At 70.9% G+C, this 115,343-nt stretch carries 92 protein-coding genes and 1 riboswitch (2 of these 93 only partly in view); of the genes, 44 read left to right on the forward strand and 48 right to left on the reverse strand.

Features of this window, described 5'->3' with window-relative positions; translation table 11 throughout:
• Window positions 1-1,647 carry the 3' portion of an MMPL family transporter gene (locus UA75_RS18555; protein WP_232237314.1) on the forward strand. 567 nt of this gene lie to the left of the window's left edge, so 1,647 of the gene's 2,214 nt are visible here — the last part of the coding sequence; the start codon falls outside the window, past its left edge; the stop codon is at window positions 1,645-1,647.
• Window positions 1,648-1,764: 117 nt separating this feature from the next.
• On the opposite strand, the gene UA75_RS18560 is transcribed toward UA75_RS18555, so the two are convergent.
• Entirely contained in the window at window positions 1,765-2,859 is a 1,095-nt protein-coding gene (locus UA75_RS18560) for an alkene reductase (protein ID WP_075741328.1), read from the reverse strand.
• Between the two features lie 79 nt (window positions 2,860-2,938).
• Here UA75_RS18560 and UA75_RS18565 point away from each other — a divergent pair, with 79 nt between their 5' ends.
• Window positions 2,939-3,298: a MerR family transcriptional regulator gene (locus UA75_RS18565; protein WP_075741329.1), complete on the forward strand. Its 360-nt coding sequence runs from the start codon at window positions 2,939-2,941 to the stop codon at window positions 3,296-3,298.
• Between the two features lie 116 nt (window positions 3,299-3,414).
• Here UA75_RS18565 and UA75_RS18570 read toward each other — a convergent pair whose 3' ends face one another.
• Window positions 3,415-4,197, reverse strand: coding sequence for an alpha/beta fold hydrolase (locus tag UA75_RS18570; protein ID WP_075741330.1), 783 nt, complete (start codon window positions 4,195-4,197; stop codon window positions 3,415-3,417).
• A gap of 391 nt (window positions 4,198-4,588) precedes the next feature.
• On the opposite strand from UA75_RS18570, the gene UA75_RS18575 reads away from it, so the two are divergent.
• Window positions 4,589-6,229: a glycoside hydrolase family 13 protein gene (locus UA75_RS18575; RefSeq protein ID WP_075741331.1), complete on the forward strand. Its 1,641-nt coding sequence runs from the start codon at window positions 4,589-4,591 to the stop codon at window positions 6,227-6,229.
• Between the two features lie 195 nt (window positions 6,230-6,424).
• On the opposite strand, the gene UA75_RS18580 is transcribed toward UA75_RS18575, so the two are convergent.
• A complete protein-coding gene (locus UA75_RS18580) occupies window positions 6,425-7,498 on the reverse strand; it encodes a LacI family DNA-binding transcriptional regulator (RefSeq protein ID WP_075741332.1) in 1,074 nt (357 codons plus the stop codon).
• Window positions 7,499-7,898: 400 nt separating this feature from the next.
• Window positions 7,899-8,759 (reverse strand): endo alpha-1,4 polygalactosaminidase, encoded by an 861-nt coding sequence (locus UA75_RS18590; RefSeq protein ID WP_075743945.1) that lies wholly within the window; start codon window positions 8,757-8,759, stop codon window positions 7,899-7,901.
• Window positions 8,760-9,449: 690 nt separating this feature from the next.
• Here UA75_RS18590 and UA75_RS18600 point away from each other — a divergent pair.
• A complete protein-coding gene (locus UA75_RS18600; protein ID WP_198042768.1) occupies window positions 9,450-10,628 on the forward strand; it encodes a SagB/ThcOx family dehydrogenase in 1,179 nt (392 codons plus the stop codon).
• A gap of 296 nt (window positions 10,629-10,924) precedes the next feature.
• Window positions 10,925-11,890: a ferric reductase-like transmembrane domain-containing protein gene (locus UA75_RS18605; RefSeq protein WP_075741336.1), complete on the forward strand. Its 966-nt coding sequence runs from the start codon at window positions 10,925-10,927 to the stop codon at window positions 11,888-11,890.
• 65 nt (window positions 11,891-11,955) lie between these two features.
• On the opposite strand, the gene UA75_RS18610 is transcribed toward UA75_RS18605, so the two are convergent.
• From UA75_RS18610 to UA75_RS18630, 5 genes are all read right to left on the reverse strand, one after another.
• Window positions 11,956-12,723, reverse strand: coding sequence for an ABC transporter permease (locus UA75_RS18610; protein ID WP_075741337.1), 768 nt, complete (start codon window positions 12,721-12,723; stop codon window positions 11,956-11,958).
• Between the two features lie 2 nt (window positions 12,724-12,725).
• Window positions 12,726-13,481 (reverse strand): ABC transporter permease, encoded by a 756-nt coding sequence (locus tag UA75_RS18615; RefSeq protein ID WP_075743946.1) that lies wholly within the window; start codon window positions 13,479-13,481, stop codon window positions 12,726-12,728.
• A 26-nt stretch (window positions 13,482-13,507) separates the two neighbouring features.
• Complete coding sequence (locus UA75_RS18620; RefSeq protein ID WP_075741338.1) at window positions 13,508-14,413, reverse strand: ABC transporter ATP-binding protein; 906 nt, start codon at window positions 14,411-14,413, stop codon at window positions 13,508-13,510.
• 143 nt (window positions 14,414-14,556) lie between these two features.
• Window positions 14,557-15,216: a response regulator gene (locus UA75_RS18625; protein ID WP_198043134.1), complete on the reverse strand. Its 660-nt coding sequence runs from the start codon at window positions 15,214-15,216 to the stop codon at window positions 14,557-14,559.
• Window positions 15,217-15,227: 11 nt separating this feature from the next.
• Window positions 15,228-16,412: a sensor histidine kinase gene (locus UA75_RS18630; protein ID WP_198042769.1), complete on the reverse strand. Its 1,185-nt coding sequence runs from the start codon at window positions 16,410-16,412 to the stop codon at window positions 15,228-15,230.
• A 574-nt stretch (window positions 16,413-16,986) separates the two neighbouring features.
• Here UA75_RS18630 and UA75_RS18635 point away from each other — a divergent pair.
• The 5 genes from UA75_RS18635 to UA75_RS18655 all read left to right on the forward strand — a co-directional run bounded on the left by UA75_RS18635 (window position 16,987) and on the right by UA75_RS18655 (window position 23,532).
• The gene (locus UA75_RS18635; RefSeq protein WP_075741340.1) at window positions 16,987-18,762 is read left to right on the forward strand and encodes a carbohydrate-binding module family 20 domain-containing protein; all 1,776 of its coding nucleotides are present in this window, start codon (window positions 16,987-16,989) and stop codon (window positions 18,760-18,762) included.
• Window positions 18,763-19,307: 545 nt separating this feature from the next.
• A complete protein-coding gene (locus UA75_RS18640) occupies window positions 19,308-19,958 on the forward strand; it encodes an SRPBCC family protein (RefSeq protein ID WP_075741341.1) in 651 nt (216 codons plus the stop codon).
• A gap of 489 nt (window positions 19,959-20,447) precedes the next feature.
• On the forward strand, window positions 20,448-21,725 hold the full coding sequence (locus tag UA75_RS18645) for an ABC transporter substrate-binding protein (protein ID WP_075741342.1): 1,278 nt from the start codon (window positions 20,448-20,450) through the stop codon (window positions 21,723-21,725).
• A gap of 98 nt (window positions 21,726-21,823) precedes the next feature.
• On the forward strand, window positions 21,824-22,708 hold the full coding sequence (locus UA75_RS18650; RefSeq protein WP_075741343.1) for a carbohydrate ABC transporter permease: 885 nt from the start codon (window positions 21,824-21,826) through the stop codon (window positions 22,706-22,708).
• Window positions 22,705-23,532 (forward strand): carbohydrate ABC transporter permease, encoded by an 828-nt coding sequence (locus tag UA75_RS18655; protein ID WP_075741344.1) that lies wholly within the window; start codon window positions 22,705-22,707, stop codon window positions 23,530-23,532. The genes UA75_RS18650 and UA75_RS18655 overlap by 4 nt, the downstream gene beginning before the upstream one ends.
• Window positions 23,533-23,903: 371 nt before the next feature.
• On the opposite strand, the gene UA75_RS18660 is transcribed toward UA75_RS18655, so the two are convergent.
• Both UA75_RS18660 and UA75_RS18665 read right to left on the reverse strand, forming a co-directional pair.
• Window positions 23,904-24,698, reverse strand: coding sequence for a PIG-L family deacetylase (locus UA75_RS18660; protein ID WP_075741345.1), 795 nt, complete (start codon window positions 24,696-24,698; stop codon window positions 23,904-23,906).
• Between the two features lie 156 nt (window positions 24,699-24,854).
• A complete protein-coding gene (locus UA75_RS18665; RefSeq protein WP_075743948.1) occupies window positions 24,855-25,859 on the reverse strand; it encodes a LacI family DNA-binding transcriptional regulator in 1,005 nt (334 codons plus the stop codon).
• A 389-nt stretch (window positions 25,860-26,248) separates the two neighbouring features.
• Between UA75_RS18665 and UA75_RS18670 the strand changes: the two genes are divergently transcribed.
• The 5 genes from UA75_RS18670 to UA75_RS18685 all read left to right on the forward strand — a co-directional run bounded on the left by UA75_RS18670 (window position 26,249) and on the right by UA75_RS18685 (window position 31,661).
• Window positions 26,249-27,460, forward strand: coding sequence for a cytochrome P450 (locus UA75_RS18670; protein WP_075741346.1), 1,212 nt, complete (start codon window positions 26,249-26,251; stop codon window positions 27,458-27,460).
• A 295-nt stretch (window positions 27,461-27,755) separates the two neighbouring features.
• Window positions 27,756-27,950, forward strand: a complete 195-nt coding sequence (locus UA75_RS18675) for a ferredoxin (protein ID WP_075741347.1) — start codon at window positions 27,756-27,758, stop codon at window positions 27,948-27,950.
• Between the two features lie 437 nt (window positions 27,951-28,387).
• Window positions 28,388-28,529: riboswitch (cobalamin riboswitch) on the forward strand.
• An 86-nt stretch (window positions 28,530-28,615) separates the two neighbouring features.
• Window positions 28,616-29,200 carry a hypothetical protein gene (locus tag UA75_RS33115; protein ID WP_157434283.1) on the forward strand — a complete coding sequence of 195 codons (585 nt, stop codon included), beginning with the start codon at window positions 28,616-28,618 and terminating at the stop codon, window positions 29,198-29,200.
• The gene (locus UA75_RS33120) at window positions 29,200-30,786 is read left to right on the forward strand and encodes a prenyltransferase/squalene oxidase repeat-containing protein (protein WP_075741348.1); all 1,587 of its coding nucleotides are present in this window, start codon (window positions 29,200-29,202) and stop codon (window positions 30,784-30,786) included. Before UA75_RS33115 ends, UA75_RS33120 begins: the two co-directional genes overlap by 1 nt.
• Window positions 30,783-31,661 (forward strand): hypothetical protein, encoded by an 879-nt coding sequence (locus UA75_RS18685; protein ID WP_075741349.1) that lies wholly within the window; start codon window positions 30,783-30,785, stop codon window positions 31,659-31,661. Before UA75_RS33120 ends, UA75_RS18685 begins: the two co-directional genes overlap by 4 nt.
• A gap of 150 nt (window positions 31,662-31,811) precedes the next feature.
• Here the strand turns inward: UA75_RS18685 and UA75_RS18690 are convergent, their stop codons facing one another.
• Complete coding sequence (locus UA75_RS18690; RefSeq protein ID WP_075741350.1) at window positions 31,812-32,666, reverse strand: UbiA family prenyltransferase; 855 nt, start codon at window positions 32,664-32,666, stop codon at window positions 31,812-31,814.
• Between the two features lie 283 nt (window positions 32,667-32,949).
• Between UA75_RS18690 and UA75_RS18695 the strand changes: the two genes are divergently transcribed.
• Window positions 32,950-33,465: an isoprenylcysteine carboxyl methyltransferase family protein gene (locus tag UA75_RS18695; protein ID WP_075741351.1), complete on the forward strand. Its 516-nt coding sequence runs from the start codon at window positions 32,950-32,952 to the stop codon at window positions 33,463-33,465.
• Entirely contained in the window at window positions 33,462-34,499 is a 1,038-nt protein-coding gene (locus UA75_RS18700; RefSeq protein WP_075741352.1) for an NAD(P)/FAD-dependent oxidoreductase, read from the forward strand. Before UA75_RS18695 ends, UA75_RS18700 begins: the two co-directional genes overlap by 4 nt.
• A 609-nt stretch (window positions 34,500-35,108) precedes the next feature.
• On the opposite strand, the gene UA75_RS34660 is transcribed toward UA75_RS18700, so the two are convergent.
• Window positions 35,109-36,596 (reverse strand): type III polyketide synthase, encoded by a 1,488-nt coding sequence (locus UA75_RS34660; protein WP_232237316.1) that lies wholly within the window; start codon window positions 36,594-36,596, stop codon window positions 35,109-35,111.
• Window positions 36,597-37,108: 512 nt separating this feature from the next.
• Between UA75_RS34660 and UA75_RS18710 the strand changes: the two genes are divergently transcribed.
• Window positions 37,109-38,224 carry a CobW family GTP-binding protein gene (locus UA75_RS18710; RefSeq protein ID WP_075741354.1) on the forward strand — a complete coding sequence of 372 codons (1,116 nt, stop codon included), beginning with the start codon at window positions 37,109-37,111 and terminating at the stop codon, window positions 38,222-38,224.
• Window positions 38,225-38,592: 368 nt separating this feature from the next.
• On the opposite strand, the gene UA75_RS18720 is transcribed toward UA75_RS18710, so the two are convergent.
• A complete protein-coding gene (locus UA75_RS18720; protein WP_075741356.1) occupies window positions 38,593-39,723 on the reverse strand; it encodes a methyltransferase domain-containing protein in 1,131 nt (376 codons plus the stop codon).
• A gap of 734 nt (window positions 39,724-40,457) precedes the next feature.
• On the opposite strand from UA75_RS18720, the gene UA75_RS18725 reads away from it, so the two are divergent.
• Window positions 40,458-41,654, forward strand: coding sequence for a helix-turn-helix domain-containing protein (locus UA75_RS18725; RefSeq protein ID WP_075741357.1), 1,197 nt, complete (start codon window positions 40,458-40,460; stop codon window positions 41,652-41,654).
• Window positions 41,655-42,116: 462 nt separating this feature from the next.
• Here the strand turns inward: UA75_RS18725 and UA75_RS18730 are convergent, their stop codons facing one another.
• The 4 genes from UA75_RS18730 to UA75_RS18745 all read right to left on the reverse strand — a co-directional run bounded on the left by UA75_RS18730 (window position 42,117) and on the right by UA75_RS18745 (window position 48,742).
• Entirely contained in the window at window positions 42,117-44,579 is a 2,463-nt protein-coding gene (locus UA75_RS18730; RefSeq protein ID WP_232237317.1) for a glycosyl hydrolase family 95 catalytic domain-containing protein, read from the reverse strand.
• Window positions 44,580-44,692: 113 nt separating this feature from the next.
• A complete protein-coding gene (locus UA75_RS18735; protein ID WP_083683318.1) occupies window positions 44,693-45,706 on the reverse strand; it encodes an ABC transporter permease in 1,014 nt (337 codons plus the stop codon).
• A complete protein-coding gene (locus UA75_RS18740) occupies window positions 45,703-47,226 on the reverse strand; it encodes a sugar ABC transporter ATP-binding protein (protein WP_075741358.1) in 1,524 nt (507 codons plus the stop codon). Before UA75_RS18740 ends, UA75_RS18735 begins: the two co-directional genes overlap by 4 nt.
• A gap of 478 nt (window positions 47,227-47,704) precedes the next feature.
• Window positions 47,705-48,742 carry a sugar ABC transporter substrate-binding protein gene (locus tag UA75_RS18745; protein WP_075741359.1) on the reverse strand — a complete coding sequence of 346 codons (1,038 nt, stop codon included), beginning with the start codon at window positions 48,740-48,742 and terminating at the stop codon, window positions 47,705-47,707.
• Between the two features lie 258 nt (window positions 48,743-49,000).
• On the opposite strand from UA75_RS18745, the gene UA75_RS18750 reads away from it, so the two are divergent.
• Window positions 49,001-49,816, forward strand: coding sequence for a FadR/GntR family transcriptional regulator (locus UA75_RS18750; RefSeq protein ID WP_083683320.1), 816 nt, complete (start codon window positions 49,001-49,003; stop codon window positions 49,814-49,816).
• A 16-nt stretch (window positions 49,817-49,832) separates the two neighbouring features.
• Here UA75_RS18750 and UA75_RS18755 read toward each other — a convergent pair whose 3' ends face one another.
• The gene (locus UA75_RS18755) at window positions 49,833-50,678 is read right to left on the reverse strand and encodes an SDR family oxidoreductase (protein ID WP_232251091.1); all 846 of its coding nucleotides are present in this window, start codon (window positions 50,676-50,678) and stop codon (window positions 49,833-49,835) included.
• Window positions 50,679-50,984: 306 nt separating this feature from the next.
• Here UA75_RS18755 and UA75_RS34010 point away from each other — a divergent pair, with 306 nt between their 5' ends.
• The gene (locus UA75_RS34010) at window positions 50,985-53,297 is read left to right on the forward strand and encodes a DUF4157 domain-containing protein (RefSeq protein WP_198042770.1); all 2,313 of its coding nucleotides are present in this window, start codon (window positions 50,985-50,987) and stop codon (window positions 53,295-53,297) included.
• A 419-nt stretch (window positions 53,298-53,716) separates the two neighbouring features.
• On the opposite strand, the gene UA75_RS18770 is transcribed toward UA75_RS34010, so the two are convergent.
• A complete protein-coding gene (locus UA75_RS18770) occupies window positions 53,717-54,433 on the reverse strand; it encodes a hypothetical protein (RefSeq protein WP_075741360.1) in 717 nt (238 codons plus the stop codon).
• On the reverse strand, window positions 54,430-54,642 hold the full coding sequence (locus UA75_RS18775) for a hypothetical protein (protein WP_157434284.1): 213 nt from the start codon (window positions 54,640-54,642) through the stop codon (window positions 54,430-54,432). The genes UA75_RS18770 and UA75_RS18775 overlap by 4 nt, the downstream gene beginning before the upstream one ends.
• Before the next feature lie 296 nt (window positions 54,643-54,938).
• Here UA75_RS18775 and UA75_RS18780 point away from each other — a divergent pair, with 296 nt between their 5' ends.
• On the forward strand, window positions 54,939-55,787 hold the full coding sequence (locus UA75_RS18780) for a helix-turn-helix domain-containing protein (RefSeq protein ID WP_075741362.1): 849 nt from the start codon (window positions 54,939-54,941) through the stop codon (window positions 55,785-55,787).
• A gap of 17 nt (window positions 55,788-55,804) precedes the next feature.
• On the forward strand, window positions 55,805-55,999 hold the full coding sequence (locus UA75_RS18785) for a DUF397 domain-containing protein (protein WP_075741363.1): 195 nt from the start codon (window positions 55,805-55,807) through the stop codon (window positions 55,997-55,999).
• Window positions 56,000-56,462: 463 nt separating this feature from the next.
• On the opposite strand, the gene fdhA is transcribed toward UA75_RS18785, so the two are convergent.
• Window positions 56,463-57,686 carry a formaldehyde dehydrogenase, glutathione-independent gene (gene fdhA, locus UA75_RS18790; RefSeq protein ID WP_075741364.1) on the reverse strand — a complete coding sequence of 408 codons (1,224 nt, stop codon included), beginning with the start codon at window positions 57,684-57,686 and terminating at the stop codon, window positions 56,463-56,465.
• A gap of 528 nt (window positions 57,687-58,214) precedes the next feature.
• Between fdhA and UA75_RS18795 the strand changes: the two genes are divergently transcribed.
• Both UA75_RS18795 and UA75_RS18800 read left to right on the forward strand, forming a co-directional pair.
• The gene (locus UA75_RS18795; RefSeq protein ID WP_075741365.1) at window positions 58,215-58,691 is read left to right on the forward strand and encodes an SDR family NAD(P)-dependent oxidoreductase; all 477 of its coding nucleotides are present in this window, start codon (window positions 58,215-58,217) and stop codon (window positions 58,689-58,691) included.
• Between the two features lie 2 nt (window positions 58,692-58,693).
• The gene (locus tag UA75_RS18800; protein WP_075741366.1) at window positions 58,694-59,137 is read left to right on the forward strand and encodes a PaaI family thioesterase; all 444 of its coding nucleotides are present in this window, start codon (window positions 58,694-58,696) and stop codon (window positions 59,135-59,137) included.
• A 135-nt stretch (window positions 59,138-59,272) separates the two neighbouring features.
• Here the strand turns inward: UA75_RS18800 and UA75_RS18805 are convergent, their stop codons facing one another.
• Entirely contained in the window at window positions 59,273-60,265 is a 993-nt protein-coding gene (locus tag UA75_RS18805) for a GlxA family transcriptional regulator (RefSeq protein WP_075741367.1), read from the reverse strand.
• A 458-nt stretch (window positions 60,266-60,723) separates the two neighbouring features.
• Between UA75_RS18805 and UA75_RS18810 the strand changes: the two genes are divergently transcribed.
• The gene (locus tag UA75_RS18810; protein ID WP_075741368.1) at window positions 60,724-61,443 is read left to right on the forward strand and encodes a DJ-1/PfpI family protein; all 720 of its coding nucleotides are present in this window, start codon (window positions 60,724-60,726) and stop codon (window positions 61,441-61,443) included.
• Window positions 61,444-61,494: 51 nt separating this feature from the next.
• Here UA75_RS18810 and UA75_RS18815 read toward each other — a convergent pair whose 3' ends face one another.
• The 6 genes from UA75_RS18815 to UA75_RS18840 form a co-directional block, all read right to left on the reverse strand.
• Window positions 61,495-61,956, reverse strand: coding sequence for an SRPBCC family protein (locus tag UA75_RS18815; protein WP_075741369.1), 462 nt, complete (start codon window positions 61,954-61,956; stop codon window positions 61,495-61,497).
• Between the two features lie 512 nt (window positions 61,957-62,468).
• Window positions 62,469-63,473 (reverse strand): ABC transporter permease, encoded by a 1,005-nt coding sequence (locus UA75_RS18820; RefSeq protein WP_075741370.1) that lies wholly within the window; start codon window positions 63,471-63,473, stop codon window positions 62,469-62,471.
• On the reverse strand, window positions 63,470-64,600 hold the full coding sequence (locus UA75_RS18825) for an ABC transporter permease (protein ID WP_232237319.1): 1,131 nt from the start codon (window positions 64,598-64,600) through the stop codon (window positions 63,470-63,472). The genes UA75_RS18820 and UA75_RS18825 overlap by 4 nt, the downstream gene beginning before the upstream one ends.
• Complete coding sequence (locus tag UA75_RS18830; RefSeq protein ID WP_232237320.1) at window positions 64,593-66,182, reverse strand: sugar ABC transporter ATP-binding protein; 1,590 nt, start codon at window positions 66,180-66,182, stop codon at window positions 64,593-64,595. Before UA75_RS18830 ends, UA75_RS18825 begins: the two co-directional genes overlap by 8 nt.
• An 85-nt stretch (window positions 66,183-66,267) precedes the next feature.
• Window positions 66,268-67,353 carry an ABC transporter substrate-binding protein gene (locus UA75_RS18835; RefSeq protein WP_075741371.1) on the reverse strand — a complete coding sequence of 362 codons (1,086 nt, stop codon included), beginning with the start codon at window positions 67,351-67,353 and terminating at the stop codon, window positions 66,268-66,270.
• 360 nt (window positions 67,354-67,713) lie between these two features.
• Window positions 67,714-70,185: a LamG-like jellyroll fold domain-containing protein gene (locus UA75_RS18840; protein ID WP_404799944.1), complete on the reverse strand. Its 2,472-nt coding sequence runs from the start codon at window positions 70,183-70,185 to the stop codon at window positions 67,714-67,716.
• A gap of 355 nt (window positions 70,186-70,540) precedes the next feature.
• Here UA75_RS18840 and UA75_RS18845 point away from each other — a divergent pair, with 355 nt between their 5' ends.
• Window positions 70,541-71,344, forward strand: coding sequence for a DeoR/GlpR family DNA-binding transcription regulator (locus tag UA75_RS18845; RefSeq protein WP_075741373.1), 804 nt, complete (start codon window positions 70,541-70,543; stop codon window positions 71,342-71,344).
• Between the two features lie 354 nt (window positions 71,345-71,698).
• On the opposite strand, the gene UA75_RS18850 is transcribed toward UA75_RS18845, so the two are convergent.
• Window positions 71,699-72,493, reverse strand: coding sequence for a family 16 glycosylhydrolase (locus tag UA75_RS18850; RefSeq protein WP_075741374.1), 795 nt, complete (start codon window positions 72,491-72,493; stop codon window positions 71,699-71,701).
• 2,184 nt (window positions 72,494-74,677) lie between these two features.
• Here UA75_RS18850 and UA75_RS18865 point away from each other — a divergent pair.
• Window positions 74,678-77,521 (forward strand): AfsR/SARP family transcriptional regulator, encoded by a 2,844-nt coding sequence (locus UA75_RS18865; RefSeq protein WP_083690781.1) that lies wholly within the window; start codon window positions 74,678-74,680, stop codon window positions 77,519-77,521.
• Window positions 77,522-78,191: 670 nt separating this feature from the next.
• Window positions 78,192-82,106: a hypothetical protein gene (locus tag UA75_RS18870; RefSeq protein WP_075741378.1), complete on the forward strand. Its 3,915-nt coding sequence runs from the start codon at window positions 78,192-78,194 to the stop codon at window positions 82,104-82,106.
• 667 nt (window positions 82,107-82,773) lie between these two features.
• On the opposite strand, the gene UA75_RS18875 is transcribed toward UA75_RS18870, so the two are convergent.
• A complete protein-coding gene (locus UA75_RS18875; RefSeq protein WP_075741379.1) occupies window positions 82,774-82,974 on the reverse strand; it encodes a hypothetical protein in 201 nt (66 codons plus the stop codon).
• A gap of 71 nt (window positions 82,975-83,045) precedes the next feature.
• On the opposite strand from UA75_RS18875, the gene UA75_RS18880 reads away from it, so the two are divergent.
• Together UA75_RS18880 and UA75_RS18885 are read left to right on the forward strand one after the other, a co-directional pair.
• Window positions 83,046-83,915 carry an aldo/keto reductase gene (locus UA75_RS18880; RefSeq protein WP_075741380.1) on the forward strand — a complete coding sequence of 290 codons (870 nt, stop codon included), beginning with the start codon at window positions 83,046-83,048 and terminating at the stop codon, window positions 83,913-83,915.
• A 117-nt stretch (window positions 83,916-84,032) separates the two neighbouring features.
• Complete coding sequence (locus tag UA75_RS18885) at window positions 84,033-84,311, forward strand: hypothetical protein (RefSeq protein ID WP_075741381.1); 279 nt, start codon at window positions 84,033-84,035, stop codon at window positions 84,309-84,311.
• Window positions 84,312-84,611: 300 nt separating this feature from the next.
• On the opposite strand, the gene UA75_RS18890 is transcribed toward UA75_RS18885, so the two are convergent.
• Genes UA75_RS18890 through UA75_RS18910 form a run of 5 tightly spaced genes read right to left on the reverse strand, consistent with a single transcriptional unit; the run spans window position 84,612 to window position 91,334 of the window.
• On the reverse strand, window positions 84,612-84,986 hold the full coding sequence (locus tag UA75_RS18890) for a discoidin domain-containing protein (protein ID WP_083683325.1): 375 nt from the start codon (window positions 84,984-84,986) through the stop codon (window positions 84,612-84,614).
• A 28-nt stretch (window positions 84,987-85,014) separates the two neighbouring features.
• A complete protein-coding gene (locus UA75_RS18895) occupies window positions 85,015-86,385 on the reverse strand; it encodes a CHAT domain-containing protein (protein ID WP_232237321.1) in 1,371 nt (456 codons plus the stop codon).
• Window positions 86,379-88,145 carry a tetratricopeptide repeat protein gene (locus tag UA75_RS18900; protein ID WP_198042772.1) on the reverse strand — a complete coding sequence of 589 codons (1,767 nt, stop codon included), beginning with the start codon at window positions 88,143-88,145 and terminating at the stop codon, window positions 86,379-86,381. The genes UA75_RS18895 and UA75_RS18900 overlap by 7 nt, the downstream gene beginning before the upstream one ends.
• Before the next feature lies 1 nt (window position 88,146).
• Complete coding sequence (locus tag UA75_RS18905) at window positions 88,147-89,769, reverse strand: hypothetical protein (RefSeq protein WP_075741383.1); 1,623 nt, start codon at window positions 89,767-89,769, stop codon at window positions 88,147-88,149.
• Complete coding sequence (locus UA75_RS18910) at window positions 89,766-91,334, reverse strand: hypothetical protein (RefSeq protein ID WP_232237322.1); 1,569 nt, start codon at window positions 91,332-91,334, stop codon at window positions 89,766-89,768. The genes UA75_RS18905 and UA75_RS18910 overlap by 4 nt, the downstream gene beginning before the upstream one ends.
• Window positions 91,335-91,497: 163 nt before the next feature.
• Between UA75_RS18910 and UA75_RS18915 the strand changes: the two genes are divergently transcribed.
• Window positions 91,498-92,292 carry a hypothetical protein gene (locus UA75_RS18915; protein ID WP_075741385.1) on the forward strand — a complete coding sequence of 265 codons (795 nt, stop codon included), beginning with the start codon at window positions 91,498-91,500 and terminating at the stop codon, window positions 92,290-92,292.
• A gap of 355 nt (window positions 92,293-92,647) precedes the next feature.
• Here UA75_RS18915 and UA75_RS18925 read toward each other — a convergent pair whose 3' ends face one another.
• The 4 genes from UA75_RS18925 to UA75_RS18940 form a co-directional block, all read right to left on the reverse strand.
• Entirely contained in the window at window positions 92,648-93,604 is a 957-nt protein-coding gene (locus tag UA75_RS18925) for an oxidoreductase (RefSeq protein ID WP_075741387.1), read from the reverse strand.
• A gap of 138 nt (window positions 93,605-93,742) precedes the next feature.
• Window positions 93,743-94,678: an RluA family pseudouridine synthase gene (locus tag UA75_RS18930; RefSeq protein WP_075741388.1), complete on the reverse strand. Its 936-nt coding sequence runs from the start codon at window positions 94,676-94,678 to the stop codon at window positions 93,743-93,745.
• Window positions 94,679-94,763: 85 nt separating this feature from the next.
• Window positions 94,764-95,429, reverse strand: coding sequence for a phosphoribosyltransferase (locus UA75_RS18935; protein ID WP_075741389.1), 666 nt, complete (start codon window positions 95,427-95,429; stop codon window positions 94,764-94,766).
• A 127-nt stretch (window positions 95,430-95,556) separates the two neighbouring features.
• Entirely contained in the window at window positions 95,557-96,333 is a 777-nt protein-coding gene (locus UA75_RS18940; protein ID WP_075741390.1) for an alpha/beta fold hydrolase, read from the reverse strand.
• A 695-nt stretch (window positions 96,334-97,028) separates the two neighbouring features.
• Between UA75_RS18940 and UA75_RS18945 the strand changes: the two genes are divergently transcribed.
• Together UA75_RS18945 and UA75_RS18955 are read left to right on the forward strand one after the other, a co-directional pair.
• Window positions 97,029-98,156 (forward strand): methyltransferase domain-containing protein, encoded by a 1,128-nt coding sequence (locus UA75_RS18945; RefSeq protein ID WP_198042773.1) that lies wholly within the window; start codon window positions 97,029-97,031, stop codon window positions 98,154-98,156.
• A 1,033-nt stretch (window positions 98,157-99,189) separates the two neighbouring features.
• Window positions 99,190-100,116, forward strand: coding sequence for a hypothetical protein (locus UA75_RS18955; RefSeq protein WP_075741393.1), 927 nt, complete (start codon window positions 99,190-99,192; stop codon window positions 100,114-100,116).
• Window positions 100,117-100,863: 747 nt separating this feature from the next.
• On the opposite strand, the gene UA75_RS18960 is transcribed toward UA75_RS18955, so the two are convergent.
• Window positions 100,864-101,787 (reverse strand): NmrA family NAD(P)-binding protein, encoded by a 924-nt coding sequence (locus UA75_RS18960; RefSeq protein WP_075741394.1) that lies wholly within the window; start codon window positions 101,785-101,787, stop codon window positions 100,864-100,866.
• A gap of 108 nt (window positions 101,788-101,895) precedes the next feature.
• Here UA75_RS18960 and UA75_RS18965 point away from each other — a divergent pair, with 108 nt between their 5' ends.
• Window positions 101,896-102,459, forward strand: coding sequence for a TetR/AcrR family transcriptional regulator (locus tag UA75_RS18965; protein ID WP_075743957.1), 564 nt, complete (start codon window positions 101,896-101,898; stop codon window positions 102,457-102,459).
• Between the two features lie 271 nt (window positions 102,460-102,730).
• Here UA75_RS18965 and UA75_RS18970 read toward each other — a convergent pair whose 3' ends face one another.
• The 5 genes from UA75_RS18970 to UA75_RS18990 all read right to left on the reverse strand — a co-directional run bounded on the left by UA75_RS18970 (window position 102,731) and on the right by UA75_RS18990 (window position 105,385).
• Window positions 102,731-103,813, reverse strand: coding sequence for a hypothetical protein (locus tag UA75_RS18970; RefSeq protein ID WP_157434286.1), 1,083 nt, complete (start codon window positions 103,811-103,813; stop codon window positions 102,731-102,733).
• Between the two features lie 303 nt (window positions 103,814-104,116).
• Window positions 104,117-104,380 (reverse strand): hypothetical protein, encoded by a 264-nt coding sequence (locus UA75_RS18980; RefSeq protein WP_075741397.1) that lies wholly within the window; start codon window positions 104,378-104,380, stop codon window positions 104,117-104,119.
• Window positions 104,377-104,724, reverse strand: a complete 348-nt coding sequence (locus tag UA75_RS18985; protein WP_157434287.1) for a hypothetical protein — start codon at window positions 104,722-104,724, stop codon at window positions 104,377-104,379. Before UA75_RS18985 ends, UA75_RS18980 begins: the two co-directional genes overlap by 4 nt.
• 272 nt (window positions 104,725-104,996) lie before the next feature.
• Complete coding sequence (locus UA75_RS33130; protein ID WP_157434288.1) at window positions 104,997-105,146, reverse strand: hypothetical protein; 150 nt, start codon at window positions 105,144-105,146, stop codon at window positions 104,997-104,999.
• Window positions 105,143-105,385 carry a hypothetical protein gene (locus UA75_RS18990; RefSeq protein WP_075741399.1) on the reverse strand — a complete coding sequence of 81 codons (243 nt, stop codon included), beginning with the start codon at window positions 105,383-105,385 and terminating at the stop codon, window positions 105,143-105,145. Before UA75_RS18990 ends, UA75_RS33130 begins: the two co-directional genes overlap by 4 nt.
• Before the next feature lie 414 nt (window positions 105,386-105,799).
• Between UA75_RS18990 and UA75_RS18995 the strand changes: the two genes are divergently transcribed.
• From UA75_RS18995 to UA75_RS33150, 9 genes are all read left to right on the forward strand, one after another.
• Complete coding sequence (locus tag UA75_RS18995; RefSeq protein ID WP_075741400.1) at window positions 105,800-106,672, forward strand: helix-turn-helix domain-containing protein; 873 nt, start codon at window positions 105,800-105,802, stop codon at window positions 106,670-106,672.
• Entirely contained in the window at window positions 106,644-106,835 is a 192-nt protein-coding gene (locus UA75_RS19000) for a DUF397 domain-containing protein (RefSeq protein ID WP_075741401.1), read from the forward strand. The genes UA75_RS18995 and UA75_RS19000 overlap by 29 nt, the downstream gene beginning before the upstream one ends.
• Before the next feature lie 110 nt (window positions 106,836-106,945).
• Window positions 106,946-107,134, forward strand: coding sequence for a DUF397 domain-containing protein (locus UA75_RS19005; protein WP_075741402.1), 189 nt, complete (start codon window positions 106,946-106,948; stop codon window positions 107,132-107,134).
• Between the two features lie 107 nt (window positions 107,135-107,241).
• Window positions 107,242-107,430 carry a DUF397 domain-containing protein gene (locus tag UA75_RS19010; protein WP_075741403.1) on the forward strand — a complete coding sequence of 63 codons (189 nt, stop codon included), beginning with the start codon at window positions 107,242-107,244 and terminating at the stop codon, window positions 107,428-107,430.
• Between the two features lie 208 nt (window positions 107,431-107,638).
• Window positions 107,639-108,421 carry a hypothetical protein gene (locus tag UA75_RS33135; RefSeq protein ID WP_157434289.1) on the forward strand — a complete coding sequence of 261 codons (783 nt, stop codon included), beginning with the start codon at window positions 107,639-107,641 and terminating at the stop codon, window positions 108,419-108,421.
• A 1-nt stretch (window position 108,422) separates the two neighbouring features.
• A complete protein-coding gene (locus UA75_RS33140) occupies window positions 108,423-108,776 on the forward strand; it encodes a hypothetical protein (RefSeq protein ID WP_075741404.1) in 354 nt (117 codons plus the stop codon).
• Window positions 108,777-108,969: 193 nt separating this feature from the next.
• Window positions 108,970-109,173, forward strand: coding sequence for a hypothetical protein (locus tag UA75_RS33145; RefSeq protein WP_157434290.1), 204 nt, complete (start codon window positions 108,970-108,972; stop codon window positions 109,171-109,173).
• 261 nt (window positions 109,174-109,434) lie between these two features.
• Entirely contained in the window at window positions 109,435-110,724 is a 1,290-nt protein-coding gene (locus UA75_RS19025) for a DUF4041 domain-containing protein (RefSeq protein ID WP_157434291.1), read from the forward strand.
• Window positions 110,725-111,051: 327 nt separating this feature from the next.
• The gene (locus UA75_RS33150) at window positions 111,052-111,756 is read left to right on the forward strand and encodes a hypothetical protein (protein WP_157434292.1); all 705 of its coding nucleotides are present in this window, start codon (window positions 111,052-111,054) and stop codon (window positions 111,754-111,756) included.
• Between the two features lie 420 nt (window positions 111,757-112,176).
• Here the strand turns inward: UA75_RS33150 and UA75_RS32015 are convergent, their stop codons facing one another.
• The gene (locus UA75_RS32015; protein ID WP_232237323.1) at window positions 112,177-112,656 is read right to left on the reverse strand and encodes an ankyrin repeat domain-containing protein; all 480 of its coding nucleotides are present in this window, start codon (window positions 112,654-112,656) and stop codon (window positions 112,177-112,179) included.
• Window positions 112,657-113,280: 624 nt separating this feature from the next.
• Window positions 113,281-115,343: the 3' portion of an alpha-galactosidase gene (locus UA75_RS19035; protein WP_083690783.1), read on the reverse strand. Its footprint extends 412 nt past the window's final position; the window shows 2,063 of its 2,475 coding nt (coding positions 413-2,475); its start codon lies beyond the right edge, outside the window — the gene reads right to left on this strand; it ends in the stop codon at window positions 113,281-113,283.

Below are 115,343 nucleotides of genomic sequence, written 5' to 3' on the forward strand. Positions count from 1 at the left end.
GCCGTGTACCGACGCATCGCCCCGGCCCTGGTCACCCTGGGCATCGGCCTGTTCTCCGTCGTGGGCACCCTGGGGATCCTGCGGGTGGTCACGAACTTCACCGAGGTCTCGACCTTCGCCTCCAACATCGCGCTGGTACTGGGCATCGGTCTCGGCGTCGACTACGGCCTCTTCGTCATCTACCGGTTCCGCGAGGAACTCGCGGCAGGCCGGTCCGTCGAGGTCGCCGTGCGCCGCACCGCAGCAGGCGCAGGCCGCACCGTCATCTTCAGCGGACTCACCGTCGCGGCCTCGCTGGCCGTGCTGTTCGTGTTCCCCTTCCCGTTCCTCTCCTCCTTCGCCTATGCGGGCATCGCCGTGGTCGCCACGGCGATCCTCGGCGCCGTCGTCGTGCTGCCCGCCGCGCTCGCCCTGCTCGGACACCGCGTCGTCCGCAAGGGCCCGCAACGCACCGGGGAAGAGGGCTTCTGGCACCGCACCGCGACCAGGGTGATGCGTCGTCCGGTCATCGCGGGCGGCATCGGCCTGGTGGTCCTGCTCGCGTTGGGCGCACCCGCGCTCGGCATCAACTTCGGCTCGCCCGACGACCGGATCATGTCGGCCGACCAGCCCGTCCGGACCATGTACGACACGATCCGCACGGACTTCGCGACCGAGGATGCCGACGCCGTCCAGGTCGTCGCGGCGAACGCCGACGAGCAGGCGCTGCCCGCCTACGCCGCCACGCTCTCCGAGATCCCCGGCGTGCTGCGCGTCGACTCCGCCGCGGGCAGCTTCGCCGAGGGCGACCGCATCGGCGAGCCGGGGCCCGACGGCGCCGAGCGCTTCAGCGACGGCACCGGCACCTGGCTGGCGGTGCTGCCCACCGGCGAGCGGCTGGCGGACGACCCGATCGGGCTGGTCGCCGACGTGCGATCCACCGAGGCGCCGTTCGACGTCCAGGTCGGCGGCTACCCCGCCGAGCTGACCGACTACCGCGACGGGGTCGTGGAACGGCTGCCGCTGGTCCTGGCGCTCATCCTCGTCGTCACCTTCGTCGTGCTCTTCCTGATGACGGGCAGCGTGATCGCGCCGCTCAAGGCCTCGGTGTTGAACCTGCTGTCGCTGTCGGTCATGTTCGGCGTGCTGGTGTGGGGCTTCCAGGAGGGCGCCCTGTCCGGGCTGCTCGGCTTCACCACCACCGGCTCGATCGAACCGAGCATCGTGCTGCTGATGTTCTGCATCGCGTACGGCCTGTCGATGGACTACGAGGTCTTCCTGCTCGCCAGGATCAAGGAGGACTACGACCGGACCGGCGACCTCAACGGGTCGGTGCCGCGCGGCATCGCCCGTTCCGCACCGCTGGTCACCGCCGCCGCCGCACTGCTGGCGGTCTCCTTCGCCGTCTACGCCACCAGCGAGATCACCTTCCTCCAGCAGTTGGGCATCGGCATGGCGCTGGCCGTCATCGTGGACGCGACCCTCATCCGGGGCGTCCTGGTTCCGGCCTTCATGCGCCTGGCGGGCGGGGCGAACTGGTGGGCACCCGGCCCGTTGCGTCGTCTGCACGACCGCATCGGTCTCCGGGAGGACATTCCCGACGAGCCGGGCGACGCGGAACGGGCCGCGCAGGAGTCCCGGCCGACCGACACCGCTCCGGCGCGCTAGGGACCGCGGGGCGATCATGCCGCCGACGCCGGGAGAACCTCGGCGTCGGCGGCATCGCGCGCTCTGCCTCGCCCGGAGCGGGCGGAATCGCTCGCCGACTGTGTGAACCGCACGTCGTCAGTGCACCTCGGCGGCCGCGAGCGTCGGGTAGTCGGTGTAGCCGACGGCGTCGTGGGTGTGCAGAGTGGTCTCGTCGACCGCGTTGAGCGCAGCGTCGCGCGCGAAGCGTTCCGGCAGGTCCGGATTGGCGATGAACGCCCGGCCGTAGGAGACCAGGTCGGCCAGTCCGGCGGCCAGGACGGCCTCGCCGCGCTCCCTGGTCGTCGGGTCGCCGTTCTCGCCGACGTTGGCGACGAGGGTGCCGTGCCAGCGAGGCCGCAGGTCGGCCAACGCCGGATAACGCTCGTCGTCGGTCAGATGCAGATACGCCAGCCCGAGCAGGTCCACCTCGCTCAGCAGCGCCCGGTAGACCGGTGCCGGGTCGGCCTCGCTCATGCCGAACTGCGGATTCCCCGGCGAGAGCCGCAAGCCGGTGCGGTGCGCGCCGACGGCCGAGGCGACCGCGCTGACGACCTCCACCGGGAATCGGATGCGGTCGGCGATCGAGCCGCGCCCGTACTCGTCCGCCCGGAGATTGGTGTTGTCGGCGAGGAACTGGTGGATCAGGTAGCTGTTGGCGCCGTGCAGCTCGATGCCGTCGAAGCCCGCGTCCATCGCGTTGCGCGCCGCCTGGACGTGGTCCGCCACGGCCTGGCGGATCTCGTCCGTGGTCATCGCTCGCGGCACGATCGCGGCGGCCTTCCTCCCGTCGCGGACGTGCACCGGCCCCGGCGCGGCCACCGCCGACGGACCCGCAGGCAGGTCTCCGGTCAGGCGGGCCAGCGGATGGCCCTTGCGTCCGCCGTGCATCAGCTGCGCGAAGATCCGCCCGCCCGCCGCATGGACGGCGTCCGTGACGCCGCGCCAGCCCCGAACGTGCTCGGCGGTCTCCAGACCTGGCAGCCGCCACTCGCTCTGGCCTCGGCTGCTCGGCCAGATCCCCTCGGTGACGATGAGCCCGGCGCCTGCACGCTGGGCGTAGTGCTCGGCGACGATCGGCAGCGGGGTGCCGTCCTCGGCGGCGCGGTGTCGCGTCATCGGCGCCATGACCAGGCGATTGGGCAGTCGCAGCGACGCCGAGGAATACGATCGGAGCAGAGGCGAGGTCGTCATGCCGGTACGGTAGAACTTGACATTGATGTCAGATTCAAGTCCGAGGTCAGATTCGATTCGGTGGGAAGGCGGAGGCCCGATGCGCATCGGTGAACTGGCCCGACGGACGGCCGTGAGCGAGCGCTCCCTGCGCTACTACGAGAAGCAGGGTCTGCTGGCGGCCGAGCGCACGACGGGCGGCCACCGGATCTACCCCGCCGACTCGGTGGATCGGGTCATCCGCATCCAGGAGCTCTTCGCCGCCGGGTTGTGCAGCGCGAAGATCGTCCATATCCTGCCCTGCATCCGGGACGCCGACGGCGGACCCGCCGAGACGGCCACCCCGTTCCTGGTCGACCAGCTCACCGTCGAGCGCGACCGGATCACCCGCACGATCGACGAGCTCGTCCGCTCCCGCGAGGTCCTGGACGAGGTGATCGACACTGCCTCCGGGCCGTGAGCGTTCGTCTCCCGGGTCGCCCCGTGCCGCTCCGCCCGCGATTCGGCCGCGCCGGGGCCCGAGCCTGCCGCTCCGCCAGGAGACCGCCGGGAGCTCGGGCGGCCGGAGCAGCAGCGTCACCGAGGCGAGGTCGCCCCGAGCAGGTGACGATCGAGGAACGCGCCGAGACGCGGTAGGACGACCTCGGGCTCGGCGGCGCCGAAGTGGTCCAGTCCGGCGATGACCTCGACCTCCCAGCCGAAGTCGATCAGTTCCTCTCGCCGCTCGGCGACGGTCGTCCCGAGATGCGCGATGGGTTCGCTGCCCGCGGTGATCTCGTCCGCCCCGCCGACGAAACACATCCGGGGACAGGTGAGGATCGGCTGCGCCGCCCGATCGTCGAAGCCCTGCAAGGCCTCGTAATAGGTGACGAACTGGGGCAGCTGCTCACGGGCGGCGGGCGGGATCGGCGCACCCATTGCGTCGACGTCGACCTCCGCCAGCAGACCGGCATAGCGCAGCATCGCCGCATAGGGTCCGCCCAGCGGCGGGAATCCGGTCATCGCCAGGGCGGTCAGCCGGTCGGTCCGCACGGCGAGCTGCAGGCCTGCGACGCCGCCCCAGGAATAGCCCCACCAGGCGAATTCCTCGGCGTCGACGGCATCGGCGATCGTCAGCAGATCCTCGGTCACGTTGTCCGGCGTGAGCGTCTGCGGTTTGGGTCTGCCCGGATAGCTCATCACCACGACGCGGTATCGATCGGCGAGCCCGTCGATCAGCGTGCGGCAGGATCTCAGGACCTCCTCGCGCAGTGGATGGTCCGGCGGCCGGGGGTCGGCGCTGCCCAGCAGCACCACTGGGCCGTCACCGTGCACCTCGTAGTAGACGTCCTCACCGTCGTGTGCTCGGACGATCGCCATGAGCGCCTCCCTCCTCGGGTCGGGCCATGCTCACACGGTCGACGTCAGACCCGTGTACACCTCGGGTCCGGCCTGCGATCCCGCCCGAGCGGTGATCCCCGCCCGGGACCGCCGAGCCGGACCGCCCGTCGAGTCGACGGGCTGACCGGTCCGCTTCGGCGCCGCCGTGCCACGTCGGCGGACGCGGTCCACACCGGACGAGTGCACAGTGGCCAGTGCGGCGCGGCAGCGCCCGGATGCGGCCGACCGCCGCAACATCCGGTGCGGGCAGGCAGGTCCGGCCGCTCCCGGCCGCTGGGTAACATTTACTAAAAGGTGTTTCACGAGGCCTTCCGCCGCCCGCACCCCGCCGGTTGACTCCGGAGCGAGACCACCGCTCGAAAGGACTCCGATGGCCAACGACCTCGCCGTGACCGAGCCCAGCACCACCCCGGTCGGCACCCGACAGTGGTGGCACGACGCCGTGGTCTACCAGGTCTACTTCCGCAGCTTCGCCGACTCCGACGGCGACGGCATCGGCGACCTCCCCGGCATCCGCTCCCGACTGCCCTATCTGGTCGACCTCGGCGTGGACGCGCTGTGGATCACGCCGTTCTACGCCTCGCCGATGGCCGACGGCGGCTACGACGTGGCGGACTACCGCGCCGTCGATCCGACGGCGGGCACGCTCGACGACGCGGCGGAGCTGATCCGCGAGGCGCACCGGCTGGACCTGCGCGTGATCGTCGACATCGTCCCCAACCACACCTCCGATGCGCATCGTTGGTTCGTCGAGGCGCTGGCCGCGCCGCCGAACTCCCCCGCCCGCGCTCGCTATCACTTCCGGCCCGGCCGAGGCGCGGGCGGCGAGCAACCGCCGAACGACTGGGAGTCGGTGTTCGGCGGACCGGCGTGGACGCGGCTGCCCGACGGCGACTGGTACCTGCACCTGTTCGCGCCGGAACAGCCCGACCTCAACTGGGATCTGCCCGAGGTACGCGAGGAGTTCCTGGACATCCTGCGGTTCTGGCTGGACCTCGGGGTGGACGGCTTCCGGGTCGACGTCGCCCACGGCCTGATCAAGGCCGACGGCCTGCCCGACGTCGGACACGACGACCACGTCCGGCTGCTCGGCGCGGCACCGCTGCCCTTCTTCGACCAGGACGGCGTGCACGAGGTCTATCGCGGCTGGCGGGAGGTGCTGGACTCCTATGACGGCCCGCGCATCGCCGTCGCCGAGGCGTGGACGCCCAGTGCAGAGCGCACCGCCCGCTATCTGGAGCCCGACGAACTGCATCAGGCCTTCAACTTCCACTATCTGCTCGCGGGCTGGTCGGCGCAGGCCCTGCGGACGGTCATCGACGACACCCTGACCTCGATGGCACCGCTGGGCGCCTCGGCGACCTGGGTGCTGGCCAATCACGACGTGACGCGGACCGCGACCAGGCTCGGCGACGGTCCGGAAGGCCTGCGCCGCGCCCGTGCCGCCGCGATGCTCATGCTGGCCCTGCCCGGCTCCGCCTACGTGTACCAGGGCGAGGAACTCGGCCTTCCCGAGGTGCTCGACCTGCCAGAGGAGTCCCTGCAGGACCCGACCTGGGAACGCTCCGGACACACCGATCGGGGCCGCGACGGCTGTCGAGTCCCGCTGCCATGGAGCACCGAGGGCGACTCGCTCGGCTTCAGCCCGGCGGACTCGGCGGTGTCCTGGCTTCCGCAGCCTGCGGGCTGGGCGGAGTTGAGCGTGGCGGCGCAGGAGACCGATCCGCATTCGACCCTGGAGCTGTATCGACAGGCGCTACGGGTACGCCGCGAACACCCCGCCCTCGGCGCGGGCGAGGCGGTGGAGTGGGCGGCGGCTCCCGCCGACGTCCTACGGCTGCTCCGCCGGGACGCCGCCACCGGCCGGGCGGTGACGGTCGTGGCCAATCTCGGCGACCACAGCGTGCGGCTGCCCGGTCTGCACACCGTGCTGCTCGCCTCGGGACGCTACGGAGTCGACGGCGACGACCTCCTGCTCCCGCCCGACACGACCGTGTGGTGGGAGTGCTGAGAGCCTGTCTTCGGTTCCGCTCCGTCGTGGGCGGGGCTCGACGTGGACGAACTGCACGGCGACCGGTGGGAGCCAGGGCGGAGTCATGGTGACCGGCGACGCCGCAGATCGCCGCGCCTGCCCCGCGCAACTCCGACAGCAGGGATCGAGAGGCAGGCTCCGAGAAGCCCCGCAACGGGGTCGGCAGGCCGCGTCTCAGCCGCGCCGCGCGGGCGGCCGGGCCGTGGACTCTCGGACGATCAGCGCGGTGCTCAGCGTCTGGTGCGGATGCTGGTCCTCGCCGTGGACGGCCGAGACCAGGAAGTCCGCGGCCAGCCGCCCCTTGGCCAGGATCGGCTGATTGACGGTCGTCAGCCGGGGACGCAGCCAGGCCGACTCCGGCAGGTCGTCGAATCCCGACACCGAGACCTCGCCGGGGACGGCCAGGCCGAGGTCGTGCAGGGCGTCGAGCGCGCCGATGGCGAGGACGTCGGAGAACGTGACGATCGCGGTGGGCCGGTCACCCGCCATCAACGTCTTGGTCGCGCGATAGCCGTCCATCCTGGTGCACGGCACCTCGAGGACGGCGACGTCGTCGAGGGTCAACTCGGCCCCGGCCAGTGCCTCGGCGACGCCTGCCCTGCGGCGGGCGAGCGGGCCGTGATAGCCCCGGCTCGTCACCGAGGGGCCGGACTCCATCGACAGGATCGCGATCCGGCGATGGCCGAGGGCGAGGAGGTGGGCCACGACCTCGTAGGCGCCGCGCTGATCGTCGATGTCGACGCTGGGCACTCCCTCGGGCGGATCGCTGTCGACCAGGACGAACGGGATACCACGCCGTTGCAGCTCGGCGACCTCGCCTCGGTCGGTCTCCAGCCCGCACACGATGAAGCCGTCGACGGCGGCGTACGGGATCGCCTTGAGCATCGAGTCGGCCACCGGTGGGACGAGCAGGGCGGTGAGGCTCTCCCGATCGCACACCTGGCCCACCCCGACGAGGAAGCGGGAGTGGTACGGGTTCTCCATGATCTTCGCCAGCTCCTGGGGGAACAGCACCCCGAGCGACTGGGTCCGGCCGCGTTGCAGCATCCGCGCAACGGTGTTGGGGGCGTAGTCCAGGCTGCGGGCCGCCGCCAGGATGCGGTCCCTGGTCGCGACCGAGATCCGCGCCGGGTCGTTGAAGGCGAAGGACACGGCGGACCGGGAGACGTTCGCCGCCGCGGCGACGTCCTTGGCGGTGGGGCGCGGCCGGGGTCTGCCCGGCTCCGCACCACTCTCACCTGTGCTCATCGACCGTCCCGTCCAGCTGTGTCTCGACGTCGAGTATGTGGCTCGGCACGGCCCCGCGAAGCTCGCCGAACACGGGCGCCCAGGCGCGGTACGACAGCCCGATGACGGCCGGTCGGTGTTCGGGCGCAGAGGCGGCGACGTGGGGAGACGACACGCCGACAGCTTCGCACACGCCGAGCGGGCGTGGCTGAGCCCGCTGCCCGCTCGACGAGCCGTTCCCCACCCCGGAGTCCCGGGCGGGCCGGTGCCCGCTCGATGACGGTCTCCCCTGGTCTCGGGCTTACTCGCCGTCCGCACCGATCGCCTCGGGCCGCACCGATTTCGGCAGGCCGTCTGACGACCCGCCGAGCACGCGGCGGACAGTGGGGCGGCACCGGCCTGCTGCCGCCGCCGACGCGGATCAGCAGGCGTCGTACTGGTAACCGGGCGTGCCGGGCCTGCTGACGGCGACGTTGCGCAGCACCACGGAGACCGAGTCCCCCACCTCGGCACAGGTGGCGTCGAAGTACTGGCGCTCGTACTCGATCGCGATCAGGTGATCGCCGTAGACCGCGCGGTAGTCCTGGCACTCCTGCCAACGGCCGCAGGACTCGGCGATGGCGAAGTCGAAGCCGATCTGCTCTCGGGAGACCTCGGCGGGCAGCTCGACGGTGTTCTTCTGTGCCGAGGCGAGCTCGAGCGAGTGGGCGACCTCGGTCAGCAGGGTGGCGAACTCGACCGCCTCCTCCTCGCCGAAGGGCACCTGGCCCTCCAGCGGTGTTCCGTCGAACCTGATCCAGGAGTCCAGGTTGTCGTACTCCACTGCCGAGAAGCCCTTGGTCGCGCACGTCTCAATCATGGGTCGCAGGTATTCGATCGCATCCGCCTGCTTCTCCGGCGTGGAGATGTCGACCAGGTACTCCCCGCCCCAGTTCGGGTCGTCACCGAGTTCGCTGAGCACCAGGTGCGCGGGCCAGTTGGACTGTGCATCCGGCCGGTCGAGGCCGCCGTCGTCGCTCTGGGTCTGGAAGGCGTTGACGTAGCAGATCCCGTAGGCGCCGTCGGGCGACTCGCCTGCGTACCAGTCCCGGGACACGACGTCGACTCCGTCGGGCAGCGGGTAGTCCCCGCCGATCTGGTAGTCGAAGGTCGCGTCGATCGGCGGAGCGCTCCAGGCCTGCTCGGGTAACGCGGTCACCCCGGAGGTGAGTTCGGGGGCCGCGACGGCGCAGCTCGCCGCCAGGGGGATCGCGAGGGCCAGAACCGAGACGCGACGAATCATGACGGCATCCTTCTCGATCGATCTGCGGAGGCGCGCACCCACGGGCCCGGCTGCTTCGAGTTCGGCCCGTCGCCGCGCGTCATGATCTTGCGGACGGTCCTCACCCTACGACGCCTTCGGTGGGAGATTCCCCGATTCGTCGCCCGCTCTGCCGCCAGGGAACCGGACAGGTCGCTTGCCTCGATCGGCGGGCCTGCCCCCGCGACGGCGGCGCACGACTGCGGCGGTGCGATCCACTTCGGCCGTCCACAGTCGACCGATGTGACTCAGGTCACTCAGAATCCGAGATCGTTTCGGAACCAGCGACCGGTCTGCGACGACTAGTCGGTGCACGGATGGCACGAGCGACAGGTCGGGGACCGCGAGGGCCGGCAGGAGTCGAAGGACGCCTGCCGACGCACGCGCACGGTGCCGACGTCGTCGTTCGGCGACGCCCGAGGAGGTGACCGCAGATGCGCAAGAAGGTGATGACGGCGAAGATCCGCCGGAAGAAGACCCGTACTCGCACCCTCACCAACCACGGCTGATCCTGACGACGCATCACCGCCGACGTCGCCGAGACGGCGTCGGAAGACGGTGATCGAACAGATCGGCAGCAGTACCCGGTCGGCGTCGCGGGCGTGGAGACGTCGCGCCTGCGACGCCGACCGGTCGGTCGACGACGACGCGGACGCGGAAGGCGAGGTTCAGGTGGAGTACCGACGTTCCCGCAGCCTGGCACTGTACTGGCACGACGGTGAACTGACCGTGGAGAACTATCTGGAGACCCGCTCGACGGACGAGGAGCAGGACAACGCGCTCGCCATCGACGAGGAGACCGTGACGCTGCTCAGCCGCTTCGAGGAGTTCTCCGACGTCGACGAGGTGGTCGCGTCCTTCCCCGAGCACGACCCCGACTCCGTCCGCAAGGCCGTCCTGGGGCTGGCCGAGGACGGGCTGCTGCTGACCCGCGACGAGACCGAGCGGGAGGACCGACTGCTGGCGACCTGGGGCGCCTGGGGCGAAGAGGCCCGCTACTTCCACTTCGGCACCCGCAACGCGATCTACTCCGGCGACAGCCTGGAACAGCGTCGCTCCGACGCCCGGTGGATCAGGGAGACCGGCGGCGAACCGCCCGCGATCTTCAAGAGCTACCCCGACGCGCCGCGCGTGTACCTGCCCCGGCTGCCCCGCCGCATCGACGACGACTTCGTCGACGTCCTCACCCGCCGCCGCACCCACCGCGTGTTCACCGGCGAGCAGGTGAGCCTGGCCGACTTCGCGACCGCGCTGTACTACACCTTCGCGCCCATGCAGCTCTACGACGCGGGCGACCTCGGCACGCTCATGCTGCGGACGAGCCCGTGCGGCGGCGCCCGACACGAGCTGGAGGGCTATGTCGGGGTGTTCGACGTGCAGGGTGTGGCGCCGGGGCTCTACCACTACAACGCCGAGAGTCACGCGCTGGAGCTGATCGACGCCGACTTCGATCGTGATCGGCTGCACCGGCTCACCTACGAGTCGGAGATGTGCACGCCGTCGGCCTTCGTCTGCTTCGTCACCGCCGTCTTCGAGCGCACCATGTACAAGTACCGGCATCCGCGCGCCTACCGGGTGACGCTGCTGAGCGCAGGCCACCTGGGGCAGACCTTCGTGCTCACCAGCACGGCGCTGGGCCTCGGCGCCTGGCAGACGGCCGCGTTCCGGGATGACGAACTCGATGCCGCGCTCGGCGTGGACGGCTTCGCCGAAGGCGTGTTGTACATGTTCGGCGCGGGCCATCCGGTGTACGCGGCGGACGGGATGCCCGCCGGGATCTCCCGCGCCGGACTCGTCGATCCGACCGCGCTCATCGCCCGGCATCCGACCTCAGGCGGCGACCAGGCGTGAGCCGTCGCCTCGGCAGGTCGCAGGCCCCGGTGGCTGATCCCGCTTCGGCGCCGGGGCCCGACATCGGCGGGCGCGTGCGGCGCGGTCACACGACGTCGTCGGCCGTCCGGTGCTCGCGCGAGCACCGGACCCCCGGCACGGTGCCACCGCGAGCGGCCATGATCGACTCGTCCCGGACGGTCGAGACGTCGAGCGACCCGGCGTCCCGGTCCATCGAGCGGCCCGCAGGCGACGCCCACGACTCAGCTGCCGAGGCACGACGCGCAGCAGGCGGCACGCGGGCGTCCTGACGGGCGATGGCGGCGGCGCAGGCCGCCGGTTACAACAAGGAGATGACGGTGGAACGTACCGACGACAGCCCGAGATCCTCGCGCGGCGACCTGCGGACCGACCTGGGTTCGACGGCGGTCGAGCTGGTGGTCGCCGCGCTGCTGACCGCCGCGGTGTACGCCCTGCTGTATCAGCGGATCGAGGCGGAGACCTCGGACACCACCCTGGTCATGCCGTTCATGAGCGACGCGGCGACGCACTGGCCGTACTGGCTCAGCCAGGCGTTCGGCTGGACGGCGCTGCTGTGGTCCTGGGTGACGGTGCTGCTCGGGCTGGCCGTCTCTGGCAGGTCGCCCGGCTGGCTGCCGCTCTCCCCGGCGCGACTGGAGCGGCTGCACCGGTCGACGAGCCTCACCACGATCGTGTTGATCTTCGCGCACGCGCTCGTGCTGGCGTGGGACCCCGCCGACCCCAACCTGGCGGGCAGCTTCATCCCGTGGATGTACTCGCATCCGCCCGGCCGATTCGGCGTCGCGCTCGGCGTCATCGCCTTCTGGCTGGCCATTCCGCTGGGGCTGTCGTTCTATCTGCGCAGGCGCATCGGTCCCCGGCTCTGGCGGATCACGCATCGTTTCGTGATCGTCGTCTACATCCTGGGTGTGTGGCATACCCTGCTGTGGGGGACGAACGTGTGGTTCGACGGAACCGCGCGGCTCGTGCTGTGGGCCCTGCAGATTCCCGTCGCGGTCCTGCTCGTCCTGCGGCTGGTGGAACCCGCTCGACGACGTGAGCGACTCGGGCTGCGCCCCGCCGAGCTGCGCGGCAACCTCACCGCAGGCACCCTCGCCCGGCTCGGCGGCAGGCTGATCGCCGCCCTCGCCGCCGTCGCGCTCCTCGTCGTGGTCGTCACCGGCTCCATCGGCGGACGCGACCGCGACGACTACGAGCGGGTGCCCGCAAGCGAGCAGCAGGATCACGACCACAGTCATTAAGCCTGCCGGGTGGTGATCCAGCCGCTCTGGATCACCACCCGGCCGAGGGCGACCGCGTTTCAGACTCAGACGCGAGTGTCGCTGCGGTCGAGCAGCATCGACGTGACCGCGACGATCACTGCGGTCAGCACGACGGCGACGAGGACCACGAACGCCGCACTCTGCAGGGTCAGCGCGGAGGCCTCGAAGCTCGTGGCCTCCCCGGAGACGAGGGCCGTGCCGATCTGCGTGGCCTGGGTGAGCAGCGCATAGGGCAGCACGGCGACGACGTCGACTCCCAGGAGCAGCGCCATCGTGCAGGCTCCGGTGCAGACGAGCGCGATCGCGACCGGCGCCGCGAAGGAGCGGAAGAACGTCGAGAGCGCCGACTGCAGTGCGGCCACGGGAACACACGCGACGATCACCAGGACGCTGCTGACGTAGTACTCGGCGGGCAGCATCCCCGGAAGTCCGAATGCGACCCTGCCGAGCACGATCACGGTCGCGACGAAGACGAGCTGCATCGCGGCGGCGAGGACGGCGATCGCCGCGAGCTTGCCGAGCACGACGTGTGCGGTGGGGACCGGGCCGCTCATGAGGGCGTTCCAGTTGCTGTTGCGGTGTTCGACGCGCCAGACGAGCGAGGCGAGGATCGCGATCCCCACCGAGAGGATCACCATGCCGTAGAACCCGATCGATCTGATCCAGAGGGTGTGCCAGCCGTCGGCGAATCCGCCGTCACCGGCGAGGGTGCTCACCGAGCCCGCGATCACCATGATGACCGGGAGGAGGACGACGACCGCCCAGCTGGTGGAACGCTTGAGTTTCAGGAACTCGGACGTGACGGGACCCATGGTCATGCCTCCTGACGGTCGAAGCGCCCGGTGACGAGCACGAACAGGCCACCGCCGACGACGGCGAGACCGAGGACGCTGAGCCGGGGAAGGTCGAAGTACACCAATTCCTCGCCGACGTAATCCGCCGGGGCGGTGAGCGAGTAGTAGCCCCAGGGGGTCAGGTGTGCTGCCCACGGCGGCAGGATGGAACTGAAGACGGCGAGGAAGATCCCGACGACGCCGACACCGAGACTGACGAGCTGGTTCTCGATCCGGGCGGCGAGCAGGATCTGGCAGGCCAGGACGGCAAGGTTGATCACGGTCAGCGAGGCGATGTACTCCGCCCACCGCCCGATCGGCACCGGCGCCGAGACGCCGATCGCCGCCCCGAGACCGATCAGCAGCGCTCCCCACGCCACGGTCGCCGAGGTGACCAGGAGCCCGAGTGCGACGAACTTCGCCCGGCAGAGCCGTCCCGGCGTCAGGCCGGACGTCGCGGAGGCCAGCCACCCGTTTCCGGAATGCTCGATCTCCACCTGACGACTGGCGAGCACGGCCAGCACCACCGGGGAGACCAATGAGACTCCCATGCCGAGACCGGCGAACAGCACCTTCCATCCGTACCCGTCGGGGTCGTCGAGCCTGCCGAGCACACCCGACCCGAAGGCGGTGAACGCCGCCATCCCCACCGCACCGACCACCAGCAGCGCGACGACGAGACCGGCCTTGAGACCTCGCATCTTGGCGAACTCGTTCGCGACGGCCTTCGTGCTCATCGTCTTCCCGGCGAGCATCCGCGCCGTCACAGCCCGCCGCCCTCGGTGAGGGACAGGAAGACGTCCTCGAGGGTCTGCTCGTCGCGGCGGACGCCGTAGACGCCGATGCGTTCCCCGACGAGGGCAGCCACCACACCGGCGGCGCCTTGGTTCTTGAGCCCGGGGACTCGGAGGATGCCGTCCGCCACCGTGACGTCCAGGCCGGGCTTCAGGAGTGCCTGCGCCCTGCGCGGATCGGAGCATTCGATGAGGACATCCGGCGTCGAGGCCGTGGAGAGCTCGTCTCGGGTGCCCTGGAAGATCATCCGCCCGCCGGAGAGGATGCCGAGCATCGTGGCGGTCTTGTCGATCTCGCCGAGGAGATGGCTGGAGACCAGGACGGTGACGCCGTCGTCGGCCAGCCGTCGAAGGAGATCGCGAATCTCCTCGATCCCGGCGGGGTCGAGCCCGTTGGTGGGTTCGTCGAGGATGAGCAGCCTCGGCTGCCGCGCGAGCGCCATGGCGATGCCCAGGCGCTGCTTCATGCCGAGGGAGTAGTCGCGGACCTTCTTGTCCAGCTGCCCCTGCATCCGCACCGTCTGCACCGCGAACTCGATCTGCTTGTCGTGCAGATCAAGGAGACGCGCGACGATGCGCAGGTTCTCCCGGCCGGTCAGATGCGCATATCCCGGCGGGGCTTCGATGAGCGAACCGATGCTGCCGAGCTGCTGCCTGCGGGTGGCACGAGTCATGGGTCGACCCATGATCCGGACTTCACCCTCAGACGGGCGGACGAGGGAGAGCAGCATCTTCATCGTGGTGGACTTGCCCGACCCGTTCGGGCCGAGGAACCCGTACACGCACCCTTCCGGGACGCGCAGGTTCAGATCCTCCACGACGGTGCGTGCACCGTACTTCTTGGTGAGGTGATCCGTGGCGACAATGCAGGACATGCCTGCAACGGTGTCAAGATCACCGGCTCGGCTCGTCTGCTGGAACGACTATCTTTCGCTAGTCGTGTCGTTGACGAGTCGCCGGAGCGTAGTCGGCCTGTTTACCTGCCGTCCTGTGCGGACGAGCGTGCGGCGGTGCCTGCTCAGTTCCTGCCGCCTGCGACGAGACCGATCTTGTAGGCGAGAACGACGGCCTGCACCCGGTCACGGAGGCCCAATTTGGTCACGATGCGGCCGACGTGGACGCGGACGGTGTTCTCCGCGATCACCAGCGCATCGGCGATCTCCGCGTTCGACAGTCCCTCGGCCATCCGCGCCAGCACCTCGCGTTCCCGCGCGGTCAGTCCCGACAGCCGAGAACCGGTCCAGGGTTCGCCGTCGTCTCGGCGCGGCGGCCGCCCGGCGGCGAAGTGGTCGAGCAGCCGCCTCGTGGTGCTCGGCGCGACGACGGCGTCGCCCCGGTGCACGTGGACGATCGCGGCGGCCAGCTCGTCCAGCGTCGCGTCCTTGAGCAGGAATCCGCTCGCGCCCGCCTGGATGGCGTCGTAGGCGTACTCGTCCAGATCGAAGGTGGTCAGCACCAGCACCTGCGGGCCGCCCCCGACCCGGATGCGGCGGGTCGCCGCCACGCCGTCCATGCGCGGCATCCGGACATCCATGAGCACCACGTCGGCCTCGACCGTGCGGAGCAGCTCGAGGGCGGTGTCGCCGTCATCGGCCTCGCCGACCACGGCGAACTCGGGTCGGGTGCTCAACAGCATCCGGAAGCCCGCCCGGTACATCTCCTGGTCGTCGACCAGCATGATGCGGATCGTCACCGGTCACCCTCGATCGGCAGCACCGCGCGGACGTCGAAGCCGCCGCGCAGGCGAGGGCCTGCATGCAGGGTGCCGCCGTAGGCGGTGATCCGCTCGCGCATTCCGATCAACCCGTGTCCGCCCTTCCCACCCGTCCAGGGATCCTCGGGCGGATTCTGCCCGTCGTCACGGACGCGCAGTTCGACGGCATCCTCGTGGTAGTGCACGGCCACGTCGACGATGCTCAGCAGCGTACCGCCGTGTCGCCGTGCGTTCGTGAGTGCTTCCTGGATGATGCGGTAGGCGGCGAGGTCCATCCCGGCGGGCAGCGCCACCGGATCGCCGACCACCGCCACATCGACGCGAAGCCCCGTCGCACGCAGCTCGTCGACCAGCCGATCCAGTCCGGCCAGGCCCGGCTGTGGGACGCGCGAGGCGGTGTCGTCATCGCGAAGCACGTCGAGCATGCGTCGCATCTCCGTCATCGCGGCCCGGCCGGTGTCCCGGACCCGTGCCATCGCACGACCGGCCTCCACGGGCGCCGTCTCGACGGTCCGCGACGCAGCGTCGGCCATCACCACCATGGTGCCGAGGCTGTGCGAGACGATGTCGTGGATCTCCCTGGCGATCCGGGCCCGTTCCTCGGCGGCGGAGATCCGCGCCTGAGCGTCCCGCTGCCGCTCCAGTTCCCGCGCACGATCGCGCAGACTCGCCACCAGCTCCCGGCGGGCTCGCTGCAGTGTGCCCGCCAGCCACACCAGCAGAACGCCGATCATGAACTGCACCATGGCGCCGACGCCGAGGTAGCCGTCGTCGACGTACGGCATGGCGGCGACGGGCAGCCACAGCAGCACCGCCACCACGGACCATCCGCTCTGTGTCCAGGGAAAGCGTGCGGCGAGCGAGAACACCGCGAACACCAGCGTCACGTCCGCAACGAGGAGTCCCGCATCGAACAGCACCTGCACGCAGGCGGCGGCGAACATGACCCCGAACGCCGCGACCGGGTGCGCGCGGCGGAACAGATACGGCACGCACAGGAACACCGAGACACCCAGCAGTCCGAAGACCACCGCCTGCTCGGCGTGCTCGAGGAACGTCGTGATGTGCGAACCGCTGTACGCGAAGATCACGGCGATGGTGATCCCGTCGATCAGTCGGGAGTGCCGTGAAGACCAGTTACTCGCCGTCGTCGGGCTCACGGACGCACCGACGGGCTGTCGCATCACCGGTCGCGTCGCACCCTTCATGCAACCGGAGACTACCGTCGCCATGGACCCGTCCCCTCGGCCGCGAAATCCGCGCGCGATGCGCCGCGGACCGCCCCGACGTCGCGAGTCAGGTCCACTGTTTCACACACTGATCAAACGATTTCTGCAAGAATTTTCAGTCGGCTCGCCGCCGGTAGTGCTCTCAATCCGTCGCAGGTACGACGGCAATCGCCGATCGAGCAGCCCGTGCTCCTCCGCCGATCTCGACGGCCGAATCGCCCTATCCCAACGAACACACTGCTCCGACGGCGAATCGACATGGCGCGCACCGGCACTCGACACGGGCTGACGGGCGAATCGAACTCAGGGTCGTCAGGCCTTGACGACGACTCCCTGAGTCTTTACCTTCAGAACACATCCCGGAAACCCTGCAAATTCTTCCCTACTCTTGCAAGGCATTGTCACGCCCGAGCGGCGTGCCGTCGACATGCCCTGCTCCGCTTGAGGTGTCGCGGCCGCCCACTCCGCCGCGCCGGGCTGTTTCACGCGTTCCAAGGAGGCAACCGTGAGATCGAGATCCCGTTCCACCACCCGGCCCAGACTCGGCCGATTACTCGCAGGCCTGCTCGCGGGCGTGCTCGCGACGTCCACGGCCACCGGAGTGCTGGCCGCACCGGAGGCCGAGGCGGCGCCGCCCGGCGACAAGGACGTCACCGCTGTGCTCTTCGAGCAGACCTTCTCGTCGGTGGCCCGCGCCTGCACCGAGGTCCTCGGGCCGAAGGGCTACGGCTACGTGCAGGTCTCCCCGCCGCAGGAACGCATCCAGGGCCCGCAGTGGTGGACCGCCTACCAGCCCGTCAGCTACCGGATCGCAGGCCCGCTCGGCGACAGGGCCGCGTTCCAGTCGATGATCTCCACCTGCAACAACGCCGGTGTCGACGTGATCGTGGACGCCGTCGTCAACCACATGTCCGCCGGTTCCGGGACCGGGACGGGCGGCACTCAGTACTCCAAGTACAACTATCCCGGCCACTACCAGGATCAGGACTTCCACGGCTGTCGGCAGCCGATCAACAACTACAACGACCGCTACAACGTCCAGCAGTGCGAACTGGTCGGCCTCTCGGACCTGAACACCGGCAGCGAGTACGTGCGCTCCGAGATCGCCGAGTATCTGAACGACCTGATCTCGATGGGCGTCGACGGGTTCCGCGTCGACGCGGTCAAGCACATGGCCACCGACGATCTCCGCGCCATCAAGAGCAGGCTGTCGAATCCGAACGTCTACTGGGTTCAGGAGGCCATCTTCGGCGCGGGCGAGGCCGTGAGTCCCGCTGAGTACCTCCAGAACGGGGACGTGCAGGAGTTCCGCTACGCCACCGGACTCAAGCGGGTCTTCACCGATGAGAGCCTGGCGTATCTGGCGAACTACGGCGAGGCCTGGGGATTCATGCCCGCCGGGCAGTCCGGGGTGTTCATCGCCAATCACGACACCGAGCGCAACGGCTCGACCATGAACTACCGGGACGGCGCGGCCTACACCCTGGCCCACGTGTTCATGCTGGCGCACCCCTACGGCACGCCCTCGGTGCACTCCGGCTACGACTTCTCCGACCACGACGCGGGCGCGCCCGGCGGCGGGAACGTCGGCGCCTGCTACAGCGGCGGCTGGCGTTGTCAGCACGCCTGGCCGCAGATCGCCAACATGGTCGGCTTCCGCAACGCCGCAGGCGACGCGGGCATCACGAACTGGTGGGACAACGGCAACGACGCCATCGCCTTCGGTCGAGGCGACCGGGCCTTCGTGGCGATCAACCACGAGGGATCGAGCATCACCCAGACCTTCCAGACCTCGCTGCCTGCGGGAACCTACTGCGACGTCCAGCACGGCGATCCGACCTCGGGCGGCGGCTGCACCGGCACCACCTACACCGTCGACGGCGGCGGCCGGTTCACCGCGACCATCGGCGCCCACGACGCCGTGGCCCTCCACGTCGGCGCCACCGGCAGCCCCGGACCCGGCCCAGGCCCTGGACCGGACCCCGGCCGGACCGGTGCGGCGTTCAGCGTGACCGCGACGACGTCCTGGGGCGAGAACATCCTCGTCGTGGGCGACCACGCGGGCCTCGGGGCGTGGAACCCGGCGGCTGCGGTGCCGCTGTCCTCGGCGAGCTACCCGACCTGGACCGGGGACGTCTCGCTGCCCGCAGGCACCGTGGTGCAGTACAAGTACCTGCGCAAGGGCGCGAACGGCTCGGTCACCTGGGAGAGCGGCGCCAATCGCAGCGCCACCGTGCCCGCCAGCGGGGTGGTCCGGATGACGGACGCCTGGCGCGGTTGATCGTCTGACACCGCCCGCGCCGACGTTGCGACCTTCTCCGCCGCGCCCGGCCCTCGTCTCGGACGGGGCCGGGCGCCCGGCTTGCGTCCTGCGCTGTGGCGAGCCCTGCTGTGGCAAGCCCTGCCCTGCTCCTTGCGTGCGGGTGGCCGGACGCCGGCTGGCTGCGTGCGGAATGCCCGCTGCCACGCGGGATCTCGCGCGCACCGCCTGCGGGCCGAACGCCCGGCGACGTGTCCGCGCCCGTCCGCCGCGCCCGCCTGCCCTGCCTGGCAAGCTCGCTGGACGCGCGACTGATCGGAGCGGCCGCCCCGCCGCTCCCGGTTCGGCTGCCGGGTCACCGCCCGCGCCATCGAACAACCGCTCCTCCGGACCGGCTGCGGCCGCGCGGTGGCGAGACGACGGCTCCGGCGCCATGCTGCGGCAGGGTGCGCGTCGGCCGCCTGCACCGGCCATCGCCGCCTGCAGACCGGACGCCCACGACATCAGGGAATATAAGCCGGCACTGATGTCGTGTCGCCTCACCAGGACGAGGAGAGGGAGAAGGCATGAGCGACATCGTCGACCAGGTCAACCAGACGCACCGCGAGGTCGGCACGGGTCGCATCCCCGCAGGCGAGGGCCGCACCGTCCTGCTGCGCAGGCATTACGCGGCCGACGTCGAGGACGTCTGGGACGCCTGCACCGACCCGGACCGCATCAGCCGCTGGTTCCTGCCGATCACCGGAGATCTGCGCCTCGGCGGCCGCTACCAGCTCCAGGGCAATGCGGGCGGGGAGATCCTGCGCTGCGAGCCGCCGAGCCTGCTGGCGGTGACCTGGGTGTTCGGGGACGCTCCGACGGAGGAGGACGTCACCGAGGTGGAGGTGCGACTGGCCCCGGCCCCGGAGGGCGGCACGCTGTTCGAGCTGGTGCACACCGCCGTCGTCGACGAACAGCGATGGGCGCAGTACGGTCCCGGCGCGGTCGGCGTGGGCTGGGATCTCACCGTGATCGGCCTTCACCTGCACCTGAGCGGACAGGTCATCGAGGACCCGGCGGCCTGGGAGTCCTCGCCGGAGGCTCGGGAGCTGGCCGTCACGAGCAGCCTCGCGTGGGGCGCGGCGCTCCAGGCCTCGGGCGCCACCGCAGAGGAGGCCGCCATCGCGGCCGAGAACACCACCGCGTTCTACGCCCCGGAGCCCGACACCGCCCCGTGATCGGCCGCAGGCGCAGCACGCCCCCGATCGGCCCCGTCACGGCATTTCCGTGGCGGGGCTGAACCGGCCCCGTCTGCCGGCCGGCTCCGGCGGCACGAGCCCGCGCGCGCGAGCCCCGACCGCGACCGAACCACCGACGGTGGGCGCCGATCGTGGCACCGAATGATTCGACGACCCGATTCGCCGATCGGTCGAATTCATTCGACGAGAAATCACCGATTCGACTCGACATCGATTGCGACGGGACGGAATCTCCGGGTCTCGTCCCACGAATTCTCGCAATCGGCGGCACAGTGCTGCGTCGAGCGCGGGAATACCGGCCGCCGAACGCCTGATCCCCGCTCGAAGGTTCTTCTTTCGCCGTCAACCATGCGCTAATCTCCACGACACGGAGTCGCCGTCGAACCCGACGACTCGACCACGCTGCGACAGTCGGGGAACCAGGGCCGGCGTCGAAGGAACAGCTCGGACGTCGACGGAGGTTCATGCGTGCGGAATTCCCGCTATTCCGGGGGCCTCCCCGCATCTCCCCACCATTCGATTCCCCGCCGAACGATTCTGCGGGCGGCGGGACACGGACTACTCGCGGCGGGTGCGCTCTCCGCAGTGGCGGGTTGTGGAACGGCGACTCGGGACGGACCCGCGCTGCAATGGTGGGATTACATCATCGAGCCGGAGCGGCAGGCCGGGGTGGCGGCGCTGATCGCCGAGATCGAACGGGCGAATCCCGACATCCGCATCGAGCGGCGGGTGTTCCCCTATGCCGATCTGCAGCCCGCGCTGCTGCGGGGCGCCGTCTCCGGCGAGCTGCCGGACATCGCCGTCGTCGACACCGTGCAGGTCGGCGTGCTCGGCGGCTACGGCCTGCTGGTCGATCTCAGCGAGCACGTGCGCCGCTGGGGCATGGCCGATCAGTACGTCCCGGCGGCCTGGGATGCCGGAGTGATCGGCGACCGGGTGCTGTCGGTCCCCAACAACAGCAACTGTCTCGCCCTGATCTCCAACGTCGACCACCTCGACGAGGCAGGCGTGGACGTCCCCGCCGACTGGCCCGAGCTGGCGGCCGCCGGGCGCGCCCTGACCACCTCGGACCATCGCGGGCTCGCCGTGGCCGCCACCGCATCGGAGGAGGGGGTCTTCCAGTTCCTGCCCTTCCTCTGGCAGACCGGCGGCGACCTCGCCGACTTCGAGACGGCGGGCGCCGAGGCACTGGACCTGCATCGGCGGCTGGTCGCCGACGGCGCCCTGTCGGCGCAGGCCGTGGGCTGGACGCAGCAGGACGTCGCGGGACAGTTCACCTCGGGAGCCGTGTCGATGATGCTCAACGGCCCGTGGCAGCTGCCCACCCTGCGGGCCGCCGAGGGACTGCGGTTCCGGGTCGACCCGCTGCCCGCCGGCCGGACTCGGGCGTCGTGTCTCGGCGGCGAGGGCTGGACGGTCATCGCGGGGTCGACGAAGGTCGAGGCCGCCTGGCGGGTGATCGAGCACAGCCAGCGCAGTGAGGTGCTCGTCCCGTATCTGGACACGATGGGCCTGCTGCCCGCCAGGACCGACCTGACCGACGCAGGACCCTGGGCGCAGGACCCCGAGCTCCAGGTCTTCCTCGCCGAGCTGCACCATGCCCGGCCGAGGGCCTACGGCGCGGGCTATCCGGAGATATCCCAGGAGGTCTCGCGGGCGCATCAGACGGTGCTCTCGGACCCGGCGGCCGATCCGCTCGAGGTCGCATCGGCGGCCTTCCAGCGCATCGCGGGAGACCTGCCGTGACGCGCGACGGCGGGACGCCGACTCGCCTATCGCAGACGCTCGGTAGAGCCGAGCCGCCGGGGCGGCACCGAGGTCGCCGGGCAGGCGGGCATGGGGCGGTGTCGACGGCCCGCAGGCGGGAGGGTCTGCTGCTGGCCGCGCCCGCGCTGCTCTTTCTCCTGGCGCTGCTGGCCTTTCCGCTGCTCTACAACCTGGTGACCTCCGTCCTGGACGTCGATCTGGCCGGCCTGCTCGGCGAGGGAACCCCGTTCGTCGGCGCCGAGAACTACCGGGCGGCGGTCTCGGAGGCCGAGTTCTGGTCGGCCGTGGGACTGACCGTCGTGTTCACCGTCAGCTCGCTCGTCCTCCAGTTCGGCATCGGGTTCGCCCTGGCGCTGCTGTTCGCGCGCCCGTTCCCGCTGAACGGCCTGCTGCGGTCGCTGATGCTCGTGGCCTGGCTGCTGCCGCCGGTGGTCAGCGGCTCGTTGTTCCGCTGGATGCTCGACGCCGACGCGGGCGCCTACAACGCGATCCTGCGCTCGCTGGGACTGGAGGCGCTGACCAACGCCTGGCTCACCGACACCGGCACCGCGCTGGCGGGGGTGATCTTCGCGAACGTCTGGATCGGCGTGCCGTTCAACATGATCCTGCTGCTGGTCGGCCTGACCTCGCTGGACCGTGATCTCTACTCCTCGGCCGCGTTGGACGGGGCGAGTGCCTGGCAGCGGTTCCGGTACCTGACCGTCCCGCTGATGCGGCCGGTGGCGGCGGCCGTGCTGCTGCTCGGGCTGATCTACACGTTCAAGGCCTTCGACCTGATCTTCGTGATGACCGGCGGCGGGCCGGTGGACGCCACCAGGGTGCTTCCGCTGCTCGCCTATGAACGGTTCTTCGAGTTCTTCCGGTTCGGGGAGGGCGCCGCGATCACCGTCCTGCTGCTGGTGATCCCGCTGGTGGTGTCGCTCTGGTACGTCCGCCAGCTCGGCAAGGAGACCGACCGATGACGTCGACGCGACGGCCGTGGCTGCTCACCGGGATCGCGACGGCGATCGTGGCGGTCTTCCTGCTGCCGCTGTACTGGATGGCCGCCACCGCTCTGAAGCGTCCGGAGGACGTCCTGGCCACCCCGCCGCAGTGGCTGCCGATCCCGCCGTCCGGCGCCGGATTCTCCTCGGCGGTCTCGGACCCGCTGCTGCTCCAGGCCCTGCTGAGCAGCGCGATCATCGCGTCGGGGACCACGATCCTGACACTGCTGCTCGCCGCCCCGGTGACCTATGCGATCGCCCGCACCCGGGTGCCCGGCTCCCGGCTGATGCTGCTGGCGATGATGGTCGCGCAGCTGTTGCCGAGCATCGTGCTGGCCGCACCGCTGCTGCTCCTCATGCGGATCGTCGGACTCACCGACACCCATCTGGGGCTGATCCTGGCCGACACGACCCTGACGCTGCCCTTCGCCGTCATCGTGCTGCGACCGCTGATGGCGGCGCTGCCCGCCGAGCTGGAGGAGGCCGCCCGCATGGACGGCGCCTCGGTGGTCGCCCTGTTGCGCCGCATCGTGCTCCCGGTGCTGCGACCGGGACTGATCGCGGCGGGTGCGTTCGCGTTCCTGCTGGCCTGGGGCGAGTTCGTCTTCGGCATCACCCTGGCCAGCTCGGAGTCCGTGCAGCCGGTGACGGTGCTGCTGAACTCCTTCGTCGGCCGCTACGGCACGGCGTGGGGCTCGCTGATGGCCGTGGCGACCTTGATCAGCGTGCCGATCGTCCTGATCTTCGCGGCCTTCCAGCGCTTCATCGTCAGCGGCCTCACGGCGGGCAGCGTCAAGTCCTGATCACCTCGGTCGGCGCGGCCGGGCGGCGGCCAGGCGGGGCGGGTGGTGCTGGGAGGCGATCTCAGGGCGGCAGGACCGGACGGACGACGAGAAGGCGATGCGCGACGCCGGAGCCCGTCCGGGTCGGCGGGCACTCGCTCACCCGGCGGCGGACCGGGCCGCACGCATCCGCCGCCTCGGCCTGCGCGCATCGCGGTGCGTCCGGGCAGGCACGTAGGACGAGACGGCGATTCCGACCGACGCCGGGCGGCGCGGCGCTCGTGCCGCGCCGCCGTCGCGTCTGCGTCGGGCACGGCACGCCCGCTCGGCACCTCGGCGTCGCGCCGCCGGACCCGTCAGAGCCCTACGAACGTCAGAGCCCTACGAACCCGTCAGAGCCCGGCGAACAGGTCGGTCTCGGTGATGCCGGGTCCCTGGCCCTCGCGGATGAACCACTCGATGCCGAAGGCGACCGAGAAGGGCTCCTCGGACATCGACAGGAAGAACGACTCCTCAGTGATCTGGCTCGCGTGCGCCCGCATGGCCCGCCGCTTGTGGTCGTTGTAGGCGGTGACGTCGACTCTGGCGGTCAGGACCGACTCCGGCTTGCCGACCTCGTCGCCCCCGTTCAGGTCCGGCACCTCGAGACCGGCGGCCTCGGCCTGTGCGGCGAAGGCGGCCATGCCCCGCTGAAGGTGATCGCGATTCATCGTGTTCTGGTACACGCGCGGCGTCCCGGCCAGCTCCGCCGCCCGCATCCCCACCCGGTGCACCTGGATGTGATCGGGATGCCCGTAGCCGCCGTTGTCGTCGTAGCAGGTCAGCACGTCCGCGTTCTCCTCACGAAGAATCGCGGCGAGCTTCTCGGCAGCCTCCTCGACCGACGCCGTCCAGAACGATCCCGGCGCGTCGTTGGTGGCCTCGCCCATCATTCCGGAATCGACGTAGCCCAGGAACTCCGTCCGCGCCACGCCGAGGATCTCGGCGGCGGCCTCGGTCTCGACGACCCGTCGCTGCCACAGTTCCTCGCCCTCGGCCAGGAATCCCTCGGGCACCTCGCCGTGCTCCCCGCGAGTGGCGACCACCAGGACCACTCGGTGGCCCTCCTCGAAGGCCTTGCGCATCACCCCGCCGCACGCGATGCACTCGTCGTCGGGATGAGCGTGAAACGTCACCATCGTCGCCATGCGGCGAAGGTACTCGGCGCGGGAGACATCGGATCGACGGCTCCACGGCGGCGATCGGGTCGGCGGCACCGCCTGATCCCCAGTCGCCGAGTCCCGCCCGGCACCCGGCGGCAGGCACGGGCCGAGCCGACGGCGGTCCGTGGCGGGTCGCCCTGTTCAGCGACCGGTCTCGGGGGGTCCGCTGGACTCGCGCACGGTGAGACGCACCGCGTCGGGCAGCGGGAGGGAGTCGGCAGGCAGGCCGTTGAGCGCGCCGAGAGCGATCTCGGCGACGTAGCGGCCGAACGCCTGATTGTCGATCGCCACCGTGGTCAGCGAGGGCACCAACAGGCGGGCGATGGGCGTGTCGTCGAAGCCGAGGACCGAGAGATCGGCGGGCACCCGCAGGCCCTGTCGCAGCGCGGCGGACACGACGGCGGCGGCGAGTTCGTCGTCATAACCGCAGACCGCCGTCACGCGATCCTCGCCAAGCCAGCTCCGCACGGCGGTCGTGGCGCTCTCGAGGTCGGGATCGATCAGCGCGATCCTCGGCTCCGGGAGTCCGTTGACCGCACAGGCCTGCCGCAGGACCGTCTCCCGCTGTGCGGCGCGCGCAGCCAGTCGGGGCTCGGCAGGCAGCGCGCAGCCGATGCGTCGGTGGCCCAGGGCCGCGAGATGTCCGATCTGGAGCGCGACGCCCTGCGCCGCAGGCCAGAAGGTCGCCACCGGCCGATCGCCCTCAGCAGGGAGGATGCGCTCGACCCCGGCGCGTCGCATCGACAGCATCTCGGCGGCCGAGAACGGTTCGAAGCCCACCACCATCTCGGGCATCAGCACCGACCAGAGGGGCGCGGCAGATTCCGGCGGCCGATGGTGGACGACGAGCTGGTACCCGGCGGCGGCCAGCCGCACCGTGGCGGCCTCGAGGAGTTCCCGGAGCGCATGGCCCACCGGCAGGTTCGGCAGCACGATCAACACGATCCGGCTGTGACCGCTGCGCAGCGCGCGAGCCCCGTTGTGCGGCTGGTAGCCGAGCCGTTCCGCCGCGGCGAGGACCCGTTTCGCGGTGGCCGCCGAGATCGACTGCGATGACGTGCGATTGAGCACGAAGCCGACCGTCGCCCTGGACACCCCCGCCTCGGCGGCCACGTCGGTGGCCGTGACCCGTCTGCCCGTCGTCATCCCGGTGTGCACCTCATTCGCCGCCGCACCGATCCCGCCGCTGCTCCGATCGGGCAATCTTAGCTGCCTAGCTCTACTAGCACGTGCTAGCTTCGGATCATCGACCGCACTGCCGTGATCCCGACCGACCTCCGACAGGCACCGCCCGAGACGCCCGGCCCGATCCGGCCCGCAGGCCGTTCGACCGGTCAGGGCACCCACCACCACAGCAGCCTGCCTCGCGGGCCCGGCTCGTCGCCACCCGTCTCCGCCGGAGACGGCCGGGTGTCGGGTCGAGGTGCAGGCTCCGGCGCGTCGTCGCCCAGCGCTCCCCCGCGATCGACCAGCAGACGAGACCAGGCGCGGCGGAACCGTCCCGGCGGCGCCGTCGCCGTCCCAGGAGGAACTCAGTGACCACCGAGGACCGACAGCCGCTCGACTACCCCTTCGTCCTGCCCACGCCCAACGAGCCGCCGCTGGAGTGGGCCCGCCTCCGGCAGGAGTGTCCGGTCGCCGCCGTCCGGCTGGCCAGCGGCGACGAGGCGTTGCTGCTCACGCGCTACGAGGACGTGAAGCAGGTCCTCGCCGACCCCCGGTTCACCCGCTCGCTCAGCGCCGACGACGCCGCTCGGGTCACGGCCAACGAGTCCGGCGGGATCTTCGCGTCCGAGAGTCAGATCGACTCCTCCACGGACGCGCACCAGCAGTGGCGCAGGCTGGTCGGCAAGGCGTTCACCGCCAAGCGGATGTCCCAGATGCGGCCCGCCATCGAGGCGATGGCCGATCGGCTCCTCGACGAGATGTGCGAGCGGGGCGCGCCCGCCGACCTCGTCTCCTCCTTCGCCTTCCCGTTGCCGGTGTGGGTGATCTGCGACCTGTTGGGCGTGCCGGACTCCGACCGGGACCGCTTCTCCTACTGGTCGGACACCATGCTCAGCCTCGATCGGTACGAGCAGGCGGAGATCGACGCCGCACAGCAGGAGTTCGGCGAATACTTCGCGGCCCACATCGCGACCCGCCGGGCCGATCCCGGCGAGGACCTGCTGAGCGAGCTGATCGCCGTCGCGGACTCCGCAGACGGCAGGCTGCCGGAGGAGCTGCTCATGCTCACCGGGCAGGGCCTGCTGGTCGCGGGACACGAGACCACCGCGAACATGATCTCGAAGATGGTGGTGCTGCTGCTCGGCGAGCGCGAGCGGTGGACGGCGCTGGTCGCCGACCCCTCGTTGGTGCGCACGGCCGCCGAGGAGGCGCTGCGCTTCGACGCCAACGCAGGCTTCGGCCTGCCCCGCTACCTCACCGAGGACATCGAGGTGGGCGGCCGGACCGTGACCAGGGGAACCACGGTCGTCACCAGTCTCGCCTCGGCCAATCGCGACGAGCAGGCCTTCGCCGACGCCGACGCCATGGACCTGCGACGGGCGCCGAATCCGCATCTCGCCTTCGGGATCGGCCCGCACTCGTGTCTCGGGCAGGCTTTGGCCCGCACCGAACTCCAGGCCGTGCTGAGCGTGCTGGTGCGCAGGCTGCCGGGACTGGAACTCGCCGTCGGTGTCGAGGAGCTGCCTCTCCGGCAGGGGCTGCTCGTCGGCGGGCTCGATCGACTGCCGGTCCGGTGGTGACCGGACGCCCGAGATCCGTGCTGCGCTGATCATTCCGGCGTGATGCGGCCCTCATCCGGCGCCCGCCGGGCCGGGCCGACCAGCGTCCGATCGGCCGTGCCGCAGGCGATCTGCGGTGCCCGCCGGCTGGGGCGAGCAGGCCTCGCCGTCGGCGCGCGGCGGTCGGCGGTCGGCGGGCACGCGTTGGACGTGTCCGCCGGACGCCCCACCCGGGGCACCTCGACCGCGATGCCGACCAGGCTGCGCGGACTTCCATCGGCCTTAGCGGGCCGTCCCCGATGAGAGGAGCCACCCGATGCACGTGGACGTGGACACCCAGAAGTGCTGTGGAGCGGGCCAGTGTGTGCTGCTCGCCCCGGCGGTGTTCGATCAACGGGAGGACGACGGCATCGTCCTGCTGCTCGACGCCGATCCTCCCGAGGGCCAGCACGGCCCGGTCCGGGAGGCGGCGGCGGTGTGCCCCGGCATGGCGATCACCGTCACCACGTGACGGCCATGCGGGCCGGGGCGCTCCGAGGGTGACGCGGGCCGGGGCCGCGGGCGGACCGGATGTCGCGGGCGGATCGGTCCGGGCCCCGGCTGGGCACGGCGGCAAGCCGACAGAGGGCCAACGGCGGCGAGCCGCCACAGAGCCACGGCGGCCCGCCGCAACCGAAGTCCATCTCGGCGAGCCGCCGTCGGCACGGAAGGCGCGAGTCGCTGACAGCCACACTGCCGAGCCGCGTCGGCGAAGGAAGACGCCGAGGCAGACAGGCCCGCGGGTGCCCTGCCGCCGTGTTCGGGGCTCCGCCCTGGCGCATGCGCCGGGGTCCCGTGCACCGCAGCCCGCAGGACACGCCCCCTCGCGCGCCCCGCCCGCCGCCACCCGATGTGAACCTGTGGTGAAGAAGGCGTCTTCCTCCACGCTGCCCGATGAGCTACCGTCGAGAGGTCGTCTCTCCACAAGAGACGAATGCGTCCTGCCGTTCGATGGGGGAAGCCGGTGTGAGTCCGGCACTGTCCCGCAGCCGTGAGCACCCGTGTTCCTCGGGTGTCAGTCGGAATGCCCGTCGTGCGGTACTGCTCGGCTCCTCTGTCGTGGTGTGCAGCGCGGAGCTTCGGAGCCTGCGCGGCTCCGGACTGCGGTCTGCCCGAACCGAAGGGAACTCACAGGCCATGTCCTTGAGCCTCTCCGTCCGGCGTCGTCTCTTAACCGGCCTCTTCGCAGGTTCTCTGCTTCTGTTCGGCGGCACGGCCGTCGCGGCCGTCCCGGCCGCCGCGCCCACCGCCGACGACTCGGTCACCGTCGCCTGGACCGACGGTCCCTGCACCGGGACGACCGGCGTCACGGTGGTCGTCGACTTCACCGGACACGCGGGCGGCGACGTCGTCCGGCGGTGCACCGACGGCGACCCGGCGACCGCGTTCGCCGCGCTGACCGATGTGGACGTCGCGCCGGAGCACGGCATCGGACAGGGCGAGACCGGCCCCTACCAGTACCTGTGCCGGATCGACGGCCTGCCCTCGGCCACCGCCGACGCGTGCGACGGTTTCCTGCCCAACGCGCCGTACTGGGCGTTCTGGGTGCCCGACGTGGCCGGCGACGCGTGGGGTTATGCGGATGAGGGCGTGGACACCTACGACCCGCCGTTGGGCGACGTCCTCGGCTTCTCCTTCGGGGCGGGCACCGTGGCCGACCCGAACGAGATGAGCCTGACGCTGGACGAGGCACTCGACCCGAACTGGACGCCGACCAGCTGATGCTCAAGCCTCTCCTCGGCCTGACGGCGGGAGCGCTGCTCCTCGCCTCGACGGTCGTTCCCTCTGCCGCCTCGGCAGACCCGGCGATCATCGCCGCGTCGGCCGAGGCGGGCACGGCGGCCGAGTTCCTGGAACGGGAGTTCGTCCGACTCGACTACGTCTATCCCAGCGCCACCCCTGGTTCCCCCGACGCGGGCCTGCAGGCGGATGCGCTGCTCGGCCTGCATGCGGCGGGCCGCACCGGGACGACCTTCGATCTCGGCGTCCGCGCGCTGCGCGAGATGTTCTACAACGGCAACCTCGCCAACTCCGGTGTTCTCGCGAAACGACTGATGGTCGCCCTGCGGGCCGGGGTCGACCCGGCGGACTGGGGCGTCGACTCCAACGGTGTCCCGATCGACCTGGTGGACCGGCTCACCGCGACGCTCGACGTCGACGGTCGGTACCGCAACCTGAACGCGGGTGATTACGACCCGCGACGAGACCTGTCGAACACCTTCTCCCAGGCGCTGGCGTTGATCGCCATGGACGAGCACGCCCGGCACACCGGCACGCCGATCGATCAGCGAGCGAGCATCGACTACCTGGTGCGGCAACAGTGCCCCAGCGGCGGCTTCCGCGCGAACCCCCCGCCCGAGAACGTCGGCTCGACCTGCGCGGGCAGCGACGACGCGCTGGTCAGCGTCGACAACACGGCGATGGCCGTCTGGGCGCTGGCCGAGGTCGGCGGTAACGCGGGCGCCCTGGATCGGGGCGTGCGCTGGCTGCTCGACCGGCAGTACCACGACGGCGCCTTCGGCTTCGACTCCTCCACGCCGGAGCTGATCGAGCAGACCCGCAACGCCAACAGCACCGGTCTCGCCGCCCTCGCGCTCACCGTCGCGGACCAGACGGGGCCCGCCGGACGCGCGGGCGGCTGGCTGACCTCGATCCAGCTCCGTGCCGGTGTCGACCCCGGCGCCATGACCGGCGCGGTCTCCTACTCGGCGCGCGACTACCTGGACGTCCAGACCGACGGGCCGCTGTACTGGAGCCGCGCGGGCAACCAGGACCGGCTGCGGCGGGCGACCGCGCAGGCGCTGCTCGGGCTGTCGGCGACACCACCCGTCGAGCCGCCCGAGCCGCCGACGACCACGCCGCCGCCCGAGCCGCCCGACGGCAGTCCCGGCGAGCCGGGACAACCGGGTCAGCCCGGTCAGCCCGGCCTTCCCGGTCAGCCGGGACAACCGGGGCTTCCCGGGCAGCCCGGGTTACCTGGCGAGCCGGGGTATCCCGGCCAGTCGGGGCTCGGCGGTGATCCGGGCAGTCCCGGTCTCGACGGCGCGCAGGGCGAGGCGGGCGAGAATCCCGACGCCGTCGATCAGACCCCTCGGGTCGATCCTCCCTTGGCGGTCGCCCAGGAGCCTCGGGCGGTGGACAGGCCGGCCGAGCAGACGGCCGCGCCTGCGACCTCGTTGGCATTGGTCGGCGACTTCCTGCGCAGTCCCGTCGGGCTGGCGTCCTCGGCGGGCGTGGCGCTGCTGCTGGCGGCGATCAGCTACCTGCTGATCAGCAGGCCACGTCGACGGGGCGGAGTGCCGCGATGAGACTGACGCGTCTGCTGGGCACGGCGCTGTTCGCCGCCGCCGTCACCCTGGCCGCCCCGACGCCCGCCCCGGCCGCCGCGCAGGCCTGCACGGCGGAGACCGGCGTCGTGGTGGTCGTGGACTTCGGTTCGCTCGGGGGCACCGTGTCCCGCTGCGTCCCCGGCACGCCCGAGACGGGATACGCGGCGTTGCAGGAGGCAGGCTTCCGACTCGCGGGCACCGCGCACGACGGTGCCGGGTTCGTCTGCCGCATCGACGATCGGCCCGGCCCCGATCAGGAACCGTGCGACGACACGCCCTCCGGGGACGCCTACTGGTCGTACTGGATCGACGAGGGCGGCGGCAGCTGGTCGTACAGCACACGGGGCGCGATGGCGTCCTATCCCGAGGCCGACCGCGTCGAGGGCTGGTCCTTCGGCGCGGGCGATCCACCGGGGATGACGGGTTCGGCGGCCAGGGCACGGTTCGCTCCGAGCGGACCAGGCGACGCACCGAATCCCGGCGATCCGGCCCCGCCCGCCGCGCCGGGGGATCCCGCGCCCGGCGGTTCGGCCGACCGGCCGCATCAGCCTGCGCAGCCCGCCGAGGGCGGTACGGCGCCCACGGACGGGGCCGCCACCGATCCCGAGAACCCGGCCGATCCCACCGAGCAGGACGGCGACGAGCAGACCGAGAGCGACACCGAGGCGCCCGCGCTCGACGGGTCGGCGGGTCAGGACCCGTCCGTCGCGGCGGACGGCACCGAGCAGACCGCCCAGGACGCCACCGGGGCCGGCGGGGTGCCATGGGCGACGATCATCGCGTTCGCCGCGATCTGGGTGCTGGGCATCGGCGCCGGGATCATCGCCCGACGCCGCCGTCGCGCGGCCGAGTGAGCGGCGGCGGGGCGGAGTCAAGGCAGGGGCGCCGGGACGCTGCGGCGGCCGTGGAGCGGCCCGAGTTCACCCGTGGGTTGTCGCCATGACCGGGAGTCACAGCCCGAGCCGCAGGCGCCGACCGGCGGCCCGCACTCGACGGACCGGCCCTCACACGACGGCCGACCCGTTGAAGAGGAACAGCACGATCGCCAGGGCGGCCGTCAGCACGGCGGCCCGGAAGGGTCGTCGGCTGTCCGGCGCAGCGGGCACCGCCGTCCCGGCGATCGCCACCGCCACCGCCACCCCGGCGACGATCAGACTGGGCAGATCGATCCGCCCCGGCGTCCCCACCAGCAGCACGCCCACCGCGGCGAGCATCACCAGCGGCGTCAAGGTCCGACAGGCGGCCCGCCCGATGCGCTGTGGGAATCCCCGCACCCCTGTCGCCAGATCGCCCTCGATGTCGGGCAGTGCGTTGACCAGATGGGCGCCCACGCCGAGCAGGGCGGCCGTGACGACCGCCCACCACGCGGGCCAGGGCGCGCCGGGCAGCCCGAGCGTCACGAACGCGGGCAGCGTCCCGAAGCCCACGGCGTAGGTCAACGGGGAGGCGACGGTGCGCTTGAGACCGAGGTTGTAGGCCCAGCCCGCCGCCACCATGCCGAGCAGGTGCACCGAGCCAGCAAGGAGTCCGTTGGCCAGCGACAGCGGGACGCACACCAGCAGGGCCATCGCCGCGGCCACTCCGACGACGCGCGGCGAGAGCGCCCCGGCGGCCACCGGCTTGTCGCGACGACCGGTGAGCACGTCCCGCCGGGCGTCCAGCGCGTCGTTGGACCAGCCGATCGAGAGCTGTCCGGCCAACACCGACGCGGCGACCAACGCCGACCCACCCGCTCCCCGACCGGTCGCCACGGCCAGCACCGTGGTGAACAGGGTCACCGCCACGGCGGGCTCGGGATGCGCACTGCCGAGCAACGCGCCGAGGCGGGCGGCCGGAGACGGCCGAGAGATCGGGGACATCGGGGAGGCCGGAGACGTCGGAGAGGCCGGGGACGTCGACGGGGCGGAACGAGGTCGCAGGTCCACCAGCCCAGTGATACACGCGAAACGCCTCGGCCCGGGCGGTCCCACGCCGACCGGGCAGCGAGTTTCGCCGAGCTGGCGGCCAGATCCGACCCGGCCCAGCCGAGGAGACCGGCGAGATCGGCACGCCGACGGCAGGCGGGTTCCGGCCGATGCCCGTTATCTTCGGAGGAAGATCCTCGAGAGATCGACCCCTGACCATCGACGACGGGTAGTCCGAATGCTGTGGTACATCCTGCTCGTCCTGGCCGTCGCGCTGGAACGGCTCGCCGAACTCGTCGTGGCACAGCGCAACGGTCGACGAAGTCTGGCACGGGGCGCGGTGGAGTCGGGTCGAGGCCACTATCCGGTGATGGTCGTCCTGCACACCGGGCTGCTCGTCGCGTGCCTGGCCGAGGCCGTCCTGCTCGACCGGCCGTTCATCCCCGCCCTGGGCGTCCCGATGCTCGCGCTGGTGGTGCTGGCCCAGGCCCTGCGCTGGTGGTGCATCGTCTCGCTCGGCGACGCCTGGAACACCCGCGTCCTGGTCGTGCCCGGCGCCGAGCCCGTCCGCAGCGGCCCGTACCGCTTCCTTCGGCATCCCAACTACGTCGCGGTGGTCGTGGAGATCATCGCGCTGCCGCTGGTGCACTCGGCCTGGTTGACGGCGCTGACCTTCACCGTGGCCAACGCCGCGCTGCTCACGGTCCGCATCCGCTGTGAGGACAGGGCGCTGGCGCAGCTCGCGACCGCATGAGTCTCGACCACGATCTGCTGATCGCGGGCGGCGGGCCCGCCGGACTGGCCACCGCCCTGTACGCCGTGCGGGCAGGCCTGCGGCCGGTGGTGATCGAGCCGCGCGCGGCCCCGACGGACAAGGCCTGCGGCGAGGGGCTGCTGCCCGGTGCGGTGCGGGCGCTGACCGCGCTGGGCGTGCCGGTGCCCGGCCATCGGATCGACGGCATCAGCTACATCCAGGGCGATCGGCAGGTGCGGGCGGCCTTCCGCGCGGGCCCCGGTCTCGGGGTGCGGCGGACCGTGCTCCACGCGGCCTTGCATCAGGCGGTGCTGGACGCGGGCGTGCCGATCCTGCCCACCCGAGTCGACGAGGTGCGGGTGGACGCGACGGGGGTGACCGCGCTCGGCCCGGACCTGCGCGGCCGCTGGCTGGCAGCCGCCGACGGGCTGCACTCGCCGACGGCCCGCGCGCTCGGCCTCCGGACCGAGGACACCCGCCCGGCCCGATTCGGACTGCGCAGGCACTATGCCGTCGCCCCGCCCTCCTCGGCCGTCGAGGTCCACTATGGACCGTTTGGCGAGGCCTATCTGACTCCGCTCGGGCCCGAACTCACCGGAGTCGCCCTGCTGACCAGCCGCCGAGCGCCGTTCGGTGAGCAGCTGGCCGAGTATCCCGCGCTGCTCGCACGATTCCCGGCGGCGTCGGCCGTCACCGCCGTGCGCGGCGCGGGACCGCTGCGACAACGGATGCGACGGCGGGTCGCGGGCGGCGGCCGGGTGCTGTTCGTCGGCGACGCGGCAGGCTATGTGGACGCGCTGACCGGTGAGGGCATCACCTTGGCCATGGCGGGCGCGGCGGCACTGGTGGACAGCCTGCGCCGGGATCGGCCGCAGGAGTACGAACGCGCCTGGCTGCGCGCGACCCGACGCCACCGGCTGCTGACGGAGTGTCTGGTGCTGGCCAGGGCGAACCCGCTCACCGCAGGCCGGATCGTCCCGGCCGCCGAGCGCCTGCCCTCGGTGTTCGGCGCCGTCGTCAACGCACTGGCGTGAGCGAGGTGGCGGGCCGTAGGCGCAGGGTCGAGCGGAACGTGACCGCAGTGTTGTCCACAGAGGACGAATCGATCGGTGCGTTCCCTGCACAGAAGTCAGGTCGCGAGTCCGCCTACCATGGAGCATCACAGATGAATAACGCCCGAGCTGCGCCGCAGGTGGCGAAGGGCAAGCCCCGCGCAGGCGGGGGTGGTCCGACCATCGCGGAGCGGTCGTCGCAGGTCCGGGTGTAAGCCCCGCGCAAGCGGGGGTGGTCCGGGCAAGGACGCGCAGCTGTCGTGCAACCGTGCGTAAGCCCCGCGCAAGCGGGGGTGGTCCACCGCCGAGGCTGATCTCCGACAGCAGAGTTGCGTAAGCCCCGCGCAAGCGGGGATGGCCCGATGTCAGCCGGGATGGTGGGCAGTTCGTCGGGGTGGGCCGCACCAGGAGGCAGAGGACTTCGACCAACTCACTCCGGCAAGGTCAAGAGCCTTCGCAAGCCGGAACGCCCCGCCCGCCCGTCGGCGCCCCGGCGAAGCAGGTCTCCGGCACGCGGCCGAGATGGGCCGGACCACCAACGGACGGCGTCGGGCTTCTCTGCCCGGCCAGCCTGCCCCGGCGGTTCGGCGTTCACCAGCGCAGCAGCACGAGTTCCGCGCAGAAGCCGGGGCCCATCGCGAGCAGCAGGCCCGGTGTCCCGGCGGGCGGGCGGGGTTGGGCGAGGGTTCTTCGCAGCACGTCGAGGACCGAGGCCGAGGAGAGGTTGCCCAGGGCCGACAGCGACTCCCGGGTGTGCGCCAGCGCGGTGGCGGGCAGTGCGAGCGAATCGGTGACGGCGTCGATGACCTTCGGCCCGCCCGGATGGCAGATCCACGTCCCGACGTCCTCGGCGACCAGGCCGTGATCGGCGAGGAAGCCGACGACGTCCTTGCTGAGGAACTCGCGCGCGATGGTCGGGACGTCGGCGGAGAGCACCAGACGGAAGCCGCTGGCGCCGATGTCCCAGCCCATGACGTCCTCGGTGTCGGGGTAGAGCCTGCTGCGGGTCGCGATGATCTCGGGCAGCGCACCGACGCCGTCGGCGGGACGAAGGCCTTCGACGGATCGTCGCTGCGGGACGAGACGCGCGGCGCCGACGTCGGACCCGCCGCCGTCGGCCGCCTCTGCGGGCGCCGCGTTGGACACGGCAGGCCCGGCAGTGCCCGGTAGGGCTGCGTGCCCCGCCTCGGCGCCGTCCCGCTCGGCGCTCCCCGGTCGGCTGCCGCTGCCGCTCATCCGAATGCCACCCGGCACGCCGGACCCGGACGTGTTCCCCACGTCCTCGCCGGGCGCCGCCCGCATCACCCCCGATGCGGTCACCCCCGATCGGGTGCGGCCCGTGGCTGCGGGCCCGGCCTCGGGACGGTCGTCGAACCCGGCAGCGCCTCGACGATTCCCCCCGAGGAGCACGACGGCGGCCGCGCCGTCGCCGAACAGGCTGCTGCCGACGACGTTGGCAACGGAGACGTCGTCGCGCTGCAGGGTCAGCGAGCACAGCTCCACGGCGAGCAGCACGGCCACCTGATCCGGCCAGGCCCGCAGGTAGTCGGCCACCCGCGCGATGCCCGCCGCGCCCGCGACGCAGCCGAGGCCGAACATCGGAATCCGTTTCACGTCCTCGCGGAGGCCCAGCCGCCGGGCCAGCCGAGCCTCCAGCGAGGGGACGGCGAGCCCCGTCACCGTCGTGGACACCACGAGGTCGACCTCGTCCGGGCTGATCCCCGCCTCCGCCAGCGCCCGGCGGACGGCCCGCTCGCCGAGTTCGAGCGCGGCCGTCAGATAGGCCTCGTTGGCCTCGGTGAAGCTCGCGAGTGCGCGCAGTTGTTCGAGTGGAACCGCGAAGTGCCGGGTGTCCACCCCGGCGTTGTCGGAGATCCGCTCCGCAGCCCGGCGCCTCGGGCTCCCGACCGGGAGGAACTCGTCGACGAAGGCCGCCAGGATCTCCTCCTGGCGGTAGACGTGCTCGGGCAGGGCCGTGGCGGCCGACGCGATCCGAGGCGGCGGGGCCGTCCGCAGCGCGTCGGCTCCTCGCCCCCGATCCTCGTCCTGACTGCGGCGCGTCCCCGTGACCTGAGACATCGACATCCTTCCCGCTCGCGTCGCCGATCCCCACCGGATCGAGATCCGATGCGGCCTTCCGGTGCGATGGGCACCCGATCGTGTCCCGGTACCGCGCACCCGTCCTCCGCCAACGGCGACGGACCGGCATCGACACGCCGAGCGCCGCCCACCGACGAGGTGAAAGGTGAACCGTCGACCTTCATCATCCATGGGTTCTCGGCGCGGGGCAGTCGTGAGCACGCTCGGATCGGCGGGACAGACGCTTGTGGGCGAAGCACGGTGGTGTCGGAACAGGGCCGACGTGGCGTGCGGTCGCCCGGAGGTTCGGGGATCGCCTGCCGGGCGACCCGCCCGCCCGGACACGGTGCGTGACCGCTCTGGGCCCGCGTCATGCTGCGACAGCACGCCGCCGGGGCCCACGGTCGAGCGATCAGCGGCGACCCGTGTCCCGACCGCGCCGCGCGGGATGATCTCGTGAGCATCCGACGCACCGACCGGAGTGCGCGACTCGGGAGCAGGAGAGGCGGGCTGTGGCAGGCAGAGCAGGGGCGCGTATCCCCGTCGTCATCGTCGCGGGGTTCCTCGGCGCGGGGAAGACGACGCTGCTGAACCATCTGTTGACCAATCGGGCCGGGGTGCGGATCGGCGTCGTGGTCAACGACTTCGGCAGTATCGAGATCGACGCGATGACAGTGGCGGGCCAGGTCGACTCGATGATCTCGCTCGGCAACGGTTGTCTCTGCTGCGCGGTGGACACCAGCACGATGGACGAGCTGCTCGACCGGCTGGCCCGGCCCTCGGCCGGGATCGACGTCATCGTGATCGAGGCGAGCGGGCTGGCCGAGCCGCGCGACATGATCAGACTCGTGCTGGCCAGCGAGAACCCGCGCGTCGAGTACGGCGGGCTCGTCGAGGTGGTCGACGCCGCCGAGTTCGAGAGCACGCGGTCTCGGCATCCCGAGCTGGGCACCAGACTGTCGTTGGCCGATCTCATCGTGGTGAACAAGGCCGACCGAATGCCCGTCGAGGCGCGGCCCGCGCTGCTCGCGACGGTGCGGGCGTCGAGCCCCGGCACGCCCGTGATCACGACCTCCCACGGCCGGGTCGATCCAGAACTCCTCTTCGAGCCGCCGGATCGGCCTCGCCCCACCGAGCGGTTTGGCCAGCTCTCCTTCGATCAGCTCACCTTCGAGGACGGCGACGCCGGGCGCTCCGGTGCTTGCGAGGCCGGGCCCGACTCGGGACGACGCGAAGGCGGGCAACACGACGACGGCTGCGCGGACACCGCCCATCTGCACCACGCCTACGAGACCGTCTCCTTCACCTCCGACACGCCGCTGCACCCCCGACGGCTGATGGCCTTCCTCGACGACCGGCCGCCGGGGCTGTACCGGATGAAGGGCTTCGTCTACTTCGGGGTCACCGGCTACCGGCAGAAGTTCGGCCTGCACACCGTCGGCGCGTTCCTGCGCTTCCGACGCTCCCGATGGTCGGCAGGCGAGGACCGCACCACCCGGCTGGTGCTGATCGGCTCGGGGATCGACGCCGAGGCCGTCCGCGCGGCGCTGGCGGCCTGCGTCGAACCACGATCGGCCGAGGTGACCGAGCAGGACATGCTCTGCGTGCTGAAGTTCGTCGAGTCCTGAGGGCTGCTCGCGGCACGACTCGGCTTCCCCAGGACTCACCTCACCCGGCCTCGGCGCCGCACGATTCGGCACCGCCGGACTCGGCAGCACGCGGCTCGGCACCGCGCGCTGCCCAGGACCGGCCCGGCCGATGGTCGCCTCGACGGTGCGGGCCTTGCGCACCGCAGCAGTCGCTCCGGCTCTGCCCCTCGAAGAGCCGGCGAACGATGCTGATCACCACGGCCGCCGCGCCGGGTCAACCGGTCGTTCTCGTCCAGTCGCCCGAGAACGAACCGACGACAAGCGACGACAACCGACGACGCACCGCCGCGAGACACCTCGGGTGCCGCCGTCAATGCCCGCGACGCCCCACCACCCGTCCCGTCCGCTCAGTCCAGCACCAGCACCGGCTGCTCCGGACAGTCCAACCACAACGTGTGCGTGCCGTCGGGTGTGATGGTGAGCCCGTACCTGGCGGGCTCCGGCCTGCCGTGCTCATTCCAGAGCCGGGCGATCCGCATGTAGTCGTCCCAGAGGTCCCGGATGCCGCCGTGCACGACGGCGGCCCGGGAGGAGCCGATGAACCTCGCACGGGCCCAGGAACCGGTCGCGGGATCGCCGAGCACATGCGCCTCCCCGCCCCCGTCGTGCCGGATCACCTTGTGCACGTCGGGATGGACCAGCGCCCGCAGGCACTCCAACGGTCGGGCGCCGAGGAAGTCGGGGAATCCGTCGGTGCGGACGGCACTCTGCGCACCGTCCTCTGTGGTCATCTCGACGATCTCGCGGCCGGTCGGCGTCCGATAGGCCGGATGCGGCCGCAGCCGCATGAACGCGGCGTAGTCGGTGAACGGGCCGAGCGCCCGCCCCTCGTCGTCGACCGTGAGCCGCGCCAGGGCGTAGCCGAGGTTCACCAGGATCACCCCGCCCGGCACGACCTGGCGCAGCCAGGACACGGGCACCCTGGCCACGCCGCAGGTGGCGATCAGCCGGTCGTACGGCGCGTATTCGACGACGCCCTGTGTGCCGTCGCCGATGATCAGGTGCGGGTGCTGGCCGAGCCCGTCGAGCGCGTCGCGAGCCCGCACCACCAGTCCGGGATCAATGTCGATGCTGGTCACCGTGTGGTCGCCGAGAACATGGCAGAGCAGGGCGGTGTTGTAACCGGTTCCGGTGCCGATCTCCAGCACCGAGTGTCCTTCTCGGACGTCCAGCCGCTCCAGCATCAAGGCCATCAGGCTGGGCGTGGTGGAGGAGCTGGTGGCGGTGCCGCCCGCATCGCGCTGGGTCAGCAGGTTGGTGTCGCGGTAGACGGCCTCCAGCGCGAGCGGCCGGTCGACGGTGAGATCGAAGAGGGTCTGCTCCCCGGTGGGACTGCTGACGATGAATCGGTCGACGAATGCCTCGCGCGGCACCGTGCGGAACGCCTCCAGCCAGCGGCGGCTCTGGAGGTAGCCGCCCGATCGCAGCGAATCGGCCAGCCGGTGGCGCAGGCGGTAACTGTCGACGGTGGTGATCATGTGCACGCTCCGATGAGTTTCCTCGGCCGGTGGCGGCGATGTGGCGGGAGAGAAGGAGACGTCCCGTCGGGCCTGCCGTCGGCGTGGTGGCTTCCAGGGGCGGCCGAGCGCCCGCAGGGCGAAGGGCTCGGCGGTGCGGGATCGAGGCCGGGCGCCTCAGCGGCGCCGAGGCCTCGTTCTCGACCGTGACCGGCGAGCGGCGCAGGCGGGCCGGGCCGGGTCACTCGACCCGGCGGCTGCGGCCGAGGCGGCAGGCCCCGATGCGGCCGACGGACGGCGCGGCGCCGGGGGCTCCGCCGGTCCGGGCTCCTCGGCGGGCGGCGACGCAGGAAGCGTCGAGGGGTTCGGCGCCGGGCGTTGGGACGGGATCGGCGCCGGGGCTCCGCCGTCGGTGTCGTCCGGCGGGGCCACCGCCACGGGAACGACGGCGCGCTCCCGGCGAAGCCGGACGCAGTCACGAGTCTGCGGCACACCCGAGGTCATGGCGCACGCACACCGAGGACGACGGCGGATCCACTCTGGACGAGCGAATCTCGGTCGATGAGACGGGTCATGGACTCCCCCTTGATTGACACGCACAGTGCTCGTGCGGACACTCAGAGTGTCCATCCTGGTGGGCTCGCGAACATTCACAGTCCATGCACAACCGCCTACGCTGTGAAGTCAACCGCACGGGCCTGCCACGCCACGAGTCCCCGGTACGGGGGCGCGACCAGAAGAGAAGAGACGAAGTCATGGTCGAGGACGCATCCCATGTCGGCGCCGCCATTCGTCGCGCACGACTGGCCGCCAACCTCACCCAACCCCGGCTTGCCAGGCAGGCCGCCGTCTCACTCAGTCTTCTCGGCAAGGTCGAATGCGGCGATCGGGTCGCGACACACGCTCTGCTCGCCGCCGTGTCGCGGGCGTTGAAGATTCCGGTCGAGCGACTCACCGGCCAGCCCTATGCCGACAATCACCGTGACGAACAGACCCACCGCGCCGTGGAGGCGTTACGCACGGTACTGCGGCACTACGACCTGCCCGGCGACGTCACGCCGCGCCCGCTGGCCGCGCTGACCGCCGACGTCGAGTCGATCGCCCGGATGCGACGCAACGCCCAGTACGGCGCGCTAGCCGCGCGGCTGCCCTCACTGGTGGAGGAGCTGACCGCCGCGAGCCAGCTGGCGGGAACCACCAACGCACACCACGTCTTCGGGCTGCTGGTCACCGTCTATCACGCCACGCACACCCTGCTGCACCGCCTCGGCTACGCCGACCTCGCCGAGTCCGTCGAACACCATCTCGCCCACGCCGCCCACCGGGCGAGCGATCCGCTGGCGGGCGGACTCGCGCACTGGGCACGAGTGCAGAGCTTCCAGTCGGCGGGCGACTACGCCCACGGGCTTCGCCTGATGGACGCCGCCCGCGCCGAGCTCGACGACACGCTGCGGGCGCCCGACGAGGCGGCCATCACCGTCTACGGGAGCCTGCATCTGCGCTCGGTCACCCTCGCCTCGCGGGCGGGCGACGCGGACACGGCACGATCGCACCTGGCCGCCGCGCGTGACCTGGCCAGGGATCTGAACACCGACCACGTCCACTATGGGCTGACCTTCGGCCCGGCGAACATCACCACCCACGAGGTGGCCGCGCACGTCGAACTGGGCGACGGCGCGGCGGCGCTCACCGCCGCGACGGGCTGGGCGCCGCCACGCACGATGCCCAGGACCCGCCGGGGACATCACCATCTCGACCTGGCGCGGGCGCACCTGATCCTCGGCGACCGACACAGCTGTCTCAACGCGCTCCAGCACGCGAAGCACATCGCACCCCAGCAGACGAGGTTGCATCCGATGGTGCGGGAGACCACCTCGGTGCTGATCAGCCTGTATCGCAGGTCGCACCCCGAGCTGTCGCACTACGCGGACTGGCTGGGGCTCACCGCCTGAGCGGTGGGGGCGGCGGGCGTCCGGGTCGGCGGCACACCGTCGACTTCGGATGCCGTCGCCCCGGCGACCGGGCCGTCGCGGAAGGCCCGGTGCGTCCGGACCGGACCGAACCGCCGACGCAGGCCCGATTCCGAGTTCGGCGAGCGGGTCAGTCCCGTGTCCGTGCGGCCGACAGCGCCGCGCCGGACAGCCCGTCGAATATGGCCCGCATCACGTACATCACGTACATCACGTAGTAGAGAATCGGGTCCCGACGCAGGAGAAACCCAGGTCAGCAGGTGTCGGCCCCGCGCACGCGGGGATGGTCCCGCGCAGCAGACCCAGGACATCCCAGCGCACGCGTCGACCCCGCTGCGGGGCGGGTCCTGACCCGCTACGGCCAGAGGGTCAGTAGCCGTCCCCACTCGACAGCCCGGCTCCCGGCGCACCGTCCTCTCCCCGCGAGGCGCGGAGCCGCAACGGTCAGCCCGTCACCGTGTACGTCTCCCCCGCCGTCGCCTCGATCAGCAGCGTCGCGCCGTCCCGGTCGGCCTCGACGGCGGCGCCTGCGGAGTCGGTGACCGCCACGGCGTCCGCGCCGGCCGCGAAGCGTCCGACGGCGATACGCAGCGGACCGTCCCGGCCCGTGTGCAGCTCCGCCCTGGTCGGCACGCCCGCCGCCCACTCGACGTCCACCGTTACGTCGCCTCGGGCCCGGAGTCCGGCCACCGAGCCGGTGTCCCAGGCCGACGGCAGGGCGGGCAGCAGCTCGACGACGTCCAGGTGGCTCTGCACCAGCATCTCGGCAACCCCGGCTGTGGCGCCGAAGTTGCCGTCGATCTGGAACGGCGGGTGGGTGTCCCAGAGGTTCGGCAGCGTCGAGTGCATGAGCTGTTCGGCCAGCATCGTGTGGGCGTGGTCGCCGTCCCACAGCCGCGCCCAGAAGTTAATCTTCCAGGCCTTGCTCCAGCCGGTGCCGCCGTCGCCGCGTGCGGTCAACGAGACCTCGGCGGCCACCGCCTCCGGTGTGCCCGGCTCGATCGCCGCGCCGGGATGCAGGGCGAACAGGTGCGAGACGTGCCGGTGGTCGTTGCCGGGGTCGTCCCAGTCCTCCTTCCACTCCTGAAGCTGTCCCCACGACCCGATCCGGATGCCGGGGTCCAGCTCGGCGAGCGCGGCACCGAGCCTGGCGCGGAACTCCTCGTCCTCGCCGAGCTGTTCCGCGGCGGCCAGGGTGGTGGTGAGCAGGTGCGTCACGATCTGCTGAGACATCGCCGCGCCTGCGGAGAAGTCGCCCTGTTCGGGGGAGTAGCTCGGCGAGACCACCAGCGAACCGTCCCGAGGGTCGGTGTGCAGGGTGTCCAGCCAGAACTCGCTCGCCTCCCGCATCACCGGATACACGACGTCGCGCAGGTAGGCCTCGTCGCGGGTGAACAGGTACTGGTCGTAGAGCTGCTGGGTCAGCCAGCCTGCGGCCTCCGGGAACCAGAATGACGTCGCCCAGTCATGGACCCCGGTGAAGCCGAAGGGGTTGGTCTCGTTATTGACCAGCCACCCGGCCGCGCCGTGCATCGTCTCGGCGGTGCGCCTGCCGGGTGCGCGCAAGGCATCGACGAACTCGTCGTAGGGGCCGGTGGTCTCGGCCAGGTTGGTGGTCATCGCGGGCCAGTAGTTCATCTGCAGGTTGATGTTGACGTGATAGTCCGAACTCCACGGCGGCGCGGTGGAGTCGTTCCAGACGCCCTGAAGGTTCGCGGGCAGCGAGCCGTCCCGCGAGGAGGCGATGAGCAGGTAGCGCCCGTAGGCGAAGAACAACGCCTCCAACGCCCGGTCGTCGGTGGACGCACCGCCCGTGTAGTCGGCGAGCAGGGCGTCGGTGGTCTTCGTCGGCGGCTGCTGGCCGATGTCCAGCCGCACGCGGTCGAACAGGGCGGTGTGGTCGGCGACGTGGTCGGCGCGCACGGTCGAGAATCCCGCCGTCACGGCCTGATCGAGCGTCTCGGCGACCCGGCCGTGCGGGTCGACGCCCCGGTAATCCGGGTAGGAGTCGGCGTAGTCGGTGCCGGCCGCCAGCAGCAGGGTCACCGTGTCGGCGCCGCTGACGGTGATCGAGTCGCCGCCGGAGGTGATGCTGCCTCCGTCGGCGAGCACCTGGATCTGCGTCTCGTAGCGCAGTCCGTTGTCGGGCAGGGCGCCCCGCAGGGTCAGTCGGCCGTCGGCGACGGAGACGGTGTGGCCCGCGTGCGGCGACTCCGTGCGCAGGATGAACGACACCGAGCCCGGCCGGTCCGCGCCCAGTCGGCCCGCGATGACGCCGTGCGGGTGGCTGGCGAGGTATTCGCGCTCGTGACGGACCTCGCCGTCGCGATAGGAGACCCGCGCGACGGCCTCGGTCAGGTCGAGTTCGCGTCGATAGTCGGTGGGTTCGGCCGGTGCGTCGGGGAAGTCCAACAGGACATCGCCGAAGGTCTGATAGGCACCGAAGCCGCGTTTGGGCAGGCCCAGGCGGTCGGCGACCGACTCCGGCGTGGCCCGCAGCTCGGCGTCGAGTTCCGCCTGAACCTCCTCGATCGCGCCGGGACGCGGCTCGACCCAGTCGCCGTGGTCGTAGCCCTGGACCGAGCCGGGCCCGCCGGTCCACAGGCTCTTCTCATTGAACTGGAGGCGCTCGCCTGCCACGCCGCCGAAGACGGCGGCACCGAGGGCTCCGTTGCCGATGGGCAGTGACTCGGACTCCCAGGACTCGGCGGGTTCGTCATACCAGAGGGTCATTCCGTCGGCGACCTCCGTCGAGGATGGACGGTCCAGTGTCATGGCGGGCGACGCCAGGCCGATGATCAGCAGCGTCGACAGGCCCAGCACGCCCCAGCCCGCGCGGCGGGAACGGGTTGTGGTCGGGCCGGTCGGGATCGAACCGCGTGGCGTCGAACGGAAGCTCCGTCTCATCTGACTCTCCTTAACCACGAAGTGCTCTCGATGTCAGCTCGTCCTGCGGGCGGCCTGCCGGGTCTGGTCTGATGTCAGCTCACCGCCCTGGGGTCCCGGTAGCCGAGGCCAGCTCAGGTCTGCCCTCGGCCGCTGGCGAGTCGGGCGACCATCAGCGCGAGGAGGATCAGTCCGCCCTGGATGGCCTGAATCCAGAACGAGGACACCTGGGCGAGAGTCAGCAGGTTGTTCACGACCCCCAGCAGCAGCACGCCGGTCAGCGCGCCGAGCATCGTCCCCCGCCCGCCGTCCAGGCTGATGCCGCCGATCACCGCCGCCGCGAACACGGTGAAGACGAGGTTCTCCCCCTGGTTGGCGCTGATCGCGCCGACATAGCCGGTCAGGATCAGGCCGCCCACGGCGGCTAAGGCGCCCGCGATGACATACACGCCCAGCAGCACCCGGTCGACGCGGATGCCCGCCGTCCTGGCCGCCTCCCGGTTGCCGCCGATGGCGTACAGCGCGCGGCCGAGGCGGTGTCGGCGCAGCAGCAGCCCGGCCACCGCGAACGCGGCGGCGGCCAGCCACACCGACATCGGAATGCCGAGGAAGGTCGTGGTCGCGACGGCGAAGAAAACCTCCGGCATGTCGAAGAGGGTCTGGCCCTCGGTGAGGCCGACGTGCAGGCCGCGCAGCACGATGAGCATCGCCAGCGTCACGATGAAGGCGTTGAGCTGGAAGCGGACGATCAACACGGCGTTGAGCAGCCCGACCAGCGCCCCCGCGACGACGGCGGCGAGCAGGCCGACGGCGGCGGGCAGCTCGGCACCGAGTCCCGATGAGGCGACCGGCAGCACTAGGAGCGCGCCCAGCGCGGGTGCCAGGCCTGCGGTGGACTCCACGGAGAGGTCGAACTTCCCGGAGATCAACACCAGCGACTCGGCGAGCACCAGCATCGCCAGGGCGGCCGAGGCGCCGAGGATGCTGATCAGGTTGGCGTAGGACAGGAAGTTGGGGTGGACGAAGGCGCCCGCGACGAGCAGGGCGACGATCGCGGGTAGCAGGGCCAGTTCCCGCAGCCTGCCTGCCAACGGCCCGCGCCGGACTGCCTGCGGCCGGGCGCCGGTCGACTCCACGGTGTCGGTCACGTCGAGATCCCTTCGATCGAGGACACCAGGTCCGCGTCTCGCCAGCCCGCCGGATGCTCCGCGACGATCACGCCTCGGAGCAGGACCAGGACGCGATCACAGCGCCGGAGGTCGTCGAGTTCGTCGGAGACGAGGACCACGGCCGTCCCCTCGGCGCGCACCCGGTCGAGTGCGTCGAGCAGCGACTCCTTGGACTTCACGTCCACGCCTGCGGTGGGGTTGATCAACACCAGCAGGCGGGGATCGGTGGCTAGTGCGCGGGCGGTGACCACCTTCTGCTGATTGCCGCCGGAGAGCGACGCCACCGGCTGATCGAGGCCGTCGGCATGCACGTCCAGCTCCTCGGTCGACCGCGCGGCGACGGCGGCGCGGGAGCGCGACGAGACGAACCCGGCCCGGCCGAGTCGGCCGGTGACGGTCATGGTGGCGTTCTCCGCCACCGACAGCTCGGGGACCAGGCCCTGTTCGTGGCGGTCGCGGGGCACGCAGCCGACGCCTGCCGCCAGCGCGGCGGGAACGTCGCCGGTGGGACAGATTCGACCGCCCAGCCGCAGGTAGCCCTCGGCGACGCGCAGACCCGCGAGCGACTCGGCCAGCTCGACCTTCCCGCTGGCGCTGCTGCCCGCCAGGCCGACGACCTCGCCCGCGCGCACGACGAGGTCGACTCCGGCGAAGCGATCACCGTGGAAGCCGGTCAGGCGCAGGACCTCCGGCTCCTCCGTCCCGCCCCTCGGCGCGGTCAGGCCGGTGCCCAGCTCCGCCGCCTCCCCGGTCATCGCCGCGACCAGGTCGGCCCGACCCAGCTGATCGACCGGTGCGGTAAGCACGTGGCGGGCGTCGCGCAGGACGGTGACGTCCTGACACACCTCGTAGACCTCGCGCAGGTGGTGCGAGATGAACAGGAAGGTGACGCCGCCCTCCTGGAGGCGCCGCATCCTAGTGAAGAGCTGCTCGATCTCGGCGCTGTCGAGCTGCGCGGTCGGCTCGTCCAGCACGATGAACCGGGCACCGAAGGAGAGGGCCCTGGCGATCTCGACCAGCTGCCGGTCCTCGATCGACAGCTCCCGCACCTGCCGGTCCACGTCGACCTCGACGTTCCATTCGTCGAGCAGCTCCCGTGCCGCGCGGCGCAGTCGTCGCCAGTCCACCAGCCCGAGCCGACCCGTCGGCTGCCGGTTGAGGAACAGGTTCTCGGCGACGGTCAGGCCCGGCACCACGGTCGGTCGCTGGTAGACGCAGGCCACGGCCCTCCGCCACGCGTCGCGGTCGGCGGGCGGCGGGGCGGGGCGCCCGCCGAGACGGACCTCGCCCGTATCGGGCCGTTCCAGCCCGGTGAGCAGTCGGACCAGGGTGGACTTCCCGGCTCCGTTGCGACCCACCAGGGCGTGCGATCGGCCTGCGACCACACGGAGACCGACGTCGTCGAGGGCGACGGTGGAGCCGTAGCGGCGGTGCACGGCGACGGCCTCGACGAGCGGCGGCTCGACGCCGGGTGGAGGAGTCGACTTCGGATGCGTCATGACGCCGGGCCTTCCTGTGTCGCGGTGCGGCGGGGATTGCGCAGTCGGGGCGGACGGGCGCGCATCCGGCGTCGGAGGGGCTCACGCCTGGATGCGCGGGCGGCCGGTGCCGCCGCAGGCCCGAGACCGCGTCGTCGAGGCCGCAGGGCGACGGCCGGGGCCGGGGTTCGTCGCGCGCCGTGCGGCGGTCGAGCCGGAACCGGCCGATCCCCTGCCGTGCTGGGACATCCGACCGAGAACGACTCGGTATGAGCCGTTCATCGACTCGGCGGACCTTGCGGTTCCGTGCCGTCGTGCGAATTCGTCGAGTTCGTGGGCGGTCCCCCGGTCCCTTCGTCACAAAGGTCTGCGGCCTGCCGGAATCGGTGCCCGCGTCGGCTACTCCGTCTCGTTCTCGTTCTGCGCGGGCGGGTTGTCCGCCCGGTCTTCGCCGGCCCGCCTGCTCGACCGATTCCGCCGTGCAGGCTGCGGCGCCGGTTCAGCCCACGGTGTTGCCCCACAGCGCGGGATCTTCGACGTTGTCGATGTCGACCAGTGGTGTCGGCAGTTGGTCCTCCAGTAGGCCGTTGGGCAGTTCGACGATCTCGCTGCCGTGCGCGGTCGGTCCCGGCGCGAAGGTCTCGCCTGCCATCGCGGCCTTGAGGTAGGACAGGGCCGTGCCTGCGTAGCCGTCGGCGGGCTGGGAGAGCGTTGCGTCGATCTCGCCTCGGCGGATCGCGTCGAGTTCCTGCGGGATGCCGTCGTTGGAGACGATGACGATGTGGTCGGCGTGGCCGCGTTCGTGCAGCATTCCCCGGCCGCGCAGGGTCTGGAGCGCGGGCGCCAGGTACACCCCGCCCGCCTGGAGGTAGACGCCCGCGATGTCGGGTTCGGCGGTGAGGAGGCCGTCGAGCTGCGCGGCGGCCGTCTCGCCGTCCCAGTTCGCCGGGATGTCGAACACCTCGATGTCGGGGTGCCGCCGGGCCATGCAGTCGTGGAAGGCCTCGGACCGCTCTCGACCGTTCACCGAGGACAGATCGCCCTGGATCTGGACCACCTTCCCGGCGCCGATCTCCTCCCCCAGATAGCGGCAGGCCTGGTCGCCGTAGGCGCGGTTGTCGGCGCGCACCACCATGACGACCTCGCCGTCCTCCGGGGCGACGTCCACGGCGACGACGGGGACGCCGCGCCGCTGCGCCTGGTTGAGCCCCGCGACGATGGCCGCACTGTCCAACGGGGCGACCACCAGACCGGCCACCCCCTGGTTCAGCAGGTTGTTGATGTCGGTGATCTGCTGCGCCGGGTCGCCCGCCGAGTTCACCGTCGGCAGCACGTCGACGTCCTGTTCGGCGGCCAGCTCCGGGACGTAGTCGTTGTAGGACTGCCAGAACGGCGAGGTGAGCATCGGGAGCACCACGCCGACGTGACCGCCGTCCCCGACGGGTCCGAGGATGTCGGCGGTGGTCCCGCAGCCTGCGATCAGGAACACCGCCAGTGCCGTCGTCGAGAGTCGCCGTCGCCGTCCGCCCGTGCCCATGTCCGTCTCCTCGGCTGTCGACCGGCGCCCGAGACGAATCGCCTCATTGTCCGACCATTCCGGACCGCGACAATGTCCGAACAGCCGACTACGCCGTGTTTCTCGGAGATTTCTCCACTATTACGCGGAATTGGTAGGATCACTTCTACTCGCGGGGGCGAAAGCGTGTCAAGAGCCGCACCGCAGGCCGCTCCTCACCACAGTCGGCGTCGATCACCGCCGATCGGCCGAGTCGGCTAGACCGAGAGGACGGACGGAATGGACACCGTGCGAGACGAGTTCCCCGGCCGATTCCCGGATCGCTCGTCCACGAGCGTCGACTCCGCCGGGCGGGCTCCGGCTCGCACGGCGCCCGCAGCCTCGGCGAGCGGTGCGGCCGCCGAGGCGGGCCGGACGTCCGTCACCCAGCGGACGATCGAGCAGGTGAAGACGATGATCGCCGAGGGCGAGCTGGTCGCTGGCCAACAACTGCCGACCGAACGGGACTTCGCCGCGCTGCTGGGGATCTCCCGAGGCTCGGTGCGCGAGGCGATCCGCGCGCTGACGATCCTCGGCATCCTGGAGACCCGCCACGGCGCGGGCGTCTACGTGACGGGGCTGCGCCCGGGTGATCTGCTGGAGACCTTCGGCGTGGTCGCCGAGATCTCCCGAGGCCAGACGCTCGTCGAGCTGTTACAGGTGCGGCGGGTGCTCGAATCGGCGGCCACCGCGACCGCCGCCGCCCGCATCACCGAGGCGCAACTGGCCGACGTCGCCGAACACCTGGATCGCATCGGGCGCGGCGGCAGCGTGGAGGAGATCGTCGCCGCCGACCGCGACTTCCACCAGACGATCGTGCACGCGGCGGGCAATGATCTGCTGACCGCGATGCTCGACGGCCTGTCCTCCCGCACCTTCCGGGCCAGGGTGTGGCGGGGCCACGAGGACGCGGCGGCGGTCGGCAGGCTGTGGCAGGAGCACGAACGGATCTACCTCGCCCTGGCCGCCCGCGATCCCGATGCGGCCCGGGCTGCGGCGGCGGCCCACGTCTTGGAGGTGGAGAACTGGCTCGCCGCCAACCTCACCGGACGCTGACCGCCGCCGTCCGAGTTCAGGGCCGCCAGTCGTCGGTGGGCAGCCCCAACCCTGCCTCGACGCCCATCAGTGACACGCCCCCGTCCACCCGCATCGAGGCACCGGTGACATAGGACGCGGCAGGCGAGGCGAGGAAGGCCGTCAGCGCCGCGACCTCCGAGACGCCACCAGGTCTGCCCAGCGGAACGCCCGGCCGGGGCAGGTCGCGGGGATCGACGTCCTCGCGCCGGGTCATCGCGGTGTTGATCTCGCCGGGAGCGACCGCGTTGACGGTGATCCCGTAGCGGCCGAGTTCGAGAGCCATCACCTTGCACAGTGCGCCCGCGCCCGCCTTGGCCGCCGAGTAGGCCGCGAAGCCTGCGCGGGGCAGGTGCTCGTGCACGCTGGTGATCGTGATGATCCGACCGCCCCGGCCCGCGGCGATCATCCGCCGGGCGGCCCGCTGGGAACAGAGGAACACCGCGTCCAGGTCGACGCGCTGCGTCAGGCGCCAGGTCTCGTAAGAGGTGTCGAGGAAGTTCTCGTCGGTGGTGATCCCGGCGTTGTTCACCAGGATGTCGAGGCCGCCCAGGTCCTCGGCCAGTTCGTCGATCACGTCGGCGGCCTCGGGCAGCTCGGTCAGCTCCACCTGCCGGATCGCGGCCCGCATCCCCAGGGCGCGAACCTGCTCGGCGACGGCCCGCGCCGCCCGGTCCTCGGTGCGGAAGGTGATGCCCACGTGGACGCCCTGCCGGGCCAGTTCGATGGCGACCGCCCGGCCGATGCCGGATTCCGAGCCGGTGACCACGGCGACGCGGTCGCCGGCCGGAACGTCCGAGGGCAACGGGGCGAGCGGGGTGGGCATGCTGATGGAGTCGCTCATGGGTCCGGGATATACCCGAAGGCGCCCCGCCGCGCACGACGGATGAGCTGATCCGTCCTGGCGAGCAGGCCGAACGGCGTGTCCGCCTGCTCGCCACGCGATGGCCGGACTAGCACGGCGTCCCCGCAGCACGCCCTTCCGCCCGCGCCGATGCGAGGCTCGACGGCCCTGATCGCCGAGCCGTCGCGCCTTCCTGACCGGCCCGGGGGCAAGCGGTGTGCCCACGTGTTGCCCTCCTGGTCCTGGCACGGCGGGCCTGGTGCAGGTATCCAGGTGGAGTGTCCGCCCCGACCCTGTGGAGAGATCATGCGCGCCCAGGAGAAGCAGGATCAGACCGAACCGCCGCGCCGGAGGCGGGAACCGACCGTCGACACCGACGTGCCCTCGGTGCCGGATCGTCTGACGCCCGCCGGGGTGTACGCGTTGCAACGCAGCGTCGGCAACGCCGCCGTCGCCCGGCTGTTGGCCGGTCGTCCCGAGGCCCCGGCGGACGGGCCTGCCGGACAGCACACATCGGTGCCGGACGTGCTGCGCTCGTCGGGACGGCCGCTGGACGAGGCGACCCGCGACGACATGGAGTCCAGGCTGGGCGCGGACTTCTCGGACGTGCGGGTGCACACCGGCACGGCGGCCCGGCGCTCGGCGGCCGAGATCGGCTCACGGGCCTACACCTCGGGCAACCACGTAGTGATCGGGGATGGCGGTGGTGACCGGCACACGCTCGCCCACGAGCTTGTGCACGTGATGCAGCAGCGTTCGGGTCCGGTGTCGGGTACCGACGACGGATCGGGTCTGAGCGTGTCGGACCCGTCGGACCGATTCGAGCGCGAGGCGGAGCAGACCGCGCACCGGGTGATGTCCCGACGGCCGTCGGCACCGGCTCGGCTCGCGGCGGCGGGGCCGTCCGGCACGGTTCAGCGCGCACCGGGAACGGAGGTCCAACGGGCGGCGGGCGATCCGCCGGGCGCGCAGCTCTCCCTGCGCAGTCTGGCGCGTCGATGGAAGACCCAGTCCTTCTTCTCGCTCACCACGGGGCGGTCTGGTGAGCTGCAACGGGTGGACGCCGCCGTCGACGCGTGGCGGCGGGCAGAGGCCGAGGACCCGTCCTCGAACCACCCGGATCTGCTGCGCGCCGTCCAACAGGCCGTCCGGGACTGGCGGGCCGCCAAGGCAGGCGGCGGCACGAGCTTCCGAGGCGTGCACGTCAACAGCCTGGCGCGGCGGGTTGCCCTCGTCCTCGGTGAGGGGCCCGCACCCTCGACAGGCAGTCCCACGGAGGGCGTCGAGGAGGAGGACTCCGAGGTGCTTCCGGTGGTGGAGGCACCCGGCGGCGGCGACCTGGCGGAAGAGGAGCGCGCGCCCTCGGAACGGGTGCCGTCGAAGCACGCCCCGTCCGGGCGGTCCCCGTCGCCGGGGGACGGCGAGAAGAGCGAGGAGGAGTTCTTCAGTGACCAGGACATCGAGGAGAACGTCACCCTGAGCGAGAGTGATTCCGACAGCGGCGCCGAAGGCGACCCGTGGATCTACTCCACGAGCGGGAACGTGGCGATCGGCAGACGCTCCCAGACCAAGGACCTCTACGCGGCGGAGTCCGTCATCGCCACGGCGAACGCGGAGCTCGAGGCCTCCGGCGCGGCCGTGCGGCTCAGGAAGGCGGACGGGGAGGTGCCCGGCGAGTTGGCCGAGCGCGGACTCACGAAGTGGCGGCCGGTGATCGTGGCGGGCGGTCAGGAGCGCGGCGACGAGGACATGCTGAGTCCGGACCAGTGCATCGAGGTCGCTCGCGACGTCACGGGCAAGTCGCTGAACAAGGTGCTGCTCGCCCCGGACGAGGGCACGACGGAGCGGGTGGAGCATGACCAGCGGCCGGACGACGTGATCGGTCTGACCTCGTACCCTCGCCTGGTCACCCGACCGGGCATGACGCCCGGCGGCCTCGCCCGCCGCCTCCCCAGCGACGACGGATACCTGCTGTTCAGCTGGCGGAACGTCGACGTCGACGTCGACATCGAGGAGGAACACGAGGGGGAGGTCGTGCCTGCCATGAAGGCAGTCCGCACCGCACTCACCGATGCTGGCATGCCGCTGGGGCACGCCAGCACGCTGCTGAACGCGATGAGATCCCAGGTGCTGGAGACGTACCCGGCCCTGCAACAGATCCTGGTCGACCGCCTGGAGGACGCCGGGGTGTTTGACCGGGAGCCCACGGACGACACCAAGAACAGCATCCAGACCACCACGGGGAACGTGGCCCGGCTCGCCAAGTCGCGCTACCGGCCGTACGACCGGCCCGATCCGGAACGGGACGGGCGGCTGGGGATCAACGAGTCGGCCGACGCCCGCGTCGGCGAGGCGCTCGCGATCTACTCCACGCGGGGCCGGTCGAGGGCCGAACAGGTGGCGGACCAGGAGTCCGGCGCCAGACCGCCGTGGGCGTACCACTTCGCGGGCGTCGTGCTCACCGACGGCGAGGACAAAGTCACCCTGGAGAACTACAACCGCCGAGGGAAGCCGAATGCGAACAGGATGTGGTATTTCGCCCTGTACGGTCCCGGACGCACGTTCCACGAGGCGCACCGGGAGACGGTCACCGGAGCACTCACCCTCGCCATGAGGTGAGCGGCCGCCGGTGCTCAAGTCCGGCGGGGCGGCGAGTCCGACGTGCTCCGCCGAGGAGCGGGTAGGCCGGGATTCGCCTCCGCTCCACCGACGGCAGCAGGCTGGTCGACTACCCCGAGTGTGGTCGTGACGACGGCGTGCCGAACACCGCGAGACAGAACCATCGGGTCGGCCGGTGACCGTCGGGTCCCGGTGCCGGGCGAGGTCCCGGCATGCGGGCCGCTGTCCCGGTCCCATGGTGGTCGACGGGTCCACGTGAGCCATGGCGCGCCCGGCGGGCGGGAGCGCGCCTCCCGCGACCGCGTCCATCCACTTCAGCCGAACGCGCCTCGCCGATCCGCATTCCCGACCCGCCGCCGAGCCGCCCGCGGATCGACGAGGTCGCCTGCGGATCGCGGTGTGATCGGCGAGGCGCTGCCTCAGTCCTCGCCCGTCGGCGGGCGGCCGTCGCGTCTGCGTGCCGAACCGCCTCGGGTGCGCGGGCGCCCACAGCACGCCGGACCACCTGCGAAGACTCGACATCGGCGTGGCAGCATGCCGCCCAGTCTGCGACTCACCGCGGCACCCGCCGCCGTCCCGGCCGCGCCCTCCGCGCCCATCACCATCAGGGAGGCGGCGAGACAGACCCCGCAGGGCATCCCCGTCGCCGCGTCGATGACGTCCAGGATGTCGAGGTCGACGACCGGCAGCTCCGCCCCGCATCGCGCCCGCAGCAGGGCGGGGGCCGGGTCCGGCGGCGGACAGACGTGTACCAGTCTGCCCGGCTCAGGAGCGAGGCCGCTGCGGAGCCGGACCAGCCGCACGGGATCGAACTCCAGGACGTTCGGCGGCGGCGGCCTCCGCCCGGCGGCGACCTCCGCGCACTCCCAGCACAGCCGGTATCCCGGTGCGTCGGCGCCACCTTCGGCACCCTCCCCGGTTCCGACACCCCAGTCGCCGACCTCGCCGGCTCCCATCCCGCCGGGCTCGCCGCAGGCGCTCTCGGGCGCACCGCCGACGATCAGCGAGCGGCAGCAGAGGGTGACCACCACGGTCCCGATCTCCGGTCGCAGTCCGGCGACGAGATGCCGGTCGCGACGCAGGCCTGCCTCGGACGTGGTGTCCTCGGCGAACCAGGCGTCACGGTCATCGGTCATCGGTTCGCCGCCACCCGCGTCTCCGCAGCACGTATCCGCGCCCAGTCGCGCCTGCTCGGGCTTCTGCGCCGGGGATGGGACTCGCGCCAGCAACGCCAGGCGCAGTCGAGCGCGCCGAAGCCCAGCAGCACGATGCCCGTCGTGGCCACCACCGGGAACAGATGGTCTCCGGCGGTGTCCAGCACACCGCTCAGGAACTGATTTCCCATCGTCTCCTCCATGAATGTCTCGGCAGGCGAGCCCGTCGCCGATCCGCGTGCTGACCTCGCGCGGGCAGGACGGCGATCCGAGGCGATCGCCGCCCCGTTTCGTCCCGGTCGATCCTGCTCTGCGATCGAAGAGGATCAGCGACACGCCCTCGGCAGGCAAGGTATCGAACCCTGTTCGCAAAACCTGAACTCAAGATTGAAATTCAGTCTTCCGAGTGAGGCCGACGACACGATGATGATCTTTGGGTACGGTGGGTGGCCGTGAACCGCTGCCCGCGTAGGAAGGTAAGGCTGAGATGTCCCTCGGACCCACCGCGCGGCGGCGCAGACTCGGTACCTCGCTCACCGAACTTCGGGCGAGTGCCCGGAGAAGCCTGGCCGAGGCGGCAGAGCACATCGGCTGCAGTGCCGGGAAGATCCGAAACTGGGAGGCCGGGCGGTCCGGCATCAAGAAGTTCGAGCTGACGGCACTGCTCGACTACTACGAGACACCCGAGAGAGTACGGTCCCTGCTGGAAGAACTGCGCAGAGAGGGCGCACAACGCGGATGGTGGTCGACTTATCGGCTGCCCGAGTGGTTCAAACCCTATGTCGGACTCGAACAGGCCGCCTCGGAAGTGCACAACTTCGAGATCGAGCTGATTCCTGGACTGCTGCAGACCGAGGCCTACGCGCGCGAGATCCACTCGGCGGGTCGGCATATCACGGACCCGGCCGACGTGGAGAAGCGCGTCGCCGCCAGGATGGAACGACAGCAGCGGCTGACCGCGCCTGTACCGCTTGAGCTGCGTGCCGTGGTCAGCGAGTCCGCGCTGTACCGACAGATCGGCGGTCCGGCGATCATGACGGAGCAGCTGCACCACCTGCGACGGCTGGGCCGACTTCCTAATGTGATTCTTCAAGTACTTCCCAACAGCGTTGGTACTCATCCGAGTCTGGCGGGCGGATTCACCCTTCTCCGCTTCGCCGAACAGGCGGACCCCGATGTGGGATGGTCGGAGAATCCCTTGGGCGGTCATGTGATCGAGGATCGCGACGACGTCGCAGCCTTGACATTCATGTTCGACGAGCTGCGCGGGCTTGCTCTGTCCAAACGAGAGACCGCACAGCTCATCGCTAGGATAGTCGCGGAATTCACTCCCTGAGAAGGAAGAGGCGCGGCGTGCATCCATTGACCAGTGTCCGGTGGCGTACCAGTAGTCGCAGCGCCAACGGCGGCCAGTGCGTCGAGATCGGGCAGACCGCCGATGTCGTCGGCATCCGCGATACGAAGAATCGTCAGGGCGGCGTGCTCACCATGGCACCTCGCACATTCGGCGCTTTCCTGTCCGCGGCCAAACACGATCGACTCGGCTGACCACCCAGTACGCCGTAGGATCACCGTCGGCGACGTGGCGAGAATCGGCGGGAACGCGGTGCGAATCCCGGCCGTTCTCTTCGACCGGTAAGCCGTCAGAAGGATCGGTCTTATCCACCGAGGGGTCGCACTTCCCGCCTGCCTCGTCGACGATTCAATCAGCAGACGAAAGACCGTAGGACGGTCGTTCGATCCACGGTCGTTCGATCCACGGTCGTTCGAAATCTCGGCAGGACGGATCATCGCGACCGGTCGACGCGGTGCGGGGGCAACCGCGCGTGAGTGTCCGGTGATTCCCACTGTCTGTCGCGGGCCCGCCGTCTTCGGTGTGCCCTCGGGTGTACACCCGGGGACCGGCTCGGCGCCGAAGCGCACCGAGCCGGTCCCCGCGCAGCAGCGCGCGACGGTGCCCGACGGGAAGGAGTCTCCGGCGGCCTGCCGGGTCCTGCCTGCCCGAATCGCCTCAGCCTCGCTGAGGAAGCAGGCCGTGCGGGTCGAGCACGTACTTGCGGGCCGCGCCCTCATCGAACTCCTGGTAGCCGCGCGGCGCCTCGGTGAGCGGGATGGTCCTCGCATCGACCGCCTTGGCGATCTGCACCCGGTCGTGCAGGATCGCCATCATCAGCTGACGGTGATACCGCATCACGGGGCACTGCCCGGTGGCGAAGGAGTGCGACTTCGCCCAGCCGAGCCCGAAGTTGAGCGACAGCGATCCCTGCCGCGCCGCGGCGTCGGCCGCACCGGGATCGCCGGTGACGTACAGGCCGGGAATGCCGAGCGAGCCGCCCGCCCTGGTGAGGTCCATCAGCGAGTTGAGCACCGTCGCGGGCTTCTCGGTGCCCGCGTCACGCCCGTGGCCGCGCGCCTCGAACCCGACGGCGTCCACCGCCGAGTCGACCTCCGGCACGCCGAGCAGCTGCTCGATCTGATCCCTCGGCTCGCCCTGCGAGATGTCGATGGTCTCGCACCCGAAGCTGCGGGCCTGCGCGAGCCGATCGGCGTTGAGGTCGCCGACGATGACCACCGCCGCGCCGAGCAGTTGCGCGGATGCGGCGGCGGCGAGCCCGACGGGACCGGCTCCGGCGATGTACACCGTCGATCCGACGCCCACCCCGGCCGTGACACAGCCGTGGAAGCCGGTCGGGAAGATGTCCGACAACATCGTGAGGTCCAGGATCTTCTCCATCGCCTGATCACGATCAGGGAAGCGCAGCAGGTTCCAGTCGGCGTAGGGCACCATCACGTACTCGGACTGACCGCCGACCCACCCACCCATGTCGACGTATCCGTAGGCGGAGCCTGCGCGGTCCGGGTTGACGTTCAGACAGATCCCGGTCTGGCCCTCTTTACAGTTCCGGCACCGGCCGCAGGCGATGTTGAACGGCACCGAGACGAGATCGCCCTGCTTGACGAACTCGACGTCCCGGCCCGTCTCCACGACCTCACCGGTGATCTCGTGGCCGAGCACCAGACCTTCCGGCGCCGTGGTCCTGCCGCGAACCATGTGTTGATCCGAGCCGCAGATGTTCGTGGCGACGTTCTTCAGGATCACGCCGTGATCGCAGCGCCGTCCCACGTTGGCCGGGTTGACGCCGGGACCGTCGCGGAGGGTGAGACTGGGATAGCCGATGTCACGAACCTCGACTGCGCCCTTGCCGACATAGGCGATCGCCTTGTTCCCCGTCATCGATCTGTCACCTCGCTTCTGGTTCTGCGGTGCACACGGCGGCGTCGGACACCGTGACCGGCGTCACCTGGACCGAACCATCCTAGAAGCCCCCCGCGCCCCGTGCCATGGGACGAGGCGCCGGCCCCACTCGGCATCAAGCCTGGTGACCTGCGGTGATTCGCCGACGAGATTCGGATTCCGGCTGGGGAGCCCGACGCCACGTCCGAACCATCCGTCGCAGGAGAACGGCGCCGACCGCCGACGAGGTCACGGTTCGTCTGATCGACGGGAGGCGGTCGGCGCCCGCCACTCACCGCCGCAGGACGACCTCTCAGGGCCTGTCCTTGGTCCCCCTGGAGTCGTGAGCGGGGATCAGCGTGGGATGAGCTGCCAGGCGGAGGAAGGAGACATGACGGAGTGATGTCGACTGACGACAACGCCGCAGATCGCCGCCGCCTGCCCCGCGCAACAGGAAAGTGGGGATCGAAGACAGGCTCTTTCAGTCTGTCGCTCCGACGGCGCTGATCATCGACTAAGACTGGTCGGATGGGAATCCTGGACGGCAAGGCAGTGGTGATCACCGGGGCGGGTCGGGGGCTGGGCAGGGCCTACGCCCGGCATGCCGCAGGCAGGGGTGCCTCGGTACTGGTCAACGACGTCGATGTGGCGACGGCACATGCCGTGGTCGCCAAGATCCAGGCTGCGGGCGGGACGGAAGCGGCCCACGGCGGCTCGGTGGCCGACCCCGCCCAGGCGGAGTCGCTGATCAGCCAGTGGGTGGCGCGCTTCGGTGCGATCGACGGCGGCCTTCGATCCGCCGGGCCATGGCGTCGAACTCCTCGGCGAACATCTGCGATTCGACGTCGCGGCCTGCGGCGGCGAGGCGGGTCATCGCGACGGCACCCAGGCTGCCATCCTGACGACGTCGGTGGCGAGTGCGTCGAGGTCGGCGGGCCAGGGCAGTCGAGAACGTGTCAACCTGACACCGTCATTCTGACCGGCGAGACGGGCGGCAGACAGTGAGCATGCACAGGGAGGACGCCGTCCCGAGCGGCCTGGAACTGCTGCGAGCCGCACGGGGCCACGAGACCTCGGCAGGCATCGGTCTGCTGCTCGGCATGCGGTTCGAGGACATCGAGGACGGCAGGCTGACGCTCCGCTGCCGCACTCGCTCACAGTTCGCCAATCCGCTGGGCACGCTGCACGGCGGCATCCTCGCCACGCTGCTGGACTCGGCGATGGGCTGCGCCGTGCACACCACGCTCCCCGGCGGCATCGGCTACACGTCGGTGGACCTGGCGGTGAAGTTCCTGCGCCCCGGCTCGATCGACGACGTCGAACTGCTGGCGGAGGGCAGGGTCGTGCATCGGGGCAGGCGGACCAGCACGGCCGAGGGCACCGTGCACGACGCGGCGGGCAGGCTCCTCGCCACCGGCACCACGACCTGTCTGATCCTGCGGGACGACTGATCCGACGAGCGGGCGCCGTGCGACGGGAGGCGACGTCCACGGGGGTCGCGGCGCGCACCGGCGCGAGCGGCGGAGCCGACGTACCACGCAGGCGGCAGGCGCAGCAGAGGTCCACGGCGCCTGGCCGCGCGGTCGTCAGCGTGCCGACGCGACCGGAGTCGTTCGCCGCTGGTGCATCCGGCGGTAGGCCGAGGGCGTCGTGTCGTAGGCGTCCAGGAATGCCTGCCGCAGGGTCTCCCCGGTGCCGAATCCGCATCGGCGGGCGACGGTGCCCATCGGCAGCGCCGTGTCACTCAGCAGCACAGCCGCCGCCTCGGTCCGCACCGATCGGACGTATCGCGTGGGCGTGGTGTCCAGTTCCTCGGCGAAGAGCCGAGCCAGGTGGCGGGCGCCGATCCCGACGTGTCGGGCCAGTGCCGAGACCCGCAGATCGCCGTCGAGGTGGGTCAGCACATAGGCGGCCGCCTCGCGGACCGGTCCCGCGTCCGGCGGCCGCGCGGACAGGAAGAGACTCACCTGCGCCTGATTGCCGGGTCGCTGGAGATAGGTGACCATTCCCCTGGCGACCTGCCGGGCGATCACGGTTCCGTGATCGTCCTCGACGAAGGACAGCGCCAGATCGAGTCCGCTGGTCACCCCGGCCGAGGTGTAGACGTTGCCGTCCTGGACGAACAGCGGGGCCGGATCGAAGGACACCGCCGGGTACCGCCGGGCGATCTCGTCGAGGAAGATCCAGTGGGTGGTCGCCCGCCGACCATCGAGCAGGCCCGCACCGGCCAGCACGCTCGCCCCGGTGCACACCGAGGCGACCCGCCTGCTCATCGCGGCGATCCGGCGGACCTGGTCGGTGACGCGCACGTCCTCGGCAGCGGCACGATGCCCGTGGCCGCCCGCGACGATCAGCGTGTCCACCGGGCCCGCCACGCGCTCGAGCGGACAGTGCGGAGCCAGGACGATGCCGCAGGTGGTGCGGATCTCGCGACCGCCGAGGGTGGCCGTGGTGACCTGGTAGCCCGGTTGGGCTCCGAGGTGGTTCACGGCGTCGAGCACGTCCGCAGGGCAGGCGACGTCCAGCAACGTCGCGTCGGGGAAACCGACGATGACGACCCGACGCGGCTTCTCGGACACCCGGTGAGTCTAGCCGGCGGACACGCGCCGATCCGGCTCCCCGTCGGCGGCGCTGGCCTGGGCGCTGCGCCGCGCCCCGTCGTCTCGTGGGCCCACGACGGTGCCGTCACCGGCTCGGCCGCCGGGCATCGTTTCCCGCCGTCACCGGTCCTCCCGTCGGTCCCGGTCCCGTGCCCGAGGACCGCGCGATCGGTCTACGTCCGGCTCTCCCCCGCCAACCTCCCGCACCGAAGACCGCCCTTGCGCCGCACGGTTCGTTCCCCGAGAGCCACCCGGTCCCCTGCCGCACGCGACGCCTGCCGGGACATCCCGTCCTGCCGGTCGGATCGGCCGGCGCGACGGTGCACCGGAACCAGCCCCGCCGGGATGCACCGGCACGCCCCGGGAATCGGACCGGTTTCGCAGGATCTCGGACATCGGCGTGGCGACGCGGGGTCACCGAGGGCAGCGTGACGATCATGATTGAACAGCAGCGCACCATCGCTCTGATCGTGTATCCGGGGATGACCCCGCTGGATCTGGTCGGCCCCCTCCAGGTGTTGAGCGGACTGGCCGCGCTGGACTCGCGATTCCGGGTCGCCCTGGTCGCGGAGAACACCGACCCGATGCCGACCGACAGCCTGTTGCGGGTCTGCGCCGACCACGTCTTCGATCAGGTGCCCGACCCCTACGCGGTGATCGTGCCCGGCGGAATGGCGCCGACCATGCGGGCGATGACCGACGAGAAGCTCCAGGAGTACCTGCGAGACACCGCGCCCGGCGCGCATCGGATGGGCTCGGTGTGCACCGGGTCGCTGGTCCTCGGGGCGGCCGGTCTGTTGACGGGCCGGGAAGCGACGAGCCACTGGGCGTTCCTGCCGTTGCTGGCAGGCTTCGGCGCGACCCCGGTACGCCGCCGCTGGGCGGAGGACGGCCCGGTGCTCACCGCCGCAGGCGTCGCCGCAGGCATCGACATGGCCCTGCACCTGGTGGCCACCCTCGCGGGTGCGGAGGCCGCCCGCCGCGTCCAGCTCGTCATCGAGTACGACCCGGAGCCGCCGCTGGGCCCGCTGGACTGGGAGACCGCAGACACGGCGGCCTTCGCGCCGTCGCTGCCGGAGTACGCGCTGCGGGAGGGACTCCGGGAGCACCCCGAGCTGCAGGCACGGCTGGCCGCGCACCTGTCGACACCGCTCTAACCGCGCGGAGTCGGGCGGCCGGGACCGCACCGCCCGACTTGGCCGCCGGATTCACGTCGTCTCGAGTGGACAGTCCTCGGCGGCGGCCTTGAGTCGATTGAGCCAGGTCAGCAGCGTGGTGTCGAGCAGCTCCTGCATGCCGTCGACGTCGGCCCGTATCGGGTCGCCGTCCCAGGACACCAGCGTGTCGACCAGGACGCCGAGATCATGCGACCGGAACACCCACAGATGATTGCCGGTGATGCCGTCGACGCGTCCCACCCACCGGGTCTGCTGCATGGGCTTCACGTCGAGGACGGTGGACGTGATGTCCAGGCCTGCCGGACGCAGACCGAACGACGTGCCCTCGGCGAGGACGGGCGCTCCGGTGACCTCGCGGACTTCGGGATGCCGCCTCGGCCAGCCCGTGACGTCGGTGTGCAGCCGCCAGATCGTCGCCAAGGGTGCGCGGATCACGATGCGGCGCCGCGCCAGGACGAGGGCGGCCGAGGCGGCGTCGCGATGGTCGGCCATCGAAGGATGTCCTCTCGGGGAACGGGATGAGCGGGTTCCGCCCGCACACGAGCGGGGAGGCGGGAGGCTGCGGTCCTCGGCCAGCTGCTCGGACTCGGTCCGACAATGACATCTGAGCCCTCAGCCGCTTCACCGAGCCGCGAAGAACCGGCCGGTCGGCGGCACGATCGATCAGTCCCCGGTCCCCGGCGCGGGGCACGATCCCGGCGGACACCGGAGGGATGCACGGTGTGCAGCCCGGTCATCCCGAGTCGCCCTCCGTCGCGTGGGCGGGACGGCACGCAGCCTGTTCGGGGTGCGCACCCATGGCACGTCGTCCGAGGACAGGTCGGCGGCCACGATCAACGGCGAGGACGAACTCCTCCGGCGAGATCGATCAGCCGCAGCCCCTTGAAACCGGCCCGAGCGGCCGGGGCGGTGACACCCGCAGGCCCGCGGCGGGCCGGGACTCGGCGAGACCGAACCCCGCACCGCGCCGCACCGGTTCCGGCCCGGCCGCGACGACGAGTGCCTCAGCGACGTTGCACCCTGGCCAGCCACTGCTGGAGGGTGACCACGACGAGCAGGATCGTGCCGCTGACGACCGCCTGCCAGTTGGAGTTCAGCGAGCCGACCTGGTTGATCACGTTCATGATCACCTGGAGCAGGAGCACGCCGACCAGGGTCCCGAGTACGGTGCCCGCACCGCCGGTGAGCAGGGTGCCGCCCAGCACGACGGCCGCGATCGCCTCCAGTTCCATCCCGACGCCCAGCACCGTCACCCCCGAAGAGGTGTAGGAGGCCATCAGCATCCCGCCGAAGCCCGCCAGCAGTCCGGAGGTGACGTAGGCGATGATCTTGGTCCGGACGACCGGCAGACCCATCAGGTCCGCCGCGTCCTCCTGGCCGCCGATGGCCAGCACCGTCGCACCGTAGGACGTGCGGTGCAGGACGATGCCGCCGAGGACGAAGGCGATGACGACCAGCCAGATCGGGAAGCCGATCCCCAGCAGCGAGCCCTGCGACAGCGTCCGGAACGCCGACTCGACGGGCACCTTGTAGGTGGTGGCGCCCTCGTCGCTGATGAGCAGCAGAACGCCGCGCGCGAACAGCAGTCCGGCGAGGGTCACGATGAACGGCGGCAGCCCGCCCCTGGCGATGATCAGCCCCTGCGCCAGTCCGATCGCGCCGCACACCAGCAGGGGCACCAGCAGCGCCGCCCAGGTCCCGTACTGAGCGCCCCAGGCGGCCAGGACGCCGCCGAGCGCGAACACCGAGCCCACCGACAAATCGATGCCCCCGGTCATGATCACGAACGTCATGCCGAGCGCGACCACCGCGAGGAACGACGCCTGCAGCCCGATGTTGGTCAGGTTGCCTCGGGTGCCGAAGGAGTCGAAGGCGAACGTGGCGGCGAGGACCGCGACGACGAGGATCACCAGCGCGCCCTGGCGCTGGGCCACGCGGGCCAGCCGCGCCCCGGTGCTCGGGACGCCCTGGCCTGCGGGCGGCGCGGTCGGGGCGACGGAGCCTGTCATGGTGACGCCTTTCTTCCCGATCGTCCCGGTCTCCCCGATCTCCGGCGACCGAGTTGTACGTAGACGGCGGCGATCACGATGACGGCCTGCACCACCTGCGCGGTGGAGTCCGGGATGTTGTGGAAGATCAGGGTCGCCGTGATGAGCTGCATCAGCAGGGCGCCTGCGATGGTGCCCGCGACGCGCACCTGACCACCGGACAGCGGGGTCCCGCCGATCACCACCGCCGTGATGGCCGACAGTTCGATGAGCAGGCCGAGCCGCGTCGGGTCGCTGGCTTGGGAACGCGCCGCCAGCAGCACGCCTGCCAGGGCGGCCAGCAGGCCGCAGACGACGTAGGTCGTGACCAGCACCCGCTTCACCGGCAGTCCGGCCAGTTCGGCGGCCCGCTGGTTGCCGCCGATGGCGACGAGCCTGCGACCGTAAAGCGTGCGCCGGACCGCGAACCACACGACCAGCGACACCACGGCGGCGATGAGCACCACGTAGGGGATGCCGAAGACGTTGCCGGAGCCCAGCATGACGATGCCCGGCTCGCGGATGCTCTTGATCTCGCCGCCGATGAGATTGGCGACGCCGCGACCGGCGACCATCAGACCCAGTGTCGCGACGATCGGCTGGACACCCACCCTGGCGATCAGCGAGCCCGCCACCGCCCCGGTGATGCACCCGGCGAGCAGCGCGATCAGGATCGCGACGGCGGCCCCGTAGCCGATGTACAGCGGGATCAGCGCGGCGGCCAGCGCCATCACGGCGCCCACCGAGAGGTCGATGCCCTGAGTGCCGATGACCAGCGCCATCCCCAGCGCCACGATCAGCACGGGCGCCACCTGGATGAGCTGCAGCCGCAGCGTCCCCTCACTGACGAAGTTCGGGGTGATCGCGACGTTCACCAGGATCAGCAGGGCCAGTGCCACGAAGACGCCGTTGCGGCGGATCCAGTCCGCGTCGATGCGGGGCCGCCGGAGCCAGGGCGGCCTGCCGGACCCGCCGGACTCCCCGCCGCCCGCGTCGGCGGAACCCGCCGCTGCCTCGCGTACCTGTCCGGTCCCGGACGAGGTCTCCTCGGCCGGGGATCGGGGCGCGTCCGGGTCCGGCCGCCGACCCGCCTGGGTGGAGTCAGTCACCCGCGTCCTCCTCGTTCTTCTCGGCCGCCGTGCCAGGATCGTGGGCCAGCGCCGCGAGCAGTTCGGCGGTCGTACGCTGCTCGCCGACCAGCTCCCGCACCACTCCGCCGTCGTGCAGCACGACGATCCGGTCGGCGCCCTCGACCAGCTCCTCCATCTCGCTGGAGATCAGCACGACCGCCAGGCCCTGTTCGGCGAGTTCGTCGATGAGCGACTGCACCTCGCTCTTGGCGCCGACGTCGATGCCTCTGGTCGGCTCGTCCAGCAGGAACACCTTCGGCTCCGTGCACAGCCACCGGGCGATCAGCACCTTCTGCTGATTGCCGCCGGACAGCTCCCGCACGGGCTGGGCCGGGCTCGACGCCTTGATGTGCAGCCGGGCCATGAAGGTCGCCACCAGGGCGTCGACCCTCGACTCCGACACCAGGCCCAGCCGGGAGAGCCGGGGCAGCACGGCGAGCGCGATGTTCTCTCGGACCGAGAGGTCCGGGATGATCCCCTCGGCCTTGCGGTCCTCCGACAACAGGGCGATGCCCGCCCGCAGGGCATGGCCGACCGAGTTCGTGCGCACCTCCGCACCGCCGACCCGGACGGTGCCCGCCTCGCGCGGCAGCGCGCCGTAGACGGCCTGCACCGTCTCGGTGCGACCGGAGCCGAGCAGTCCGCCGAGGCCGACCACCTCGCCGGGGCGGACGGTCAGGCCGACGTCGTGCAGGCTGCCCCTGACCTGGACACCGGACGCCGTGAGCACCGGCTCCCGGTCCTGTCGGTGGGTCTCGCCGAAGTCGGTGGCTCCGGTGCGGCGCACCTCCTCCAGGTCGCGGCCCAGCATGTGCGAGATGAGCGCCAGCCTGCTCAGGTCCGCCATCCGGCCGGTGTGCACCTGCCTGCCGTCGCGCAGGATGGTGACCCGGTCGCACAGCTCCCAGAGTTCGTCGAGCCGGTGCGAGACGAAGACCAGACCCACGCCCGCGTCGCGCAGGGTGCGCGCGACGCCGAACAGGGTGGCGACCTCCTTGGCCTCCAGCGACGACGTCGGCTCGTCCATGATCACCACGCGTGCCGAGACCGACATGGCCCGCGCCAGCGCCACCATCTGCTGGACGCCGAGGCCGAGCCTGCCGAGGTCGGAGCGGACGTCGACGTCGAGGCCGAGGGACTCGACCAAGGCGGCGGCCTCGCGGTTCATCCGCGCGACGTCGATGAGACCGAGCCGGGTCCTCGGCTCGCGACCGAGGAAGATGTTGCGGGCCACCGACAGCAGCGGCACCAGGTTGACCTCTTGGTAGATGGTGGAGATCCCGGCCCGCTGGGCGTCGGCGGGCCGGTGGAAGTCGACGGGGGCGCCCGCGAATCGGACCTCCCCTTCGTCGGGCGGATGGACGCCCGTCAGCACCTTGATCAGCGTGGACTTGCCCGCGCCGTTCTCGCCGACCAGGGCGTGGATCTCACCGGCGGCAAGCCGGAAGTCGACACCGCGCAAGGCGCGCACGCCGCCGAACGACTTGGTGACGCCCTCGGTCTCCAGAACGGCGGCCGCCACGCGCTGCCGAGGCGGGTCGGTGCTGGTGGAGCTGCTCACGACGACGTCCTTCCTCGCGTGGGCCGTCGCCGACGCGGTCTGGCGATGCAGACCGCGTCGGCGGCTGAAGGCGGGATGGACTCGGTCAGAACGCGTTGCCGAGGTCGGCCTCGGCGTTCTCGCTGTCGTACTGGTCGTCCTCGATGATGACGTCCTCGGGGATCGTCTCACCGTCGTAGAACCGCTGCGCGGTCTCGAAGGCAAGCGGGCCGAACCGGGGGTTGGACTCGATCACCGCGTTGATCTGGCCGTCCACGATGGCCTGCACCGCGTTGCGGGTGCCGTCGATCGAGACGATCGTGACGTCGACGCCGGGCTGGAGCCCGGCCGACTGCACGGCGGTGACGGCGCCGAGCGCCATCTCGTCGTTGTGGGCGTAGATCGCGGTGATGTCCGGGTTGGACTGCAACAGCTGCTCCGCCACGGCCTGGCCCTCGTCACGGGCGAAGTTGGCGGTCTGCTCCGCGACGATCTCCAGGCCGGGGTGCTCGGCCTCGACCTGGTCCTTGAACCCGGCGTTGCGGTCGTCGGTGACGTTGTTGCCCGAGGAGCCGAGCAGGATCGCGACCTGTGCCTCGCCGCCTGCGGCCTCGCTCATCGCGTCCGCCGCGCGGGCGCCCTGATCGTAGAAGTCCGAGCCGAGGAAGGCGACATAGTCCTCGCAGGGGGTGTTGGTCACCTTGCGGTCGATGGTGATCACCGGAACGCCCGCGGCCTTGGCCGCGTCCAGCGCCGGATCGAGTCCGTCGGAGTTGACCGGAGCCACCAGGAGCAGTTCCACGCCCCGGTTGAGCAGGTCCTGGATGTCGGCGATCTGCTTGGGCAGCTCGTTGTCGGCGTTGGTGACTAGCAGCTCGCCCACCCCGACCTCGTCGGCGGCCGCGCGGATCGACTCGGTCTCCGCCGCGCGGAAGGCCGCCGTGTCCGGTTCGGACTGGGAGAAGCCGACCACGGCGCCCTCCAGTTCGAGCGGCTCCGCGCCGTACTGCTCCAGCGTGCAGCCCTCGCCGGTGTCCTCGGTGTCGCGGACGACCTGGCCGTCGCCGCCCCCGGTGGAGGCCGACGACGCGGCATCGTCCTCCCCGGTGTTGGTGCAGCCCGTCAACACGATTCCTGCCGCCGCGACCGCGGCGAACAGCCGCCGCGACCGCAGAACTCCTGTGCGTGTCATGCCGAACTCCTTGTTGCCGGGGCCACCACGTCGTGTCCGTCGGTGATGCCAATCACACGATTTCCCCAACGATCAAACATGATCGAACATCTTCCTGCAACAATTCTTTGACACGAAACAACAACGGCTGGTCAGTCCTGTCCTGAATGATCGACTTCGACCGGACGACTCGGACATTCGGCCGTAATCACTAGGACATTTCGCCCCTTTTCCGGAAATACCGGGGCGATGACGGCGGCGGTGTCCGGACGGCGGGGATCGACGACGTGGCCGAGTCAGGACCGGGCACACCTGCCTCGGGCGGGAGCCGAAGAACGGCCCCCGCCCGAGATGTCGCGTGCTACCTGCGGTGCTGTCTGATCAGTGCCGGTAGGTGGCGGCCAGCTCGGCCACCTCCTCGTCCGACAGTGCCCGGTCGAAGACCCGTGCGTCGTCGACGGCGCCGTTCAGGCGGTCGACCGACTGGCCGCCGTACTGGCCGCGCCCGATCACCGTGTTTCCGGTGGACTCCGCAGCCGTGCAGGCATTCTGGCTGTCGACCTTCTCACCGTCGACGAACAGGGCGAGGGTGCCCGCCTGTGCGTCGCGGACGCCGGTCAGGTGGTACCAGCGGCCCGGCTCCGGCTTCTCCGGCGACAGGGCGCGCAGTCCGATGAAGCTCATCGCCCAGCGCTGGTCCTGCCCGGAGTACTGGAGGAAGAAGGCGCTCTCCCGGCCGGTGTCCTGGCTGACCACCGTCTGGAAGCCGTCGCCCGCCTCGTTCAGCTTCGCCCAGGCCGCGACGCTGTAGCTGCCCGCCGTGTCGATCAACGCGGCGCCGGTGTCGGCCTGGCCCGCCCCGTCGAACGCGACCGCGCCGCCTTCGACGCCCTCGGTCCACTCCGCCCCGGTGAGCGTCGCGTGCGCCTCGCCGACCGCGTCGGCCGCCGTGGTGCCGGTGCCCTCGTCGAACTTGTAGGCGTTGACGCCGTCGGTGCCCGGCGTGCCGGGGTCCGGCTCGCCGCCCCCGCCGCCGCCGGTCCCGTCCGCCGAGCGGATGATCGCCTCGTTGATCTCCCTGACCTGGGCGAAGTCCATCTTCTCCACCTGCCGGTCATAGGTGAAGAAGCCGTTGACCTCGTGCTCGACGTCGGTGATCTGGGTGTAGATCGCCCCGCTGATCGCGCAGCTCGCCGCGCCCTCCAGGACGTCCTGCTGGTTCTCGACATAGCGTCGGGTCAGTGTCTCGGAGTCGGGGGTCATCTCGTAGGCGTGGCCGTCGCCGAACCACATGTGGCCCTCGACCTCCAGGCCGAAGCCGCCGTGCTCACCGTCCATCGACACCCGAGTCTCGTCCGGGGTCGGCAGCGCGGGACCGACGTAGGCGTGCCAGTCGATGACGTCGCCCTTGCCGGAGTCGCCCAGGGAGGCACAGCAGTTCACGCCGCTGTGCGCGTTGACCAGCCGCGTCGGGTCCTGCGCCTTGACCTCTTCTGCGATCCGGCCGGTGGCCTCCTGCGACCACTCGCCCCAGCCCTCGTTGAACGGCACCCAGCCGATGACCGAGGTCCAGTTCTTCTTCTGCTCGACCAGTTCGTGCAGTTCGGCCTCGAACTGCGCCCCCGCCTCGGCGGGCGGCCTGCCGCCGGTCCGCATCGACGGCATGTCCTGCCAGACCAGCAGGCCGAGCCGGTCGGCGTGGTAGTACCAGCGGTCGGGCTCGGTCTTGATGTGCTTGCGGACCGTGTTGAAGCCGAGGACCTTGTGCTGCTCGAGGTCGAAGGCCAGCGCCTCGTCGGTCGGCGCGGTGTAGATGCCGTCCGGCCAGTAGCCCTGGTCCAGCGTGGACATGTGGAAGAGGATCTCGCCGTTGAGCGTCATCCGCAGTCGGCCGTCCTCGCCCTCGGCCATGCCGATCTCCCGCATGCCGAAGTACGAGTCCACCCGGTCCACCGGCCGCCTGCCGTCCTTGAGGACCACCTCGAGGTCGTAGAGGAACGGCGAGTCGGGCGACCAGGTCTTGGTGTCGGGGACGGGAAGCGCGATGGGCTCGTCCGCGGCGCCCTGCGTGCGACTCACCGTGCGGCGGCCGTCCTTGACGATCGCCTCGACGGTCAGGCCCTCGGCGTCGCCGCCGGTGTTCACCGTCAGCCCCAGGGTGGACGACTCCAGGTCCGGGACCATGTCGAGCGTCTCGACGTGTCCGACCGGCACCGGCTCCATCCACACCGTCTGCCAGATTCCGGAGGCGCCCTCGTAGAAGATGCCCTCGTCGGGCACCAGCCGCTGCTTGCCGACCGGTTGCCACGTCGCGTCGGTGAGGTCCTCGACCCCGACGACGATCTCCTGCGGGCCTCGGCCGGTCAGCGCGTCGGTGACGTCGGCGGAGAACGCGCCGAAGCCGCCCCGGTGGGTGGCCACCTCCTGGCCGTTCACGTAGACGACTGCGTCGTAGTCCACCGCTCCGAAGTGGAGCTTCAGGGCGTTCGACGAGCCGACGCGCCAGCCGCGCGGGACCTCGAACGTCCGCCGGTACCACATGCGGTCTTCGTGGCGTTCGATCCCGGAGAGGACCGACTCGGTGGGATAGGGCACCAGGATGCGCTCGTCGAGCGTCTGACCGAAGGGCGGTTCCTCGCCTTCGGCGGCGCCCGCGAACTCCCAGATGCCGTTGAGGTTCTCCCAGTTCCGCCTGGTGAGCTGTGGTCTCGGGTACTCCGGCAGCGCGTTGTCCGGCGAGACCTCGGCGGTCCAGGGCGTGGGCAGTCTCGGCTCGCCCATCTGCCAGTCCTCGGGGTTCTGGGCCGACGCGACGGGGGAGACCACCGCCGTCGCCAACAGTGCGGACAACAACAGTGCGCCTGCGGAAACGGAGCTACGTCGTCTGTGCCGTCGTTTCGACGGTCCGGGAGGAGTCAAGGTCGAACACCCTTCTAGACCGGTCGCCACACCAATGCAGGGCAGGCATGGTGACGCTGGGGACGTCGAATTCACGCCCACCACACTCGGGCGCGTGATCCATTTCACACATGTGACGATCGTATGTCAACGATCACCATCAAGTTCGATCAGATTTCAACAGGACGATGCCCAGAACAGGCGGGCAAACACACAGTCTCGATCAAGAATGCCCACCGACGTGCTTGACTGATAGCGACACCGAGCGGAGGCTCCCGACTCGGCGCTTCCGAACGAAAGAGGACACGCAGTGCTCGCAGCCGAGAGGCAGGCACACATTCTCGAAGAGGTCCAGCGACGCGGCGCGGTGCGCGTGAGCGAGCTGTCGCAGCTGCTCAACGTCTCCGACATGACGATCCGGCGCGATCTCGACATCCTCGCCGCCCACCACCGGCTCGACAAGGTGCACGGCGGCGCCACGGTTCGTCGTGCGCCCAGCACCGAGGAGCCGGGTTTCGAGGCGAAATGGGTGCAGCAGACCTCGGAGAAGCAGGCCATCGCGGCGGAGGCGGCCAGTCTGATCAGCCCCGGATCGGCCATCGGCCTGTCGGCCGGGACGACCACCTGGACGCTGGCACGGCTGTTGTGGGAGATCCCCGACCTGACGGTGGTCACGAACTCGATGCGCATCGCGGGCGTGCTGCACGGTTCCGGCCCCACCGCGCCCAACGTCGTCCTCACCGGCGGCGTGCGGACGCCCTCGGACGCCCTGGTCGGCCCGGTCGCGGTGTCGACGCTGCAGATGCTGCACCTGGACGTCGTGTTCCTCGGCGTGCACGGGATGGACTCCCAAGCCGGTTTCACCACCCCGAACCTGCTGGAGGCCGACACCGATCGAGCATTGATCGCCGCCGGTCGCAGGCTCGTCGTCCTGGCTGATCACACCAAGTGGGGCACCGTGGGAATCAGCACGATCGCCCGACTGGAACAGGCCGACGTGCTCATCACCGACGACCAGCTGGGCAGCGGAGCGCAACAGTCCCTCCGGGAGGCGGTCGGGGAGCTTCGCGTGACCCGGTCGCGGTCCGGCGACGAGGAGGAGGACGCGGTCTGACCTCGGCGGCGGAGGGCGTACATGGAGTGTGCCCACCCGACCGAAGCGCGCGGACGGATCGTGCGGCCAGGCGGTGAACGCCTTCGCGGTCGCCGCGTTCGACGCCGGGTGTGGCGATGGTCCGCCCCGACGACGAGCCCCCGGCCCGCGACAGACTCACGGGACGCTCCACGCAGCGCCGGGGTCGTCACGACGGCGGCCGGCCACGCCCCGCTGTGTGGTCCTGTTCGTTCGGACCGACCCGGACACGAGGCCTGCGGCGGCACGGCACCGTCCGCCTTGGTCGGCACGGCGACGATTTGGAGTGGTCGGACGGGCCCTCGACCCCGACCGAATCCGAGGGCCCGTCCCCGTTCAGGCGGCGCTCCGGCCGATGTAGACGTCGCGCGCGCGGTAGTGGGTGTCGCCGCCGGGGCCGGGCGAGCCCGCCGAGCCCTCCATCTGGAGATTGATGATCACCCAGAGGGGCTGGTTCACGAAGCCTGCCGCGCGGTGCTGGGCGACCCACTGACCGTCCAGGTAGTAGTGGATGTCGACGTCGGTGGCGTTGACCTTGGTGATCCACGCCCGATACTCGTGCCAGCTCCCCGGCGAGGCGACGTCGACGATGGTGGTGGAGACGTCGGAGGCGCTGCGGAAGGTGTTGAACCAGTTCCTGGCGTTGCCCTTGTACTCGAGGATGTCGCTCTCCGGCGGCCAGCTGTTCACGCCGGTCAGCCAGAAGGCGGGCCAGGTGCCTCTGGTGGACGGCGCCTGAAACTCGCCGCGTACCTCGTAGGACGGGTACCGGTCGTTGACGATGATGTGGTCCTTGGCGTGCACCGCGCCCGAGTGGTACCGAATCGGCAGATACGGATCGGCGCTGCTGTTGCCCTCGTCCCAGTTGATGCGGGTCGCCTTGAGGTTCAGGACGCCGCCGTCGAGCCACACGTGGTTGTGGTCGGTCGGGCTGCCGTACATCCGGGCGGTGCCGTTGTGATCCGATCCCCACGGGTAGCCGTAGTTCCATTCGGACTCCAGGGCGGCATAACTGCCGAAGGAGCCGCTCACCACGTGCTCCCAGGCCGCGTCCTCGGCCGCGACGGAACCGGCGGTGCTGGTCAACCCGGCGGTCAGGGCAAGGGCGAGCAATCCGATTCTGATGCGCATCTCGAACCTCCGTCACCAGGGCGGGCACGCGCGTCGTGTGACCACGATCACGCATATGTCGGCCGAGGGACAACCGCTGCCCGGCCCAATGTGGACTCGGCGGGCGCCCCCGGTGTGCGGTCGAGGGCTGCGCCGACGAACGGCTGATCGACGAGCCGGGGCCTGCGGCTGGTCTCCGGTCTCGGCGCCGGTGGCGACCAGCGCTCGGACCGGCCCGAGATCACCCGGCGAGATCGCATCGGTGGATCGTCGAGCGGGCGACGATGCACGGCGGTTCCGGCGGGGCGGCCTGCGCGGCGGCCGGGTGATCTCGCCTCGAACTGATCGTCCTCGGACGGGACGGGCGACGGGACACAGGCGACGCAGGGTCGAGGCGACCGGGGCGGCGCCCGGCTCGCGGCGGGCGACTCGGGGAGGGAGAGTCGCCCGCCGCGATCGGCGGGCGGCTCAGCCCGCCGCCACGGCCGTCCACGAGAACTCGCCGACCAGGGACACCTCGGAACACTGTTGCATCGGCATGATGAGAATGCACCTCTCTGAACATGACGTCCGATCCGAATCGTCGTTCGGGAAGGGGGTGCCGATCCGACGATTCACATCGCACGCAGATCCGATGGGAAAAGGACGACAGCCATCGGTGACGACGGGGATCGTCGGGGGCGAAGACGATCCGAGTCGAGCAGCCGATGACGCCATTGTTCGGCCCGGCGAAATCAGTGCGTGATGATCAGTGGCGCCGAGAACCGGTGATCCGGAGTTCGTGCGACAGGGAGGGTTCGCAGCACGAACTGTCTCCTCGGCACCGCCACGAGTGCCGATTCGTGGACTGCGTCGCCGAGGAGACGGCTCCCCCACTGCCGCCGCGACCAGGGTTCACGCCGCCATGGCACCACGTCCTGCCTCCCGAAACCCCTAGAATTCGGGAGACAGGACGCGGCGCGCACACCGAGAGGCACAAGCCGCCCGCTCATCGTTCGGCGACCAGTCGTCGACGAAGAAAAGCAGGAGAGCAGACCGCGCCGCTCCGTACTTCCATCACGCATATCCGAGCGATTCGACAATCGACGATCGCTTGAGATCACCGGAACCTGCGCCACCCGAGGACATCGAATGACAAGAGGGGAGGGGGTCCGGCCGTCACATGACAATCATCGACGTGAAACCGAGATTGAAGCTGCTGTCGAGCTGCGCATCACTTCCGTTCGCACCGCCGAGACGGTGACCGGGACAGATCCGATCGAGACGATCCGATCCCGGCGCGCGGGATCCGCGCGCGGTGATCGCCACGATCGGCGGGCGGGGGACGGACGCGAGAACCACGGCCGGGAGCAGCCGAGGACGCCTCGGCGAGAGTCGGCCCGTGCTCGCGGTCGCGGGAACGGACCTGCCGCGGCTGCCACGCCGGACCCGACGACGGCTGGGGATGCCGTCGGTGTGGTGGGACTCCGGACGTGCTCAGGGGACGCTTCGGGTCGAGAACCGAGATCGAGTGCTCCTCGGCGCCGAGGGACTCGCATCGGCCAGGGAGACGCCGTGAGCCTCGGGGGTGCGGGCTGGACGACGTCGGCGGCATCGCACCGGGTTCGGCGGCCGATCGCGCGCGGCGGTGGGGGCGCCGTCGCGTCGGGCCTGCCCGGCGTGATTCCAAGACTCCGTGTGTTCCGCACTGTCCTCCCCTGCGCTCTCGACGCCTGCGGACCTCCAGGCAGCTCTCGGGCACCGCAGGATGCGAGATTCGCGGCGCACGACGTCGTTCGGGCGACGTCGCGACACATCGGATCAATCCGCGTCCCTGGGTGACCGGCAGCCGACTGGACCACGCGGGCGTCCCGACCAGGGACGCACTCCTGTTCCGACCCTGGTCGTTCTGTCCCGCGTGGGTCAATCATGCCGCAGCGTCCGCCCAGATCGCGCACAGGCGTTGCTCCGATCGTCCGATGACCTGTGCCGCGAGACGGGTGAGTCACCGTGCGTCCCTGCGCAGCTGAGATCGGACGTGATCGGCAGAGAGGTCACGTCCGTCGGTTCTCCAGGTGGGAACGACATGGTGCCCGACCCGGCGCACAGATCATGCACAGCCGTGTCAGGCTGGCGGTAGATTCTGAAGATCAATCGAGGACTGCTTGAGGATCCAGCTGCACGACGGTTCCTGATCGACGAGGCTTCGGCGACTGTGGACACGGGGTGACTGTGGAGTTTCGAGTCTTGGGACCGCTGGAGGCACGACGGGACGGCAGGGCCGTCTCGGTGGGCGGCCATCGACAACGGTCGGTGTTGGCGGCACTGCTGCTCCGCGCGAACGAGGCCGCCGGGACCGGATACCTCGCCGAGGCGATCTGGGAGACGCCGCCCGCCGCTCCGGAGTCCAACATCCGCACCTACGTCGCCGGCCTGCGACGGGCCCTGCGCGGCGTCGGCGAGCCGGCGGAACGGATCACCACCCGCCCCGGCGGGTATCTGTTCTCGGTGCACCCCGGCGAGCTGGATCTCCTCCTCTTCGAGGACCACGCCCGCGAGGGTGAGCACGCGGTGCGACGCCGCGACTTCACCAGAGCCGTCGAGCATCTCGAACGGGCGCTGGCGCTGTGGCGGGGCAGACCGTTGGAGGGCAGCGCGGTGGGAACGCTGCTGGCCACCGAGGCGGACCGAATCGAGGATCGACGACTGGCGGTGATGGAACAGCACGCGCAGGCGTGGATCGCGTTGGGCAGGCCGGACCTCGTGGTCGGCGGGCTGCGCGTGCTCGTCGCCGAGCACCCCTACCGCGAGGAGCTGTGGGCGCAGCTCATGCTCGCGCTGTACCACGGCGATCGGCAGGCCGAGGCGCTCGCCGCGTTCGCGCAGGTCCGAGGGCGGCTGGTGACCGATCTCGGCATCGAGCCGGGCTTGCGTCTCCAACGCCTCCACCAGGAGATCCTGTCTACCGAGCCGACCGGAGCCGCCGGACCGGACCGGACCGACGACGCCGTCTCGGTGGCGCGGGCCTATCGACAGCTGCCGATGGACATCGTCGAGTTCACCGGGCGGACGGCCGAGTTGAGCAGGCTGCTGCGCATCGTCGAGGAGCACGGCGATCCGGCGGCCACGGCTGTGCCCGTCGTCGCCATCGAAGGGATGGCCGGGGTCGGCAAGACCCGACTCGCGGTGCACGCCGCCCACCGGATCGTCGGGCAGGGCCGCTTCGACGAGATGCAGCTCTGGACGGATCTGCACGGCTTCGACCCGGAACACGCACCTGCGAACCCGGCCGAGGTGCTGGCGGGCTTCCTGCGGCTGCTCGGCGTGCCCGGCCAGCACATTCCGCACGGCCTGGATGCGCGCGCGGCGCTGTACCGGGACCGGCTGGTCGGCAGGCGGGTGCTCGTGCTGTTGGACAACGCGGCCACCGAGGAGCAGGTCCGGCCGCTGCTGCCCGGCACGGCGGACTGCCTCGTGTTGATCACGACGCGCCGCAGGCTGTCCGGGCTGGACGGCACCCGGCCGCTGCCGTTGGGCGTGCTGACCACCGAGGAGGCCGTCGGCCTGCTCGCCCACATCGCGGGCGACGGCAGAGTCGAGGCGGAGCCCGCGTCCGCCAGAAGGGTCGTCGAGCTGTGCGGCGGACTGCCGCTGGCGGTGGTCCTGGCGGCGCGCAGGCTGCGCAACCGGCCGTTGTGGACCGTCGCCGACCTGGTCGAGCGACTCGGCGACGCCGAGCGGCGGCTGGCCAGGCTCTCCGCGGGCGCCCTGGGCGTGCACGTCGTCTTCGACCTCTCCTACCGCGCGCTGCCGCCCCGCCATCGCAGGCTGTTCCGGCTGCTCGGCATGCACCCCGGCGACGACATCACCGCGCACACCGCCGCCGCGCTGGGCGATCTGCATCCCGACGATGCGGAGACCCTGCTGGAGGACCTGCTCGACGAGCATCTGCTGCACCAGTCCACGCCCGGCCGCTACCGGTTCCACGATCTGCTGCGCAGCTTCGCGCGGGAGCGAGCCAAGGCCCAGGAGTCCGCCTCGGACCTCGCCGGGGCCGTGACCAGACTGCTGAGCTGGTACCTGCACGCCGCCGAAGGCGCCAGGAGACTCCTGGAACCGCACCGCAGTCAGCCCGTCCGGCTGCACCCGCTGCTGACCCGTCATCCGGTGCCGCCCCTGGCCGACCACGAACAGGCCCTCGCCTGGTGCGAGGCGGAGCGGGCGGGACTCCTCGCCGCCGTGCAGGCCTCGATCGAGATCGAGCAGCTGTCGATCGCCTGGCAGCTTCCGTCGATCCTGCTCAACTTCTACTACCGGCGCAGCCACTGGGCGGACTGGCTGGCGACGCACCGCATCGCGTTGAAGGCCGCCCGTGCCCTGGGCGAGCAGCACGGCCAGGGCCTCATCTGGCGCGGCCTCGGGATCGCCTACCACGACCTTCGGCGCTTCACCGAGGCCGTGGACTGCTACCAGCGGGCGCAGCGCATCCTCGACGCGGTCGGCGATCGCAACGGGCAGGCCTGGAACCTGAACAACCTCGGAATCGGCTACATCGACCTGGAACGCCTCGACGACGCCCGCAGCTGTTTCGCGCTGGCGCTGCCCGCCTTCCGGGACACCGGCGACCGACAGGGCGAGGGGATCTGCCTGGGCAACCTCGGCGACACGCTGCGCAGGCTCGGCCTCCGCGCCGAGGCCACCGCGCATCTTCAGGAGGCCCTGCACATCCAGCACGACATGACCGATCAGGCGAGTCTGCGCTTCACGCTGGTCTCCCTCGGCGATCTCCTGCACGACGACGGCGATCACGCGGAGGCCGCGCGACACCAGCGCGAGGCCATCGCGGCCAGCGAGTCCGTGGGTGACCAACGGATGGTCGCCCGCGCGCTGATCGGTCTGGCGCGTGCGCTGGAGACGGCGGGCGACGGGGGTGCGGCGCTGCATCATCGACGGCGGGCCCTGGCCATCTTCGACGAACTCGGCGACCCGCAGGCCGAGGTCCTGCGTCCGCTGCTGGCCGAGCCGCCTGCCGAACAGCCCGACTACGCGGACCCGCCGGACGAGCGCTGAGCGCACCGCAGGCACGCGGACCCGCTCCGTCCGCGCGCGCCGAGCACCGCCGGCCGGTGGTCGGAGGACCGTGCCGGGTGCGGCGAGGCGCGCGTAGTCGACGCCCGTCGCCCCGTCGACGACCCGCCTGCCGATCGCCATGGCATGGCCCGCCGTCGCGGCGCGGCGCCACGACGCAACGCGTGTGGACCCGCTCCGCGCGAGCTCGGTCATGCCACCCGGATGAGCCCGCACCGCCGCCTCGTACTCCGCGCGGTTCCGGTCGGCGAACGCGCAGTGCTCTGGTCGGTCCGCTGTGGCGCGCCGGGTCGTCGCCTCACCACCATGACCCCGTCCGCACGCTGACCCGTTCCCCGATTCTCCGACCATGCCGGGGTTCGACTGCGTACAGTGTCGTCTCGAACACCACACGTCATAGTCGCGAGGGTGCCATGTCTCCCAGGCTGTTCGTGTCGACCAGTGCGGCCCGTCGCCGCGCTGCACCTCGGTTGTGCGGACTCCCGCCGCCCCTGCCCGTTCGAATCGGGCGAGACGGCGCGAGAGACGTCGGGAACGCCGTTCCGGCAGGTGATCTCTCGGTCCCGACGCCCTCGGTGCCGATGACGGTGGCGCTGAAGGCATCAGCGTCAAGGATCCTGATGCCGTGCCGTCTCGGCCACGGAGACCGGCGATGAGCGGCCGGGAGGACCGGTCGCCCGAACCCGACCGCGTCCAGATGGAAGCCCAGGCATCCGGCGAAGCAGAGATCTACCAGTCGCTGGGTGACCAGTACATCGCCGAGCGAGACCTGCACCTGACCCTTCAAGACGGCGTTCGCTCCGCGCGACGGGCGACGTCGCAGGCCGGACAGGGACCGTGTCCGTATCCGGGACTGGCAGCATTCGACCGGGATCATGCATCGTGGTTCTTCGGTCGAAACCGGCTCGTCGCCGAGGTGATCGAGCGGCTCGACGAACGACGCTCCAGTGGCGGGGCGCTGATGGTGATCGCACCGTCGGGGGCGGGCAAGTCCTCGCTGCTGCGGGCGGGCCTCATCCCGGCACTCGAAGGCGGGGCGCTGGACGGGTCGCAGCGGTGGCCTGGGGTGCTGTTCTCCCCCACCGCCCAGCCGATGCTCTCCCTCACAGCGAGCCTGGCTCGCGGCCTGGACATTGACCGCTTCGAGCTGGACGCGGCGGTCGCGCAAGGGCCCGCCCGCCTCGCCGCTGTGGTCCGGGCAGGGCTGCGACGACGCGACGACGCGCACGGGGGCAGGCTGATCCTGATCGTCGACCAGCTCGAAGAGCTGTTCACCCTGTGCGAGGACGAGTCGCAGGGCCGGGCCTTCGTCGACGCGCTGACGACCCTGGCCGCACCGGACGCCGACGGCGGCGATCCCGTCGCGCTGGTCGTCTGCGGCCTGCGCGCCGACTTCTACGGGTCCTGTGCCGAGCACCCGTGTCTGCGGACGGCACTGCGCGACGGCCCGGTCATCGTCGGTCCGATGACCACCGCCGAGCTGCGCGAGACGATCCTGTTCCCCGCCGCCTCAGTGGGGCTGACCATGGAACCGGGCCTCGTCGAACTGCTGCTGGGCGACCTGGGCGGGGCCGGCCCGTCCGAGGCCGGCGGCGACGGGCGGTCTTCCGCTGCGCCGGGCTATGCCTCGGGCAGGCTCCCGCTGCTCGCCCATGCCCTGCGCGCCACCTGGCAGCAACGACACGGCAGCGTGCTGACCGTGGCGGGATATCGCGCGACCGGCGGCATCGCTCACGCCGTGGCCACGACAGCGGAACGGGTGTTCACGGGCCTGCCGAGCCCCGCGGCACAGCAGGCGGCACGGACCCTTTTTCTACGGCTGGTCAAGATCGGCGAGGGTGTGGAGGACGTCCGACGGCGGGTGGCGACAGCCGACCTGCACGGCGTGGCGGCGGGCGGGGCCGGCGAATCCGGGCATTCGAGCCCGTCCGAGCTCGACGCAGTGCTGGCAGCGTTCACCGCAAGCCGGCTGCTCACCTGGGACCGAGACAGCGTCGAGATCACCCACGAGGCACTACTGCACGCCTGGCCGCGCCTGCGCGACTGGATCAACGCCGACCGGCACGGCAGCCTCGTCCGCCAAGAGATCGAAGAGGCCGCCTCAACCTGGGATCGCGGCCAGCGCGAGGCCGGCTCGGTCTTCCGGGGCGGCAGGCTGGACACTGCCCGCCGCTGGGCCGACCGGCGCCACGCGGAGCTGAGTCCGGTCGCGACGGATTTTCTCGCCGCCTCGATACGCCGGGAGCTTCGAGACGGCCGACTGCGCACGACCGTGGTCGCCGCCCTGTCCGTCCTGACCCTGGTCGCCGCGAGCGCAGCCATCGTCGCCGTGGATCAGCGCGGCGTCGCCGACGGGGAGCGGGCGCGGGCGGAAGCGGAACGAGACAACGCCGTCGTCAGTCAGCTCAACGCGACGGCCCACCATCTCCGGGACGCCGATCCCTCGATCGCAGCGGGTCTCGACGCGGCGGCCTTCGACCTGCGTCCTTCACCTAACACCTACACGCATCTGCTGAACGCGGCGAACACCGCGCTCTACACCCCGCTGGCCGGGCATGAGGACTCGGTGTACTCCACCGCCTTCACCCCCGACGGGACCACGCTGATCAGCGCCGATCGGGTGGGCGGACTCCGATTATGGGACCTGACCGATCCCGAGGCGCCGAGGCAACAGGCCGTGGTGTCCGACGCGCATGTCGGCGCGGTCTGGTCGATCGCCGTCGCACCGGACGGCCGCACGCTCGCCAGTGCAGGCGATGATCAGGCCGTCCGGCTCTGGAACGTCGCCGATCCGACGGAGCCCGTTCCGATCGGCGAGCCGTTGACCGAGCACGGCCGCTGGATCGGCTCGCTGGTCTTCAGCAGCGACGGATCGAGAGTGTTCGGCGGCGACGACGCAGGCACGGTGCACCAGTGGACGGTCGCCGATCCCACCGCGCCCGCCTATCTCGGCGGGCAAGGCACCGAACAGGGATTGCTGTCCTCACTCGCCCTGCATCCGGAAGGACACACCCTGGCCACCGCAAGCTACGACGGCACGATCCGGCTGTGGGACGCCGCCGAGCCCGGCGAGCTGACCGCGCTCGGCGAACCGCTCACCGGGCATCTCGGTGAGGTGTTCTCCGTAGCGTTCAGCCCGGACGGCAGAATGCTCGCGAGCGCCGGTGCCGATGCTGGCCTGCGGCTGTGGTCGGTCGCCGATCCGGCGGCGGCGGCACTCATCGGGGAGCCCGTCGCCACCAGCACCACGGGGTTGCGCGCAGTCGCGTTCAGCCCGAACGGTGCGCTCGTGGCCACCGGCAGCATGGAGGGTCCGGTGCAGCTCTGGAACGTGATCGACCCGAACGCCGTCGTGCCACGCGGCCACGCGCTCACCGGCCACACCCACACTGCGGGCACGCTGGCCTTCAGCCCGAACGGCAGGCTGCTCGCCTCCGGCAGCGGCGATCGTCGGACACACCTCTGGAACCTGCCCGAGACCATGCTGCTCGGGCACGCCGCCCACGTCGAGGCAGTCTCGTTCCGCCCGGACGGCCGGGTGCTGGCCAGCATGGGCTTCGACGACACGCTCCGCTTCTGGGATACCGCCGAGCCTGCGCATCCCGCGCCGCTGAGCACGATCCACGACGTGTCGCTGGCCTCGATCGCGTTCAGCCCGGACGGCACGATCCTGGCGGGGGCAGGCGCGGACACCGGCTCTCGATCGGGCCGGGACCCGAATGCGGACCAGCTGCGGCTCTGGGGCGTGACCGACGCCGCCGCTCCCACGCTGATCGGCTCGATTCCCCTTGACGCAGGCAGGATCGCCTTCGCCCCCGACGGGACCCTGCTCGCCTCCGGCGGCGACGAGCAGGTGCTGACCCGGTGGGACGTCGGCGACCCGGCCGAGCCGGTCCTGCTCGACCAGTCGGACGCCGACGACGAGGCCACCCCGGCCTCTGCCCTGCATATCGCAGTCAGCCAGGACGGCGACACACTGGCCACCAGCCATTCGGACGGCGTGATTCGGCTCTGGTCGACCGGGGACGGCCTTGGTCTGCTCGGCGCCACCAACACAGAAGGCCTGCCGGAGATCTGGTCGACGGCTTTCAGCCCCGACGGGTCCCTGCTCGCGAGTGCGGGCGAGGACGGAACCGTACGGCTGTGGGACCATTCCGACCCCACAAGCCCCGTCGCGGTCGGCCCGCCATTGACGGGTCATGACGCACCCGTCACGACGGTCGCCTTCACCCCCGACGGAAAGACCCTGGTCAGCGGCAGTGACGGCAACACCATCCGGCTCTGGGACGTGTCCGACCCTAGGCAGGCCGCCGCGCTGGGTGCGCCGCTCATCGGGCACGGCGCAGGCAGCGCGGGGCGGCCTGTCCACACGATTTACTCTGTCGCGGTCAGCTCGGACGGACGGACGCTGGCCAGTGCAGGGGGCGACACCACCGTGGGCATCTGGCCGCTGGACATCGAGACGACCCTTGTCCGCACCTGTCCGGTCGCGGCCGCCGCTCTGGACCTCGCCCGGCGCGACGGCGGCCTCGCCGAGGACGCCCCGGTCGGCCCCGACTGCGGGTGAGGCGCCGCCGACGGACGTAGTCGGGGAGCGGTCCCGGCGCGTTGGGCCGAGAATTCGCCCGCGGTGGGATCCCGTCGGTGCGGAGCATCGCGGAACGCGGCGGCCCGCCTCACCGACCGTCGTCCGACGTGACCGATCGTCGGACACCGCTCCGCCGAGGCGGCTGCCCGCCCCGGCCCCCGTCGGTGCCGCCGACCGGAGCGGACGAAGGTCATGATGGCGTCGCCAGCGGAACCGTCTGGCCAGACCGGCCAACCACCCAGCCAGACGAAACACCTGCCGCCTCACCGGGCGGCTCCGGCGGAGGGGGTGTCCGCGCAGCGGCCGCCAGGCACGAGAGGGGCCGTCATTCAGGCGATGCGTGGTCTCTTCGAAGGCGATCTCACTCGAACTCATGTTCGAATAATGCCCGGCCCGCGCTGAGCCCGACAAGGAATCCACAGCTGATCCACTCCATGGTGTGAGCCGGCATCCCACGGCAGCCCGCGCCGTCATCCAGCCGGAGCCGAGCCGGACAGGCGAGTCACCGTAGACCTCGCGAGGACCGCGAGCAGGCACAACGGTCTTCTCAACCCGGCCACAAGATCGAGTCCACCTGCTCGCTGAGGAGGTCGACGTCCCGGTCCCGCCGGAGAGCAGAGGCGGGGTGGCGGTCTGGCCGCCGCCGTCAGGTCACCGAACAGGGCGATCCAGTGCTGCCTGCCGAGACGGCGGAGACGGACAGCCGGACTCCCGTCGACCGCACCACGTCGGCGGAACAGACCGAGGGACGACGCCTGGCCCGACCCCAGAAGGCAGCGGGTGCAGCCTGCTCCACCCGCACGAGGCCCACCGCCCGCCCTGCGTAGGCCGCGACCGTTTCGGGCACCCTAAGATCGGCGGCGCACTCGGTAGCGCCCGCCGGGCGTGCTCGGTGCCCACTTCACGAGGGGAGTCTCGATGACCAGCTCAGAGCGACCGGCCGCCGCGTCCGGCACGTTCAGCATCGGCGGCGATCTGCCGGTGAATCGCCTCGGCTACGGCGCCATGCAGCTGACCGGTCCGGGCGTGTGGGGCGAGCCGAAGGACCCGGACGAGGCGGTGCGGGTGCTGCGCCGCGCGGTGGAGCTGGGCGTCACCTTCATCGACACCGCCGACGCCTACGGGCCGTTCGTCGCCGACCACCTGCTGAAGAAGGCGCTGCACCCCTATCCGGCCGATCTCGTCATCGCGACGAAGGCGGGCTTCGCCCGCACCGGGCCCGGTCAGTGGGTGCCGATCGGGCGGCCCGAGTACCTGCGCCAGCAGGTGGAGCTGAGCCTGCGGCATCTCGGCCTGGACCGCATCGACCTGCTGCAACTGCATCGCATCGACCCGAAGGTCCCGCTGGCCGATCAGGTCGGCGAGCTGGCCGCGCTCCAGCAGGAGGGCAAGATCCGGCACATCGGCCTCAGCGAGGTCACCGTGGCCCAGGTCGAGGAGGCGGGTAAGACGGCCACCATCGCCTCGGTGCAGAACATGTACAACCTGGCCCGGCGCGACGCCGAGCCGCTGCTGGAGTATGCGACGGCGGCGGATCTGGCCTTCATCCCGTGGTTCCCGCTGGCCACCGGCGAACTCGCCAGGCCCGGCGGCCCGCTCGCGGCGGCGGCGAAGGAGCACCAGGCCAGCCCCTCACAGCTCGCGCTGGCCTGGCTGCTGAAGCGGTCGCCGGTGATGCTGCCGATCCCCGGCACCTCCAGCGTGGGGCATCTGGAGGACAACGTGGATTCGGCGACCATCGAACTCGACGACGCCGAGTTCGCCGTGCTGCTGCGCGCGGTGTCCTGACGACGCGGCTTGCGCAGGCGTGTGACCAGGCGCCGGAAGGCGCTGCAACCCGGTCCGCCCACTGATGAATGACCACCCCGTGAGCCACCCTCGCCCGCGAGGTGGAGAGGACGCCCCATGACGGCCGCGACGATCGCCGAGGTGTTGCGCGCCCTGCGCAGCATCCGGGCAGCCACCTACCGGGTCGCGCCCACGGCGGGCGGCGTCGCCGTCACGCTGGTCCTGCGGGCCAGTCAGAACGGCAGGCGCAACGCCGCCGATCGGATCGTCTCGGCGCTGCACCGTGACGGCCTCGCCCTGGACGTCGACGAGGACGCCGACCCGATCACCCGGCTCGCCGATGAGGTCGAGCCCGTCCTGATCCGGCGGCTCGCGGAGCCGTCCGCAGGAGGATGATCGCCAGGGTCCGAGCGGGAACGCCGCAGCGGCGGTGCCCGATCGGGCATCGTCCATCGCGTCCTACGCCGCCCGGCGGTTGTCGGCGTGCGGGCACGGCGCGGCCTGCGGAGCAGGCTGGTTTCCTCCTCGGCCACTCCCCGCCGCCAGGCAGCCCGTGCCGAGAAAGGCGGGCTTCGGGCTCGCATCGCCCTGCGCCACCCCCAGATCCGGCAGAGCTCGAGACGCCGAGCCGGGGCGACGTCCACCTGGACGCCGCCCCGGACCCGTGAGACGGGCCGCCACCCGCCCCACGATTCGTCAGGCCCGACAGGCCTCCAGTTCCGCGAGCTGGCCCGCAGGCCGGCCGGTGTTCGCGCTGATCACGACCCGCAGGTGTCGCACGGCGGTCGCCGGGAACTCGATGGTCACGGAGTTCCCGGTCGCCGGGTCGAAGGAATGTCCCTGCGACGCCGCCAGCGTCGTGAAGGTCGAGCCGTTCGTGCTGCCCTGCACGGTGCGGGTCTGCGTCCTAGTTCCCCAAGCCGTGGACGGGGGCAGCCGCCGCACCACCCGCCCGACAGACGACGACTCCCGCAGCTGGACGGTCAGCGACGGTGGGAAGTAGCCGTTCACGTTCTCCTCATAGGTCGCGGGATTCCCGTCGACGGCGGCACTACCGGGGAAGCCGCCCAGGACTCGTCGACCCGGCGACGGGCCGCGCTCAGCCGGGCACCGAGCCTGCGGTGTCGATCGTGGTGAACGCGCCCCACAACAGCGGGGAGTGCTCGACGCCGCGCAGTTCCCGCCAGGCGGCGAGCCGCTCGCGCTGCCAGCGGGCCACGGCCCGCACCGGGTCGTCGCTCTCGTGTGCCGAGTCGATCGCCAGGATCGCGTCCTGGAGCGGGCGCACCGCCGGGTCCACGCCCGCGAGTCGCTGGAAGGCCAGATCGGTCGGCAGCGTCCACCGGGTGGCCGTGACGAGTTCGGCGCCGCCGTGGATCATCGCCGTGGCCAGCCCGAGGGCCTCGCCGAAGCGCAGGTCGCCGCCGCTCTCGCAGGCGATCAACGCGACGCGGCTGGGGATCGGCCAGCGCTCGGCGCCCGACTGCGGCACCTCGGTCAGGGTGTGCGTGCCCAGCAGCAGGTCCTTCGCCGACAGCGGCCGGTGACCTCGGATCGGCGGGGCAAAGCCGAGGGTGTCGGCGGTGCAGGCCAGGTGCAGTCGCGCGTCCTCGCTGAGCCCGGTCTCCGGCACCGAGGCCGTCACGTGCCCGACGTAGAGCAGCCTGCTCGCACCCGCACGGAGGGTCTCGCCGAGCCACTCCCGGTCGAGATCGGTCCGGCGGAACGCCTCGACGCCGCGCGCGGAACCCGGCTGCGGGGAGTCCGGCAGCACCGGCCGAAGCCTGCCTCGCCGTGCGTGCTCGGCGATGCGCCTGGTCAGCGGGGCGTCGGCGGACATCCGCCCCAGCACCGAGCCGAGGACGGAGTCGGCGCGGAAGCCGGGCACCCGAGGATCGAGGATCGCCGCGACCGGCAGGTCCCGTGACCCGGCCCAGGTGCGAACCGGCCGCGCGGGCGCGTGCACGATGCTCGCGGGAGCGAGCACGCTGACGTCGGCGATGTCAACGAATCGGATGTCCCGGTCGGGTGCCAACAGCTCCCACGGCACCTGCGCGAGGCGCGGCGAGGGCTGAATCCGCACGTGCGGCCGGATGCCGCGCACCATCAGCTCGTGCAGCACGACGGCCAGCCCGTACGGCAGGAACGTCCGCGACAACAGCTCGGCGAGGGCCAGCTCGGCCTCGTAGGCGGCGAACGCCCCGGACGTCAACGCTGCGGCGAGCCCCGGCGGACCGGCGTCGCCGAGGGCTCGCGCGCCACTTCCGTCCGATGTGGACGACGTGCCGCCCGGCAGTGCGGCGGTCAGCGCGTCGAGCGCGACGCGGAGCTGTTCCTCGGGAACGCGGGACGCGCCGGGCCGATCGAGGTCGTGCGTCCAGCGCCACGAGAGGTAGAGGTCCCCCGCGTCGGCCATCCGGAGCAGCACCGTCGGCCGGTCCCGATCAGGGCGGCCCGTCATGGTCACCATGCCGGAATCACCCTCGTCGCGCGGATCACGCCGCCGTAGCGCGCCGTGGCGCGGGCGAGGTGGGCGGCCAGCGCGACGACGCCGTCCTCGGTCACGGCCAGCCGGGGCGGCGGGGCGACGCGGATGCCCGCCCCCGCCGCGACGCCCGCAAGCGCCGCACCGAGCTGCAACGGGCCTGCCGCGTCCGCAGCAGGATCGGCGGCCGTCGCCGAGGGCACGTCCAGCAGCGTGGACGGCAGCACCGGCCCGGCCTCGCCCCGAGGCTCGGTGTCGGCCAGCGGACTGCCCGCGCACTGCGACTCGACGAGTTCGGCGACCAGGTGCCCGTCGCCCGCCGCCTCGGCCAGCCGGAACGCCAGGCTCAGTGCGGGCTCGGCGACCTGACGGCGCCACTGCGCACGCTGGTGTCCGTCGACGAGGGTGAAGCGCACCGCGTCGACGGCCAGGGCGGCGGGCACGGCCAGGGTCAGCGCACGCGGCAGCAGGGCGGGGATCGAGTGCGGTTCCCGTGCCATCTGGTGTTCGAGCAGGAGCGCGTGCCGGACGTCGAGTTGCGCGCAGGCCGCCGTCAGCCCGCGGGCCGCGTAGACGGCGTACGCCTGAGTCAGATACGCCTCGCCCTCGGCGTAGCGGCCTTCGGCGACGGCGGCGGTCGCCAACGGCAGCCGCACCTCCGCCGCCTCGACCACGGCACCGTGGTCCTCGAAGAGTCGGAGGCTGCGCAGGAACAGACTCGTCGACCGCGCCCGGTCGTCCCGGAGGCCTGCCAGGAAGCCCGACAGCTTGAGTCCCATCGCCAGGTGATGGGCCATGCCCGCGCGGGCGAAGAAGCGCTCCGCGTCGGCCAGCAGCACCGCCGCCTCGTCGAGCAGGCCACGTTGGAGATACATGATCGCCAGGTTCTGTCTGCTCTCGGCGGCGGCGATCGGGTTGTCCGCCGCCTCGAACGCGGTGAGGGCCTGGCGGGCAAAGTCCTCGGCCAGTGCGACCCGACCGGTCTCGTGATGCACGGCGGCCAGCGTCGCCAGCGGGTGGCCAGTCCGATCCGGAGCGACGCGCCCTGCGACGTCGAGAGCCTCGCGCGCGAGGCGGCCCGCGTCGGCATAGCGCCGCTGGTGCATCGCGACGGCGGTGAGCGACAGCAGACAGCTCAGCAGCAGCGCGCCGTGATCGACACCCGGCGTCGGGCTCGTGGCGGCCATGAGGAGATCCCGGGCCTGCTCCAGGGCACCCTGTGCCTCGGCAGGCTCGCCGACGTGCTGCAACGCCTGGGACAGGTTGACCAGCGCGCCCGCGCGTAACAGGTCAGTCGAGCCGTCCGCCATGCCCGCCCACCAGGTGATCGCCTCGCCGAAGCCCGCGATGGCGGCGGCGTGGTCGCCCAGTTCGTCGGACACGCTCGCGGCGTTGCAGCGGGCGCGGGCCCGCAGGTCCGCGAGCACGGGGGCGCGGGAGGCCAGCCGGGCCGCGCGGTCGAAGGAGTCCAGGGCCGAGGCGAGTTCCCCGCCGCCGAACGCGGTGGCACCGACCCGGAGCAGCTCGGCGATCTCGGCGGCCCGGTCGGGGTCGACCTCGGCGTCGGCGGGTCGGGCGGCGGCCACGGAGTCCGGGAGCGCTGCGGCGGGCGAGGCCGCTGGGGCGGGCGGCGCCGTGGTCGAGTACGTCGGGGCGTGGAGGTCGGGATCAACGTCGAAGTCGGTGAGCAGCTCCGGTTCTCGGCGCCGGGTCGGGTCCTCGCCGAGGAACGGGTCTTCGGGCATGTCAGAAGTCCTGTTCTGCGACGGCGAGTTCGGCGAGCAGCGGCGCGTCGACGTCCTCGCCTGCCGTTCCGGCGGCGTCGGCCGGGTCGGCGCGGGCCAGGCGATGCCGCACGAGGGCACGCACCCGATCCCGCACGGCACGGGCTGATTCTTCACCAGCACCGGGCTCGGCGAGACTGCCCAAGCGGGGCTCGACACCGCCCGCGCCGGGCTCGACCACTCCCCCCGCACCGGGCTCGACGACATCGTCCGAAGTGGACTTCGCCGCTCCGAAGCCGGGCAGACACACCTCGACCGCGAGCGGCGCCGTCGAGGTCGTCTGCGCGACGGCCTGGCCGACCCAGGTGTCCGACACCAGCCGCAGCGTGACGTCGAGCGAGTCCGTATCGGGCCGGTCGCGGGCGGTGGCGGCCATCATCACCACCGCGTGCGGCGTCAGATGCTCGGGAACCTCGGCACGCTGCGACTCGGTCAGGCCCGGCGCGGCGACGACGCTGACGACGACCACCGTGCGGGCGTCGACCCGCACCAGCTCCCAGGACACCGCCGACTCGGCCGCGTCGAGCAGACCGGGCGGACAATGCCGCCAGTCGGAGCCGCCGCTTCCCCTGGCCAGCACCAGCCCGCCCGCAGGCTCGGCGGCGACCGGGCCCGCCGCCAACGCGTAGTCCTCGGCGCGCGCGGGCGCGGTCACGACGTCGCCGGAGTCGCCGAGATCCACCGGGCCGTCGACGTCGCCGAACCCGGTCAGGTTCAGGTCGTCGAGATGCGCCCAGTCTCCGAGATCGTCCGGATGCAGGACGTCCTCGATCAGCTCCGCCGCCTCGCCCGTGTCCGCCGAGGCGAACAGCAGGTCGCACTCCTCGATCAGGTCGCCGATCTCGCGCGCGAGCAGCGTCTGATCGAGGGCGGGGATGTCGTCGATGGTCGAGGCGGGCCACCAACGGCTCGCCCACTGTGCGAAGGCGAGGCGGCGGGCTCGTGCCGCGAGACCGGGTTGTGCGGGAACGGCGGCGAGGAGGACGTCCGACCCGCCGCCCGGATCGGCGGAACCCGCCGGGCCGACGGCCCCGCCGGCATCCACCTCGGCACCCGCAACGGAATCCAGCTCGGCGCCCACGCCGGAGCCCGATCCCGCGCCCCCGCCGACATCCGATGCGACGCCCGCGCCAGCATCCACCTCGGCGCCCGCGCCGGAGCCCGACTCGGCGGCGAACCGGCCGAGGGCCACCGCCACCTGCTCGCCGTAGAGCGCCCAGACCCAGTGCTGCGCGAGGTCGACGTCATCGAGGACGGCGCAGGCGACGGGCGTGGTCCCGAGCACGCTCCAGGTCAGCTGCCCGCCCGCCACCGTCAGCACGGCGACGTCCACGCCCGGCTCGGCATCCAGGACGCTCGGGACGGCGAAAACGTCGCGAGGACCGGGCGTCCCCTCAGCGCCCGAGGGCGCAGCGGCGTCGTTCACCGCCGGGCGGGCCGCCGCCGGATCACCCGCCCCGTCGTCTTGAGTCGGAGCGCCAGGGGCCGTGGTCCCGGCGGGGTCGGCCCGCGCGGCGACCGGGCTGAGCACGTACAGCCCGTCGGCGGTGCGGCGTAAGAGAACCGCGTCATCCATCGCGGTCACCGGTTGCTCCCCGCCCCGGCGCCCGCCTGGTTCGCCGCACGCGGCGAGCGGAGGCTGAGGGCGTGCCGGACGCGGGTCCGGTGGTCCAGGATCACGGAGCGGGCGACGCCGTCGAGGACGTCCCACAGGTCCTCGACCCGGTCGGCCGGGGCGTCCCGCACATCGCGGCCGTGCAGCCGCACCCACAGTCGACGCAGGTAGGACTGCCACGGCGTGCGCAGGTCGGCGGCGAGCCGATCCAGCGGGTTCACCGGCTCGGCGACGTCGCCCCGGCGCGGCCTCGGCGTCAGCGCCAGCCGACGTGCCTGGAGCACATAGGCCTCCCGCCGCCACCGGCCGTTGACCACGCGATGAGCGGCGGTCTCCGGACCGGCGGCGGCAGCGGGCGCGGTCCCGGCGGCGGCCTCCGTCTCGGCGTCCGCCGCCCCGGGTGCCCCCTCGGTGCGCGCGGTCTCGCCGAGCGGCCGCAGGCCGATCGCCAGCCGGACGCCGACGGTCACCGCGACCCGCAGCGACTCCTCGGTGAGGCCCCACGGCGCGCAGGCCCGGCCGATCTCCTCGGTCACCAGCTCCGCGATCGGCGGCAGGTCGGCGCGGTCCGGGGCGGTCTGCAAGGAAGTGAAGACCCGTTCGTGGACGGTGCGATCCAGCGGCAGGCCCAGTGCGGCCTTCGACGCGGACGTGCCGATCTGCGGCATCCGAGGCGCGTGGTGCTCGGTCAGCCCGAGGTCACGAGCGGACCAGCCGTCCACTGCGGACGCAGGTGGCTCGCCGAACCCGATCGGCGCCGCCGCCCCGGAATCGACCGCCGCGCGCGGACCCCACAGCCGCACGCCCGCCGCCGTGCCCGCCCGCGCGACGGCCAGCTCCGCCAGGGCCGACGTCCCGGCGGCGGCCCTCGAGGGCGAGCCGGTGCGCGCCTGCGGGCCCGCGTTCAGGACGACGTCGATCAGCTCGATCGACGCGCGGGAACCGGCAGCCGCCCCGTCACCGCCGACCCCGGCCCGCCGGGCGGCCCAACTCGTCTCCACCAGCGCGGTCAGTTCCACCAGACGGCCGACGACGTGATCGCGCAACGCCTGCGTGGTGCGGCCGCCCGCCGCGCCGTGCAGCTCGCGCAGTTCCTCCGCCGCGAGGCGCCTGCCCGTGGCCTGCTCGGGTGCGCCGTCGGTCACCGCGAGTTCGTAGCAGCGTGGGAAGTAGAGGTCCTGCGGGTTTCCCTCGGTGATCCGCAGCTGCCGCCGCACCTGCTTGAGCAGGGTGAACCACGCCGCAGTATGGGCGAGCACCTCGGCGGCGCCGCTCACCAGCTCGACGAGCAGCGCGGCGCCTGCTCCGGTGACGAGCGGACCCGCGCAGCTCGGATGGAGCACCGGCCGGATCACCAGCGGATCGAGGATCAGTTTGACCGTGCGACTGAGCGGCCCGCCCTGCGCGTTGCTGAGCGCGCCGACGTCGTCGAGCCCGCGCCACACCTCGTCGAGCACCATCGCTCGCGGCCGCACGACGGCCGACCCGGCGGGCGCCGAACTTACGCGAGGCCGGGCGTCGGGGCTGGTCGACATGCCGCGAAGGCTATGCGCGCCGGAGTCGGGGCGGCAAACCTGGGATCGGTAGCGCGGCAGGGATTCCTAACGTCGCTCGCATCGGCTCGACACCACCGAATCACCGAGCCGCCGAGTCTCCCTCGCGGGGCGTCGAACGCCCCGCCGTCGAGAAGGACGAGCCATGAGCAGGATTCTTCGCGTGATCGCCCTGCTGTTCCTCGCGGGATCGGTCGGCTACTACCTCTGGTACGGCCTCACCGATCAGGCGGGCAGCGAGTACGGGCTGAGCTGGGTCGGCCCGCAGATGATCGCGCCGATCATCGCCGTGAGCCTGGTGCCGATGGTGTTCGCCTTCACGGCCGCGAGCGTGCTGAGCGCGATGTCCGGGAAGAACAGCGCGGCCTTCCGCGACGGCGCGATCGGCGTCGGCACGGTGACCTCCGTGACGCCCACCGGGATGCAGCTCAACGACCAGCCCGAGGTGCGGATCGAGCTGACCGTCGAGTCCGCCGACGGCCGGATGTTCGCCTCCGAGGCCAGGATGGTCGTCGCCGTGACCGAACTCGGGCTGGTGCGGCCCGGCGTGCTGCTGCCCGTGCGGTACCTGCCCGGCCGCACCGACCGCGTCGAGATCGACCGCTCCGGCGACGCCGCCTCGGCGCAGGAGGTCATGAACCAGGTGATGATCCGCAAGGGCCTCACCACCCCGGCCCGGTTGGACATCGTCCGGCGCGGCGTCAGCGCCAGGGCCGTCGTGCAGTCGATCGTCGCCCACGGCGAGGTGCGCGACGGCAACCCGCGCATGATCATCGGCGTCACCGTGACCCGCCCGGACGGCACCACCTTCAGCACCGAGGCCGACCGGTTCCTGATGCCCGGCGTCGTGGCACAGCTGAAGATCGGCAAGGTCCTCGGGGTGCACTACCTGCCCCACGACGAGAAGGAGATCGTCCTGTCCACCCCCGCCAATGCCTGACCACGCGGCGCCGCCTGCGATGCGCGGCGCCGCGACGTCGGGGACCGCCCCGACGCACCCGGCATGCCTGCACGCGCGACGCCGCTGCGGGCTCCGGGGCGACCGGGGCTTCGGGCACCGCTGCCGAGATCCGAGCAGGCGGCCGCCGAAGGCCGTTTGCGGGGCGTGCGGCCACTTCCGCGCCTCGCCGTCTCGATCATCGACCATCCGCAGCCTGCTCTCGATCGCCGAGCGCCGAGATCAGGTCTCGGCGTGGGCCAGGTACGACAGGGCGATTCGTGGCGGGTGCCGGTGGTGGTCGTCGCCGGTTCGGACCGCACCGCCGACCGGATCGAGACGGGCCGGGGCGGGTGCGTCAGGCGCCGGTCGTCGGCTCGGGGTCCGGGGTGACTCCGGTGACGTCGGCCGTGACCTGCCACAGCCTGCCTGCGAGCACCGAATCCCGTGCGGCCGCCGAGCGGCGGGCGGGCCCGGCGGGGCCGCGGATCTCGAACAGCCCGGTCGGGCCAAGGTAGTCCCCGCCGTGCACCTTCCCGGTGGCCGCGAGGAGCTGGGCGGCGATCCCGGCGGCGACCGGCTGCGAGAGGAGTCGCTCGGGGAGCACGAACAGGCGGGCGCTCCAGTTGCCGCCCCGGGCGAGGCCGTTGCTCAGCAGTTCCGACGTCGTCATTCCCGGGTGGGCGGCGACCGAGAGCACCGGGTCCCCGGTCCGTCGCAGTCGTCGATCGAGCTCTGCGGCGAACAGCAGGTTCGCGAGTTTCGAGGCCCCGTAGGCGCGCGTGGGTGCGTAGCGCCGACGATCCCAGTGCAGGTCGGTGAGGTCGAGTCGCCCGGTGCGGTGTCCGAGGCTCGACGTCGTCACGACCCGCGAGGGCAGCCCGGTGCTGCCTGCCGCCCGCAGCGCGGGCATCAGGAGCCAGGTCAGCGCGGCCGGGCCGAAGTGGTTGGTCCCAATCTGTAACTCGAACCCGTCGCGGGTCAGCAGATGCGGGCCCAGCGACACGGCGGCGTTGTTGATCAGCACGTCGATCCGGTCTTCGGTGCGGTCCCGGATGTCGGCGGCGGCGGTGCGGACGGAGGCGAGATCGGCCAGGTCGAGCAGGACAGCCTCGGCGCTGCCTCGGTCCTCGAGTCCGGCCCGCACCTGCGCGACGGCCGCCGCGCCTCGGTCGGCGTCGCGAACGGTCATCAGCACGCGGGCACCGGCCCCGGCCAGCGCCCCCGACAGGGCGAGACCGAGGCCGGACGTCGTTCCGGTGACGACGATGGTGCGGCCGGTGAGGTCAGGAAGGAATTCGTACGGCTGTGCCATCAGAGTGTCTCCCGTGCGGGTGAGTTCATTCGAGTGAGCAGGCCGATGTCGTGCACGCGAAGCGAGGCGGACCGGGCGCTCACGCGGTGCGACCCACGAGGGAGAGCCGACCTCGATCACGAGTTCTCCGAAGAGGTCTCAGACCCGACCGGCCCACTCGGCGTAGGACGTCCAGGCCAGCAGGCTCGCCCGACTCTCGAACCGCCGGGGCTCGCCGCTGATCGGGTCGGTGAACTCCAGTGTCGTGGCCAGCAGTTGCAGCGGACGGCGGAAGTCGTCCAGCGCGGTCTCGACGAGGGTCGGGTAGAAGTCGTCGCCCAGGATCGGCACGCCCAGCCCGCTCATATGCAGGCGGAGCTGATGCGTGCGCCCCGTGCGGGGTTGCAGCCGGTATCGGCCCAGTCCGTCACGCTCCTCGAGCAGCTCGACGCGGCTCTCACTGTTGGGCGGGCCGTCGACCTCCTGCGCGGTGATGATCCCCCGCTCTTTGACGATGCGACTGCGGACCGTCCGGGGCAGGTCGAGGGCGGGATCGACGGGGGCGATCGCCTCGTATTCCTTGTGCACGCGCCGATCCCGGAACATCGTCTGATATGCCCCGCGCCGCTCGCGGCGGACGACGAACATGACCAGGCCCGCGGTCACCCGGTCCAAGCGGTGGGCGGGGCTGAGCGCGGGCAGGTCCAGCTCTCGGCGCAGCCGCACGAGTGCGGTCTCCAGGACGTGTCTGCCCCGGGGGATCGTCGCCAGGAAGTGCGGCTTGTCCACCACCACGAGGTCGTCATCCCGGTGCAGGACCCGGATATCGAAGGGCACCGGCACCTCGTCGGGCAGGTCGCGGTGGAACCAGACGAAGGAGTCGGGCCGATACGGAGCGTCGGGGGCCACCGGGCCGTCGAGCCCGACGATCTCCCGTCCCGCCAGCATCGCGTCGATCCGGGCGGGGGCGACCATCGGCAGCCGCTCCACGAGGTGGTCTCGGATGGTCGCCCAGGGACCCTCGGCGGGCAGTTTGAGCCGCGCCGGATCGAGGCCGTTGCGCTGCGGCAGCGGCGAGGCGAGCTTCCGTCTCATCCCGCCCAGCCTATCCGGCCCGACGGCCTGCCCTGCCTCTCGTACTCACCGCAGGCCAACCCGGCGGGCATCCGGGGCGGGCGAGCTACATCGAGGCGGGCCCGTCCGGCTCGGCGGTCAGCAGGGCGAGGACCTCGTCGTCGGAGGTCTGGTCGAAGTCCTGGTACCACTGGCCCACCGCGACGAAAGACGACGGCAGCGAGAGACACACCACCTCGTCCGCCTCGGCAGCGAGGGCCTGCGCCGCGTCCGGCGCGCAGGCAGGCGCGGCGAAGACCAACAGGCGCGGCTCGGTGCGTCGCAGGGCCCGCAGGGCCGCCGTGGCGGTGACCCCGGTGGCCAGGCCGTCGTCGATCACCAGGACGTCGCGTCCTCGGGTCGGTGTCGGCGGCCGGTCGCCCTGATACCGGAGGACCCGTCGCCGGGCCTCCTCACGTTCCTCGGCGCACGCCCGGCTGAGGTCGCGCACGTCGAGCCCGAGCATGGTCAGCGTCTGCTCGGCGTAGTAGGGCGGACCGTCCGCGGTGACCGCCCCGACGCCGAACTCCGGCTGGCCGGGGACGCCGATCTTCCGGGACACCGCCACGTCCAGCGAGGCGCCCAGTTCCCAGGCGACCTGAGCGGCCACCGGCACCCCGCCCCGGGCGAGGCCCAGCACCACGGGGTCGTGCCAGGCACGTCCCCGCAGGCGGGCGGCGAGCAGCCGACCCGCCGCCGGTCGGTCAAGGAAGACTTCGGGCGCGGTAGCCATGTCAGAAGCCATACCCGACGGCGGGTCGCGGGTAAACACGCGGGGTGCCCGCCGGGCGCACCGGGGCGCGGCCGGGCCCGCGGCAGGCGGGGACGCTCTGCCGTGCCCCGCCCCCGCACGTCTCGGCTCAGCCGGTGAAGAACTCCGTCAGCACCGGCGCCAGCGCGGCCGGGGCCACGTCGTGGTCCTGGCCGTCCAGGATGCGCTGTCGGCCGCTGGGCACGGCGTCGGCGAGTGCCCGCGAGGTCTCCTGCATGCCTGCGGGGCTCTTTCCGCCTGCCAGGACCAGCGTGGAAATGGTCACGGCGGCGGCGGAATCGGTGGGCAGCGATCCGTCGCCCATCACGGCGTTGTCGTAGAGGAGCGTGTGCGCGAGTTCTTCGAGACCGGCCCAGTTCGGCGTCGCGCGCAGCCGGGCGATGGCCTCGGCGGACATCCCGGTGGAGGTGAGGAACAACGCGACGGCCTCGCCACGCCGCCCGGTGGACACCAGTTCGCCGAGTCGGGTCGTGTACTCGGTCGAGCCCTCGCGGGGCCCGTCGGTGACGATGAACGGCGGTTCGTAAAGCGCCAGTCTGCTGATCGACAGCCCGGTCGCGGCGGCATCGAGCGCGAGCGCCGCCCCGGAGGAGTGGCCGTAGACGAGAGCCGAGCCGCCTGCCGCCTGGATGACGGCGTCGAGGTCCTCGACCTCTCGTGCCACGGCGTAGGGCGCGGTGTCGCCGCTGTTCCCCCGGCCGCGTCGGTCGTAGGCGAACACGGTGAAGCGCGCCGACAGCACCTCGGCGAGCGGCGCCGCCGAGGCTCGGGTGTTGAAGGCGCCGCCGACCAGGATCACCGCAGGCCCCTCCCCCGAGCGGTCGACGGCGATTGCGGTGCCGTCGTGCGATGTCACTGTGCCCATAGTCTTGTCGCTCCCCTATCGGTGGATTCGTCTGCTGAACCGAGGAACCTTCCCATCGTCGGCCGACACCTGCGCGGCGGACGCGCGCGACTGAGGGGGTGATCTCATCAACGGCGCGTATCCGCCTCGTGACAACCGCCTGATCCGACCGGTTCGAGTAAACCCTGGTGAGCAGCGAAGACCACGCCGTTCGCCTCCTCGCCGCCGAGACGGGCGCGGGTTCGCACCACCCGGTGCGGGTCGGCGATGACCGTGCGTGTCCGGGACGATCCGGCCGGAAGATGCCAGGCGGGCGGCGGGAAATCCGCACTCGGCAATCAGTCGGCAGGTGCCGATGAGAGCCGATCGGCGCAATTCCTCATCCCTTCGGAAGATCCGGTGAGCCGACACCGGATATCCGGCTGCACAGCGTATCCGGATACCGATCGGGTAATGCTCTGCCGCGCAGGAACAGGACGAGCGTCAGGTGGTCTAACCTGATCAGACCGGTGATTCCCCAAGTATGTTTCGGATTCACGGGCTCGATGGAATGGGTTTCGCCCAACCATGCGACGAGACGGGAGTGAAAGTCATGGGAAAGAAGGACTCCGACCGTGACGGCCAGGGCGACGCGCAGCCGGAGAAGTGGGAGAACTGGGGAAGCAAGGACGACCAGAACAAGCATGAGAGCGACGACAAGTAAGGCGGAAAGGGACGTGACCGACTGGCGTGCACAGCTGACCGTGCCGCGTGCCCCGTTCATCCCGCAGGTGGTGTGGGTCGACGACCCGGCGACAGGCGACTTCCGTGCGGTGTCGAGGAACGACGACGAACCGCGTTGGCAGGCGCTGGTCGACGTCGACGAGCCGATCGTCACCCAGGTCGACGACGGCGCGACGGCGCCGGGAGACGCCGGGCGGCAGCCGTCCAGCTCGTGCAGTCAGCCGTCGTTGGTCGCGGCCATGCTCACCACGCTGGACGTGCACGCCGGGCATCGCGTGCTGGAGATCGGGGCGGGCACCGGCTGGAATGCCGCCCTGTTGTCCGCGCGGACAGGCGCGGCCGGGCACGTCGTGTCGGTGGAGGTGGACCCGGCCGTCGCCGAGGGCGCCCGCCGGGCGCTGGCCGAGATCGGCGCCACGCCGTCGGTGGTGACCGGTGACGGCACCAGGGGTTACGCGCCCGACGCGCCCTATGACCGGGTCGTCTGCACCGCGTCGGTACGCGCGATCCCGCGAGCCTGGCTCGAGCAGACCCGGCCCGGCGGCGTGATCCTCGCGCCGTGGGGCACCGACTACGGCTCGGACGCCCTCACCCGCCTGGTGGTCGACGAGGCGGGCGGGGCGTCCGGTCGGTGCGGGCGAGGCCTGTCCTTCATGCGGATACGACAGCAGCGCCGGGACTTCCTCGAACCGAGCCGATCGGCGATGGCGACGGCTGCAACGTCGCAGACCACGCGCCGCGGCCGGGAGTTGTTCGAGATGGTCGCCTTCGCCGAGGCCGCCTTCACGATCGGGCTGCGAGTGCCGTCCTGCTACCTCACGGTGGAGGATCTCGACGCCGACCACCGCCGGATCGAGCTGCACGACGTGCGGTCCGCGTCCTGGGCCCGGGTCGGACTCGTGCGAGGTGCGGACCCGTGGACGGTGCACCAGCTCGGGCCGCGTCGGCTGTGGGACGAGGTCGACGCCGCGTATGCGTGGTGGTGTGCGGCGGGCCGCCCGACGCCGGACCGCTACGGGCTGACCGTCACCCCCGCAGGCGACCACGAGGTGTGGATCGACATCCCGGAGGACGCCCGACGATGGGCGCTGCCCGCAGAGCGTCCGGGGCCCGGACGCTGACGCGACGCCGCGCAGGCGAGGAATGCCCGATGGGCACGGGCGGTCAGCGCACGACGGGGCCCGCCCGGCCGGAGCCGTCGGCCCGGCGTGGGCCGGTCGATGTCGAGCGGCACCCTCGCCCGTCGTCGTCTCGCCCTTGCTCCGGAAGACGATTCGCGCCGCGAACAGCACCAGAGGTCGCCGGAGGGTGCTCAGGCCGAACGCCGTGATGCCGTCGCCGATAGTCCCGGAAAACCTGCGAGGCCGACGGGAAGCCGCCTACGCTGACTCGCCGGGGAATGGGTCAAGCCGATGACGGCTCGTCGGCGGCGACAGAACACCGGGGGTGCACTTGGGCATGTGGGGGACGGCAGGGGTCTCGCTCGACGCGATACCGGTCCTGATGATCTCATCCGGGGCCGTGGCGGGGGCGGCAGCGGACTCGGGGTCGGCGGCGCAGGCGAGCTGCACCGTGACTCGACCGATTGCGGCGGCATCGCGGGCGTGGTTCCCGCAGGCACCGGAGTCGACTGCATCCTCGGAGTCGGCAACCCGGGCTCGACGGTACGCGCCGCACCGCACCGTCTGCGGGTCTGCGACGGCAGGGTCATCGGCGGTAGACGGCGTAGCCGGTCCGGCGGCCCGCGCTGCCGTGGAGACCCGTCGGCGCAGCGTCGGAATCCGCATCGACGGGACCTACGGACCGCAGACGCAGAACGCAATGCGGTGGCGTGGGGCGCGACCCTGCACCGACTGGTTCACACTGCCCCGGCCGCACGAGACCGAACACCAGGTCGCTGCCGTCGCCCCGGTCGCACGCGAGCCCTTCGCTCGCACCGTGAGAGAACTCCGCGGGTCGACGGAGACAACGGGGCCCGTAGTCGGCTGAGATCGCCGCTTCCCGCAGGACACGACGGCACGGGCAGATCCGACACACGACGTTGCACGCTCGCCGGATCTCTCCTGAGTTCCCCATCGGCGATGGAAAGGACCCGACGAGACCATCATGAGACAGGCTCCGCCCCCACCATCGAATTCTCGCGTTCGGCTGATCGTGGGATACACGGCTGTTGCGGCCGTTCTGCCGTACTTCATCCTCAAGCTGATCTGGATCTCCGGGTCCGACATCGGGATCATCCGGACCTCGTCCGTCGATCCGGCAGTCCTCCAGGGCGGGAACATCGCCACGGCGGCGCTGGAGATCATCGCGGTCGCGATCATCATCGTGTTCACCCATGCCTGGGGCTCGCGGGTGCCCGCGTTCCTGGTGCTCGCACCCACCTGGGTGGGAACCGGTCTGTTGGCGCCCTTCGTCATCACCGGCCCGGTCGTCGCGGCGTCCGCCCTGACCAGCTCGTCGAGCGTGGGTGACGGCTCGCTCGCGCCGTGGGTCGGCCCGTTGGTCTACGTCAGTTTCGGCGCCCAGGCGATCGGCATCGTCGCGTCGTTCGTGCTGTATGCCCGCGATCGGTGGCCGCACGTGACGAAGGGATGCGTCGGAGACCACCCGGCGGGTCCTGACCAGACGGTGGTGATGCTGTTCGCCCGGCTGAGCACCGCACTTCTCGCCGTGGTGGCCGTCGCACGTCTGTCGTGGGCCCTCGGCTCGACGGCGGGGCTGTCGCCTCGCCTCATCGAGAGCAGAGGCATCGCAGAGCGGCTCTCGGACGCGGGTACGGCCTTGTTCGCCGTCGCCGCAGCCGCCGGACTGCTCATCCTGGCGTTCCGCCGCCCGCCAGGACAGCGCACCGTGCTGCCGGTCGCGCTCGGCTGGATCGGCGGCGGTGCCGTCTTCGGCAGCGGGCTGTACCCGACGGCGCTGCTCCTCGCGGGCGTCGCGGGTTCGGGGACGACCGCGACACAGACCGGCCTGGTGCCGTTCGTCGACCTGATCCAGCTGCTCACCGGCACAGTGATCGCGGTGACCGGCGCGTTCGTCCTCGCGGACCTGAACACGCGGGCAGCCGAGCGCCGAGTCTGACGCGGCCGACCGATCGACGAGCGCTGTGCAGGCGGGCCCCACGGCCCGAGCGATCGGTCTGCCGCACCCGGGTCGTGGCTCAGACCCGCGCGGCGCCGCCTTTCCGCGCGGGCGCGGCCGGCGTGGCCCGCCGGAGACGCCCCGTCTGCTCCGGTGTGCTCCCGAAGAACCGAGCTCGTCTCCCTGGAACGGCCTGCCGATTCTCCGAGTTCATCCCACGTCATCGGCCACTGCGTTCTCCACGTTCGTCCCGCCCCTCGGACCGCACCGGAATTCGAGATCAGGTGACTACCCGGATGAAGCACGTTGCCTGCACCGTCACTGCGATGAGCTGGGCTGGACGCGACGGCTGCCCTGCGTAGGGCCGGTCGGGCATCAGGTAGTCCGAGTGCCTGCGAAGATTCTCGGCACCGTGCATCACTTCCCGCCGAGCGCCAGGAATCGGTCTGCGGCGGCGACCGGAGAAGGCGGCGGGGGTCCCCTGCGGCGCGGCGCCCTGCCTGGATGCGCAGGGCGCCGCGTTCGGCGTGTTCCGTCCGGGAACGGCAGCGGGGCGGGTGGCCTGCGCGCGGAGCGGTCAGCCATGCCGGGGACCGGGTGGTGCGACGCCGACCGAGGACGACCTGCCGCAGGACCGCGCACGCGGTTCGCCGGGGCATCCGGATCGACACCGACGCACGGGTCGACGGCGCACGATCAGGTGCGAGTCGACGAGACTGCGGGCGCGACGGCAGCCGACGCCCCGGCTCAGTCCGCCGCCCGCAGGTGTTCCTGCGCCCAGTCCTCGAAGCTGGTCAGCGGGATGTCGAGGGCCCGCGCGAACTCGGGGCGGGCGGGCTGACCCGCGACGTTGACGAGCTCGTGTGCGGCACCCATCCCCGGCATCCCGGCGGCCGTGGCCTCCGCCATGGTCATGTCCGGCGCGGTCAACTCGACGCCCAGCGCACGCGAGAGGACTTCGGCGATGTCGGTCATCGACATGTAGTCGCTGGCCAGTTCCAGTTCGACGCCGTGGAACCGATCCGGATCGGCGATCGCCGCCGCGGCCGCCCGGCCGATGTCGTCGACCGCGACCAGCGAGATCATGGTCGTGGGCTTGAGAATGCTGACCAGGCCGCCCTCGACGCCGCGCGGGAACAGGAATGCCATGGCGGGCAGGAGGTTGTCCGTGAAGAAGGCGGGCTTGAGGATCGTGAAGTGGGTGAAGCCCGCCTCCCGCACTCGGTCCTGAATCGCGGTCTTGGCGGTGTAATAGGGCTCCACCGCCGCCCAGCGGCCTTCGGCCCAGCCTTCGATCTCGGTGTGCTGCCCGGCCCCGGAGACCGAGGTGTGCACGAACTGCGGCACGCCGGCAGCCCTGGCGCCCTCGATGAGGTTGACGGCCTGACGCACCTCGCCGTCGAAGTCGATCCCGGCGTCGGACATCTCGGGCAGCTGCACCGAGAAGACGGCGCGGGTGCCCTCGGCGGCGCGGACCACGGAGTCCCGGTCGTGGAGGTCACCGGTCACCAGCTCGACACCGAGCGCCTCGACCGCCTTCGCGCGGTCGGTCGAGGGGTCGCGGACCAGTGCCCGGACGGGAACGTCCGCCGCGAGCAGGGCGCGGGCGGTGGCGCCGCCCTGCCTGCCGGTGGCGCCGGTGACCAGGACGGGGGCTGAATCGATGGGCATGACGGCCTCTCTTGACACAAGATCGCATTAAACGGCGGGGCCCGCCGTTTCTCGTTACGCTACCATACGGAGGCCCCCGCCATTTAAGCAAACCGTGAGGTGAACGCCATGCCTGCCCAGCGTGCGGACGCCCGGCGCAACTACGCGCGCCTGCTCGTCATCGCCGAAGAGGAGGTCGCCGCGCACGGTGCCGAGGCGTCCCTGGAACAGATCGCCCGCACGGCCGGCGTCGGCTCGGCCACCGTGCGTCGGCACTTCCCCGGACGGCGCGCACTGCTGGAGGCGGTGTTCCGCAACCGGGTCGAGGCCCTGTGCACCCTGGCCCGCGACCTGGTCGACGACCACGATGCCCGGACCGCCCTGCTGACGTGGCTGAGCGCCGTCACCGCCTATGCCTCCTCCGCGCGCGGGATGGCCGTCGCACTGAGCCCCGACCCGACGGCAGGCTCCGACCCGACACCCGAGAGCGCCTGCTGGGCGGTGGCCGAGGCGGGCGAGCCGCTGCTGCGTCGCGCCGTGCAGGACGGCGCGGTGGCACCGGGCGTGGCCATGGTCGACCTGATCGCGCTGATCACCGGCATCGCGTTGACCACCGAACATCACTCGGACCCCGCCGCCGAGGCGGACCGGCTGCTGCGGCTGACAGTGGCGGGGATCAGTCCGCAGCAGTGAGACCGCCGATCGGCTGCCGCTCCGGGGACGGCCGCAGCGGAGGGTCCGAGCACAGCTCCGGCGGTGCTGGTGCGGCCCCGCAGGCAGCCGAGCCCTGCGGCCCGCACCCGCCCCGCCACACCGTCGAATGCGACCGGTGCAAGCAGACGAGAACAGACCGGTGTCCGGCCGGAATCCGCGACGACGATGGACGGCTGTCCGAAACCGACATCCGCAGGGCGGCAGGCCCGGCGCCACGCTCGATGAGCCGCGCGACCGTAGGCGAACCCGGTCAGGGTCTCCGTTCCCACTCGGCGGCGTCGTCGTCCGGCCCGGTGTCGGCCAGGCGTCTGCGGGCCTGCTCCATCGCAGCGGCGACGGCCTCGTCCAGGGAGTCGAAGGCGTCGGTCCGCTGCCGGTCGTCGAGCACGGCCGAGGTCATGACGGACACGGCGCGTCGAATTCCGTTGTAGACGGCCGATTTCGCCCGTTCCAGCTCGCGGAGCACGTCGGGGTGGGTGACCTCGGTCGCCGCGACGGCGGCCGAGGCGAGTGCGTCGGCCTTCGTCTGGATGGGATGCGTGTTGCGGGGTCGCCACACGAACCGCTTCGGCACGCCTTCCTCGGCGGCGGCCTTGACGAGGTCCTCGACCATGTTGAGACCGAGGAGGGACAGGGAGATCCCGAGCCGCCGGTAACCGCGTCTGCGCTGCGCGCCGGTGGAGTTGATCAGCAGATTGAGGTGTTCCGCCGCCATCCTGCTGTCGGTGACGACGGTGACCGGGTCGCCGCGCTGGTAGAGGGAGGCGGCGTGCACGGCGGCCATCACCTCGGCGGAGTGGGAGTCCCAGGAATGTCGCGGGTCGAGCCGCCCGGAGTCGTGCCAGCCGCGACCGGTGACCACGCCCCAGCCTGCGGAGCGGTTGGCGGGCCGGAAGCTGGCGTCGGCGGCCACGACGAATCCGTCGCCGACGATCAGGGCCGGATCGGGGTCGTGGTCGACGAGCCGGCGCAGCAGCTTCGGAATGCCGGTGCTGCGGGTGATCCAGTGGTGTTGGCGGTTGCTGGTGCTGATCGCGTGATGCCGTCGGATGCCGCAGTCCGGGACGGCCTCGGCGGTGGCGGCGTGCAGGGCGTCGTCCACGGTGCCGGGCACGATCCCGTGCCACGACTCGCGACAGCGGGGACACCAGGTTCCCCAGAACACGCCGCCTTCGACAGCGGGCAGCAGCCAGACGTGCAGCAACGGTCGATTCTCGGTGCCGGGACAGCAATGGACGCGGCGGCCGTCGGCCGGTTCGGGGACGGGGTTCGGTTCGGCGCTGCTCGGCCCGGCGGGGCTGCCGTTCGATTCGGGGACGTGCTGATTCGTCATCGGCAGTCCGGGCAGCAGATCGCGGCGAAGGGCATCCGATCGCCGGGGGTCAGGACGGTCCGCGATCCCCCACAGCGACGGCAGGACCGGCGTCGCCGGGACGACGGCGCAGACCAGACACGCACGCCCGGCCGGAACCGCCGAGCAGGCCGGGCCGGTCGGCTCGGCTCGATGACGCCGGTCGGCGGCGAAGCCTCGACGGCACTGCGGCCGACGGCGGGGAGATCGGCGGCGACGGATGCGGCGGGCAGGGATTCGGCAGGCGCAGACGCGCAATCGAGGAGTCCGACACGGTCGGGATGATCAGTCATCGTCGTGCCCCCGCTCGGTGTCCAGCGGCGGGAGTCCGCAGAGTTCGCGGGCCCGGTCCTGGCAGTCGGCGCAGGTGGTGATGCGGCCGAGGCAGCGCCGGATGAGGCGGACGGCCATCGTCGTGCCGCAGAGGGTGGGGACCTCGGCGCCGACTCGGGGCGTGCCGGTGGTGCGGACGTCGACGGCGTGCCGGTCGGCGATCTCGCGCATCGTGGTGGGGACGTCCTGCCACCACACGGTCGTCTCGGTGCTCATCGTGGCTCTCCGGTGAGGTGGTGGACGGTGCGGGTCAGCGCCGAGGCCAACTCGGCGCGGCGCGGAATGCGCCAGGGCAGCCGCGCGGCGCCCGAGGCGAGGGTGAGGACGGCCTGCGGGCCGAGGACGGCGACGTGCAGCCGCCAGGCCCGGTGATCGCGGCCGACCACGGTGATCGCGATGGCGGCGGACGGGCGTTCGGTGGCCACCGCGCCGAGCAGGACCCCGAGCGAGTCCACGGTGACCGAGGCCAGCCCGTGGCCCCGAATCGCCAGGGTGACCGAGCGGGACCGCCGATCGGCGACCAGGACCAGCGACTCCGGGCGACCCGAGCGCGAGTCCACCGGTACCGCCACCGCACACGACTCGCCGGGGGCGGCGACGGACTTCGATCGAGTCCGGGCTGCGGTCGCTCGCCCGGCCGAGCCTGCGGGCAAGGCCGCGAGGAGCGAAGCAGCCGAGCCGCTCGGCACCGCCGAGAGCCGGGCAGGCAGTCGGGCCGAGAGCCAGGAGGCCGGGCCCGCAGGCGACGGCGGCCGAGTCGATTGGGCAGTGCGGGCCGGGCAACGAGACGGATCAGGGTGCAGCGGTGTGGATCGAGAGACGGCGGAGCCGGTCACGAGTGATCACCGTCCACCGGCCAGAGGACGACGCCGAGATACGACCGGATGCGCAGGGCGGGCAGGCGACGCAGCGCGCCGACGGACCCCCAACGGGAGGGCAGCCCGGCGACCCAGCGCCGCCGACGCTTCAGGCGGGTGCTCATCCGGCCACCGCCAGCAGGGGACGAAGATCGCGGGGACGACCGACGACGGCGAGGCAGTCGCGGCACATCTGCCACTCGAAGAAGCAGAAGTCCATCGGCCGCCGGTTCATCGGATGAAACGGGGCGTCGGGAGCACAGCGGGGTGCGACGGCCGGTGCGGGCCGGACGACGGCGGAGTCCTCGGGATCACCGAGGTGGGTGTCTCCGTGGTCGAGGGAGCGGACGAACCAGGCGGACATGGCGACTCCGGAAAGCAGGAGGGACAGGGACGGACGTTCTTCTCAGCGGCGCCGACGCCGAGGTCGACGCGCGTGACCATCGCCCCGCACACCGCCACGGCGACCAGGTGATAGGTCGAGTCGAGCCGGTGCTCCAGCCGCCGGAACACGCCGACATAGCGACGAGCAGGCGGCGGGACAGGTAGGGAACCGGCGAGGGCACATTCGCGACCACCATCCTGCGAATGCCACAGGTGATCGGTCATCAGCTGATCCAGCGAGGGATCTCCCAGAGCGACAGACATGCGCTACACCTCCGGTATCGGCTGGTTAGCTCAGCGTGAGCGTCCTGCCAGGAATGGTGTGTAGCTGTGACACATAAGGCAAGCCGTGTCATCCATGACGAGCTGCAATCAATCGCGTACCTTGTGTCACATGAGCCGCATGACTAGAACGCCGAGGGCCCGAGCTGTCGGCTACGCCTTGCGCACAGTCCGCGAGAAGAACGGCCTGTCAGCACGGGAGGTCGGGCGCCGGATCGGCATCCACCCGACGCTCGTGGGGCGCATCGAGGGCGCGACGAAAGTGCTCTCACTTCAAGACATCTCGGCACTGCTCGGGGCGATCGAAGCTTCACCCGAACAGAGGAAGCATGTACTCCGCCTCGCACAGGACCTCGGGCGTCCGAACTGGCACGGGTCGGCTTCACATGTACCAGCGCAGATCCAAACCCTGGTCATGTACGAGCAAGAAGCTGAAACGATCACGGCGGTGTCGCTAGCCCTCGTCCCTGGGCTGTTGCAGACGAGGGAATACGCGCAAGCGATCATCGTCGGTGACCGACCGGGCGACGGTGATCGACTGATGACACGCATGGGACGACAGGAACTCCTTCGCCGTGAGGACCCGACCCAGATGACAGCGATTCTCGATGAGTCGGTACTGACGAGGGCCGTCGGCGGCCCGGCCGTGATGGCCGGGCAACTACGCCACCTGCTACGCCTCGTAGAGTCAGGGATCGTGGATGTGAAGGTCCTGCCGTTCACCGCAGGCGCTCACGATGCGCTCTCCGGGCCGTTCGATCTGCTCGAGTTCGCCGACGCACCACCGATCGTTTACGTAGAAAGCCTGGGCCGAGGTGAGTTCATCGACGAGCCCGAAGAAGTCGGAGAGTTCATCGAAGCGCGAAGTAACGTACTTGAGATCGCAATGAGCACGGCCGACACGGCGGCCCTCATCGCATCCCATGCACACCGTCACGCAGAGAGCGAGCAAACGCATGACGCTACACCTGACAGGCTGGCATAAGGCCAGCTACAGCGGGAAGAACGGAGGCTGCATCGAGGTCGGCACAGCCCCCGGCATCGTCGGCATCCGCGACACCAAAAACCGCAACGGCGGAACCCTCATCGTCGACAGCGCCACCTTCAGCACCTTCCTGACACAGGTGAAGGCCGACCAACTTCGCTGAGGACGAGGTGACTCGTGTGGTCCCGCCGCCAGCACAGCGGCGGGAACACACGGCGCGGCTGTCCGCCAAGGACTACCCATCGCAAATCGCCATCGTCGAAGGGACCCTCTATGACCGCAGTAGACCACTGGCGGAAATCCTCACGTTCCGCAGCTCAGACCGACTGTGTCGAGGTTGCGGATGCGCCGGGCATCGTCGGCATTCGCGACACCAAGAACCGAACCGGCGGCACACTCGTCGTAGACCGAACGGCCTTCAACACGTTCCTGGCACAGCTGAAGGCCGACCGGCTCCGCTGAGCACGGCCCAGCAGTGTGGTCCCGCCGCGAGCACAGCGGCGGGAACACACCGCCCCAGCCACATCGGCACTGGTCACCGCTGATCACCTTCATCGAGGAGATCCTCCATGGCTGTCTTGCAGTACTGGCGCAAGTCGTCACGATCCGCGACCGAAACGAACTGCGTCGAGATCGGCACCGCTCCCGACATCGTCGGCATCCGCGACACCAAGAACCGCGACGGCGGGACGCTGCGCGTCACCCCGGCCGACTTCGCCGCCTTCCTGACAAGGATCAAGACCGAGCGACTCCACTGAACACGGCCCCCGCGAACACCGCCGCCCGACTCCCCACCGCACCCGCCCACGCCGTCCGAACCCGCCACATCACGGCGCGAGAACCACCACCCCACCCCTTGACCACCGCCGACCGACAGGTAGACCCCGCCAACGTGGAGTGCCTGTCGGCGCGGGCTCGGGATGCGGCATCATGGGCTGAAGTCAACTCAGGGTGAGGAGTCGTGCATTGTCCGTCACGGAAGTGGTGGAGCAGCTACGACAAGCGCACGCCTTGCTGACGGTGGCACGCGAGGCAACGATCGTGGCGGAAGCCGCGATCAGCGAAGGAAGGGAGATCTTCGACCACGCCACCACAGGCTCAGTCTGGCCCCAAGTACCCGAAATCCGCCGCCTCGGCCAAGAAGCAGGCGACGACGTCCGACTAGCACACAACGCCATGATCCAAGCCCAACAGATCATCGACGACTACTGCCACACCATCGCAGGCCACAGCGCAGCCGGACCCGAGACCACACCAGGAACAACCACCGGACCGACAGCACGACCTGCCGAGACAGCCCCATCGTCCACAGTTGACATGACGAGCAAGGAATCGGACGCCACCGACCACCGCACGCACTACGCGGAGTGGATCGGCGAACGAGAACGCGCAGGCGTGGTCATCAGACCTAAAAACGTCACCCGCATGACCAGGATGCCGAACGGGCGGATCGTCTGGATAGAAGAGAAGAACCCAGACGGCGGCCAGGATCACATCCTGGATGACGATCGCATCGACGAGTTCCGCAGGATGGGTGTGCCAGAAGAAGACATCATGGATCTCGTGTTCACCGCGCTCGACCGGGGAACGGTGGTCGGATATAGTGGGAAGGATCGGCCAGTATACGAGGTCGTGTTCAAAGGCGAGAGGCGGCGCGTGGCCATCACCGTAATGTGGACTGGCATAATCATTGGCGCACATCCTATTTCCCGGAAGCGAAAACTACGCACCCGTCTTCATAGGAGTTGAATTGTCTCGTTCTATTACGATATCGCTACTTGTCGGTTGGCAGGAAGATCCGTTCTACTATGACTGGTATGACCCCGAACAATACAGTCACTCCATCGAAGAAGCCGCCGAAGAACTCCAACTCTCCGCCGACCTCGTCGCCGACATCACCGCCTGGGACGACGAATACCAGGCAACCTACGACCCAACCGGATCACGCGGACTAGAGTCCGGATTCGCCTCACCCGAGGCAGAGGAAGAATGGCGAGAACGAGGAAAAATTCTCGCCGCAAGAATCAAACAGGAGTCACCCGTCGTCGCAAGCGTCAGCTACCGTGCAAATGGGATAATACCGCCCGGCACGTGCATGTTCTAAGCAGCAGGATAAACCCTTTCGCCGCCCAACCCTCAATGGAGGACCACTGAACCGATCGGTTGCGATATCGATACTGACAGGCTGGCAGGAGGCGCCATTTTATTGCGACCTTGAGTCGGACCCCGATGAGTATAACCACTCGATCGAGCAGGCCGGCGCCTTCCTCAAGCTGCCCGCCGACCTGATTGAACAATTGAAGAAGTGGGACGCGGAATATCAAGCCACCTACAATCCCAACTGCTTTCATAGTTCCGGATTCTCGTCGCCGGAGACCGAGGAGGAATGGCGGGAGCGAGGAAAGATGCTCGCCGCTCGAATCAAGCAAGAGTCGCCCATCGTCACGAGCGTGAACTACCAGGCTAACGGCGCGATTCCCTGGGGCACCTGCATGTTCTGATCGATGCCAACCGAAAATCTCCCCGCCACGTGCTCATCAAAGTGGAGGACATGTTGAGCCGTCCAGTCGTAGTGTCGCTACCAGCAGGACTGGAACCCGGCTTCCCGCCAACCGAGGCAGAGACAGCATGGTGCGCACGACGGAAGATGCTCGCCGCACGAATCGAACAAGAGTCACCCATCCTCCTTCACCGTTCGCCTGACTAGTATTCACGCAGGACGTAACAAGCCAGCCGTTGAAAACGATTTCGTCTTACACAAGGTGATCTTCTGGGAGGCGTCGATGTTCGGTGGACGGAAGCGGCAGGAAGAGCTCGAAGCGGCGCAACGCGAGAACCTGTACCTGCGCGGCGAGCTCCAGCGGCTGGGCGCGCTCGGGCCGATCGGCCTCCGGAAGGAGATCGCCGCCCTGACCCAGCGACACCACGCCGAGCAGACCCGCTACCACCACGAGACCTCGGCGATGAACACCGCGATCGGCCAGCTGAAGAATCAGCTCACGGCCCTGCGGGCCGAGGTGGTCGAAACCGATGATGCTCGACTGATGCAAGAGGTGGGGGTTTATCAGTACCGGCACGTGCTTTCGGACGCCGAGGCGTATAAGGCCGAGATCGAACGACTGAAAGCCGCCATGAAAGACATGACCCGATCGAAGTCCGCCGTCAACGCATCGAGCAGCTTCCACTACAATAATTCGCTCGCCCAAGGACGCAAGTTCGTTGGAGACCTGTCGAAACTCATGCTTCGCGCCTATAATGCGGAAGCCGAGAACTGTGTCCGCGTGTTGAAGGCGGGCAACCTCGCGTCGGCCGTCAAGCGCTTAGAGACCGCTGTCCGGACGATCGAGAAGCTCGGAATCATGGCGGCAATCCGAGTCAATCCCACTTACCATGCGATGCGGGTTCGAGAACTCGAACTCACCGCCGATTACCTGGCGAAGAAGCAGCAGGAGAAGGAAGAAGAACGGGACCGGCGGGCCGCTCTCCGGGAAGAACAGAGGGCGTTGCAAGAATACCGCCGCGAGCAGGAACGGCTACTCAAGGAGCAGGGACACTACCGCAACGCCGTCGCAGCTCTGCGGGCGAAGGGAGATGCGGACGGCGCGGCCGAACTCGAACACAAGCTCGCCGAGATCGAAGCTGCACTCGGTGGCATCGAGGAACGACAGGCCAACATCCGCGCAGGCTACGTCTACGTGATCAGCAACATCGGCTCGTTCGGTCCTGATGTCGTCAAGATCGGGATGACCCGCCGTCTTGAGCCGATGGACCGGGTGCGCGAACTCGGCGACGCGTCGGTGCCCTTCCGGTTCGATGTGCACGCACTGTTCTTCTCGCACGACGCGGTGAACATCGAGCGTCAGCTGCACACCGCATTGGAAGCTCGCAGGCTGAACCTGGTCAACCGGCGGCGGGAGTACTTCAGGTGTACCCCGGCGGAGGTCAAGATCCTGCTGCACGATCTCGCCGGGAACCTCCTCGACTACCGGGACGAACCCGAGGCGTTCGAATACCGCCAGAGCCTGGGCGAGGCTCCTGCGCTTGTTACCTGAGGCCGAGTCAACTGCGCGCGCAAACGTCATACAGAACCGCGACGGCGGGACGCTCCTCATCACCCCGATCGCCTTCGCCGTCTTCCTGACAAGGATCAAGAGCGACCAACTCCCCTGAACACGGCCCCCAAGAACACCACCGTCCGACTCCCCACCGCACCCCGCTCACGCCGTCCGAACCCGCCACATCACGGCGCGAGAACCACCACCCCAACCCTTGACCACCGCCGACCGACAGGTAGACCTCGCCAACGTGGAGTGCCTGTCGGCGCGGGCTCGGAATGCGGCATCATGGACTGAGATCAACACAGGGTGAGGAGTCGTGCATTGTCCGTCACGGAAGTGGTGGAACAGCTACGACAAACGCACGCCTTGCTGACGGTAGCGCGCGAGGCAACGATCGTGGCAAAAGCCGCGATCAGCGAAGGCCGCGACGACGTCCGACTAGCACACAACGCCATGATCCAAGCCCAACAGATCATCGACGACTACTGGCATACCATCTCAGGCCACCGCGCAGCCGGACCCGAGACCACACCAGGAACAACCATCGGACCGACAGGACGACCTATCGAGGCAGCCCTATCGTCCACAGTCGACACGAAAGGCAAGGAATCGGACGCCACCGACCACCGCGCGCACTACGCGGAGTGGATCGCCGACCGAGAACGCGCAGGCGTGGTCATCAGACCCAAAGACGTCACCCGCATGGCCAGGATGCCGAACGGGCGGATCGTCTGGGCAGGACGGAACAATCGACGAGGCGGGCAAGATCACATCCTCTCCCGGAACCGCATTGACGAGTTCCGCCGGATGGGCGTGCCAGAGGACCCCATTATGGACCTTGCGTTCGCCGCGCTCGAGCGGGGAGCCGTGGTCGGCTACAGTGGCCAAGATCGACCAGTTTACGAGGTGGTATTCGAGGGCGAGAGGCGGCGCGTGGCCATCACAGGCGCGCCAGATGGGGTAGTCGTCGGAGCCCATCCGATCTCATTGAAACGAAAACTACGTACCCGTCTTCATAGGAGTTGAGTTGTCCCGTTCAGTTGCGGTTTCATTGTTAGTGGGCCGACAGGAGGCGCCATTTTACTAAAACTGGGACGACCCCGAACAATACAGTCACTCTATCGAAGAAGCCGCCGAAGAACTCCAGCTCCCCGCTGACCTTGTCGCCGACATCACCGCCTGGGACAACGAATACCAGGCGACGTACGACCCGACCGGATCACGCGGGCAGGAATCTGGCTTCGCCTCACTCGAGGCAGAGACAGCGTGGTGCGAGCGAGGGAAGGTGCTTGCGGCACGCAGCAAACAAGAGTCACCCGTCTCCGCGCAGCCCGAGGCACGATCGACGACACCGGCTGCTGTCGTCGTCGCGGGCAGGCGAGATCCGACTGTCCGGCCTCGCGAGAAGATCCTCGGGGCGGGAATTCAGTGCTCCGTCGAACCGATCTACGACTCGGGTGTCATGAAGTCGGGCACCATCGCGCCCGCCTCGACCAGCGCGGCGACGACCTCGTCATGGCCGCCGAGCACGGCCCACTCCAGCGGGGTCATGCCCGCCGCATCGACGTCGGCCTCCGGGTGGGTGGCCTCGCTGAGGTTGGCGTCGGCGCCGTGTTCCAGCAGCAGCCGCACCACGTCGAGATGTCCCCAGGAGGCGGCGGCGCAGAGGGGGGTGCCCTCGTCGGGACCGCCGTGGCTCTCGACGTCGGGGACGGCGCCCGCCGCCAGCAGCAGACGCACCGCGTCCGTGTGACCGTTGACGGCGGCGGAGTACAGCGGGACGGTGCCCGAGGTGTCGGCCAGCACGGCCGCCGCACCGGGATCGCGCAGCAGGTCGGCCAGCTCGTCCGCCTTGCCGAGCGCCGCTGCGGAACCGATCCGTGCGCGCAGGGAGTCCGGGGCGGGCGAGTCCACTGTGTCCGTCACGCGGGGCAGTGTAGTCACGCCCGACGAGGCGGCGGCACCTCGGCGGCGGAGGGGGCCGTGGCGGCGACGCGGCGCACCGTTCGGCGTTGATGCGTCTGGCGCGGTGTCCTCCTCGATCTGTTCGGGGATGTCGATGGCCGAGGTTCGCGAGCTGTCGAGATTTCGGGCTCCGGCTTCCCGGTTCCGAGGCGCGGCTTCCTGGGCACGGGGCACCGAAGCGAGGCGGACGACGTCGGGTCGCGGGCTCATGCCGCCCGAGCCCGCAGAAGTGATGTGAGAAGCGGACGGTCGTACTCACCTCGTCCGGACCGACCTCGGCCGGTCCGGTGCGCAGGACTGGGCCCCGAGAATGCAGCGCCGCAGTCCTCGACTCCCCTTCGCAGACGAGGCAGCCGAGTTCGGTGGCGGAGCGGCACCGGGTCGCGGTGACGGGTTCGACGGCCTCGCACGGGTTGGAGTCGAGACGTTTGCAGGCACGGCGGGGGTCGGTTCGGCGGCACCGGGTCGAGCGGGCGGGCGGCCGCAGCGCCACGACATCACCCGGCCGCAACGTCCCAACCGGCACCGGGTTCGACGCCGTCGGCTGCCGACGTCACGCCGTCCGGCGATCCCGGCGCCGACCGATCACGACGTCACGGCCCGCACGCGGATCAGCAGGAGCTGCTCCGGATGCAGGGCGGGGGCCCGGAGCCCGACGTGGTCCAGTACGCGGCCGGTGAGGCGCACCCCACCCTCGATCCAGGGCGTGGTGCTGGACTGCCGGAGCGAGGGTCGGTCCCCCGGCGGCTGCACGCTGACGTCATAGTCGCGCTCCGGATCGAGTCCTGGCAGCCGGATCGAGCCGGGAATCGAGGTCAGCGGCGTGGCGAGCTGAACGAGGGCGAACAGCGCGTCGCCGCCGTCGCGGGCGACCACACCGTGCACGGCGAAGGAGGGATCGTGCTGCTCGGCGCGCACCAGCGTCCCGGTGTGCAACAGCTGCCGGACCCGCTTGTACAGCGCGACCCACTCCGCCAGCTCGGCCAGCTCCTGCGCGGACGCCGAGGTCAGGTTCCACTCGATCCCGAAGGACCCGAACAGCGCGGTGCCCGCCCGGAACGACAGCGAGTGCGTCCGTGCGGTGGTGTGTGAGCGGGGTGCGCCGACGTGGGAGCCGACCAGCTCCGGCGGAAGAAGCTGGCTGGTCCAGCGCTGGATCTGCTGTCGTTCCAAGGGGTCGATGACGTCGCTGCCCCACACCCGGTCGGTGCGTTCCAGGATGCCGAGGTCGATCCGAAGCCCGCCGGAGGAGCACGACTCGATCTCGACGTCGGGATGCCGCGAACGCAGCTCGTCCAACAGCCGGTAGACCGCCAACGTCTGCTGATGCACCCCCGCGCGGCCCGTCGGCGGCCGACCCGCGTCGACCAGGTCGCGGTTGTGGTCCCACTTCACGTAGCTGATGTCGTACTCGCTGAGCAGCGAGTCCAGGCGTTCCAGCAGATAGTCGAACACCTCGGGATTGCCGAGGTCGAGGACGAGCTGATTGCGGGACAGCAGCGGCGGGCGGTCGCCGATCCCGAGAATCCAGTCGGGATGCGCGCGGGCCAGATCCGAGTCGGGGTTGACCATCTCGGGTTCGAACCACAGCCCGAACTCCATACCCAGCGCCCGGACCTGCTCGATCAAGGGGTTGAGTCCGTCCGGCCAGACGTCGGGATCGACATACCAGTCACCGAGGCCCGCCCGGGAGTTGCGGCGATGCCGGAACCAGCCGTCGTCCAGCACATAACGCTCGACGCCCGCCTCGGCGCCACGCCGGGCCAGCTCGACCAGCCGATCCAGATCGTGATCGAAGTAGACGGCCTCCCAGGTGTTGAGCACCACCGGACGAGGGCTGTGCGGGTGATGGGGTCGAGACCGCAGGTGCTCGTGGAAGCGGGCGGCGACCCCGTCGAACCCGACGCCGTAGGCCGCGTACAACCACGGGCCGAGGTAGCTCTCCCCCGCCGCCAGCCGGACCTCGCCCGCCGCCAACAGCTCGCCGCCGCCCAACACGGCCGTGCCGTCGGCGAGGCGCTCGGCGTAGGTCAGGTGGTTGCCGCTCCAGGCGACGTGCACCGCCCACACCTCGCCGGACCGGAAGTCGAAGCCCTCGGTGCCCGCCGCGAGGATCAGCGGGGCATCCGCGCCGGTCCGCCCGCGCCGGTTCTCTCTGGTGTGCGAGCCGACCACGAAGGGGGCGCGCTGCGGGGCGCGTTCCCGACCCCAGCGGCCCGCCAGGTCGAACAGTTCCGTGGCCACCGGGGGGACGGGGAGCGCGAGCGCGAGACCGTCGACGGCGTAGGGAGTGCCGAGCGGCTGGGCGGGCAGAGACGGGCTCGCGATCGCCGTGACGCCTGCCCGCTGCCGGAGCAGGCCGGTGGGCAACAGCTCGATCTCGACGCGAATGGTCAGGCCGTTCTCGGCATCGAGCCCGTCGGCCACCACCCGACCGCCGTTCGCCGGTCGCGTCTCGACGTCGAGCGCGGTCCGCTCGAACAGCGGTGACCAGCCTCGGCCGTCGCGCTGCCCGGTCAGTCCCGGCCTGCCCCGCCAGCCGGCGGCGTGTTCGGGAAGCACGTCGACGCCGATCACCTGGATCTCGTCGAGATCGTTGAGCGCAGGCGCCGGAGTCGAGGCCCGACACAGCTCGGCGAGCATCTCGG

The sequence above is a fragment of the Actinoalloteichus sp. GBA129-24 genome, from assembly GCF_001941645.1.
In the GTDB taxonomy this organism is placed as follows: Bacteria; Actinomycetota; Actinomycetes; order Mycobacteriales; family Pseudonocardiaceae; genus Actinoalloteichus_A; species Actinoalloteichus_A fjordicus.

Bases quoted from the DNA above. Each gene is read 5' to 3' on its own strand.
- UA75_RS18560 (WP_075741328.1), bottom strand. From the start codon at position 2,859: ATGACGACCTCGCCTCTGCTCCGATCGTATTCCTCGGCGTCGCTGCGA.
- UA75_RS18565 (WP_075741329.1), top strand. From the start codon at position 2,939: ATGCGCATCGGTGAACTGGCCCGACGGACGGCCGTGAGCGAGCGCTCC.
- UA75_RS18570 (WP_075741330.1), bottom strand. From the start codon at position 4,197: ATGGCGATCGTCCGAGCACACGACGGTGAGGACGTCTACTACGAGGTG.
- UA75_RS18575 (WP_075741331.1), top strand. From the start codon at position 4,589: ATGGCCAACGACCTCGCCGTGACCGAGCCCAGCACCACCCCGGTCGGC.
- UA75_RS18580 (WP_075741332.1), bottom strand. From the start codon at position 7,498: ATGAGCACAGGTGAGAGTGGTGCGGAGCCGGGCAGACCCCGGCCGCGC.
- UA75_RS18590 (WP_075743945.1), bottom strand. From the start codon at position 8,759: ATGATTCGTCGCGTCTCGGTTCTGGCCCTCGCGATCCCCCTGGCGGCG.
- UA75_RS18605 (WP_075741336.1), top strand. From the start codon at position 10,925: ATGGCGGCGGCGCAGGCCGCCGGTTACAACAAGGAGATGACGGTGGAA.
- UA75_RS18610 (WP_075741337.1), bottom strand. From the start codon at position 12,723: ATGGGTCCCGTCACGTCCGAGTTCCTGAAACTCAAGCGTTCCACCAGC.
- UA75_RS18615 (WP_075743946.1), bottom strand. From the start codon at position 13,481: ATGAGCACGAAGGCCGTCGCGAACGAGTTCGCCAAGATGCGAGGTCTC.
- UA75_RS18620 (WP_075741338.1), bottom strand. From the start codon at position 14,413: ATGTCCTGCATTGTCGCCACGGATCACCTCACCAAGAAGTACGGTGCA.
- UA75_RS18625 (WP_198043134.1), bottom strand. From the start codon at position 15,216: ATGCTGGTCGACGACCAGGAGATGTACCGGGCGGGCTTCCGGATGCTG.
- UA75_RS18640 (WP_075741341.1), top strand. From the start codon at position 19,308: ATGAGCGACATCGTCGACCAGGTCAACCAGACGCACCGCGAGGTCGGC.
- UA75_RS18655 (WP_075741344.1), top strand. From the start codon at position 22,705: ATGACGTCGACGCGACGGCCGTGGCTGCTCACCGGGATCGCGACGGCG.
- UA75_RS18660 (WP_075741345.1), bottom strand. From the start codon at position 24,698: ATGGCGACGATGGTGACGTTTCACGCTCATCCCGACGACGAGTGCATC.
- UA75_RS18665 (WP_075743948.1), bottom strand. From the start codon at position 25,859: ATGACGACGGGCAGACGGGTCACGGCCACCGACGTGGCCGCCGAGGCG.
- UA75_RS18675 (WP_075741347.1), top strand. From the start codon at position 27,756: ATGCACGTGGACGTGGACACCCAGAAGTGCTGTGGAGCGGGCCAGTGT.
- UA75_RS33115 (WP_157434283.1), top strand. From the start codon at position 28,616: ATGTCCTTGAGCCTCTCCGTCCGGCGTCGTCTCTTAACCGGCCTCTTC.
- UA75_RS33120 (WP_075741348.1), top strand. From the start codon at position 29,200: ATGCTCAAGCCTCTCCTCGGCCTGACGGCGGGAGCGCTGCTCCTCGCC.
- UA75_RS18685 (WP_075741349.1), top strand. From the start codon at position 30,783: ATGAGACTGACGCGTCTGCTGGGCACGGCGCTGTTCGCCGCCGCCGTC.
- UA75_RS18690 (WP_075741350.1), bottom strand. From the start codon at position 32,666: ATGTCCCCGATCTCTCGGCCGTCTCCGGCCGCCCGCCTCGGCGCGTTG.
- UA75_RS18695 (WP_075741351.1), top strand. From the start codon at position 32,950: ATGCTGTGGTACATCCTGCTCGTCCTGGCCGTCGCGCTGGAACGGCTC.
- UA75_RS18700 (WP_075741352.1), top strand. From the start codon at position 33,462: ATGAGTCTCGACCACGATCTGCTGATCGCGGGCGGCGGGCCCGCCGGA.
- UA75_RS34660 (WP_232237316.1), bottom strand. From the start codon at position 36,596: ATGTCTCAGGTCACGGGGACGCGCCGCAGTCAGGACGAGGATCGGGGG.
- UA75_RS18720 (WP_075741356.1), bottom strand. From the start codon at position 39,723: ATGATCACCACCGTCGACAGTTACCGCCTGCGCCACCGGCTGGCCGAT.
- UA75_RS18725 (WP_075741357.1), top strand. From the start codon at position 40,458: ATGGTCGAGGACGCATCCCATGTCGGCGCCGCCATTCGTCGCGCACGA.
- UA75_RS18730 (WP_232237317.1), bottom strand. From the start codon at position 44,579: ATGAGACGGAGCTTCCGTTCGACGCCACGCGGTTCGATCCCGACCGGC.
- UA75_RS18740 (WP_075741358.1), bottom strand. From the start codon at position 47,226: ATGACGCATCCGAAGTCGACTCCTCCACCCGGCGTCGAGCCGCCGCTC.
- UA75_RS18745 (WP_075741359.1), bottom strand. From the start codon at position 48,742: ATGGGCACGGGCGGACGGCGACGGCGACTCTCGACGACGGCACTGGCG.
- UA75_RS18750 (WP_083683320.1), top strand. From the start codon at position 49,001: ATGGACACCGTGCGAGACGAGTTCCCCGGCCGATTCCCGGATCGCTCG.
- UA75_RS18755 (WP_232251091.1), bottom strand. From the start codon at position 50,678: ATGAGCGACTCCATCAGCATGCCCACCCCGCTCGCCCCGTTGCCCTCG.
- UA75_RS34010 (WP_198042770.1), top strand. From the start codon at position 50,985: ATGCGCGCCCAGGAGAAGCAGGATCAGACCGAACCGCCGCGCCGGAGG.
- UA75_RS18770 (WP_075741360.1), bottom strand. From the start codon at position 54,433: ATGACCGATGACCGTGACGCCTGGTTCGCCGAGGACACCACGTCCGAG.
- UA75_RS18775 (WP_157434284.1), bottom strand. From the start codon at position 54,642: ATGGGAAATCAGTTCCTGAGCGGTGTGCTGGACACCGCCGGAGACCAT.
- UA75_RS18780 (WP_075741362.1), top strand. From the start codon at position 54,939: ATGTCCCTCGGACCCACCGCGCGGCGGCGCAGACTCGGTACCTCGCTC.
- fdhA (WP_075741364.1), bottom strand. From the start codon at position 57,686: ATGACGGGGAACAAGGCGATCGCCTATGTCGGCAAGGGCGCAGTCGAG.
- UA75_RS18795 (WP_075741365.1), top strand. From the start codon at position 58,215: ATGGGAATCCTGGACGGCAAGGCAGTGGTGATCACCGGGGCGGGTCGG.
- UA75_RS18800 (WP_075741366.1), top strand. From the start codon at position 58,694: ATGCACAGGGAGGACGCCGTCCCGAGCGGCCTGGAACTGCTGCGAGCC.
- UA75_RS18810 (WP_075741368.1), top strand. From the start codon at position 60,724: ATGATTGAACAGCAGCGCACCATCGCTCTGATCGTGTATCCGGGGATG.
- UA75_RS18815 (WP_075741369.1), bottom strand. From the start codon at position 61,956: ATGGCCGACCATCGCGACGCCGCCTCGGCCGCCCTCGTCCTGGCGCGG.
- UA75_RS18820 (WP_075741370.1), bottom strand. From the start codon at position 63,473: ATGACAGGCTCCGTCGCCCCGACCGCGCCGCCCGCAGGCCAGGGCGTC.
- UA75_RS18835 (WP_075741371.1), bottom strand. From the start codon at position 67,353: ATGACACGCACAGGAGTTCTGCGGTCGCGGCGGCTGTTCGCCGCGGTC.
- UA75_RS18850 (WP_075741374.1), bottom strand. From the start codon at position 72,493: ATGCGCATCAGAATCGGATTGCTCGCCCTTGCCCTGACCGCCGGGTTG.
- UA75_RS18870 (WP_075741378.1), top strand. From the start codon at position 78,192: ATGAGCGGCCGGGAGGACCGGTCGCCCGAACCCGACCGCGTCCAGATG.
- UA75_RS18880 (WP_075741380.1), top strand. From the start codon at position 83,046: ATGACCAGCTCAGAGCGACCGGCCGCCGCGTCCGGCACGTTCAGCATC.
- UA75_RS18885 (WP_075741381.1), top strand. From the start codon at position 84,033: ATGACGGCCGCGACGATCGCCGAGGTGTTGCGCGCCCTGCGCAGCATC.
- UA75_RS18895 (WP_232237321.1), bottom strand. From the start codon at position 86,385: ATGGTGACCATGACGGGCCGCCCTGATCGGGACCGGCCGACGGTGCTG.
- UA75_RS18900 (WP_198042772.1), bottom strand. From the start codon at position 88,145: ATGCCCGAAGACCCGTTCCTCGGCGAGGACCCGACCCGGCGCCGAGAA.
- UA75_RS18910 (WP_232237322.1), bottom strand. From the start codon at position 91,334: ATGTCGACCAGCCCCGACGCCCGGCCTCGCGTAAGTTCGGCGCCCGCC.
- UA75_RS18915 (WP_075741385.1), top strand. From the start codon at position 91,498: ATGAGCAGGATTCTTCGCGTGATCGCCCTGCTGTTCCTCGCGGGATCG.
- UA75_RS18925 (WP_075741387.1), bottom strand. From the start codon at position 93,604: ATGGCACAGCCGTACGAATTCCTTCCTGACCTCACCGGCCGCACCATC.
- UA75_RS18930 (WP_075741388.1), bottom strand. From the start codon at position 94,678: ATGAGACGGAAGCTCGCCTCGCCGCTGCCGCAGCGCAACGGCCTCGAT.
- UA75_RS18935 (WP_075741389.1), bottom strand. From the start codon at position 95,429: ATGGCTACCGCGCCCGAAGTCTTCCTTGACCGACCGGCGGCGGGTCGG.
- UA75_RS18940 (WP_075741390.1), bottom strand. From the start codon at position 96,333: ATGGGCACAGTGACATCGCACGACGGCACCGCAATCGCCGTCGACCGC.
- UA75_RS18960 (WP_075741394.1), bottom strand. From the start codon at position 101,787: ATGCCCATCGATTCAGCCCCCGTCCTGGTCACCGGCGCCACCGGCAGG.
- UA75_RS18965 (WP_075743957.1), top strand. From the start codon at position 101,896: ATGCCTGCCCAGCGTGCGGACGCCCGGCGCAACTACGCGCGCCTGCTC.
- UA75_RS18970 (WP_157434286.1), bottom strand. From the start codon at position 103,813: ATGACGAATCAGCACGTCCCCGAATCGAACGGCAGCCCCGCCGGGCCG.
- UA75_RS18980 (WP_075741397.1), bottom strand. From the start codon at position 104,380: ATGAGCACCGAGACGACCGTGTGGTGGCAGGACGTCCCCACCACGATG.
- UA75_RS33130 (WP_157434288.1), bottom strand. From the start codon at position 105,146: ATGAGCACCCGCCTGAAGCGTCGGCGGCGCTGGGTCGCCGGGCTGCCC.
- UA75_RS18990 (WP_075741399.1), bottom strand. From the start codon at position 105,385: ATGTCCGCCTGGTTCGTCCGCTCCCTCGACCACGGAGACACCCACCTC.
- UA75_RS18995 (WP_075741400.1), top strand. From the start codon at position 105,800: ATGAGCCGCATGACTAGAACGCCGAGGGCCCGAGCTGTCGGCTACGCC.
- UA75_RS19000 (WP_075741401.1), top strand. From the start codon at position 106,644: ATGACGCTACACCTGACAGGCTGGCATAAGGCCAGCTACAGCGGGAAG.
- UA75_RS19005 (WP_075741402.1), top strand. From the start codon at position 106,946: ATGACCGCAGTAGACCACTGGCGGAAATCCTCACGTTCCGCAGCTCAG.
- UA75_RS19010 (WP_075741403.1), top strand. From the start codon at position 107,242: ATGGCTGTCTTGCAGTACTGGCGCAAGTCGTCACGATCCGCGACCGAA.